This is a genomic window from Saccharibacillus sp. CPCC 101409 (genome assembly GCF_030518235.1).
Classification (GTDB): Bacteria; Bacillota; Bacilli; order Paenibacillales; family Paenibacillaceae; genus Saccharibacillus.
The window spans coordinates 1-115343 of sequence record NZ_JAULSA010000008.1; the positions used below are offsets into that span (position 1 = coordinate 1).

The 115343-nt window shown below is 54.9% G+C and carries 97 protein-coding genes, 1 tRNA gene, 2 other RNA genes and 2 riboswitches (1 of these 102 running past the window's edge); of the genes, 78 read left to right on the forward strand and 22 right to left on the reverse strand.

Features of this window, described 5'->3' with window-relative positions; translation table 11 throughout:
* Positions 1-344 (reverse strand): DUF6444 domain-containing protein (locus tag QWJ34_RS16980; RefSeq protein ID WP_302729651.1); only part of this gene is annotated, 344 nt, incomplete at its 3' end.
* A 192-nt stretch (positions 345-536) separates the two neighbouring features.
* On the reverse strand, positions 537-1661 hold the full coding sequence (locus QWJ34_RS16985; protein ID WP_302729652.1) for a LacI family DNA-binding transcriptional regulator: 1125 nt from the start codon (positions 1659-1661) through the stop codon (positions 537-539).
* 339 nt (positions 1662-2000) lie between these two features.
* Between QWJ34_RS16985 and QWJ34_RS16990 the strand changes: the two genes are divergently transcribed.
* From QWJ34_RS16990 to QWJ34_RS17010, 5 genes are all read left to right on the forward strand, one after another.
* Positions 2001-3329 (forward strand): ABC transporter substrate-binding protein, encoded by a 1329-nt coding sequence (locus QWJ34_RS16990; protein ID WP_302729653.1) that lies wholly within the window; start codon positions 2001-2003, stop codon positions 3327-3329.
* 59 nt (positions 3330-3388) lie between these two features.
* Positions 3389-4264, forward strand: a complete 876-nt coding sequence (locus QWJ34_RS16995) for a carbohydrate ABC transporter permease (RefSeq protein WP_302729654.1) — start codon at positions 3389-3391, stop codon at positions 4262-4264.
* Positions 4251-5099: a carbohydrate ABC transporter permease gene (locus QWJ34_RS17000; RefSeq protein WP_302729655.1), complete on the forward strand. Its 849-nt coding sequence runs from the start codon at positions 4251-4253 to the stop codon at positions 5097-5099. The genes QWJ34_RS16995 and QWJ34_RS17000 overlap by 14 nt, the downstream gene beginning before the upstream one ends.
* Before the next feature lie 34 nt (positions 5100-5133).
* The gene (locus tag QWJ34_RS17005) at positions 5134-6081 is read left to right on the forward strand and encodes a DUF1861 family protein (RefSeq protein WP_302729656.1); all 948 of its coding nucleotides are present in this window, start codon (positions 5134-5136) and stop codon (positions 6079-6081) included.
* An 82-nt stretch (positions 6082-6163) separates the two neighbouring features.
* Positions 6164-7225 carry a BtaManbiosPhlase gene (locus tag QWJ34_RS17010; RefSeq protein WP_302729657.1) on the forward strand — a complete coding sequence of 354 codons (1062 nt, stop codon included), beginning with the start codon at positions 6164-6166 and terminating at the stop codon, positions 7223-7225.
* Between the two features lie 382 nt (positions 7226-7607).
* Here the strand turns inward: QWJ34_RS17010 and QWJ34_RS17015 are convergent, their stop codons facing one another.
* Positions 7608-8819 (reverse strand): MFS transporter, encoded by a 1212-nt coding sequence (locus QWJ34_RS17015; RefSeq protein WP_302729659.1) that lies wholly within the window; start codon positions 8817-8819, stop codon positions 7608-7610.
* 98 nt (positions 8820-8917) lie between these two features.
* Positions 8918-9016: riboswitch (purine riboswitch) on the reverse strand.
* A 178-nt stretch (positions 9017-9194) separates the two neighbouring features.
* On the opposite strand from QWJ34_RS17015, the gene QWJ34_RS17020 reads away from it, so the two are divergent.
* From QWJ34_RS17020 to QWJ34_RS17065, 10 genes are all read left to right on the forward strand, one after another.
* Complete coding sequence (locus QWJ34_RS17020; RefSeq protein ID WP_302729660.1) at positions 9195-10085, forward strand: acetate and sugar kinases/Hsc70/actin family protein; 891 nt, start codon at positions 9195-9197, stop codon at positions 10083-10085.
* Positions 10086-10286: 201 nt separating this feature from the next.
* A complete protein-coding gene (locus QWJ34_RS17025; protein ID WP_302729662.1) occupies positions 10287-10610 on the forward strand; it encodes a CD3324 family protein in 324 nt (107 codons plus the stop codon).
* Positions 10611-10935: 325 nt separating this feature from the next.
* Positions 10936-11850: an aminoglycoside adenylyltransferase domain-containing protein gene (locus tag QWJ34_RS17030; RefSeq protein WP_302729664.1), complete on the forward strand. Its 915-nt coding sequence runs from the start codon at positions 10936-10938 to the stop codon at positions 11848-11850.
* A 310-nt stretch (positions 11851-12160) separates the two neighbouring features.
* Positions 12161-12931, forward strand: a complete 771-nt coding sequence (murI, locus tag QWJ34_RS17035) for a glutamate racemase (RefSeq protein WP_302729666.1) — start codon at positions 12161-12163, stop codon at positions 12929-12931.
* Between the two features lie 458 nt (positions 12932-13389).
* Positions 13390-13583: riboswitch (cyclic di-AMP (ydaO/yuaA leader) on the forward strand.
* A 557-nt stretch (positions 13584-14140) separates the two neighbouring features.
* A complete protein-coding gene (gene secG / locus QWJ34_RS17040; protein ID WP_302729668.1) occupies positions 14141-14374 on the forward strand; it encodes a preprotein translocase subunit SecG in 234 nt (77 codons plus the stop codon).
* Between the two features lie 358 nt (positions 14375-14732).
* Entirely contained in the window at positions 14733-18011 is a 3279-nt protein-coding gene (gene rnr / locus QWJ34_RS17045) for a ribonuclease R (protein WP_302729670.1), read from the forward strand.
* 539 nt (positions 18012-18550) lie between these two features.
* Positions 18551-19024 carry an SsrA-binding protein SmpB gene (gene smpB, locus QWJ34_RS17050; protein WP_302729672.1) on the forward strand — a complete coding sequence of 158 codons (474 nt, stop codon included), beginning with the start codon at positions 18551-18553 and terminating at the stop codon, positions 19022-19024.
* A gap of 357 nt (positions 19025-19381) precedes the next feature.
* Positions 19382-19748: a transfer-messenger RNA gene (ssrA, locus tag QWJ34_RS17055) on the forward strand.
* A gap of 304 nt (positions 19749-20052) precedes the next feature.
* Positions 20053-21315, forward strand: coding sequence for an AlbA family DNA-binding domain-containing protein (locus tag QWJ34_RS17060; RefSeq protein ID WP_302729674.1), 1263 nt, complete (start codon positions 20053-20055; stop codon positions 21313-21315).
* An 18-nt stretch (positions 21316-21333) separates the two neighbouring features.
* The gene (locus QWJ34_RS17065; RefSeq protein WP_302729675.1) at positions 21334-22623 is read left to right on the forward strand and encodes a hypothetical protein; all 1290 of its coding nucleotides are present in this window, start codon (positions 21334-21336) and stop codon (positions 22621-22623) included.
* Positions 22624-22643: 20 nt separating this feature from the next.
* On the opposite strand, the gene QWJ34_RS17070 is transcribed toward QWJ34_RS17065, so the two are convergent.
* Positions 22644-23621, reverse strand: a complete 978-nt coding sequence (locus tag QWJ34_RS17070) for a DUF4238 domain-containing protein (RefSeq protein WP_302729677.1) — start codon at positions 23619-23621, stop codon at positions 22644-22646.
* A gap of 120 nt (positions 23622-23741) precedes the next feature.
* Here QWJ34_RS17070 and QWJ34_RS17075 point away from each other — a divergent pair, with 120 nt between their 5' ends.
* Positions 23742-24392, forward strand: a complete 651-nt coding sequence (locus tag QWJ34_RS17075) for a hypothetical protein (RefSeq protein WP_302729679.1) — start codon at positions 23742-23744, stop codon at positions 24390-24392.
* A gap of 475 nt (positions 24393-24867) precedes the next feature.
* On the opposite strand, the gene QWJ34_RS17080 is transcribed toward QWJ34_RS17075, so the two are convergent.
* The 3 genes from QWJ34_RS17080 to QWJ34_RS17090 form a co-directional block, all read right to left on the reverse strand.
* Positions 24868-25443 carry an ankyrin repeat domain-containing protein gene (locus QWJ34_RS17080; protein ID WP_302729680.1) on the reverse strand — a complete coding sequence of 192 codons (576 nt, stop codon included), beginning with the start codon at positions 25441-25443 and terminating at the stop codon, positions 24868-24870.
* Between the two features lie 20 nt (positions 25444-25463).
* Complete coding sequence (locus QWJ34_RS17085) at positions 25464-25700, reverse strand: hypothetical protein (protein ID WP_302729682.1); 237 nt, start codon at positions 25698-25700, stop codon at positions 25464-25466.
* Between the two features lie 90 nt (positions 25701-25790).
* Positions 25791-27524 (reverse strand): S-layer homology domain-containing protein, encoded by a 1734-nt coding sequence (locus QWJ34_RS17090; RefSeq protein ID WP_302729684.1) that lies wholly within the window; start codon positions 27522-27524, stop codon positions 25791-25793.
* Between the two features lie 157 nt (positions 27525-27681).
* Here QWJ34_RS17090 and QWJ34_RS17095 point away from each other — a divergent pair, with 157 nt between their 5' ends.
* The 3 genes from QWJ34_RS17095 to radC all read left to right on the forward strand — a co-directional run bounded on the left by QWJ34_RS17095 (position 27682) and on the right by radC (position 29624).
* Positions 27682-28038 carry a helix-turn-helix domain-containing protein gene (locus QWJ34_RS17095; RefSeq protein WP_302729686.1) on the forward strand — a complete coding sequence of 119 codons (357 nt, stop codon included), beginning with the start codon at positions 27682-27684 and terminating at the stop codon, positions 28036-28038.
* 361 nt (positions 28039-28399) lie between these two features.
* Positions 28400-28618 (forward strand): hypothetical protein, encoded by a 219-nt coding sequence (locus tag QWJ34_RS17100; protein WP_302729688.1) that lies wholly within the window; start codon positions 28400-28402, stop codon positions 28616-28618.
* A 394-nt stretch (positions 28619-29012) separates the two neighbouring features.
* Positions 29013-29624 carry a RadC family protein gene (gene radC, locus QWJ34_RS17105; protein ID WP_302729690.1) on the forward strand — a complete coding sequence of 204 codons (612 nt, stop codon included), beginning with the start codon at positions 29013-29015 and terminating at the stop codon, positions 29622-29624.
* Positions 29625-29677: 53 nt separating this feature from the next.
* Here radC and QWJ34_RS17110 read toward each other — a convergent pair whose 3' ends face one another.
* Entirely contained in the window at positions 29678-30721 is a 1044-nt protein-coding gene (locus QWJ34_RS17110) for a hypothetical protein (protein ID WP_302729692.1), read from the reverse strand.
* Positions 30722-30897: 176 nt separating this feature from the next.
* On the opposite strand from QWJ34_RS17110, the gene QWJ34_RS17115 reads away from it, so the two are divergent.
* From QWJ34_RS17115 to QWJ34_RS17165, 11 genes are all read left to right on the forward strand, one after another.
* On the forward strand, positions 30898-31635 hold the full coding sequence (locus tag QWJ34_RS17115; RefSeq protein ID WP_302729694.1) for a helix-turn-helix domain-containing protein: 738 nt from the start codon (positions 30898-30900) through the stop codon (positions 31633-31635).
* Between the two features lie 263 nt (positions 31636-31898).
* Complete coding sequence (locus QWJ34_RS17120; protein ID WP_302729695.1) at positions 31899-32747, forward strand: recombinase family protein; 849 nt, start codon at positions 31899-31901, stop codon at positions 32745-32747.
* Positions 32748-32835: 88 nt separating this feature from the next.
* Positions 32836-34380, forward strand: a complete 1545-nt coding sequence (locus QWJ34_RS17125; protein WP_302729697.1) for a recombinase family protein — start codon at positions 32836-32838, stop codon at positions 34378-34380.
* 539 nt (positions 34381-34919) lie between these two features.
* Complete coding sequence (locus tag QWJ34_RS17130; protein ID WP_302729699.1) at positions 34920-35525, forward strand: type III toxin-antitoxin system ToxN/AbiQ family toxin; 606 nt, start codon at positions 34920-34922, stop codon at positions 35523-35525.
* Between the two features lie 395 nt (positions 35526-35920).
* Positions 35921-36235, forward strand: a transfer-messenger RNA (tmRNA) gene (gene ssrA / locus QWJ34_RS17135).
* Between the two features lie 90 nt (positions 36236-36325).
* Positions 36326-36523 carry a hypothetical protein gene (locus QWJ34_RS17140; RefSeq protein WP_302729701.1) on the forward strand — a complete coding sequence of 66 codons (198 nt, stop codon included), beginning with the start codon at positions 36326-36328 and terminating at the stop codon, positions 36521-36523.
* Positions 36516-36836 (forward strand): hypothetical protein, encoded by a 321-nt coding sequence (locus tag QWJ34_RS17145; protein WP_302729703.1) that lies wholly within the window; start codon positions 36516-36518, stop codon positions 36834-36836. Before QWJ34_RS17140 ends, QWJ34_RS17145 begins: the two co-directional genes overlap by 8 nt.
* Positions 36837-36977: 141 nt before the next feature.
* Entirely contained in the window at positions 36978-37733 is a 756-nt protein-coding gene (locus QWJ34_RS17150; protein ID WP_302729704.1) for a helix-turn-helix domain-containing protein, read from the forward strand.
* Entirely contained in the window at positions 37730-38242 is a 513-nt protein-coding gene (locus QWJ34_RS17155) for a hypothetical protein (protein ID WP_302729706.1), read from the forward strand. Before QWJ34_RS17150 ends, QWJ34_RS17155 begins: the two co-directional genes overlap by 4 nt.
* 201 nt (positions 38243-38443) lie before the next feature.
* Positions 38444-38686: a hypothetical protein gene (locus tag QWJ34_RS17160; protein ID WP_302729707.1), complete on the forward strand. Its 243-nt coding sequence runs from the start codon at positions 38444-38446 to the stop codon at positions 38684-38686.
* A gap of 7 nt (positions 38687-38693) precedes the next feature.
* Positions 38694-39623, forward strand: a complete 930-nt coding sequence (locus QWJ34_RS17165) for an FAD:protein FMN transferase (RefSeq protein WP_302729708.1) — start codon at positions 38694-38696, stop codon at positions 39621-39623.
* On the opposite strand, the gene QWJ34_RS17170 is transcribed toward QWJ34_RS17165, so the two are convergent.
* The gene (locus QWJ34_RS17170; protein ID WP_302729709.1) at positions 39586-40527 is read right to left on the reverse strand and encodes a LysR family transcriptional regulator; all 942 of its coding nucleotides are present in this window, start codon (positions 40525-40527) and stop codon (positions 39586-39588) included. The two genes, QWJ34_RS17165 and QWJ34_RS17170, sit on opposite strands and share 38 nt — an antisense overlap.
* 184 nt (positions 40528-40711) lie before the next feature.
* Between QWJ34_RS17170 and QWJ34_RS17175 the strand changes: the two genes are divergently transcribed.
* The 3 genes from QWJ34_RS17175 (at position 40712) to QWJ34_RS17185 (ending at position 44932) form a co-directional block, all read left to right on the forward strand.
* Positions 40712-41338 carry an NADPH-dependent FMN reductase gene (locus tag QWJ34_RS17175; protein WP_302729711.1) on the forward strand — a complete coding sequence of 209 codons (627 nt, stop codon included), beginning with the start codon at positions 40712-40714 and terminating at the stop codon, positions 41336-41338.
* Positions 41335-43791, forward strand: coding sequence for a flavocytochrome c (locus QWJ34_RS17180; protein WP_302729713.1), 2457 nt, complete (start codon positions 41335-41337; stop codon positions 43789-43791). The genes QWJ34_RS17175 and QWJ34_RS17180 overlap by 4 nt, the downstream gene beginning before the upstream one ends.
* A 211-nt stretch (positions 43792-44002) precedes the next feature.
* Positions 44003-44932, forward strand: coding sequence for an alpha/beta hydrolase family protein (locus QWJ34_RS17185; RefSeq protein WP_483314288.1), 930 nt, complete (start codon positions 44003-44005; stop codon positions 44930-44932).
* 58 nt (positions 44933-44990) lie between these two features.
* Here QWJ34_RS17185 and QWJ34_RS17190 read toward each other — a convergent pair whose 3' ends face one another.
* Entirely contained in the window at positions 44991-45623 is a 633-nt protein-coding gene (locus tag QWJ34_RS17190; RefSeq protein WP_302729715.1) for a TetR/AcrR family transcriptional regulator, read from the reverse strand.
* Positions 45624-45921: 298 nt separating this feature from the next.
* On the opposite strand from QWJ34_RS17190, the gene QWJ34_RS17195 reads away from it, so the two are divergent.
* The 4 genes from QWJ34_RS17195 to QWJ34_RS17210 all read left to right on the forward strand — a co-directional run bounded on the left by QWJ34_RS17195 (position 45922) and on the right by QWJ34_RS17210 (position 49583).
* Positions 45922-47082 (forward strand): cobalamin-independent methionine synthase II family protein, encoded by a 1161-nt coding sequence (locus tag QWJ34_RS17195; protein ID WP_302729717.1) that lies wholly within the window; start codon positions 45922-45924, stop codon positions 47080-47082.
* A gap of 191 nt (positions 47083-47273) precedes the next feature.
* The gene (locus QWJ34_RS17200) at positions 47274-48563 is read left to right on the forward strand and encodes a mechanosensitive ion channel family protein (protein ID WP_302729719.1); all 1290 of its coding nucleotides are present in this window, start codon (positions 47274-47276) and stop codon (positions 48561-48563) included.
* A 166-nt stretch (positions 48564-48729) separates the two neighbouring features.
* Positions 48730-49176 (forward strand): LytTR family DNA-binding domain-containing protein, encoded by a 447-nt coding sequence (locus QWJ34_RS17205; protein ID WP_302729720.1) that lies wholly within the window; start codon positions 48730-48732, stop codon positions 49174-49176.
* Positions 49173-49583, forward strand: a complete 411-nt coding sequence (locus QWJ34_RS17210; protein ID WP_302729722.1) for a hypothetical protein — start codon at positions 49173-49175, stop codon at positions 49581-49583. Before QWJ34_RS17205 ends, QWJ34_RS17210 begins: the two co-directional genes overlap by 4 nt.
* A gap of 57 nt (positions 49584-49640) precedes the next feature.
* On the opposite strand, the gene QWJ34_RS17215 is transcribed toward QWJ34_RS17210, so the two are convergent.
* From QWJ34_RS17215 to QWJ34_RS17225, 3 genes are all read right to left on the reverse strand, one after another.
* On the reverse strand, positions 49641-50357 hold the full coding sequence (locus tag QWJ34_RS17215) for an ABC transporter permease (protein ID WP_302729724.1): 717 nt from the start codon (positions 50355-50357) through the stop codon (positions 49641-49643).
* Positions 50354-51334, reverse strand: coding sequence for an ABC transporter ATP-binding protein (locus QWJ34_RS17220; RefSeq protein WP_302729726.1), 981 nt, complete (start codon positions 51332-51334; stop codon positions 50354-50356). Before QWJ34_RS17220 ends, QWJ34_RS17215 begins: the two co-directional genes overlap by 4 nt.
* Positions 51335-51533: 199 nt before the next feature.
* Entirely contained in the window at positions 51534-52166 is a 633-nt protein-coding gene (locus QWJ34_RS17225; protein WP_302729727.1) for a TetR/AcrR family transcriptional regulator, read from the reverse strand.
* Between the two features lie 107 nt (positions 52167-52273).
* Between QWJ34_RS17225 and QWJ34_RS17230 the strand changes: the two genes are divergently transcribed.
* The 7 genes from QWJ34_RS17230 to QWJ34_RS17260 all read left to right on the forward strand — a co-directional run bounded on the left by QWJ34_RS17230 (position 52274) and on the right by QWJ34_RS17260 (position 59542).
* The gene (locus tag QWJ34_RS17230) at positions 52274-53122 is read left to right on the forward strand and encodes an aldo/keto reductase (protein ID WP_302729729.1); all 849 of its coding nucleotides are present in this window, start codon (positions 52274-52276) and stop codon (positions 53120-53122) included.
* Between the two features lie 233 nt (positions 53123-53355).
* Positions 53356-54174 carry a hypothetical protein gene (locus QWJ34_RS17235; protein ID WP_302729730.1) on the forward strand — a complete coding sequence of 273 codons (819 nt, stop codon included), beginning with the start codon at positions 53356-53358 and terminating at the stop codon, positions 54172-54174.
* Positions 54175-54183: 9 nt separating this feature from the next.
* Positions 54184-54816: a hypothetical protein gene (locus tag QWJ34_RS17240; RefSeq protein WP_302729731.1), complete on the forward strand. Its 633-nt coding sequence runs from the start codon at positions 54184-54186 to the stop codon at positions 54814-54816.
* 101 nt (positions 54817-54917) lie between these two features.
* The gene (locus QWJ34_RS17245; protein ID WP_302729732.1) at positions 54918-55487 is read left to right on the forward strand and encodes an RNA polymerase sigma factor; all 570 of its coding nucleotides are present in this window, start codon (positions 54918-54920) and stop codon (positions 55485-55487) included.
* Positions 55469-55771: a hypothetical protein gene (locus tag QWJ34_RS17250; RefSeq protein ID WP_302729734.1), complete on the forward strand. Its 303-nt coding sequence runs from the start codon at positions 55469-55471 to the stop codon at positions 55769-55771. Before QWJ34_RS17245 ends, QWJ34_RS17250 begins: the two co-directional genes overlap by 19 nt.
* 126 nt (positions 55772-55897) lie before the next feature.
* On the forward strand, positions 55898-58345 hold the full coding sequence (locus QWJ34_RS17255) for a polyprenyl synthetase family protein (protein WP_302729736.1): 2448 nt from the start codon (positions 55898-55900) through the stop codon (positions 58343-58345).
* Between the two features lie 258 nt (positions 58346-58603).
* Entirely contained in the window at positions 58604-59542 is a 939-nt protein-coding gene (locus QWJ34_RS17260; protein ID WP_302729737.1) for a ketopantoate reductase family protein, read from the forward strand.
* 324 nt (positions 59543-59866) lie between these two features.
* Here the strand turns inward: QWJ34_RS17260 and QWJ34_RS17265 are convergent, their stop codons facing one another.
* Entirely contained in the window at positions 59867-60496 is a 630-nt protein-coding gene (locus QWJ34_RS17265) for a hypothetical protein (protein ID WP_302729739.1), read from the reverse strand.
* A gap of 71 nt (positions 60497-60567) precedes the next feature.
* Between QWJ34_RS17265 and QWJ34_RS17270 the strand changes: the two genes are divergently transcribed.
* The 3 genes from QWJ34_RS17270 (at position 60568) to QWJ34_RS17280 (ending at position 65349) form a co-directional block, all read left to right on the forward strand.
* Positions 60568-61158 carry a sigma-70 family RNA polymerase sigma factor gene (locus QWJ34_RS17270; protein WP_302729741.1) on the forward strand — a complete coding sequence of 197 codons (591 nt, stop codon included), beginning with the start codon at positions 60568-60570 and terminating at the stop codon, positions 61156-61158.
* The gene (locus QWJ34_RS17275) at positions 61155-62234 is read left to right on the forward strand and encodes a DUF4179 domain-containing protein (RefSeq protein ID WP_302729742.1); all 1080 of its coding nucleotides are present in this window, start codon (positions 61155-61157) and stop codon (positions 62232-62234) included. The genes QWJ34_RS17270 and QWJ34_RS17275 overlap by 4 nt, the downstream gene beginning before the upstream one ends.
* Positions 62235-62562: 328 nt before the next feature.
* The gene (locus tag QWJ34_RS17280) at positions 62563-65349 is read left to right on the forward strand and encodes a glycoside hydrolase family 3 protein (RefSeq protein ID WP_302729744.1); all 2787 of its coding nucleotides are present in this window, start codon (positions 62563-62565) and stop codon (positions 65347-65349) included.
* A 751-nt stretch (positions 65350-66100) separates the two neighbouring features.
* Here QWJ34_RS17280 and QWJ34_RS17285 read toward each other — a convergent pair.
* Complete coding sequence (locus QWJ34_RS17285) at positions 66101-68008, reverse strand: glutamate synthase subunit beta (RefSeq protein WP_302729745.1); 1908 nt, start codon at positions 68006-68008, stop codon at positions 66101-66103.
* Between the two features lie 319 nt (positions 68009-68327).
* Between QWJ34_RS17285 and QWJ34_RS17290 the strand changes: the two genes are divergently transcribed.
* The 4 genes from QWJ34_RS17290 (at position 68328) to QWJ34_RS17305 (ending at position 74083) form a co-directional block, all read left to right on the forward strand.
* Positions 68328-68819, forward strand: coding sequence for a hypothetical protein (locus QWJ34_RS17290; RefSeq protein ID WP_302729746.1), 492 nt, complete (start codon positions 68328-68330; stop codon positions 68817-68819).
* A 298-nt stretch (positions 68820-69117) separates the two neighbouring features.
* Positions 69118-73026, forward strand: a complete 3909-nt coding sequence (locus QWJ34_RS17295; RefSeq protein ID WP_302729748.1) for an alpha-L-arabinofuranosidase C-terminal domain-containing protein — start codon at positions 69118-69120, stop codon at positions 73024-73026.
* Between the two features lie 138 nt (positions 73027-73164).
* The gene (locus tag QWJ34_RS17300) at positions 73165-73584 is read left to right on the forward strand and encodes an Abi family protein (RefSeq protein ID WP_302729750.1); all 420 of its coding nucleotides are present in this window, start codon (positions 73165-73167) and stop codon (positions 73582-73584) included.
* Position 73585: 1 nt separating this feature from the next.
* Complete coding sequence (locus QWJ34_RS17305) at positions 73586-74083, forward strand: Abi family protein (RefSeq protein WP_368046816.1); 498 nt, start codon at positions 73586-73588, stop codon at positions 74081-74083.
* Between the two features lie 83 nt (positions 74084-74166).
* Here QWJ34_RS17305 and QWJ34_RS17310 read toward each other — a convergent pair whose 3' ends face one another.
* On the reverse strand, positions 74167-74853 hold the full coding sequence (locus tag QWJ34_RS17310; RefSeq protein WP_302729752.1) for a hypothetical protein: 687 nt from the start codon (positions 74851-74853) through the stop codon (positions 74167-74169).
* A 134-nt stretch (positions 74854-74987) separates the two neighbouring features.
* Here QWJ34_RS17310 and QWJ34_RS17315 point away from each other — a divergent pair, with 134 nt between their 5' ends.
* On the forward strand, positions 74988-75944 hold the full coding sequence (locus tag QWJ34_RS17315; RefSeq protein ID WP_302729754.1) for a helix-turn-helix domain-containing protein: 957 nt from the start codon (positions 74988-74990) through the stop codon (positions 75942-75944).
* Between the two features lie 15 nt (positions 75945-75959).
* On the forward strand, positions 75960-76562 hold the full coding sequence (locus QWJ34_RS17320; protein ID WP_302729756.1) for a nucleotidyltransferase family protein: 603 nt from the start codon (positions 75960-75962) through the stop codon (positions 76560-76562).
* A 342-nt stretch (positions 76563-76904) separates the two neighbouring features.
* On the opposite strand, the gene QWJ34_RS17325 is transcribed toward QWJ34_RS17320, so the two are convergent.
* Positions 76905-77891, reverse strand: a complete 987-nt coding sequence (locus tag QWJ34_RS17325; RefSeq protein WP_302729757.1) for a glycosyltransferase family 2 protein — start codon at positions 77889-77891, stop codon at positions 76905-76907.
* A 355-nt stretch (positions 77892-78246) separates the two neighbouring features.
* On the opposite strand from QWJ34_RS17325, the gene QWJ34_RS17330 reads away from it, so the two are divergent.
* The 13 genes from QWJ34_RS17330 to QWJ34_RS17390 all read left to right on the forward strand — a co-directional run bounded on the left by QWJ34_RS17330 (position 78247) and on the right by QWJ34_RS17390 (position 96915).
* Positions 78247-80778, forward strand: coding sequence for a LamG-like jellyroll fold domain-containing protein (locus QWJ34_RS17330; protein ID WP_302729759.1), 2532 nt, complete (start codon positions 78247-78249; stop codon positions 80776-80778).
* A gap of 745 nt (positions 80779-81523) precedes the next feature.
* Complete coding sequence (locus QWJ34_RS17335; RefSeq protein WP_302729760.1) at positions 81524-86041, forward strand: InlB B-repeat-containing protein; 4518 nt, start codon at positions 81524-81526, stop codon at positions 86039-86041.
* Positions 86042-86195: 154 nt separating this feature from the next.
* Entirely contained in the window at positions 86196-87215 is a 1020-nt protein-coding gene (locus tag QWJ34_RS17340) for a LacI family DNA-binding transcriptional regulator (RefSeq protein WP_302729761.1), read from the forward strand.
* A gap of 350 nt (positions 87216-87565) precedes the next feature.
* Positions 87566-88225, forward strand: coding sequence for a ribulose-phosphate 3-epimerase (gene rpe / locus QWJ34_RS17345; RefSeq protein WP_302729762.1), 660 nt, complete (start codon positions 87566-87568; stop codon positions 88223-88225).
* Between the two features lie 60 nt (positions 88226-88285).
* A complete protein-coding gene (gene rpiB / locus QWJ34_RS17350; protein WP_302729763.1) occupies positions 88286-88735 on the forward strand; it encodes a ribose 5-phosphate isomerase B in 450 nt (149 codons plus the stop codon).
* Between the two features lie 60 nt (positions 88736-88795).
* Complete coding sequence (locus QWJ34_RS17355) at positions 88796-89464, forward strand: DUF4867 family protein (RefSeq protein ID WP_302729764.1); 669 nt, start codon at positions 88796-88798, stop codon at positions 89462-89464.
* A 139-nt stretch (positions 89465-89603) separates the two neighbouring features.
* Positions 89604-91505, forward strand: a complete 1902-nt coding sequence (locus QWJ34_RS17360; protein WP_302729765.1) for a beta-glucoside-specific PTS transporter subunit IIABC — start codon at positions 89604-89606, stop codon at positions 91503-91505.
* Positions 91506-91546: 41 nt separating this feature from the next.
* Positions 91547-92479: a DUF7916 family protein gene (locus tag QWJ34_RS17365; RefSeq protein ID WP_302729766.1), complete on the forward strand. Its 933-nt coding sequence runs from the start codon at positions 91547-91549 to the stop codon at positions 92477-92479.
* A gap of 158 nt (positions 92480-92637) precedes the next feature.
* Complete coding sequence (locus QWJ34_RS17370; RefSeq protein ID WP_302729952.1) at positions 92638-92862, forward strand: MerR family transcriptional regulator; 225 nt, start codon at positions 92638-92640, stop codon at positions 92860-92862.
* Between the two features lie 78 nt (positions 92863-92940).
* Positions 92941-93024, forward strand: a tRNA-Leu gene (locus tag QWJ34_RS17375).
* A gap of 262 nt (positions 93025-93286) precedes the next feature.
* On the forward strand, positions 93287-93769 hold the full coding sequence (locus QWJ34_RS17380; RefSeq protein WP_368046778.1) for a MarR family transcriptional regulator: 483 nt from the start codon (positions 93287-93289) through the stop codon (positions 93767-93769).
* 23 nt (positions 93770-93792) lie between these two features.
* A complete protein-coding gene (locus QWJ34_RS17385) occupies positions 93793-95196 on the forward strand; it encodes an MATE family efflux transporter (RefSeq protein WP_302729768.1) in 1404 nt (467 codons plus the stop codon).
* Between the two features lie 327 nt (positions 95197-95523).
* Positions 95524-96915 carry an MATE family efflux transporter gene (locus QWJ34_RS17390; RefSeq protein ID WP_483314283.1) on the forward strand — a complete coding sequence of 464 codons (1392 nt, stop codon included), beginning with the start codon at positions 95524-95526 and terminating at the stop codon, positions 96913-96915.
* A 33-nt stretch (positions 96916-96948) separates the two neighbouring features.
* Here the strand turns inward: QWJ34_RS17390 and QWJ34_RS17395 are convergent, their stop codons facing one another.
* Both QWJ34_RS17395 and QWJ34_RS17400 read right to left on the reverse strand, forming a co-directional pair.
* Positions 96949-97542, reverse strand: a complete 594-nt coding sequence (locus QWJ34_RS17395) for a TetR/AcrR family transcriptional regulator (RefSeq protein ID WP_302729771.1) — start codon at positions 97540-97542, stop codon at positions 96949-96951.
* A 2-nt stretch (positions 97543-97544) separates the two neighbouring features.
* Positions 97545-98636, reverse strand: coding sequence for an NADH:flavin oxidoreductase (locus tag QWJ34_RS17400; RefSeq protein WP_302729772.1), 1092 nt, complete (start codon positions 98634-98636; stop codon positions 97545-97547).
* Positions 98637-98960: 324 nt separating this feature from the next.
* Here QWJ34_RS17400 and QWJ34_RS17405 point away from each other — a divergent pair, with 324 nt between their 5' ends.
* From QWJ34_RS17405 to QWJ34_RS17425, 5 genes are all read left to right on the forward strand, one after another.
* Positions 98961-99548, forward strand: a complete 588-nt coding sequence (locus QWJ34_RS17405) for a TetR/AcrR family transcriptional regulator (RefSeq protein ID WP_302729773.1) — start codon at positions 98961-98963, stop codon at positions 99546-99548.
* Positions 99549-99669: 121 nt separating this feature from the next.
* A complete protein-coding gene (locus QWJ34_RS17410) occupies positions 99670-100590 on the forward strand; it encodes an NmrA/HSCARG family protein (protein WP_302729774.1) in 921 nt (306 codons plus the stop codon).
* 128 nt (positions 100591-100718) lie between these two features.
* On the forward strand, positions 100719-101285 hold the full coding sequence (locus tag QWJ34_RS17415) for a TetR/AcrR family transcriptional regulator (RefSeq protein ID WP_302729775.1): 567 nt from the start codon (positions 100719-100721) through the stop codon (positions 101283-101285).
* A 53-nt stretch (positions 101286-101338) separates the two neighbouring features.
* Entirely contained in the window at positions 101339-102367 is a 1029-nt protein-coding gene (locus QWJ34_RS17420; RefSeq protein WP_302729776.1) for an NAD-dependent epimerase/dehydratase family protein, read from the forward strand.
* 206 nt (positions 102368-102573) lie between these two features.
* Positions 102574-103422: a VanW family protein gene (locus QWJ34_RS17425; protein WP_302729778.1), complete on the forward strand. Its 849-nt coding sequence runs from the start codon at positions 102574-102576 to the stop codon at positions 103420-103422.
* Between the two features lie 31 nt (positions 103423-103453).
* Here QWJ34_RS17425 and QWJ34_RS17430 read toward each other — a convergent pair whose 3' ends face one another.
* Positions 103454-104215 (reverse strand): hypothetical protein, encoded by a 762-nt coding sequence (locus QWJ34_RS17430; RefSeq protein WP_302729780.1) that lies wholly within the window; start codon positions 104213-104215, stop codon positions 103454-103456.
* Positions 104216-104430: 215 nt separating this feature from the next.
* On the opposite strand from QWJ34_RS17430, the gene QWJ34_RS17435 reads away from it, so the two are divergent.
* Positions 104431-104760 carry an iron-sulfur cluster biosynthesis family protein gene (locus tag QWJ34_RS17435; RefSeq protein ID WP_302729782.1) on the forward strand — a complete coding sequence of 110 codons (330 nt, stop codon included), beginning with the start codon at positions 104431-104433 and terminating at the stop codon, positions 104758-104760.
* A gap of 117 nt (positions 104761-104877) precedes the next feature.
* Here QWJ34_RS17435 and QWJ34_RS17440 read toward each other — a convergent pair whose 3' ends face one another.
* A complete protein-coding gene (locus QWJ34_RS17440; RefSeq protein WP_302729784.1) occupies positions 104878-105774 on the reverse strand; it encodes a hypothetical protein in 897 nt (298 codons plus the stop codon).
* A gap of 195 nt (positions 105775-105969) precedes the next feature.
* Between QWJ34_RS17440 and QWJ34_RS17445 the strand changes: the two genes are divergently transcribed.
* From QWJ34_RS17445 to QWJ34_RS17465, 4 genes are all read left to right on the forward strand, one after another.
* Positions 105970-106737 (forward strand): 5-oxoprolinase subunit PxpA, encoded by a 768-nt coding sequence (locus tag QWJ34_RS17445; protein ID WP_302729955.1) that lies wholly within the window; start codon positions 105970-105972, stop codon positions 106735-106737.
* Positions 106738-107263: 526 nt separating this feature from the next.
* Positions 107264-109384 (forward strand): 5-oxoprolinase subunit PxpB, encoded by a 2121-nt coding sequence (pxpB, locus tag QWJ34_RS27120; protein WP_368046784.1) that lies wholly within the window; start codon positions 107264-107266, stop codon positions 109382-109384.
* A gap of 318 nt (positions 109385-109702) precedes the next feature.
* Complete coding sequence (locus tag QWJ34_RS17460) at positions 109703-111454, forward strand: right-handed parallel beta-helix repeat-containing protein (RefSeq protein ID WP_302729786.1); 1752 nt, start codon at positions 109703-109705, stop codon at positions 111452-111454.
* Positions 111455-111724: 270 nt separating this feature from the next.
* On the forward strand, positions 111725-112516 hold the full coding sequence (locus QWJ34_RS17465; protein WP_302729958.1) for a methyl-accepting chemotaxis protein: 792 nt from the start codon (positions 111725-111727) through the stop codon (positions 112514-112516).
* Between the two features lie 138 nt (positions 112517-112654).
* Here QWJ34_RS17465 and QWJ34_RS17470 read toward each other — a convergent pair whose 3' ends face one another.
* On the reverse strand, positions 112655-113227 hold the full coding sequence (locus tag QWJ34_RS17470) for a 5' nucleotidase, NT5C type (protein WP_302729787.1): 573 nt from the start codon (positions 113225-113227) through the stop codon (positions 112655-112657).
* A 241-nt stretch (positions 113228-113468) separates the two neighbouring features.
* On the opposite strand from QWJ34_RS17470, the gene QWJ34_RS17475 reads away from it, so the two are divergent.
* Both QWJ34_RS17475 and QWJ34_RS17480 read left to right on the forward strand, forming a co-directional pair.
* Positions 113469-114257 carry a thermonuclease family protein gene (locus QWJ34_RS17475; protein WP_302729788.1) on the forward strand — a complete coding sequence of 263 codons (789 nt, stop codon included), beginning with the start codon at positions 113469-113471 and terminating at the stop codon, positions 114255-114257.
* A 369-nt stretch (positions 114258-114626) separates the two neighbouring features.
* On the forward strand, positions 114627-115343 hold the 5' portion of the coding sequence (locus tag QWJ34_RS17480; protein WP_302729960.1) for an SDR family oxidoreductase. 321 nt of this gene lie beyond the right edge of the window; only the first 717 of its 1038 coding nucleotides appear in the window; its start codon is at positions 114627-114629; its stop codon lies off the right edge, out of view.

Sequence of the window (115343 nt, forward strand, 5' to 3'; positions counted from 1 at the left end):
AGGACGATTTCATCCGGGCAGTCCGCAAAGCGGAGCGTGTGGCCGTCGTGCCCGTGGGGCGCTCCTTTTTTACCGCCGGCGATCCGGGAATTCGTCGGCTTACGAAAGCCGTCGCTCGAAGGCGGCTTGCTGCTGTTTTGACTGTTTTGTCCGAGCTGGCGTTCCAGCTCATGCACGCGTTTTTCCAGCTTTTGAATCGTTTGAGCCTGAGCTTTGACGACCTTTTTTAGCTGTTGATTCTCTTCGCGCAGCATCCGATTTTGCTCCAAAAGCACGGTAAAGACGTCCGCGATTTCGGGGTCGCCTTTGCAAACCTGCAACACTTGTTTCGGCGTGAAGTCCACAAACGTCTCTCCTTTCTCATGAAGCGGTATGAAGAATAGATTCAAGATTCGGGTTGAAAAATCCTTTTTTTATAGAATGACGATAGAGAGGACCTAAGTAGTAACTATCTGCGCAGTTATTTCGTTGTAAGGCAGCCGGGAGGCAAAATTAACTGCACCGGTGCCGCTATTTTGCGCCTTATTCTTCCGCCCTTACCCCCGCATTCCGCGAGAAGCCGCGGCGTTCGCCGCTTCCGCCGCCTGCTCCGCGTCCGGCGCGGGCCCGCTGGAGCCGCGCGTCAGCAGCTTCGTCGGCAGCAGCAGCTCCGTGAACGGCTCGTCCGGCCGTTCGATCCGCTCCAGCAGCCGCGCGACTGCGCGGCGGCCGTACAGCGCCAGATCGACGTCGAGCGTCGTGATCGGCGGCACGGCCAGCCGGGACAAATAGCCATTGTCGAAGCTGACGACGGATACGTCCTGCGGCACGCGCAGCCCCGCCTGCTGAAGCGCCGAGTTCAGGTAATAGCCGAAGCCGTCGTTGACGCAGAACCATGCGGTCGGCATGCGGTCCGAAGCTTCCAGGCGCCGGACCAGACGCCCGACGAACTCGCTGTCTTCTTCCGCATTCCGCACGATCCAGCTCTCGTCGCTCTCCGGCAGGCCGAGTTCGCGCTGCGCCAGCCGGAAGCCGTCCAGCCGCTCGTCGTAGCTCGGCGACAGCGCCGTATTGCCGATAAAGCCCAGACGGCTGTGTCCGAGCTCCGCCAGATGACGCACCGCTTCGTAAGCGCTGAAGCGGTTATTGGTCAGGATGCAGTCCGTCCGGATAAACGGATGATGATGGTCGATCAGCACGGTGGGAATGCCGGTGTCGATCACTTTGCGGATATAGCCGGTCGTGATATGCGACAGGATCAGCACGCCTTCCACGCCTCCGCTTTCAATAAAGGAAGGCAGCGTCAGACTGTCCGCCGCCTGGCGGCTGACCGATTGGATCAGCAGGTTTTTGCCGCGCCGCGCCGCTTCGTCCTCGATCGTCAAATAGATCTCCCCGAAAAAGCCTTTCTGCGAGAAAGCGAAATCCGACGCGATCAGCGCGATACTGCCGCTTTCCTGCGCCGAGTCTTCCCGGCGCCGTCCCCGATTCTCCGAATAGGCATAGCCCATTTCCGCCGCCGTCCGCACGACGGTCCGCCGCGTTTCTTCGCTGACGCCGTCTTTGCCCGACAGCGCCTGGGAGACCGAGTTTTTCGAAATGCCCAGCCGATCGGCGATATCCTGCATCGTCACTTTGGTCTTCGGTGGATTGTTCAGCGTGTTTTTTGTCGTTTTTTTCATCGCCTCGCACCCTTTCTATACTTCGGCCGTCCATTGTCTGCCGGAATTGCGGCAGGCAGGGGACGAGCAGCGGAATGGACATGACAGAACCGGTTTTGCTTTTTTGTGATGACTCCATTGTAACGTTACAAAGATTACTTGTAAAGAAATTTGCTTGTTTTATAGCTATAATCACTTGACAAACCATGATATCCGCACAATAATACGTTATATAAGCGCTTTCATAATTACCAGTCAAGCTTCTGTCACGTTACAAAAAGGGTGTCGTACCTAATGTCCCATTGTCCGTCGGATCTGTTATCTTCACTTATCCCGCAATCTCCAAGGAGGAACCAAGCGATGAAAAGAAAATGGACCGCTTTATTGGCTCTGCCGCTGTCTCTGGTCATGCTGTCTGCCTGCTCCACCGGCAATCCGACGACGCAGCCGGGCACGGCCGAACCGTCCGCGGACGGCAAAGTCACCGTCGAATTCTGGGCCGCGCCGAATCCGACGCAGCAGGCGTTCTGGCAGGGGATGGCCGACGCGTATAAGAAAGAGAATCCCGACGTTACAATCAACGTGAGCGCGATCAAGGAATCGCCGAGTTCGGAAGCCAGCATCCAGGCCGCGATCGCCGGCAAAAGCGCGCCGACCATGTCGGAGAATATCAACCGCGGCTTCGCCGCGCAGCTGGCGAACAGCCAGGCGCTGGTGCCGCTCGATACGCTGGAAGGCTTCGACGATGTAGTGAAGGGCCGCAATATGACGAATACGATCGAGGCGTGGAAGTTCGCCGACGGCCACCAGTACGTCCTGCCGATCTACTCCAACGCGATGCTGTTCGGCTGGCGTATCGACACGCTCAAGGAACTGGGTTACAACGAGCCGCCGCAGACGTACAGCGAAGTGCTGGAACTGACGCAGAAGCTCAAAGCGAAGTACCCGGATAAATACCTGTGGGCCAAAGCCGATCTGGCCGATCCCACCGCGTGGAAGCGCTGGTTCGACTTCTTTATGCTGTACGACGCGGCGTCGGGCGGCAACAAGTTCGTCGAAGGCGACAAATTCACCGGCGACGACAAAGCGGGCGTGGCGGCGCTGACTTTCGTCGACCAGCTGCGCCAGGCCAAGGGGCTGCTCGCGCAGAACGTGACGGATCCGTTTGAAACGGGCGTCAGCGTCTTCACCGACCTGGGGCCGTGGACATTCACGACCTGGGCGGAGAAATTCCCGGAAATGAAGTACGGGGAAAACTACACGCTGTCGATGCCTCCGGTGCCCGACGATATAGACCCGGCGGATTCCAAGACTTTTGCCGATACCAAGGGTCTCGTTATCTACGCCCAGGCGCCCAAAGAAGCACAGGAAGCGGCGCTGGCGTTTGCGAAGTGGGTCTACTCCAACCCGGACAACGACGCCAAATGGTTCGAACAAACGATGCTGCCGCCGGCACGCGACGATCTGTCGGACAACGCGGCGTTTACCAAGATCCTGGACGCCAATCCGCAGCTCCAGCCTTACGCGGCCAACGTTCCGAACGCCGTTCCTTCGATGGACAACGCCAAGTTCAACGAGATCCAGACGCTGATCGGCCAGGAAGCGTTCAACAAAGTGGTCCGCGGCGAGATCGATCCGCAAACGGGCTGGGACAATATGAAGAAAGCGATCGAAGGAGAGCTTCAGTAACGGGGCGCTTCAATAAGGCAACGGAAATCTAACGGAGTTCTGTAAAGGGGTCTTCGCCGATGAATCCGAACAACAACAGACTGGGCTGGACGTTCACCAGCCCTTACCTGATTTATTCGCTGGTCTTTTTTCTCGGGCCGCTGCTCTGGTCGTTCTATCTGGCGTTCACCAACTGGGATATGATCGCGCCGAGCTACGAGTTCGTGGGTTTCGACAACTTCGTCAAAGCGTTCCGCTCCGCGGGCGTGCAGTCGGCCTTCTGGGTCACGTACAAATTCATGCTGGTGTTCGTGCCGCTGGTCATCGCGATGTCGCTGGTCGTGTCGGTGCTGATCCACGGCCTGCCGCGGTTCAAAAGTTTGTTCCTGATCGGGTTTTTCCTGCCGTATCTGTCGTCGGGCGTCGTCTCGGCGCTGATTGTCAAAGGTTTCCTGTCCTACAACAGCCCGATGAACGAATGGCTGCGCGGGATCGGGATCAATATCAACTGGCTCGGCGGTCCGTGGTCGGCGCTGTTCGTGGTCGGGCTGATCATGGCGTGGAAATTTACCGGCTACTACGCGCTGATTCTGACATCGGGGCTGGAAAGTATCGACCGCGAGATCTACGAAGCGGCGGCGATCGACGGCGTGTCGAACACCTCGCGCTTCTGGCGCATTACGCTGCCGCTGCTGTACCCCGCGCTGTACACGACGCTGATCCTTGCTTTCGGCGTTACGTTCGGCATCTTTACCGAAGTGTATCAGCTCACCGGCGGGGGACCGAATTTCGCGACCAATACGTGGCAGATGGAGATTTTCAGTCAGGCGTTTAAAAATCTGCAGGCCGGATACGCATCGGCGGTGGCGCTGCTGGCTTCGCTGGCGACGTTCGTGTCGATCTTCCTGATCCGCAAACTGCTGGAACTGTGGGGGAAGCGCAATGGTTGGGTCTAACAATACGAAAAGCAGCCGCCGGCTTCGCCTCTCGATCCGCTATGCGCTGGCCTCCGCGCTGCTGCTGGTCATGGTCTATCCGTATCTGTACATGGTGCTGAATTCGTTCGCCGACTGGAACCAGGTGGACCGCAAGCTGCTGCCCGATTCGTTTACGCTCAAGTCGTACACCTGGCTGCTGAACGGCGGCGAAACGGGCGTCACCCGGCCGTGGATCAACGCGTTCGCCAACAGCGTGATCGTGTCGGTCGCGTCGACCGCGCTGATGATGCTGTTCGGGGTGATGGTGGCGTACGCGCTGTCCAAACTTCGGTTCCGGGGCCGCGATACGATCAACAACTTTATTTTGTTTCATATGTTTTTCCCCGGCATTATCCTGCTGATTCCGAGCTTCCTCATTATTCAGCGGATCGGCTGGTACGATACGTACTGGGCGCTGATTATCCCGAAAGGCGTCAGCCTGTGGGCAATCTTTATGTACACGAACTTTTTCCGCGCGATTCCGGATACGTTTATCGAAGCGGCCAAACTGGACGGGGCGAGGGACTTCCAGATTCTGTACCGGATCATGCTGCCCATGTCGAAGTCGATCACCAGCGTCATCTTCCTGTTCACGCTGATGGAACGCTGGACGGAGCTGCTGTGGGACATGATCATGGTGCGCAGCGACCACATGCTGACGCTCAATGTGCTGCTGTCGCAGATGTTCGGGCCGTACGGCGGCTATCCGGGTCCGCTGTATGCCGGCTCCGTGCTGCTGTCGCTGCCAATCATCGTCCTGTTTATCATTTTCGGGAAAAAGTTTCAGGAAGGCATGCAGTTTACGCTTAAATAAGCCGGTTCGACGGGAAAGGATGTACCGCATACAGATGAAATTCACAAGCGAAACGAAGCTGAAAACGTGCCGCGAGCTGCTGGAGGAATATGAAAAGGGTGCTTCTGCGGCGGGCGGCGCGGGCAAACTGGTCTTCGGCGGCGTGGGCGCGCGGGACGTGTACAATATCGCCGCGCCGTTCGAAGACGAAGGAGAAGCCGTGATCGCCGGGCGGGTGGAGCGGCGGGACAGCGAAGAATCGGAGATCGTATTTTTTACGGAAAAAGACGGCGTCTGGACCCCGCGCGAAGGATCGCCGCTGCTCAAATTGCAGGACCCGTTTCGCGCGGTTGTCGGCGAAGAGCTGCTGATCGGCGGCGTGGAAACGTACCCGGACCCGGACCATCCCGGCGGCCTGCTGTGGCGGACCGTGCTGCACCGGGGCTCGAAGATCGCCGATTTGCAGCCCTTCTTCCGCGGGCCGGAGCGCATGAAAGATCTGCGGCTGGTCCAGCTGGATGACGGCGGAATCGGCGTGTTTACACGGCCCCAGGGCGAAAAAGGCGGACGCGGCAAAATCGGCTTCCTGCGCCTGGATTCGCTGGACGAGCTGAGCGTGGACGCCATCGAGAACGCGCCGCTGCTGGAGAACCAGTTCGACGACGAGGAGTGGGGCGGCGCGAACGAGATTCATCCGCTGGCAAACGGCCGGCTCGGCGTGCTCGGGCATATCGCCTGCTTCGACGAACGCGGAGACCGGCATTATTATCCGATGACGTTCGTGTTCGATCCGGCGTCGGGCACGCACACCGCAATCGTGCTGCTGGCCGTGCGCGCCGACTTCCTGCCCGGACCGTCCAAACGGCCCGATCTGCGGGATGTCGTGTTCAGCGGCGGGCTGATTCGTCGGCCTGGCGGCGGTGCGCTGCTGTACGCCGGAACCGGCGACGCGGAAGCGCAGGCGCTGGAGGTGGACGATCCGTTTGCGGCGTTCGAGCGGTAGGGAATCGGTCCCGGCCGCGCGCGCCGACAGGCAGGGAAGAGAAGGCGTATACGTTCAAGTGAATGCCGAAGGAGCTGACGAGATGAACAGTCAACGTTATGAAGAAAATCCGCTGATCGCGCCGAAGGACGTCAAGCCTTACCACGCAGGGTTCGAGGTGATCGGCGCGTTCAACGCGGGCGTGGCCGTATACGAAGGCGAAACGCTGCTGCTGCTCCGGGTGGCGGAGCGGCCGCTGCCTCCGCGCGAAGGCGTCGTGGGCGCGCCGGTCTACAACCCGGACAGCGGCGAAGTCGCGGTGAAAGAGCTGCGGCTGGACGACGAGCGGTACGACTTTTCCGATCCGCGCACCATCCGGGAGAAGGGGTCGGAAGGCGCGTTCGCTTACCTGACCTCGCTGTCGTATATCCGCATCGCGCGGAGCGCGGACGGACGGCATTTTACCGTGGACGACAAGCCGTTTATTTACCCGTCGGGCGAGCTGGAAACGTTCGGGATCGAAGACCCGCGTGTGACGCAGATCGGCGATACGTACTATATTTACTTCTCCGCCGCTTCGCCCGTGGGCATCGGGGAAAGTCTCGTATCCACGAAAGACTTCGTGCATACGGAGCATCACGGGATGATCTTCGGGCCGGACAACAAGGACGTCATTATCTTCCCGGAAAAAGTCGGCGGCAAATACTACGCGCTGCACCGCCCAACCACTCCGAGCACCGGCCGCCCGGAAGTATGGCTGGCGGAGTCGGACAATCTGCTCTACTGGGGCAACCACAAGCATCTGCTCGGCCTGCGCGCGGACCGCTGGGACAGCGGCCGCATCGGCGGCGGCGCGGTGCCGATCCGCACCGAACGCGGCTGGCTTGCGCTGTACCACGGCGCGACGAAGGAGCACCGCTACTGCATGGGCGCGGTGCTGCTGGACGCGGACGATCCTTCGCGCGTGCTGGCGCGCTCGGCCCGGCCGATCCTCGAGCCGGAAGCGCCGTACGAAACGGACGGTTTCTTCGGCGGCGTGGTATTCGCCTGCGGCGCGGTCGTCGACGGCGACGTCGTGCGGCTGTATTACGGCGCGGCCGACACGTCGACGGCCTGCGCGGAACTGAGCTTGCGTGAGATTCTGGACGGGCTGGAGCCGGTGTGAAGCAGGGGCGCTTGGACTTTTGCTTTTTGCTTTTGGACCCCGATATCGGGGCCCCGCCCCGCCGGTCCGGCCTAACGGAACCGAGAAGCGCTAAAAGCGTCTTTTTCGAGCTTGGAATCCGCTAACTGAACTCAGAGACGCTAATCCGCCGATTTGCGCCTGCGGAACCGCGGATCGGGGCTGTTAGCGTCTCCCGGTTCCGTTAGGTTTGCGAAGGAGGCGAATTCGTGCAAATAGCGCCGCCTCGTTCCGCTAGAGTCGGCGCGTTCGCGCGAAGCTTCGACTTTGCAGGCGCAGACGGCAAAAAATCGGCATTTGCCGGAACGACGCGGCCAGAAAGGCGGCGAATTTCCGGCAAATGCCGATTCGATTCACGGGCGGATCAATCCCCGCCGAAGCCCGGCTCCAGCTTGGAGCCGGATTTCTGTCCGCGCTGCTCCGGACGCAGGGCCGAAGTCCTGCGGTAGAAGGTGTACAGCGCCACGGCGAAAGCCGCGACGACGATAAAGCCGCCGATCCAGGCGTTGTAGGTGACGGAAGGCGCGCGGTCGATCACGACGCCGCCGATCGCCGAGCCGGCCGCGATGCCGACCTGCAGGGCGGAGAAGTTGAAGCTCTGCTGGATCTCCGACGTTTCCGGCGCGGCTTCGATCAGGTAGCTCTGCTGCGCCGGCGACAGCGCCCAGCTCAGCGCGCCCCAGACGAAGACGAGGATCGCGAACAGCGGGATGATGGACGCCGTAAACGGCAGGACGAACAGCGACAGGGCAAACACGCCGACGACGATCAGGATACTTTTTTTGGCGCCCAGGCTATCCGACATCACGCCGCCGATCATACCGCCCGCGACGGCCGCGAGGCCGAAGAAGAAGTACACGACGCTGATCCAGGAAGCGCTCAGGTGCATGACGTTTTCCAGGAACGGCGTGAAGTAGGCGTACAGCGTGTAGTGGCCGGCCAACAGCAGCAGCGTAACCAGATGCGCGCCGGCCACGCGCATGTTTCTCAGCGAAGACAGCTGCTGGCGAAGCGGCATGATCTGCTGCGGCTGAATCGGCTCCATCAGCTTGTAGATGACGAGCATCGCCAGCAGCGCGAACGCCGCGATGAACAGGAACAGGATGCGCCAGCCGAGTTTGTCGGCGGCAAGTACGCCGAGCGGCACGCCGAGCACGATCGCGGAGCTGATGCCCATCGATACGATGCCGATCACGCGGGCGCGGAAGTTCTCCGGCACGACTTTGACGGCAATGGTCAGCGACAGCGTGGTAATCAGCGATCCGCTGGCCGCCGTAACGAAGCGGGAGATCAGCAGCACGCCGAAATTCGGGCTCCAGAACGCGAGCAGGCTGCCCAGGATAAAGACGACCAGCGACCAGAGATACAGCTTGCGCCGTTCAACCCGCGCGGTCAGCGCAAGCAGCGTCGGACCGGATACGGCATAGACGAGCGCGTAGGCGGTGATAAGCTGGCCGGCGGTGCTGACGGATATGCCGAGGTCTGCGGCGATCTGCGGCAGCACGCCGCCGATAATAAGTTCGACGAGGCCCACGGTGAACGCGGCGATCGTCAGAACGAGGACTTTGAGATTCATGGATGACAGAGCTCCTTTTTGTTCGAGATTGCGGTAAGGCAGGCGCGAAGGAATCGGGGTCGAACGGTGGGTGAACGCAAAAAATCCCGACTGCAAAGGCGCCTGCGGCGCGACTTTGTAGTCGGGATGTATGGTTCCCGGTAGATACCCTCAAACCGTATTATTGAGGTTATACAATGTCAACTCGTCCTACTGTAAAGGATTTGCTCCGAAAGATCAAGAGGCAAATTGTAAAATGCCGAAAATTTGGCGCGCGGGCCGGGGGAGGCTATGATAAAAGGAAAAAAGCCGCCCGGCGTAAGCGGCCAAGCCGGGTCCGGGCTATGGCGCGGCGTTACGGCGCTTCCGCCCGGCGCGGCCGGAAGGAGGACGAGCATGACGATATACGCGGGAATCGACGCGGGAGGAACGCTGATCAAGATTGCCCGGCTCGGCGATCCGGGGAATGCGGCCGGGAGAGGGCCGGCCGGCAAGCCGGCGCTGCTGAAGTTCCCCGCGGCGCGGATCGAAGACGCGGCGCGGTGGGTCCGGGCGAATCTGCCCGAGGATGCGCGCATCGGGGTTACCGGCGGGCGGGGCGAGCGTCTGCGCGGCCTGCTGCCGGAGTACGCGAACTTCGCGGGCGTGCCGGAGTTCGAGGCGACGGCCGAAGGCGCCGTCCGCATTAGGGCATGCGACCTTGGCGAAGCCGGGAAAGCGGCGGAGCGGTTTGTGCTGGCGAACGTCGGGACGGGGACGTCGCTGCACTTGATCGACGGCGCCGAGCGGCCGAGGCTCGGCGGGATCGGTCTGGGCGGAGGCACGATCGTCGGTCTGACCGGACTGCTGTGCGGGGTGCGCGATTACGACGAAATCGCGCGGCTGGCCCCGCTGGGCGACCGGGAGGCGGTCGATCTGACGGTGGGGCAGATCTATGCCCCGGCGGAGCCGCCGATCGCCGGCGACCTGACGGCCGCGAACTTTGCGCGGCCGCTTCCGTCCGCAGCCGCGGTGCGGCCGCAGGATTATGCGGCGGCCGTGGTCGGCATGGTCGCGGAGATCGTCGCGACGGTCGCCGCGCAGGCCGCGGCGCTGCACGGCGCGAGCCGGATCGTGTACGCCGGCTCCGCGTACGAAGGCAACGAACTGCTGCGCACCCTGACGGTGCGCTTCACGCACATGCTGGGCCGCACGGCGGAGATTCCGCCGCAGGGGCCTTACTGCGGCGCGATCGGGGCGCTGTATGCGGCGAAAGAAAGCATACAGGATAAGCTGAAGAACGAATAAAACCCAAAACGAGAAAAGGAGGGTTCGGACGATGAGAACGTCGAAATCGAAGCTCGAAACGGTACGGGATACGCATCCAATCCGCTCCATGCAAAGCCTGTAAAGGCGTGAACCGCCCTCTGCATGGAGCTTGATCGATCGGCGGATCGCCCGGACAGGCTTTGCTTCCACCCGCACATCATCCGGGAAGGAGCGAGCCGAATGTCCGAAGACAAGCCTCGGCCGCCGGACCAGGCCAACGGCCGGCGCACTTATCGAAACGCGGCGGAATGCCTGCCGTCCGAACTGCTGCGAGAACTTCAGCGTTACGCCGGAGGCGAAACGCTGTATATTCCCGCTTCCGCGAACGGCAAGCGCGGCTGGGGCGAGCGTTCCGGCCTGCGCGCCGAACTGAAAGCGCGCAACGCCGAAATTCAAAGCCTGCACCGCGCGGGCGCGCGGATCGACGATCTGGCGGACCGCTACGCGCTGTCCGTGGAACGCATCCGGCGCATCTGTTATACGCGCGCCGCGCGCGAATTTTAACCGAAAGATCGCGGCGCATTCAAGCCTGGCAAGAAAACGAAAAGAGCCTGGAAATCCGCTTCGCTGCGGATTTCCAGGCTCTTTTTCAAGAAGCGGTAGAGTTGAAACTTCGCACATCCGGTCAACATTTCCGCCGCCTCCACAATGGAGTATGTCGAAAACGGCTCCAACCGTATACGGCCTGTTTCGCCGCGCCGGAACTTCATATAATAAAAACGAAAAGCCGAGGCCCGCCGGACATTCCGGCCGCGAAAAACCGAAAGACGGCGGCGGGGAGATGTCCGATGCGGTCCCGGCGCACAAGAACCCGAGGAGGCGCGGCATCATGGATAAACCGAAACCTGAACCGAATCCGAAATCAAGCCCAAAACCCAATCCGATCCCGCCGGATTTCCTGCTTTACAGCGCGAGAACCAAACGCGGCAAAGGCATCCGCCAGGCGTTCGCCGCAGCCGAAGAGTTAACGGAAAGAATCGTTCGGGCGCTGGGCGACAATACGGTCGGCGTGTATCTGCACGGCTCGCTGGCGCTGGGCGGGTTCAATCCGGCCGCGAGCGATCTCGATCTGCTGGTCGCGGTAAAAGACAAACCGGCGCGGAAGCAGCTGCGGGAGCTGACCGCGCTGACGCTGGAGCTGCACAGCCGTTTGCGCTCCGGTCGGGACATCGAATATACGGTGGTCGAAGCCGCGGAGCTGCGGAGTCCGGCTTGCCCGACTCCGGTCGTGTATCATTATTCCTCGATGCACCGCGCAAGATACGCCGGCTACCCGGATTATGTATGCGGCGATTACGAAGATTACGATCTGGCTGCCCAGCTGACCGCCGCTTACGAACGGGGCTTTGCGCTGTACGGCCTGCCGCTGCGCGAGCTTTATCCTCCCGTCCCCCGGGAAGCCTATGTAAAGTCTATTCTGCACGACGTGTCGGAAGCGCGGACGGAGATTGCCGGCAATTCGACGTACCTGATCTTGAATCTGTGCCGGGTACTGCTGTTCCTGCAAGAAGGGCGTTTGGCGTCGAAAAAAGAAGGCGGCGAATGGGGAGTATCGGCGCTGCCGGAGTGGGAAGGCGCGGTGCGCGCGGCGCTGGACGCCTATACGGGTGCGGCGGATTCCCTTTTACCCGTGCGCGCAAGCCGGTTGAACGACTTTGCCGAAGACCTGCTGTCGAGAATCGGGAACGCTCGCAGCGGCACCGACCGGCACGAGACGGCGCAGGAAAAGAGGGAGCAAAGTTGACCGGAAACGAAACGTTCGAACCGGTCCTGCAACCGGCCGGCGCCAAGTACAAAAAGACGCTCCGGCATCTGCCGTCAGCTTGCCCTGCTTGATATCGTACAAGCGTTTGGCCGTCGAGCCGCCGCCTCCTTTCCCGGGCCGCCGCAAACGGCTTTTTTTGGCGTTTCCCGCCTAAAAGGTCTATAATCTTTAACGGACTTTCTTCTATAACAAAGACTTCCATAACAAAGACTTCCATAACAAAGACCGCGACAACAAATACTAAGATACTAAGAGAAATACAAAACATACAAAGGCAGGGTGAACGTCAGTGAGCATCGCTTTTTTCGACTCGGGACTCGGGGGGTTGACCGTTCTGCATGAGGCGGCCCTCCGGCTTCCGCATGAAGATTTTTTGTTTTACGCCGATATGCTGCACGTTCCGTACGGCAATAAAACGCGGCAGCAGGTGCTAGGGTACGTGATCGAGGCGGCGGACCGGATTATGCAGGAAAACGTCAAAGCGCTGGTCGTCGCCTGCAATACGGGCACAAGCGTGGCGGCGGCGGAACTGCGGCGGCGTTACCCGATTCCCGTGATCGGGATGGAGCCGGCGGTCAAACCCGCGGTGGAGATGAACGGAAGCAGCGGGCGGCGCGTGCTGGTGATGGCGACGGAGCTGACGCTCGGGCAGTCCAAGTATATGGAGCTGGTGTCGCGCGTGGACGATCAGGGGATCGTTGATTCGCTGCCGATGCCGGAACTGGTGCAGTACTGCGAAGCCCTGAATTTCGACGAAGACGAGCTGGGAGCTTATTTTCGCCGCAAGCTGGCCCCGTTCGACCTGAAGCAGTACGGCACGCTTGTGCTGGGCTGCACGCATTATCCGTATTACACGGAGCTGCTCAAGAAGATCCTTCCGGACCATATCCGCATTATCGACGGCGGCGCGGGTACGGTCCGCAGGCTGGAAGACGTGCTGAGCGAGCGCGGAATCGAGGGCGGGGGAAGCGGACAGGTGCGCGTCATGAATTCCGCCCGGGATCCCCGTTACAATCTCAAACTGCTGCGGGCGCTCGAACGGCTTCGGACCCAATCGTAAAACAATCGTCAAACGATCGTGAAAATAGGGACTTGACTTTGGAAACGCTCTCTTTTTGAGTGGTGAACCGCGGTTTAAGGCAGCCATGCCGCTTTATTGTGAAAATAAACGGACGGTGTGTCTCGATTCGGCGAAGTTTCGTTGAATAAGCGGGGGCTTTTTTCAGAAAAAGCGCGTAAACGCAAGAAAAGACACGAAAATAAAAGCTTGACTATCGTCGGAGAATCTCGTATGAACCAATTGCGCTTAAAACCCCCAAAACGAGCCGGAGTCAACCTTTACATAAGGTGTCAGCAGGGGTTAAGATACGGTTCATGAAACGAAGCGCCATGCTTTGCGGCAGAGGCTTCGAACTTCGTACGGCACCGGATTTCCAAGCGGGAAATCGAGCGCTCCGGCATGCCGCCTACATTTTCGGAAAGGATGATGGGATTCGTCACTTATACGCAGCATACCAAACGATTGAACTGCTGAATTTTTATCGCCAAATAGGAAACGGGGGAACCGAGCGAAAGCCGCAGCGGCTTTCACGGGGTGAAGCTTCCGACCGTCCGACACTTCTTAACAAAAAGAAGCCGGCCGATGCGGGAAGCGGAGCGACTCTTGCGCTCTAATCCGTCAGCTAACCTCGTAAGCAGAAGCAGGAGAGTGACCATTCCACGATCACGGATGCCCGAGCGTCCGCCCGTACCCGGAAGATCGGCTTCCGGACAGGGTCTCTATTTTTCGAAAAGCAGGCAAAGCCGAAAGTCATCCAAGATCAGCGAGGAGGAAAAGCGCATGTCGGATGCCATGATTATCATGGTCATTCTGGTCCTGACGGCCGTATCGGCCGGATATATTCTGTGGACCGATCGTACCGTTCAAGGTAAAGAGCAGCGTCAACGCTAGGACCGAATACTTTAAAATCAAGTCCCTATTATGCCATTTAACCGGCCGCGCCGCGGAGAATCCTTCCGCCGCGCGGCTTTTTCGCATATCACTCGATTGTCAAATCGGCCGGGATATGGTAAGCTGAAAATGCTGTTTTTATAACACTGATGTAGCAACCGGCAGCCGGTTTTAACGGATACGCAGACACGCTCGCGGTCCGTGCAGGGAACGGCGTTTCGCCAGCGGGCGAAGCCCCCGTTCCGGCGGACCGTGCGCATCGGACAAGGGCGGGCGCGAACCGGCGTCCGCCCGGATATACCGTAGGAGGTGGAAGTTGTGGAAATTTTTCTGAAGGTACTGCTTTTGATTTTTGCGGTCGGCGTGATTACGGTCGTACTGCTGCAAAAAGGGAAAAGCGCGGGTCTTTCCGGCGCCATCTCCGGCGGTGCGGAGCACCTGTTCGGCAAAACCAAAGCGCGCGGCCTGGACCTCGTCCTGGAACGCACGACGGTCGTTTTGGGCATCGGGTTCGTTGTAATGGCGGTATTGACTACAGCCCTGACCAACTGACCGATGAATGGGAGCGGAACGTCCGCCCCGCGAAGCCTTCGTTGATCCTTGGATTCAAGGGACACGGAGGCTTTTTTGTGTATACGGCTTCCGGTATGAAGAAGGCCGCGCGGCGGCCGTGGAACCAACCGCCGGGCCGGCGCGCCAACGGAATGCGCAGGGCGCGCCGCGAAAGGATTAACCGGGCGGCGGCACGGGTACTTTTAAGGTATACAGCCTGCGCGAACCGCTTGGCCGCCGCTGCCTGCGGCCCGCGCGATGCAGCAGGCGGACAGAAACAAGAAATCGAGCAGACGTTTCCTGCATGCCGGCCCAGAGCCGCCTGCGGGCGGACTGGCGCCATTTAGAGGTGATAACCATGATAACGGAAGATATGCTGCTGGGCTTTATGCGCGAGAGCGCCTACAAGCCGATGACTTACCAGGAGCTGGAACAGCATTTCGGCATCGAGGATGCGGAAGTATTCCGCGAATTTATGAACATGTTGAACGGATTGGAGGAAGCGGGCGAGATTGTGCTGACGCGCACCCAGCGCTACGGCGTGCCGGAGCGGATGGATCTGCTGCGCGGACGGCTGCAAACCCACGCCAAAGGCTTCGGTTTCCTGATCCCCGAGAACCGCGAGCATCCCGATGTGTACATCAACGCAAACGATATGCTCAGCGCGATGAACGGCGATACGGTGCTGGTGAGAATCGCGTCGCGCGGTTCGGCCGGCGGACGGATGGAAGGCGAGATCGTCCGCGTCGTCAAGCGCGCCATCACGCAGATCGTCGGCACGTACCAGGACGAGGAATCGTTCGGCTTCGTGCTTCCGGACGACAAGCGCATTACGCGCGATATCTTTATCCCGGCCGGCCGGGCCGGAAGCGCGCTGAACGGGCAGAAAGTCGTCGTGCGCATTATCAGCTACCCGGAAGGCCGGGCGGCGGCGCAGGGCGAAGTGATCGAAGTGCTGGGCTACAACAGCGATCCGGGCGTGGACATCCTGTCCATTATCCGCAAGCACCAGCTGCCCGAATCGTTCCCCGACGAAGTGCTGGCCGAAGCGGAAGCCGCTCCGGAAAGTCTGTCGGAAGAAGAGATCGGCAATCAGATTGCGAATGAAGGACGCCGCGATCTGCGGAACAAGCAGATTGTAACGATCGACGGCGAAGACGCCAAAGACCTCGACGACGCGGTCAACGTGGAACGTTTGGAAAACGGCAACTACGTGCTCGGCGTGCATATCGCGGACGTGGGCTACTATGTCAAAGAAAGCTCGGCGCTCGATCAGGAAGCGTACAACCGGGGCAGCAGCGTGTACCTGGTGGACCGGGTCATCCCGATGCTGCCGCCGCGTCTGTCCAACGGGATTTGCAGCTTGAATCCGCGCGTGGACCGCTTGACGCTGTCGTGCGAAATGGAATTCGACGCTTCGATGAGAGTGATCCGCTACGATATCTTCAAAAGCGTAATCAAAACGGTCGAACGCATGACGTACAAAAACGTGCGCCGCATTCTGGAAGAAGAAGATCCCGAACTGCTGGAGCGTTACGGCTACCTGGTCGACAACTTCCGCACGATGCGCGATCTGGCGCTCAAGCTGAACGCCCGCCGCATGAAGCGGGGCGCGGTGGACTTCGACTTCGAAGAAGCGAAAGTGCTGCTGGACGACCAGGGCAAAGCGATCGATATCGTCAAAAGAGAACGGTCGATCGCGGAGCGCATTATCGAAGAATTCATGCTGGCGGCGAACGAGACGGTGGCGGAGCACTTTACCAAAGCCAAAACGCCGTTCCTGTACCGCGTTCACGAAGATCCGGACCAGGAAAAGCTCAAGCAGTTTATGGCCTTCGCCGAGAGTTTGGGCTTCCACGTCAAAGGCAAAGCCGGTACGGTGCAGCCTCGCGAACTCCAGTCGCTGCTGAGCGACGTGCAGGAAACGCCGGAGCAGAAAGCGATCAGCACGCTGCTGCTGCGTTCGATGAAGCAGGCGCGTTACGACGCAGCGGATCTGGGACACTTCGGCCTGGCGGCCGATTTCTATACCCACTTCACCTCGCCGATCCGCCGCTATCCCGACCTGGCGATCCACCGGGTAATCGGCGAAGTGCTGGCAGGCGGCGGCAAACTGACGCCGCAGCGCGAAGAAGCGCTGGCCGCGCGCATGCCGGATTACGCGCAGCAGTCTTCGGTACGCGAACGCGTGGCCGTAGACGCCGAACGCGATACGGACCAGCTCAAGAAGGCCGAATACATGCTGGATAAAGTCGGCGAAACGTTCGACGGCGTCGTCGGCAGCGTTACCAGCTTCGGGCTGTTCGTGGAACTGGAAAACACGATCGAGGGCCTGATCCATATCAGCAACCTGACCGACGATTACTACCATTACGACGAAGGCCGTTTGCAGCTGACCGGCGAGCGCACGTCGCGCACGTTCCGCATCGGCGACGTGGTCGAGATCCGGGTATCGAAGGTCAGCATGGACGAGCATACGATCGACTTCGAGCTGGTCGATATGAAGAAAAGCAATTTCCGCGGCGGCGGCCGGGGACGACGCGCGGAAGGCGAAGGTTCGTCTTCGGGCGGCAGAGGCGGCAAGTTCGCCAAGACCGGCAAAGAGAAGTTCGGCAAGGATAAAGGCAAAGGCAAGGGCAAGAAAGATAAAGACAAGAAAAAAGACAAAAAGCAGGGCGATGTGTTCCGGCCGAACGAAGCGGCGTCGGGCGGCGCGGCCTCCGGCGGTCAAAGCGGGAAAAGCGCGCCGGCAGACGCGGCGCGCGGCGGCGGAGCCGCCGGGGAAGAGCGCAGCGGCTCGCGGCGCAAGCGCAAAGGCAAAGGCGCGAGCGCCTCGGGCGAGCCGGGCGTGAGCGGCGGCAGCGGACAGCCGCCGCAGGAGCAGGGCGGCTCGCGCAAGCGCAAAGGCGGCCGCGGCGCGGGCTCGGCCGGCGAAAGCGGGTTCGTCCAGGCGGCGGAGCAGCCCGGACAGGGCGAAGGTTCGCGGCGCAGCGGCAAGCGCGGCAAAAGCGCGGGCGAAAGCGGCGGCGCGCCGTCGCCGCAGGGGCAGGGCTCCAGCCCGGGCGAAGGCGGGGGCTGGGCTTTTGGCGGCGTGCCGGCCGAAAGCGGCAGCCGGAACGGCGGCGGCGCGGAGCAGGGCGCGCGCGGCGGGGTTAAAGGCGAAGCGCCGAATGAGGCGCGGAGCGGCGGTAAGAGCGAAGCGCCGGAATCGGGCGCAAGCAGCAGTAAGAGCGAGGCGCCGAATACAGGCGCGAAGCAGGGCGGCCGCCGCGGCAAAGGCGGCGGCATACACATCGAAGCCGGGCAGAGCGGCGCCGATGTGTATAACGGCTCGCCGGGCGAGGGCGAGTGGTCCAACCGGCCGCCGGGCGCAGCCGGCGGCAAGCGCGGGCGCGGAGGCGCGCGCAGCGGCTCGGGCGGCGCAGGCGCGAACGTGATTTCCGGCTCGGCCGAAGGCGTCAAAGAGCCGGGCAAAGGCCGGTTCGGTTTCGGCTCCGGCACGGGAGGCTACGGCGGCGAGACGGCTTCGTTCTCGCGCGACGGCCGTTCTCCGCGGCCGACCGGCGACCGGCCGAAGAAAAACGGCGGCAGCGCCAAGAATTCGACCGCGGGCTTTGTGCGCAAGAAGAATAAGTAAGAAGCGAGCGCGCGAACGAGGCACGGTAAGCACGGTAGAGAAACAAGATTAAAGAAGCAGCGGGTTCAATTTGGAACAAACCCGTGTTGTTTCTTTATCCGTTTCCGCCTCCGGTTTTTCTTCGCTGCCCGATGACGCTCATTGTTCCTAACGGAAGTCAGAGACGCTAATAGCGCTTTTTCGATCCTTCTTCCGGTCTAACGGAACACAGGGGCACTATTTGGCAGCAAAACGCCTAGAGCAGCGTTTTTTCAAGCCGTTAACGTCATCTCGTTCCGTTACGATTTCTGCAGCTGACAAATCCTGTGTTTAGTGCTGCTCAGTTCCGTTAGAATTTATTCGGTGGAGCGAGGCGGGCGGGCTAGGAGGCAAAAGAAAACGAATCGTTCAAGCATGCGCGAGGAAGGCGGTATACGGCGGCTCGACGAGTCGGTACGCTCCGCCGTCTTGCCTTTTTCCAATCAAGCTTGCTACAATCTGATTACAGAAGAAACCCGGGAGACGCCGGGATTCGAGCATAGGGCAAGGGGGTGCAAAACATGCCGAAAAACACCGAGCAGGGCAAACTGCTGGCGCAGAACAAAAAAGCGTCCCATGACTACTTTATCGAGGACACTTACGAAGCGGGACTCGTGCTTACCGGCACGGAGATCAAATCGCTGCGCAAAGCGCGGGCGAATATCGGCGACGCGTTCGCGACGATCCGGAACGGCGAGGCTTTTATCCATAATATGCATATCAGCCCGTTCGAGCAGGGCAACCGCAGCAATCCGGACGATCCGACGCGCACGCGCAAGCTGCTGCTGCACAAGGTGCAGATCCGCAAGCTGATCGGCCAGTCCAAGCAGGAAGGCTACACGATCGTGCCGCTCAAAGTCTACGTCCGCAACGGCTACGCCAAGCTGCTGATCGGCCTCGGCCGAGGCAAGAAGCAGCATGACAAACGCGACACGGCCGCCAAGCGCGACGCGCAGCGGGATATCCAGCGGGCGCTCAAGTCGAGGCAGCGGTAAGCGGGTCGGGGATTGCCGTCGTTTCGATGCCTTTTGCGCCGCGGCTATAAGCAGGTGTCGGACGCTGAGCTTCCCGGCGGGCGGTCAGGGAATGATTTCTAGGTTTTACGCCGCATCGGACCGGGTAATCTACCTTTACACCGCGTAATGTGGTATAATCTAAGTCTGTGGGAAGTGCGCTGCACTCTCATGAGCAGTTCTTTCTTTTATGGAGGGAAAGGCTGCGCGAACTTGTGGTACAATGCGGCTCGTGCCGGAACCTCACGGTTCCCTGCGACGGCCCTTTAATCCGGAAGTTCCCTTTTTACGAAAAATGCACGCCGGCTTCCGTTTGGAAGGGCGCCATTTTTCCGATCAGGGGGCGTTTATGGATTCGACGGGGGTAGTTCGGGCATGGGTAGCGGGTAGTGGGGACGCGTCCGCTTTATCAACGCTAAAGCCTATTAAATGGCAAACAACAAAACAACTACGCTTTCGCAGCCTAAGAAACTGTGAATCGTGCTCTCGCTCTGCATCGCCCATGTGCCGGGATGAGGGCCCAACCTATAGTGGGATACGCCGGTTAGTCTCCGCCTGGGGGTAAACGGAAGAAGACAATCAGGCTGACCCGAAGGGAATCCGGTTACGGGGAGTTCCTAGGGTGACATCAAAACCGTGACTACACCCGTAGAAGCCTATGCTGCGTTATCTTCGGACAGGGGTTCGACTCCCCTCGCCTCCATATGTACCATCAGAAACGGACACCCACGGGTGTCCGTTTCTGTTGTTTGGATTCGTAGTGGTTGGTTGAAGGGCATGGTTGTGGGGTTTGTGGGACGGCTGACGATAAACAATAGGAAACTCTGATGGTATAGGTGGTGGTAGAGCCTATATACTAAAGGAAACTTTGTGCATAATTTACTGAAGAAGTTTTTACGTTTTGTCTTATGTATAGAGAAATCACTTTAAAGTGCAGTCGAAAGGAGAAAGAAATGCGATATTCGGAATTGTTACAAAAGTTACCGTATAAGACTCTCATGGACGTTAGGATGGAATTGATTCGTAAAGAATCAGGTTTTGAATTAATACGCTTAGCCGTACAAGATAAAAAAGAAGATTTTCAAGAAAGCATAAAAGATTATGGAGATATCGTCTTTGTTAAATTTCAATTACATATTGATTCATTGATAGAGGCGCTGAACGATTTTAGAGACAAGAAAAAATCTCATGTATTTATTCAAAAAAGAATTTTTTCTCATGTAATTTATTTTGAAGAAAGCCTAAATGATTTACAGTTCTTAGAGAATAGATTTTCAATAGGCCAGCAAGACAATCTTAAAACATTCGATAAACCCACAACTGTTATATTAAATCATTTTAGGCCATCTATGCCTCAGCAATCATACCGAATCAAACAGAAAAAAGGACTACCGCACTTTCCTACTCTTAAAGATGCAGAAATATTTTATCTCTTTGATTCTTTCAAAGAGTACCCCTCTGACTTACCATTTTTATATTTTAACTTTATCGACGATCGTACATGGATAGAAAGAGTTATAGTAAAAAATAATAATCTAGAAGTTTTTATAGAGGGAAGAGATGCGATAAAAAGTGAACTTAAAATATATGCTAAAAGCCCGGAACTAGTAGAAGTATTTAAAATAAGCGATAACAAAAAGGTTCAGATAAATTTAGAAGAAAAGCCGCAAGAGGTGTATCTTTATTTATGCCTTGAAGACGAAGTTATGGATTCACGTATTATATCCAAAATGAAGAGTGCATTTTTTGCACAGAATGATGTTTTTTTTGAAGATGATGATTCTAGGAATCTTGAAAATATAATTGAATCAAAGGGTGAAGGTTTGAATATAGAGTATAAAAAAGATAATGCAAATGATAAAAATGATAATATTTTAAAAAGTATTTGTGCATTCGCAAACACAGAAGGTGGCTCCATATATTTAGGTATAGATGACGATGGGAATTTTATAGGTATCGAAAATACTGATGCGGAAAGTCAAAAAATACTGAATGCTTTTGATGATCGAATTGAAGGTCATGTACTTATAAAGCCTTATATACATGAATGTAGGTTGATTTCTGGTACAGGTGGGCGAATTTTAGAAATTGAAGTGCAGGAATCTGACAATAAGCCTATCGCGCTTCGTAAAGATCATAAACTTTCTTATTATAAAAGGATAGGTGCAAGTAATCGTGTGATGCGACCGAGTGACTTAAATTATCTGATTCAGGTAGAAGCGCGAAAAATGAGCTTCGATAGAGTTGGATTAAGTAACCAAAATTTATTATAGAAAAGAAGTGAAAAATGAATGGATAGTAAAAGAAATGAAGACGAATCTAAGCTTCGAAATTTACCTATGATCCAAGAAGCAGAGAAGCAACTAAAAAACGCAGAAACTGCTCGAAAAGTAATAAAGGTATTTTCGCCATTTCTAAAAAAGTTTGGTATTGATGTTCAAAAAATCGCAACTCCTCTAGAAGATATAAAAAAGAAGTTCGGTAACTTAAATGAGTTTGCTACCATTCCTGACCGATTTAACGATACTTTTGCTGAGCGTGGATGGATACTTTATGACATGATGAATGTAGATATAGCGAGAGAAGCTTTACGAGTAGCAGAAACCGGAAACATTGATGATACTGAACAAGTTTTAGTTGAATTTTATGATGCAGATACGACAAGATTGTATTTATCTATGATGCAGGGGATTAAAGCATTTCGTCCAAGAATGCGCCTTGCGCACAAGGCTCTGATTGATTATGAAGAAGGAAGATACCATGCTTGTGTTCCTGTTGTATTAGCTCTTTTAGATGGATTAGTAAATGAGATTCATGAATCTAACAAAGGCTTTTTTGCAGAAGGTGTAGAATTTGAAGCCTGGAATTCTTTTGCCGCCCATAGTAAAGGGCTTGGACAAATTACGAGTGTTTTAAGGAAAGGTAGAAAAAAATCAACTAACGTTGAACAAATAACACTACCTTATCGAAACGGGATTCTGCATGGAAGAGATTTGGAATATGACAGTAAACTTGTAGCCGCTAAAACATGGGCAACCTTATTTTCTCTGAGGGATTGGGCCTTGAAAGTAGAAAAAGGTACAGACAAACCCCCTATTAAAGAACCAGAAAAAAGTCTACGCGAGAAGTTTGCAGGACTTTTAGAAACAAGTAGAGAAAGTAGTGAACTGCAAAAATGGCAACCGCGTGAAATCTCTTTAAATGAAAATTTTATATTTCAAGAAGACACACCCGAAATGATTTTGAAGACATTCTTAGAATTATGGATGAAAAAGAACTGGGGTAATATGTCTCAACTAATCTACTGGGAAAAAGTTGACGATAGCCCAAAGCTAAAGAAAGTTAAGCAAAAAATCGGGAATGCTGTATTAAAGGGATTTGAGATATTAAGCATAGAAGATACGGCGGCCGCTGTTACAAAAGTGGAAGTTGATCTGAAAATCGAAAAAGAAGATGTTACTTCAATTTATCGTCATACGTACACCTTAACGAACAGTGATGAGGCAAACAGATATGTTCGGAGAGGAAAGCCGGGATCAGCTTGGAAAATTGAGAACTGGAACTATCAAACAATCTTTTAAAATAGAAACGAGTTTTATGCTTACGATTTTTCGCGCTCTTCTTCTTGTTTTAGCAATCTGAAAAATTCGATCAAATCTTTTTTGTCTGCAATTAGACCAGAAGGATTACGCCATATGAAATTGTTGTCTTTTGAGTACACGTATTTTTCTGAGTCGTCTATTGTAAAGCTGTTCATCAGAGCAGTATCTTCGCGCGAAATATATTGCGCAGGCATTACTTCTTCAAACCGACCCAGCAACATAATATCTTTGCTCAAAGGCAGGGTTACTTCTGTATTCGAAACTCCAAATCCTGGCCCCCAAATGCCTTTCCCCTCTGGTGTCCAATGCAGATTTAAAGGAGAGTCAGAGCATACAAAATAACTATTCCTAGTATCGGCAAATAGCAATGTCCAGTTTCTTTTGAGTAAAAGAGGTATCAAAACATCTAACTGAGTAATCATATTTTGTAAGTACGTGTTATTTGAGAAGTTGATTTTATAACGAGATTCATCGTCTACAAAAGCTTTCATGTCTTCATAGCTTGTTACTCTTTTTTCGCCCTTTGTATTTTCCTGAACTTCTTTTATATAAGCTTCATATCTTTCCGGAGTTTGAAATAATAATTGACTCCATATACTAACTACTTCCTTCATCATTCCATCAAAAACTTCTCTTCTTGCGGGCACGCGACATGCTAGAAGGGCTACAAAACAGATGAAAATTTCATAGTCTTGATCAGCAGGTATTTGTTTTGTTTCTAGTACGCGTTTGATAACCGGAGCGGCCAAGTTCTCTATTTCGGCAAGTGCCTTTTCGAAATCGTCTGTCTCGTTGGCGGGTAAATCTATATTGTAAAAATCTTTTTTAAACGCTACATTTCGAGGCTTAGCTTCCCATTGCCTTCCCGTTTGATGATCCAATGCCCAAAGTTGATTGTTTTTAGAGCCTTGATTAGTAAAGCCAGCTAGATAAAATTGTGGTAAAAAGTGATGGTTACGTGCTAATTTATTTCCCATATCTATCCCTCGCTCGTTTTAATCGTTTATTTAAGCGATTTACAATCCGTAATAAATAAAAGGCATTTCTGTTTAAAGTAACGGTTATCAAAATTGAGATATTGAAAAGGAGTGAATGTAATGTCGGAAGAACAGAATACGGAAGAATTATTAGAAAGTATAAAGCCTTTATATACTGAAGCAACCAAAAAGGTATATCGAGAATCGTGGGAAGAATTTTTTAGAACGACAACAAGCGATGAGTTATTGATCGTTGTTCTAAGATCTCACATTTTCATAGAAAACGAAATAGAAAATCTGTTGAGTAAGTTTTCTATAAAGGTCGAGAAAACAAAACTCCAATTTTATATTCAGAAATTAGATTTGCTCAATAGCATTGGAGTCGTAGAGAAAGAGCTATATGACAGTTTGAGTTTTGTTAATCAGATTCGAAATAAGTTTGCGCATAGGCTTGATTACGAATTTAACAATGAAGTATATAATGATCTTTATTCTAAGCTTCCGGGAGATATGAGAAGTGAAATGGCTAAAGAGTTTTCTCCTGAAAAATTACGAACAAATGGATCGGATTATCTTGTTCCTATGCGAAGAGTGTTAGGCTCGCTCTGGGCTAAGCTAAAAGAAAAGTCGCTTGATTTATGGGGACGTGAAATATTTGCGATTGATGTTAGAACCCATATACATCAAGATGCGCATATTCATTTATCTCAATATTATGAAGATATCAAGAAATCATTAGAATCTACAGAAGATCAAAAGGAACAAGAATAAAATGAGTTTTTATTAAAAAAGTCTTTAACAGTGGTCCTCAATGTATCGGGAAATTTAATTCTTTAAATATAGGCCAGATTCTCGAAATTCTGAGTCCGCTTATTGTAAATCGGCTATTGGGTGTTGGTGATTTTTAAAAGAAACTTTTTCTCTAAGTACCTATTTAAGTCGTGCATGAACTTCGGTATTAGGCTGTTTATTCTTGCTCAGCTGGCATCAGTTCTGCTTTTACTTCTCACATCTATTTATCCGGCTTCATTCTATTTTGTAACCTACTTTGGCGAAAACACTAAAAATATCCTAACCTACTCGGCTTAAAACTCCAAAACACAAAAAGAGCAAAGAAGGCGTCCGCGTCTTCTTTGCTCTTTCTTCATTCTGCCGTTGTATCCAAACATCCATCCGCAGAAAGTCCGTCCCATCTGAATTGTACAGATGCATTGTCGTTGTATTGCATCAACCCTACTGCACTAAGTTACTCCTCCACCGTCGCTCCAGCCGCATATAACATCTTCAACGCTTCTTCATTGTAGTTCAACTTCGCCAGCGTAACGCCTTCATTCGGATCGGCACCATAATCGAGTAGCAACTGTAGAATGTCTAAATGCTCACTGGTGACAGCGGACTGCATTCCTTCGTTAGGATCGAGGCCGTTGTCGAGGAGATATTGGATGACATCGTAATGGCCGTCCTCAATAGCGTTATACAACGCAACAATATCGTCTTCTAACCTTGCACCGTTCTCCATCAGTAATACAACCATTTCATAAGGATCGTCGTTGAAGTTGATTGCCAGTGAAAGATTGCTGACGTAAATGGCATCTCCGCCGCCGTAGTTTGCGGCTTCGTTGACGTCGGCGCCTTCGGCGATCATTTTCTTTGCTTTTTCGAGATCGTCGTCTCTTATCGCCAAATTCAGCTCTGTGAACATACCGCCGTTGGATCGGTGTTCACCTGAACCTCCAAGCATACGCTCGATTGTCGAGCATCCGGCCAGCGTTGTTGTAGCCAACAGGATCAGACATACAACGAGCATTTTACGCATTGTCATGTTCGATGATTCCTTTCTCGTCAGCCTTGCAATTCATTGACAGTGACCTCGGAATGTATTCCGTAGTAATCGCCTCTACGGATACGGTCTTCCATTTTGGTCGCCATATTCAATAATACGATTGCAATAATCAGCAGGATAATGCCGATGAAGATGTGTTTGGCTTTTCTTTTTACGATTGCCACGATGATGTAGATGATGCTGGATACTTGAATGATTGCGCCGATCGCCTTCAACGCAAAAGCTGTTGTTTCCACGATTGTCCCCCTCTGCAATATTCGTTCGTATGCTTGTCCTTGGACTACGTACATCCGCAATCACAGGCGTTCTCCCTGCTTCTCCGCAGATTACAGATTGATGCGGCGGATCGAGTGAGTTGCAAAGTCGAAGAACAGAATGTTTCCGTTGCTGTCAAAAGTCATCTGGTCGAGCTGTGAAAGTGCTGTTCCATCTGTGTAGGTCAGGTCGTCGGCTTCGATGAATGTTTTTCTGCCACCGTCGCTTTTCAATTCGTAAACGTCACCGCCGAGCGCTCCGTACAATCTGCCTTCGTAGCCGGCGATGTTGTCGAAGGTTTCGGCTTTGTAGGAAGCGACAACGTCAACCTTCGCAGGGAAAAGCTGAATACGGTACAGCTTGTCGAGACTTGCAACGTTCAGCGTATTGCCCGATACAAAAGCGGAAGCATGGCTATCCAATCCTAGCGATTCATAGAGTACGCTGTCTGCAATCGGTTGCGGCTGTGCAGGTTCGGAGGCATTCAGTTCCGTTTCCCATACACTGGAGTATGTGCCGAGGCTGTAGACAGCAGAACCCGTATCCGTGAAAGTAAGAAAGTTAATCGCCGTATTGCGCCGAGTACGGTAATCATCTCGATACTCGCGATCCCAAGCAACGGCTTGTATGCCGGAAGTAATGTCGTAAATAATTGCATCGTCGGTCATCATATACATTTTGTTATCGGCGTTGTTGTAAGCGAGCTTGGTTGGAGTGACATACTTGTGGTCGATATGCTGGACTTTACCGTCGGCATCTTTGTAATCCAGATCGAAGCGGGAATCGACTTGGATCTTTTCAACGGAACCGTTCTTTGTATCCAGCTTGCGGATCAATACTTTGCTTTCTTGGTCGTCGAGAAAGTAAACCTGATTGTTGTTGTCTGCGGCCATGCTGACGACATGACGCAGGCGGGCTTTGCGCACCGGCCCATCTACATTTCCTTCTGCGCCGCCGATCAAGGTTTCGACTGTGAACTTGTCTGCGGCGGTGTCGGGAGTAGGTGTTGTTGTCGATGGACTGGACGGCGTTGTCGGCGAGGAAGGATTCGTTGCAGGAGGTGTCGTTGTACCCGGATTCATTGTTGTCGGATTGTTGCCGCCGATCTGTGTGTTATCGTTGCCATATTGATAGGCGCGCCAGAGGAGCGTTGCGGCTTCGGCGCGGGTAACAGGAGCCTGCGGGCGGAACGTCTCGTCTTGGTAGCCGGAAACAAGTCCGTTTTCAACGGCGACGGCGACGTAGTTTTTAGCGGATTCGGAAATGCCCGCGTAGTCCTTAAACATCGCTTGAATGAGACTGCGATCGGCGAGACGGTTGACGTCGTAGCCTTTGAGCTTGACGAGAGCGACCGTAATGTCTTCGCGTGTAGCGGGTTTGTCTGGGTTAAAAATGTATTGCCCATTGGCGATGCGGTAGCCGCTCAAATAGTCTTTGGCAGTCTCAACGAATGGCGATTCCCAATCGGTCGATTTGATGTCGTTGAACGAGGAATAGTTTACCTTGCTGGGCTTCAAGCCGGCCGCGCTGATCACGATCTTGGCAACCTCAGCTCTTGAAATAGGTTTGTCGGGCCGGAAGCGGCCGTCCGGATAACCGGCGAAGACATTGCGCGTGACCATCTCGCTGATGTAGGTGTTGGCCCAGTAATTTGAAGGTACATCGGAAAAGCTGACGGACGAAGCTGTTGTTGTAGGCGCGTCTTGCAATTCTTCTCCGTATTGCGGGAGTGCAGATGCAGTTCCTGATACATTAAAAGCGATAAATCCTGCGACAAGTAATGCCGAAGTTCTTTTCAATGACATGTAAATTCCCCCTGTAATCTTTTGGACGGTTTGAGAAACTCCTCAAATACAGCGTTATTATACTCTATATTACTCTTATAAGTGTAGTTAAATTTTAGTCAATGTTAGGATAAGAGTCTGTCATCCCCTCCAATAAGCTTGAGGTAGAGGTGATGACGTGGAAGATTTTATCCGTATGGTCGGTGAACAAATACGCAAGCATAGAAAACTTAGAGGGCTGACGCAGGAACGGTTGGCGGAAATGTCCGGCTTGAGCTTTAGTTATGTGAGCGACGTCGAACGGGGAACACGCAATATTTCGTTGGAGTCGCTCGGCAAACTTGTATACGCACTAAGCATTAAGCCCGCACAGTTATTTGAGGATGTTAACGAGCGTATGAGTGCCGACGAAGAGTCTCGTTTGAAGTTGGAGTCCTTACATTCCCTTCTGGTTGATCGAACGCCGGAAGAGATCGAGTTCATTCTTAGTACTTCGCGAGAATTTCTAAAGACCATTGATCGGTCGCGCTCTTGACCAAAAATAATCGCCTGTAGGCCGAAAAAATGCACACATTTTCTCTTGGTACCACCTTGTATATATAGAAAGGGGTGGCCTGCCGTTTCATGCCCCACCCCTATTCTCAGGACCGTTTCTTACTGGCTGTTGCCGGTGAGTGACGGTCCTTTTTTTGTTATACGCAAAACATCTAACTCGAAAGTAGTGATGCCGAAACGCAACGATCTGGGCAATCGCATTACCCAAACATCATTGTAGGTATTCCTTGCCACACGCAAACAACAGCCTGCTTCTTATTGAAGCGGGCTATTTGCGTTGGGCAAAACAGAGAGAACGCCGGTGGTGAGAGAAGCCGGAAACAGGGAAGGGAGAGATTGTAATGAGCGAAAAACGAGAGCTGTCTGCGGACATGCAAACCCTGTTGAAGCAACTGGTTGTGAACGGAGACATTCGTATGGCTGGAACGGTGTTGTATGCCTATTGCCGCCGGGCGTACCAGGTGAACGATGAGACAGCCGCACGCTGGATGGTGGCTTATTTCCGCCGCGAGTTTCCGCAAGAGATGAAGCGGCACGCAAGCAAATTGTCGGGATTGTAAGACTACCAAATGAAGGAGGAGAAGAAGATGACGTTTGAGTTTTTGAAAAGAAGCGAGGAGAAGGAGTACTTGGGTTATTGCGAGTGCAAAGGGTTCGTTTATTCGGTATGCAAAGGCAACGGTCGGTATGAAATCGTGGCATTGAACGACGGGGATGTAGAGACGTTGATTACGTATGTTGTGAGGCAAGGGAACGGTGTGCTGTGAGCTGTTGCTTGACTTCTGTCGGCGTTGTAAAAAGACAAGGTCAAATCCTGTCACAAAAAGAAAAGGCCGCCCACGAAGGCGACCCAGATAAAATTCAACTGGCTTCATCATAAACCAAACATACAAAGCATTCAAGGGGAGATCACGTTGATCTTCCCTGTTTGCATTTTAAAGGAGAATGGAAAGCATGAACGTTCAAATGCAGATGATCCGCCCACTGTTTGCAAGAGCTATCGGTCAGCAAAAGGACTCAGCCGTTGTAGTCGCACTTTTTGAAAACTACGCTACGCTTACGGAATTGATGAATACATCAGAACACGAGCTTACACGTATCAAAGGAATCGGACCGGCAATGGCTCAGCGTATTCTGGCAACTATTCAACTCACTCAAAAAATCAATGCACCTGTATACGGACAACGTTACACCATTCGCAGTCCAAAAGATGTAGCTGACTTATTGATTCCTCAGATGAAGTGGCTGACGCAGGAACACTTTGTGATCCTTACACTCAACACTAAGAATATTATGATTGGATCGCCGCAGACCATCTCTATTGGCTCTCTAAACGCCGCGATCGTGAAGCCGCTGGATGTCTTCAGGATCGCTATACAACGCTCGGCGGCCTCAATCGTCTGCGTTCATAATCATCCGAGTACAGACCCTACTCCGTCGCAGGAAGATCGGAATGTTACGGCTCTACTCGTGGAGGCCGGGCGACTGATGTCGATTGAGGTGTTGGATCATGTTATTATCGGCGGCGATTCATTTTATTCGATGAAGGAGAATGGATTGATGTAAGAGAGATTATTAGAGTATATAAGAAGCCGCTTATAGTACGGCTTCTTATAATCTTAATCTATCCAATAAATCTCTTCCTCAAAATCGATTTCAGAATAATCGTCCAACGACAAAGGAAGTAACTGTTCAGGAGCCGAAGCATCTTTTTGAAGCACTGTTTTCAGGAGAGTGATATTTCTATGAAAACTACTCTTGGACTCATTTTCTTTAACAAAGGCTTCGCCGTAAGCTTCAATGTTATACAAGAGTGCAATTAAGCAATCTTCTTGTCTTTTGTTCAATCCATATTTTTTTATTTTTTGATGGGAGCTACGAACGTCTGATAGTTGAACGATACTTTGCCTTTGTAGTTCAAGAAGTCCCTTGTTTAAAATTTCGTGGGCAAAGGACTTTGTTAGCAGTTTCTTTACTAACCGTGTGTTGTTACTCTGTCGATAAATTTCTTGCTGGGACAATTCGATCTCATAGCGTAAAACTCCTTTGCTATCTTTCAAAGCTGAATTTTTATTGCTGTGTTGTTTTGTACGTTTTACCTCACGGTTTTTATCGTACACTTTTTCCTTTCGTGTTCGTGCTCTCCATTCTACAGTTTCCACTTGAGGGCCGCCCCGTTCAAAATAAGCTTGTTGCTTATATTTGGGCCGGCTCAACTGAGAATAACTTTTAAGATAGGCTTGTACATGCTTACCTACATTGAAGTTCTTGCATACATGTAGTTTGATAACTTTCCATTGTCGAATAGGTGGAATGTCTTTTGTGGACATATGTAACTGCTTCGCTACATACCTGCGTAGTTTCTTATAGAAGGAAGCAACATCTGCTTCTGTTATCTCATCTACATTGTTTCCATATAGGAACTTTGGAATCGAGACTTCAACTTTTATAAAAGCTTTTGCTGGATCTTTATCGGAGAGTGAGTACCTTATATAAGGCATCGAAGACTTCGTCTTTTTTCGTCGAATTGTTTTAAACGTGCTGATATGTTCTTTAATTCCATTGTGCTGAAGACTTGTGCCTGTACGTTCCCAGTCTATGGTTGACAGATGTTTCTGGCATATTGCAGGGATTGAGCACCTTATTGCTATAGTATCGAACATTATAAACGTACACCGTCCTTATAAATGTCCCGTTAAAGGGGTACTTGTTATACGTATTACAGACAAAACCAAAATGATAAACCCATTGTACAACTAATTATCGAAATTTAAATACATATTGAAAAATAAATTAATTGAGTTATGATTAAAATAATACGAATTGAAGGAGCCAACTAATGAGTGATGACAATGCAATCGAATTGACTTGGAATGATTACGCGGAGTTAAGTACGTTGAATATCGGTGGAAGAGTTAGATATATACGCAATATCTTGCTGAAGACATACGGAAGAGAATACAGCGGACAAAGTTGTGCCAACCGCATTGGTGTATCTCAATCTAATTTTGTGCATCTGGAGAAAAACTCTCAGGATATTCCTTCGAAAACGTTGCGTGCAATAAGCAAAGATTTCAATGTAAAGATGGATATCTTCTTTGATGATTTTTATGAAGATGAATATGTACCAATCATAATTCGATCACGAAATTCAAAATTAGAACAACATACAAATAGCTTTATAGCAGATGATGAAGATGAAATTGATAGCGGCAATCCGTGTGAAGAAAACGAGTATGTACTCATTACGGTTGCATATTTAAAGGCAACGAATGGGGATCGTAGACTTATTTTCGAAACTAGATCTAATCAAAAATACACACGGGAACAGACTGCTGTTGTTCTCGCCTCTATTATGCAAACAGTAGAAGGTATGGATTTCGTCGTCGATCCTGAAGAAGCAGTCTCAAAACTCGAAACTGCATCCTCTTTTACGCCAATATCGCAAGCGTACAAAGCAATCAGAAAGCATGATTCAGAAGAACTCTACATCTGGATTCCAAGTAAAGCTTTTAATGAAAGTACAGAGCGATTGAATCAATTAGGAAAGCAATACACAAACACACTAATCAAATAGCTTAATAAACAATATTGATGACCTCAAAAGCCTGATCTTCTACTGAAGATCGGGCTTTTTTGCGTTGCAATCATTTAATCTTTATTTCTTTGAAAGGAGGTGATTCAAGTGTAGCTGACTGCGTGCATCATTTTGTCGTTGTCGTTGTCGTTGTCGTTGTCGTTGTCGTTGTCGTTGTCGTTGTCGTTGTCGTTGTCGTTGTCGTTGTCGTTGTCGTTGTCGTGTCAGAAATGCCTCACTCATCAAACAAGGAGAACATACAAATGAATGTCGTAACCTATCTTCGCGTATCTTCAGAACAACAAGCAGAGCGCGAACTCTCAATCCCTGCACAACGAGAAGCATTACAACGCTATGCAGATGAACGCGGATGGAATATCGTTGCAGAATACATTGACGAAGCTCGATCTGCAAAAACAGATGAACGTCCTGCCTTTCAACAAATGATTAGCATCGCACAAAAAACGAATAAAACTTTTGAAGCTATTGTCGTCCACAAGTTCGACCGATTCAGTCGCAGTCGTGCAGATCACGCAATCTACAAAGCTTTGCTCAAAAAACAAGGTGTTGCTGTTGTATCCGTATCTGAACCTATTGAAGCAGATACCCCACATGGTTTTCTATTGGAGTCGATGCTCGAAATCATTAGCGAATTCTACAACGTCAATTTGCGGCACGAAACATTGAAGGGGATGCGTGAAAACGCCACTCAAGGATTTCATTGCGGAGGACGCGCGCCGTATGGTTATCGTCTGGATCGTCAAGGACGCAAAGTGAATTACAAGCTCGGACCGAACGAAGAAGTTGTTGTCGTCAGACGAGCCTTTGAATTAGCGGCGCAAGGCTACGGAGGCAAGAAGCTTGCCAAAGAGTTGAATGTCTACAATACAGACTTACAGAAGCGCTGGTCACCTTCCACAGTGCTGTCCATGCTTCGCAATCCCGCTTATCTGGGTCATCGCGTATGGAATCGCAAAGCAATCGCGGAAGCGAAGCGTAATCCTGAAGAGAAATGGATTGTCACAAAAGACACGCATCCCGCTATTGTTAATCAGAAAGTATGGGATGCGGCGCAAGCTTCGCTCGATTCACGCAAACACAAATCCAACTGAATAGAAGTCGTTTTCCAAGCAGGTATATCGGTCATCCGGTATACCTGCTTTTTTTATGCCCAAATTTAAGCGCAGGGAGAGATTTTCAATGAAAGTAGCTATTTATGTAAGAGTATCGTCGGATCGCCAGGCAGAGAAAGAGCTGTCCATTCCGGCGCAACAAAAAGCGATCCATCAATATTGTCAGGATAAAGGTTGGATTGTCGTCAGTGAATTCATTGAAAAGGGGAAAAGCGCGAAGACCGATGATCGTCCCGAATTTCAGAAAATGATTGCGATAGCGAAACGTTCGAATTGTCCGTTTGAAGCTGTGGTCGTGCATAAGTTTGATCGGTTTTCTCGCAAGCGCGACGATCACGTTCTATACAAAGCGCTCCTCGCGCAACACGGGGTCAAAGTCATTTCGATCACCGAGCAGACGGAAGCGGCGACGCCGCAAGATATGCTTTTAGAGGGCATGTTGGAAGTGATCTCGGAGTTCTTCAACGCCAACCTTGCAACTGAAGTTCGCAAAGGAATGACGCAGAACGCGAAGCAGGGCTACAACAACGGGGGCACGCCGCCTTATGGATATCGCACAGAGCATATTGCACTGGGTCATCAGAAAACGAAAACCGTCTGGGTGCCGGGAGCGCGCGAAGAAATCGACACGGTGCGATGGATCTTCAATCAGTATGCGTTTGAAGGCAAAGGGTATCATCGTATTGCTTCAGAATTGAACGAGCGCAAAGTGCCGACGCAAAAAGGAGGAACTTGGTCGACAAGTACGATCCGCGCAATCATCTTCAATGAAACGTACATCGGCCGGAAAGTATGGAACAAACAGGACTATCAGACAAAAGGGAAGAAGTGGCGCGATCGTTCCGAATGGATCATCACCGAAAATGCGCATCCCGCAATCATTACCAAAGAACTGTTTGACCAATGCCAGACAGTGGCAAAGCAACGACACAACGGCGGCGGCGAAACACATCGGGCATCAGGTAAGCCAGCATCACCTTTTTGGCTTCGGGGAATGATGGTGTGCGATAAATGCGGCACACGCATGGTCGGCAATTCAACGTCATCACGCACAAAAAGCGGCGGACAGAAATATTACGTTTGCGGCGGCTATTTGCGTAAAGGGAAAGAGTTCTGCCCGTATATCGGCTGGCGCAAAGAACGCATCGAGGAGATTGTGACCAACAAACTGCGTACGACGTTGATGCGGCTGTTGATGGACAATCAGTTGGAGGAAGAAATTCGATTGTACTACGCTGATCAGCACCGTCATTCGATTCAGCAGGCCGTGAGTTTGGAAGCGGAGATTGGATTTTTGCAGAAACGGATACAGACTGTTGAAGCAGATATGCGAAGCGGAAAAGCAAAGCCTTATCATCAGGAGATCTTGGATGAGATGCAGGCGGAGTTATCGGAAAAGACAACGGAGTATGATGCGGTTAAAGAGACGGTCGGCGACGTTGTGATTCCGGAAGAATACATTGCGTCGGTGAAGTACGATATGCAGACGTTGATTGGCTTGTTGGATGCAGAAGTTCCGAATCCCCAGATGTTGACAGTGGGTGAGGAAGTTTGTGGCGGAGGTGAAGGTAGAAAGGGAGACGAAACGAGCCTACATTACAATAAACTTTGATAACGAAGATAGAGTACTGCTTCAAAGAATTATTGTAGCAGAGATGTAAAGCATTTTATATTAGCCGGTGATCGTATGATGCAAGAATGCAATCAATCACCGGCACATTTGTTTAATCAAATGCTATTTAGATCTTTGAAAAATCATGATTGCTAAATACTAAATTAAACGATCCTGTAGAGAGTTGTATAAAAAGTCTTGGGAGGTATCTTTGCTTTTGAAAAAGTTTTGATACATGCATTTTCTGATTTCTAACTCAAATATTTTGATTATTGACAAGAGAAAATGTTTTGTATATAATAACTATACAAAATATAATATAATCTCAATTAGAATTCATACTTGGAGTTGTACTTCCAGATCGAAAGATCGAAATGTGCCTTGTAAATTTGGAGTTGTACTTCCAGATCGAAAGATCGAAATGTGCCTTGTAAATTTGGAGTTGTACTTCCAGATCGAAAGATCAAAATGTACAATGATTAAGAAAAGACAGCCGATTTGGCTGTCTTTTCTTATATTCTGAAAGGAGAATGTTCTCATTGAATACAGAGAAAAAATCAGAGGATTTAGCGAATAATACAAAAGAAATAGAATCTGTTTTTGAAGAAGGAAAAGTTAAATTTTTTCGGATGAGTCAAAACTATAATAATTATTTGCGAAGAATAGATCATAAAATTGAAATGAGTCATAAAGAAGGAAAGTCTAGACCAAGTGTTTCCGTTGGTATTATGTTAAACGGTATTAACTATATTATCCCCCTCACCTCGCAGTATGATTCGAATTGGAACAATCAAATGACCTTTAAAGTTAAGGAACTACAAAAGCAATCAGATGATTCTTATAAAGAAGTGGTTATTTCTTGTTTAAAAATTAACAATATGCATCCAGCATTAGAATCTGAACTTGAATACATAGATTTTGAAAAACAGACTAATGAAAAATACAAAAGACTCTTATTTGCTGAATATGATTACATAAAAAATAATATTGAGGTTGTTACAAAAAAAGCCACGCAAGTTTATAAGAAAGTAACAAAATCAAAGCTTGCTGTTTTTGTAGACAATTCTGTTGATTTTTCTAAGCTAGAGAGTGAATACAATAAATATGATCCTTCTTTAATTTATGAAGCGCCCGAACGGTCATAGAGGTTTTAAATAGTATATCAAGAGTTATCTTCGAATGGTCAGTTTTTATTTATAGTCATAGACTAAGGATAATTATGCTGAAAGAACAATACTAGGCCTATATAAAGTCTAAACTCCGTAGCTTATACTCTTCGAAACTTTTACTGCGTCGTTTAGGTTCTATATATGACTAATGAGACCGCACTCTTAGGTGGTCTCATTTTGTTGTACCAAGTTATATAGCTAGATTTTTTTGAAATTATATTGTAATATATGGTATAGAACTAAATTTAGGGAGGTGAGATCATGGGTAAAACTTTCACAGATAAATTTGGAAACGAAATTGATATTATTCCAAGAGAAACTTCGGTTCGCACTGACGAAAATATTCTTACTGGTAAGGTTTCAAGGTATATCGTTGAAGTTGAAGATAGAGCTTATGAAGTTGATTCTGAAATGTATGAAGCTGTTGAAAAAGAAATCAATAAATAAGAAACTGTGATGCGTGCTCTCGCTCAGCATCGCCCATGTGCCGGGATGAGGGCCCAACCTATAGTGGGATACGCCGCTTAGTCTCCGCCTGGGGGTAAACGGAAGAAGACAATCAGGCTGACCCGAAGGGAATCCGGTTACGGGGAGTTCCTAGGGTGACATCAAAACCGTGACTACACCCGTAGAAGCCTATGCTGCGTTGCCTTCGGACAGGGGTTCGACTCCCCTCGCCTCCATATGTACGATCAGAAACCATCAGCCGTAACCGGGTTGATGGTTTCTTTGTTTATGATATAAGTAGGCTTAATAAAAAATGGAGGGCGACTAGAATGATGACGGATCGGGACCAACTTCAAGAAATTTTGAAAAAAGCGAATCAGTATGCGCGTAAACAGGCAAAAGAATCAGGAGTCTCCCTTTATTATATGAAAGATAACAAGCGGATTCGTGAAGATGCGCAGGGCAAGAAGTTTGAGATCATTTTCGATCAAGCCGGAAACCGGCAGGAATTTGAATTTCATGAATAGACAAAAACCGGTCATGACGGTTTTTGCGGGAACAAATGGTGCAGGAAAGAGTACCCTCAGCCTGCAAATGAGAGAGCAGCTGGGCGAACTCGTTGATCCGGACCAGATTGCTCGAACATTAAAGCTCGAAGACCGCAGGAGTGCAGACCTGTCTGCGGGTCGGCAATCCGGCAAGAAGATACGTTCTTTGATTCAAAGCAGTAAAAACTTTGCAGTAGAAACGAACTTATCCGGCACTTTTGTTCTAAAACATACGCAAATTGATTTATCAGGCGGAATTTATAGCGGATTGGTCCAAAAGTGTTATAGATGACTATATGTACAAACAGTGAGATCGTCTAAGAAGACGGTCTTTTCTGTATTTCGATGAGTATTATTTTTGAATAAACGTTAGTTATCGATATTGAAAAATCGAAAACTAGATGTAAAATAGAAACACAAGGAGATGATAAACATGTCCAAAGGAATATATGAATATTCACATCGTCAGATCGAACTGGCATTCGCGCAAAAAGACGAGCTGTATATTGAAAAAGAGACGGACTATATTTTCACTAAGATCCTGGCTCTGTTGTCGACTCTTTTTTCGGACAAACTTGTCGGTATCAAAATAAGCAATGAAGAGTTTAAATACACCGATGAATATCTTTTCTCTTCTAAGCATAAAAAGAACCTTTTTAAGTGGCTGGAGCGTCTGTCTGCCATGCCTTTACCGGCGAATAATTTGGACTTTGGAAAGCTCAAAATCGATTTTGAAACCTGGTATTACGATCTTGGCGGTACCTCGATTGAGTTTATCTATCATGAAGATTATTTACTCAAACCGAAGGATGCAGCCGCGATATTGGGCATTTCAAAAGTCACGTTAAACAAATATATCAAGCAAGGTTTGGAGTGCATGGATAATGGATCTCAAAATAAGATTCCCAAACATGCGGTTGAATTGATGCGAGATCCGGTTTACTCCATTCGTATGCAAATCAATCATCAAAAAAAGAAAATGCTTGAGCAAACCCCGGCAGATCGCTTAGTGGACATCAACCGCGAGATTACCGATTTACAATTGAAATATAGCAAAAAAACTTATCAGGAAGCCTTCACCGTTCATGAAAGCGAACTGGATGATCCAATTGATTTATATCGCTGGAAAGACCTTACCGAAGAAATGGACGAAATCCTTAGAATAGCGGGAGAGGAGAAAGGGTTTTGAAGTATACGGACAACGATACACTTCTTCTGCCCGCAGACATTAATGAAATCTTAGAGGATTTTGGATCGCTTTTGGAAAATCACACCGGTTTTAAAGATAGAGAATCGATCTATGGCAGCTATAAACGGGATAGAAAATCATTGCTCGTTATTTTCCCCTTGAAAGCTCATCCTGTTCACGGAATAACCGGGTTGAGAGCCTATGAGAAATACGATGATAAGGGATATGTTACAAAGCACGAGTACCGGTGGATGATCATTGTGCCAAAGCAGGGTATACAACTGCATCACATAACATCCTGGGGAAATGAGCCCCATGACGATCCCAATACACCGCAAGAATACCGCGTAAATTCGGAGCCTCACCATCACCATTACGATCCAGTGGATAGAAAGAATCGCTGTGATAATTGGGATGTCAGATGTTTAAGGGATACTTTTGAATTCGTTAAACCGTATATCGAAAGCGGAGAACCCTACACAGGTCGCCGTTATACGAAAACAGAATAAGTGGCAAAGATAACATCAAAACCGTGACTACACCCAGCGCAGCTTGGCTATATTCACTTATTTTCGGACAGGGATTCGACTCCCCTCGTCTCCATATGTACGATCAGAAACGGCCATGAAACCAAAACTATCAATCCAATCAATGATCTGATATCATGCTCATAATCACCAAAATCCATCCAATCGGAAGGAGTTTTTGCAATGAGTTCAATGATCCGAATCGTTATTGTGATTCAGTCAGACTACGACCGGGCAGAAAGCACGGGGGCCGAGGAAACGTTCCGGGTTGCGGCGGTATATGGGTATAATGCGGACGAGCACGAAACGGACCTGTCCAGCCGAATCGATCCCGATAAAGAGTATGGTTCGACCCGGGAAGCAGCCAAAGACCTGGGTTTAAACCCCGACGCCATAGATATCGAAGAAGAATATGAAGAGAAATAGCTGCGCCATGCAAGAAACATCAATCCGCCTTATGGGTACCGTCATCCAAATAGCCCTTCAACACCCAAACGTAGCCGTCCTCCTCACTGAGGCGGAAAAGCGGCTCGCCGACTACGAACAGCGCTTCAGCGCCAACAACGCCCGCTCCGACTTGATGCGGATCAATCGTCAAGCCGGCCGCAGCCCGGTCTCCGTCGACGCCGATCTGTTTGAACTCATCCATATCGGCCAAAAAGAAAGCCTGATCGCAGACAGCCTGCTGAACATCGCGATCGGTCCTTTAATCAAGGCCTGGCGGATCGGTTTTGCGGATGCCAGACACCCGTCCGACGCCGCGATCCGAGAGTGCCTGCAATTGATCGACCCGCGCGGCATCATGCTCGACGAAGAACGTCAGTCCGTTTTTCTGCAAAAGGAACACATGGAGATCGACCTGGGCGCGCTGGCAAAAGGGTATTTCGCGGATAAAATCGTCGCTTATTTCAAGCAGCAAAACGCAGCGTCCGGCTTTATCGACCTGGGCGGCAACGTTTTGACTTTTGGCAATAATCCTGCGCACGCAGACGGTTTATGGAGAGTCGGCATTCAGAACCCGCGGCTGCCGCGGGGGAACTTCGCTATCCTGCTAAAAATTCGGAACCAGTCGATTGTCACGTCGGGGATTTACGAGCGGAAGCTGGAGATTTCGGGCAGGCCGTATCACCATATTTTCGACAGCCGAACCGGCTATCCCGTGCAAAGCGATGTGGCGAGCTTGACGATCGTGTCGGAGGAGTCTTTGGCCGGAGAAATCTGGTCGACCCGTTTGTTCGGCAAAAGCGCGGTGGAGATCATTCGCACGCTCAATATGGTCGACGGAATCGAAGGCGTGGTTATCACCGATGGGAACGAGCTGGCGGTTACGAGCGGTTTGCATCCATATCTTGAACGCACGTAATAGCAAACAAAGCGACCAGATCTTTTTCGACCGGAGACAGCGTTTTATTTTTGGCATGCGCAATAAAATAGTCGATCGACAGCAAATCGAGCGGCAGCGGAAGCAGGCGATAGCCTTGCGGCGTTTCCGGCGGGCAGATGCTGTACGGGACAAAAGCCACGCCTGCGCCTTTTTTGGCCAGCTCCAGAATTGTGTAGATGTTATGGCTTTCCAGCACGATATTCGGCTTGATCTTGAACTTCTGAAACAGATGGTCCAGCTGCCGGCGAATCGAAGAGCCTTTTTTGGTCAGCACAAGCGGCTGTTGCAGCAGGGTTTTGATGTCGAGTCCAATGTCTTCCGGCGTTTCCGAATGTGCGGCATAGAAGCTTGAGCCGTCCGCAATCACCGCGTAGTACCCGTGAGGCCCCCAGGATACCACGTCCAGGCTTGGCGAGAGCGTCTCCGGGTTCTGGCCGATAAAAAAGTCCAGCTCGCCGTTCATGGCGCGCATTTCGTTCGTTTCCGAGAAGTCTTCGCGAATTTCGATCCGGATCGACGGGTGCTTTTCCAGAAAGCCCGGCAAAAACAGCGGCAGCAGATACGTTCCCAGACTGGACAGAATACCGATCTTGATCGTGCGGGTATCCTGCGTCGAATATCGAGATATCTTTTGATGAAATTGTTCCTGGGCCAGTTCGAGCGACATGAGGTACTCGTAATACAGTTTGCCGGCTTCGGTCAGCTGGATCGGGGAAGTCTGGCGATTGAGGATCTCCGTGCCGATTTCTTGTTCGATGCGCTTGATCAGCTGCGTCAGATAAGGCTGCGACACATACAGATCTTTGGCGGCTTTGGTATAGCTTCCGTGTTTGAGGATCGAATCGAGGTAATGGAGGGTATGGGACGAATCGGTCGAAGTCATGGCGATTACCTGCTCTCTTATGAAAGATGGGATAAGAGTTTTATTATGGCCCGATAATAGAATGCGTATTTCACAAAAGCATTTTTTCATACTAAAATCGATTTGTAAAGGGAAGCGGGAAGAAGCTCTATTTTTTTACTCTTGCTTGTGCATTTATTCACAAATAACGGAAAGGAAGAACACTATGAAACTGATTGCTATTGTAGGCACGAACTCGAATACATCGACGAACCGCAAACTGCTGCAATTTATGAGCAAGCATTTTTCTGCAAGGGCCGAGATCGAAATTTGCGAAATTAAACAAATCCCTGCTTTCGACGAACCCGAGGACAAATACGCGCCGAAAGAAGTGCAGGAGCTGTGTGAACGAATCGCGGCGGCGGACGGCGTGATCTTTTCGACTCCGGAGTACGACCATACCATTCCCGCGGCTTTGAAAAGCGTGATCGAATGGATCTCGTATACGACCCGTCCTTTGATCAACAAACCGGTCCTGATCGTGGGCGCTTCGCACGGCCTACTCGGGACTTCACGGGCTCAAACGCATCTGCGTCAAATCCTGGATGCCCCGGAACTCAAAGCCCGCGTGCTGCCGAGCTCGGAATTTCTGTTGGGGCATTCGCTGAACGCTTTCGACGAAGAAGGAAACCTGGTCTATGCCGATAAACTCAAGGAACTCGACGAGATCTTCGAAGAATTTCAATTGTTCGTCGAGATCAACAACCGGCTGGTCCAGGACCATTCGTTCAAAACGGAGCAGAATAAAAAGTTCACATGGGAACAAGCGAGTCAGGGGGGCGGGGTTCAATGAAATTCATCGGGATCGTAGGCACCAACGCGAAGAAATCTTATAATCGCCAATTGCTGGCTTTTATGCAGTCTCATTTTAGCGCCAAAGCGGAGATCGAAATCCTGGAATTGAAAGACGTCCCGATGTTCAACGAATCCGAGGATCAATCCCAAACTCCGGTGATCCAGAACTTCAATACCAAGATCATCGAAGCGGACGGAGTCATTATCGCCACGCCGGAGCACAATCATTCCATTCCTTCCGCGCTTAAAAGTATCCTGGAATGGCTGTCGTACAATCTGCATCCGCTCGACGGAAAGCCCCTGATGATTGTCGGCGCCGCTTACGACGTTCAAGGTTCGTCGCGCGCTCAGCTGCACCTGCGCCAGATCCTGGACGCGCCCGGCGTAAACGCCAGCGTGATGCCCGGTTACGAATTCCTGCTGGGCCGCGCGCACGAAGCGTTCGACGACGCGGGGAATATCCAATCGGAACGGACGGTGGATTTCCTGGAAAGCTGCTTCTACCGGTTTATGCGCTTTGCCAGGGTCGCCAATCTGCTGAACGTCCCCGAAGAAGTCGCGTTCGAACCGGGCACGTACAGCGTCACCGCGCCCGGGCACAACGGCGATCTGCCGATGACCGTGGAGCTGAGCTCGACCCGCATCGAGAAGATCGATATCGACACGTCGGGGGAATCGCAGGGGATTGCGGATGTGGTGTTTACCCGGATTCCGACGCAGATCATCGAAGGCCAAACGCTGAACGTGGATATTCTGTCGGGGGCGTCGGTGACCAGCAGCGGCGTGATCGACGGGGTGTCGAAAGCCGTCAAGATGGCGGGCGCCAACCCGGATGTGCTGAAAAAGCGGCCGAAAGCCGACAGCGCGATCAATCACGGCGACGAGGAGTACGAAACGGATGTGATCGTGGTCGGCGCCGGTGGCGCCGGACTGGCCGCGGCGGCGAGCGTGCTCCAGCAGGGCAAGAATGTGATCATCGTCGAGAAGTTCCCGGCGATCGGGGGCAACACCGTACGGACCGGCGGTCCGATGAACGCCGCCGATCCGCAGTGGCAGCGCAAGTTTGCGGCGATCCCGGGCGAAGGGCACACGCTGCAGGAACTGGCGGCGATCGCCGAAGAACAGGTGGATGCCGAGTATCTGGCGGATTTCCGGATCTTCAAACAGCAGGTCGCCGATTACCTCGACGAAACGAAAAACGGTAAAGAATTTTTGTTCGACTCCGCTATTTTTCACCGGATGCAGACGTACTTCGGCGGCAAACGGACCGACCTCCGGGGCAATGCCATCCACGGGCAGTACGATCTGGTCAAAGTGCTGACGGATCGGGCGCTGGAATCCGTGAAATGGCTGGAAGAACTGGGCGTCGAATTCGACTACAACGACGTCACGATGCCGGTCGGCGCGCTGTGGCGCCGCGGCCACAAGCCGGTCAAGCACGAAGGCTATGCGTTCGTCGCGGCTTTGGAGCAGTTCGTCCGCGGCAGCGGCGGCCGGATTATTACCGATACCCCGGTCGAGCGGCTGATAATCGAAGCGGACGGCCGGGTAAGCGGGATCGTCGGGACCGGAGTCGCCGGCCAAACGGTTACGGTTCATGCGAAAGCGGTCGTGCTGGCTTCCGGCGGCTTCGGGGCCAATACGAAGATGCTCAAGCAGTACAACACGTTCTGGAGCGAGATCGACGACGAGATCAAGACCTCCAATTCGCCGGCGATTACCGGCGACGGCATTCGGCTCGGCCAGAGCGCCGGAGCCGATCTGGTCGGCATGGGCTTCTCGCAAATGATGCCGGTATCCGATCCGCAGACCGGGGCTTTGTTCAGCGGACTTCAGGTGCCGCCGCAGAACTTCGTCATGGTCAACACACAGGGCAAGCGCTTCGTAAACGAATACGGCAGCCGCGACCAGTTGTCGATCGCCGCGATCGACAACGGCGGATTGTTCTACCTGATCGCCGACGACAAGATCAAAGAAACCGCTTATAACACCAACCAGGACAAGATCGACAAGCAGGTGGCGAAAGGCACCCTGTTCCGGGCCGATACCCTGGAAGAACTGGCGCGGCAAATCGGCGTGGAACCCGCGACTTTGGTCGATACGATCGCCAAATACAATTCTTACGTCGATCAGGGACACGATCCGGAATTCGGCAAAAGCGCGTTCGACCTGAAAGTCGCGACCGCTCCGTTCTATGCCACGCCGCGCAAACCGGCCGTTCACCACACGATGGGCGGCTTGAAGATCGATACGCAGACTCACGTCCTGAACGAATCCGGACAGATTATTCCGGGACTGTACGCGGCCGGCGAAGTTGCGGGCGGCATCCACGCCGGGAACCGGCTGGGCGGCAACTCGCTGACGGACATCTTTACGTTCGGCCGGATTGCCGGCAGCACCGCGATCGCGGATCACGCCTCCGCCGCGGATGGATTAACCGTGCGGCGTTAAACGGAATGCTAAACCAAACGCTAAACCAAATAGACCCTCTCGACCGTAAAGGCCGAGAGGGTCTGTTTGGGTCTGAAATAAAGAAATCGAAATAGGTATTGAAAACGGAACTTGGTTCCGTTTATAATGCAGGCATAGCCTCGCTTCCGATTGTCTTTGACACAACTGGGCGGCATTGGGCATAAATCGATTCAAAAAGGAGCTTACTATGATGATGGAAACCAGTAACAAGGGCAGCGCGCCTGTTTCGATATTCTCGGTAAAGCCGATCGTGCTATCGGCTCCGGGTCGTGGCGAGGATTTGCAGGTGCGGGTATCCGCGCCCGCGGCGGGAAGCGATTTGCCTATTATTATTTTCTCGCACGGCTTTGGTTTATCGTTGGACAGCTACGGCCCGTTGGTCGACTTCTGGGTTGCTCACGGATTCGTGGTCGTTCAACCCACGCATCTCGACTCGAAGACCCTGAATCTTGCTCCCGACGATCCCCGTACGCCGCAGATCTGGCAGTTCCGGGTCGAGGACATGAAGCGCATTCTCGACCGGCTTGATCTCCTTGAAGCTTCCGTTCCCGGACTCGGTGGACGCCTCGATCGTGGTCGCATCGCCGCGGCCGGGCACTCTTACGGCGGCCAGACGGCCGGCATGCTGCTGGGCGCCCGGGTTCTCGATGCCCACGGCGAACCGGGAGAGGACATGTCCGACTCCCGGATCAAAGCGGGTATACTGTTTTCGGCAACGGGCAAAGGCGGAGCCGACCTGACTCCGTTTGCCGCCGAGAATTTCCCTTTCATGAGCCCGAGTTTCACGGATATGAGCACGCCGGCTCTCGTTGTCGCGGGAGACCGTGACCAGTCCTTATTGTCCACTCGGGGACCGGACTGGTTCACCGACCCGTACTTCCTGAGCCCGGGCGGCAAAAGCCTGCTCACCCTGTTCGGGGCGGAGCACACGCTCGGCGGAATCAGCGGCTACGGCGTCGTGGAAACGACGGACGAGAGCCCGGAACGGGTTGCCCTCATCCAGCGACTCACGCTGGCCTACCTTCGGAGTGCGCTCGAACTCGACGATTCAAGCTGGCCGTCGGCTATCAAGGCTCTGGAAGAGAGCGCAGCCCCGCTGGGCCGCATCGAGTCCAAGTAAGGCCAGGATAAGAGCACCGAACCGACAGCCGCTTCTCCCGCCTGCCAGCGTTGATTCTTTAAGGAAGAGGGTTTGTTGACGAGGCTGCGCGGTAGCGCAGCCCATCCACAAGCAAAGCAACCATCTGCCGCGCGGGCTCCGGATCGTCGTTGCGCGCCACGGTGCAAAGGCTCGCGGCCGCCCGCAGCAAATCGTCCGGCTCGACTTCGGCAAGCACCTCGCCGGCAGCGGCCGCCGTTTCGAGCAGGGCTGCCAGCACGAGGTTTAAACGCTTTTCGAAGTAAGCAGGCAGGTTCTCGTATGCCGGATCGCCCGAATGCAGAGCCGCCGCGAGTCCGCGTTTGGTCGCGATGAGATCCGCGTATCGCTGCATCCAGCGTGCCAGCGCTTCGCCGGGTGCATAGTTGGCAGCGAACTCCTCCGCGGCGTCTACGCAAGCATCGACCTCCTGACTGACAACGGCCACAATAAGGTCCGACCGCTGTGGAAAATGCCGGTAAACCGTGCCGACGCCGACGCCGGCTTTCTCCGCGATCTCCCGCACCGGAGCATCGACTCCCGAGGTCTTGAACACGATCATTGCCGCCCGCAGCAAAGCATCGTTACTGCGCTTTGCGTCGGAGCGCACGCGTCGATCCGATTGTCCGTGAAGTTCGGAGTCCGCACCGGGGTTATCTATTTTGTCGTTCATCAAGCAATCCCTCCATAAACCAATTTATTTATTTTTACATTTAAGTAATTTATTAATAAATATATACTCGAATAATTATACCATATTTAAGACACACTCCAAACCCATTTGCTTCAACCGTATACGATTGAGGATTTAATCATTTTGCATCATTTATATACCGGGCATTTATCGACTAAAGCTATACCGATCCCCTATAACCCGCTATACCTTTTCCGTCTACTCGCTGCCCGGCGCCTCCATGCTACAATGGACGAAATCGATAATCGTACCATTTATACTAAGGGGGCCTTTTTCCATGACCGATAAATTCCAGATCGTAGGCAGCCTGCTGCGTCCGGCAGACCTGCTGAAATATAAGACGCAGATCGAACACCGCGACGATATCCGGTATCCTTTTTACCAGGAGTTCGAAGGCTACGAGCAGTGCGAAGCCAAAGCGATCGAATCCGTTGTCGAAGACCAAATCCAGCACGATCTGTCGATCGTCACGGACGGCGAGTATTCCAAGTCGATGTGGCATCTGGACTTTGTCTGGGGCTTCGACGGAATCGAGCGCTATATCGCGGATCACGGCTACTTCTTCCGCGACATCGACGGCACCTCCAAATACGAGACGCGCAAAGACATCGGGCTGCGCATCACGGGCGAGCTGAGCGGCAGGAATCACCACTTTATCGAATCGTTCAAGCAGCTCAAATCCCACGCCGGCAAGCGCGAAACGAAGCTGTGCGTGCCGTCTCCGTCGCATATCTTCGGCGAACTGTCGTGGTCGGGCAACATCGGCGGAACGGACTCGGTCTACAAAGACGCGCAGGAACTCAAAGCCGGTCTGGTCAAAGCGTACAAAGAATTCGTGCAGGACTTCGCCGATGCCGGCGGGGAGATCCTCCAGTTCGACGACTGCCTGTGGGAGCTGTTCGCGGACGATAACCCGAACTCTCCGTATACCGGCGAGAACATCGACCAGGAGGAAGTGCAGAAGCTCGCGGCTGAGTTTATCGATATCAACAACACGGTGATCGACTTCGGACACGAACTGGGCTTGAAAATGTGGACGCACAACTGCCGCGGCAACTACGATTCGCGGAACATGGGCGGCGGCTCGTACGTGAAGATCGCGAATCTGTTCCTCAAGCAGCTCAAATACGACCGTTTCTTCCTGGAGTGGGACGACGAGCGCGCGGGTTCGCTGGAGGCGCTGGAAGTGTTCAAAGACAAGCCGGACACCGAGATCGTTCTCGGCCTGCTGTCGTCGAAGACGAACACGCTGGACGACGAAGAACGCGTGCTGCGCCTGCTCGACGAAGCGTCGAACATTATCGACAAAGACCGTCTGCTGCTCTCGCACCAGTGCGGCTTTGCTTCCTGCGACGGCGGCAACGAATTGACGCAGGACGAGCAGTGGGCGAAGATCAACCAGGGGCAAAGAATCGCGAAGCAGTATTGGGAGAAGTAAGGCGCGGCCGAACCGCTGAAATATTCCGCAGAAAGCGACCTTCACGGTCGCTTTTTTGCTGTGCGTCGAACCCGGATCGCCGCGGCGCCGGTTTTTGTGTAAGCGCTCCAACTTTGCATCCCCGATCCGCCCTCCTTTATAATGAACTCTTGACCTGCCCGCATTACTTCTTTAGGAGGCTCTGCATCGCTATGAACTTCATCCAGGAACAGCTCGCCGGCGCCGGCATGGGCGCTCTGATGACCGTGTACGCGTCCAACGTCATCATGGTCGCTTTGATCGCCGCCGTGTGCGTGCTCGCCAACTTCGTCACCAAGAAATTCGTACTCAGCGCAATCGTCCGCATGATCAACAGCAAACATAACCGCTTCAAGTGGGACAAGGTGCTGCTGGAGAAAAAGGTCTTCCACAAGCTGTCCCACCTCGTGCCGGCGATTATTATTTACGCGACCGCGTTCATGTTTCCGATCTACCAGATCTTTATCGAAAAAGTCGCGTCCGCCTACATGATCGTCGCCACGATTATCGTGCTGAACGCGCTGCTCGACGCTTTCGACGCCATTTACCGCTCGTTCGAGATCTCGAAGGTGCGGCCGATCAAAGGCTATATCCAGGTCGTCAAGATCGTGCTGTTTATCGTGGGCGGCATCGTCGTCATTTCGAGCCTGATCGGACAGAATCCTTTGTTCATCCTCAGCGGTCTGGGCGCTTTGTCCGCGGTGCTGATGCTGATCTTCAAAGACTCCATCCTCGGCCTGGTCGCGGGCATCCAGCTGTCGTCGAACGATATGGTGCGCGTGGGCGATTGGATCGAGATGCCGAATTACAACGCGGACGGCGACGTGATCGATATTACGCTGAACACGGTCAAAGTCATGAATTTCGATAAAACGATCACCATGATCCCGAGTTACGCGCTTATTTCGGACTCTTTCCGCAACTGGCGCGGCATGCAGGCGGCGGGCGGACGGCGGATCAAGCGCAGCGTGAATATCGATACGGGCAGCATTGTGTTCTGCACCGACGAGATGATCGCGGAGTTCAAGAAAATCCATTATCTGTCCGACTATATCCAGGCGAGAATGAGCGAGATCAACGCCTACAACCTGGAGCACCGCATCAACCGGGAAAGCAAAGTGAACGGCCGGCAGCTGACCAATATCGGCGTGTTTCGCGAATACGTCCAGCAGTACCTGCGCCATCATCCGAAGATTCACCAGAGCATGACCCTGATCGTCAGACAGCTGGCGCCGGAAGAAAACGGCCTGCCGCTGGAGATTTACGCATTCAGCAGCGATACCGCCTGGGCGGTCTACGAGTCGGTGCAGGCGGACATCTTCGACCACATCTTCGCCGTGGCTCCGGTATTCGGCCTGCGGATCTTCCAGAACCCGACGGGACACGATATTGCGGGGGCAGCTGGAAGCGCAGGGAAGAGCGAGGAGAACGGGGGCGAAGTGGAGGAGTCGGAGGTCGGTTGAATCGCATCGCTATTTCTCTTCATCTTCTAAGTTAAAAGACGCTCTCGCGAGCGTCTTTTTTTGCAACAAACTCCCCATTCCCTGCAACAAAACGCCGATCCGTAGCTTCTTCGCCCGTTTGGTTATACGATAGACCCATGAAGGAGAGGGGAGGACAACCGGAAAGATGAAAATCGTATTCGAAGCCGACGCCGCGCTGGATCGGCGGACGGCGAAGATCTTGACGCATCCCGAGGAGCGGGAACGCTGGCAGCCGATGCGCGAAGCGATCAAGCGGGCGGAGGATCGCGTCGGACTGATCGACGCGCGCAGCGACCGGATCGTGCGGGTGCCGCTCGAAGCGATCGCCGCGCTCGAATCGGAAGACCGCATGTGCGGCGTGACGCTGATTACCGGAGAACGGTATCTATTGAACAAACGTCTGAAACTGGCTGAAGAACAGTTTGCTCCGCCTCACTTTATCCGCATCAACAACCGGACGATCGTCGGCGCGGAGCATATCCGGGAATTCTCGTCCGCCGATCACGCACGCATTCAAGTGATCTTGACCAACAGTTCGAAGCATATGGTCAGCCGCTATTACATCCAACAATTCAGGAGGGGATTTAAATGAGCGTTCAACTCAGACAATCTTTTTTTCAGGTATTTACGATGTCGCTGCTGTGGGTGGCGGCGCTGCTGACCGTTTTCTACGGCGGACAAACGGTCACGATCGGTTATCTATGGAACGTGACCGGCATCGCCGCGATCTTCGCCGCGCTGTTCGGGGTTATGTACACGGCGCTGTGGAATCATTTTACGCTGAAGCCGGTCTGGAACATCTTCATCTCGTCGCTGCTGTCGATCGGAGGCGCGCTGCTGGCGGTCCGGCTGTTCTCCGCGGAGATGTATGAGATGCTGCTTCCCTGGCTGCCGGGCATGATCTTGCTGTCGTTGGTCCTGCATACGCTCGGATTCTATGTGTACGCGGGCATGGACAGCCGGAAGAAGGCGGAGGAACTGAACGCGTCTTTAAAATGAGAAAGGCCGGGCGGATGTCCGGGCTTTCGTCTTTCATCCCCCAACGCAAGCTTCCGCTTACCGCTGATCCGCCCTTTTCCACCAAGACATCGTCCCGGCTATGCCCAGTTCGCACACCGCAATCAGGATCACGTAGCTGGCTTTCCCCAGCGGGAACAGCGTGCCGCCTTCGCTGCTCAGCGACAGGTGCAGCGCCGGGATCGACCAGGGGAGATAGGGGCCGAGCACGGTCGGGCCGGCGGTCAGAGCGACCATCAGGGTGGTAAACGCGTAGGCGATCGGGACCAGGTAGCCGCGCGAGATGCTGGCGAGCAGGGCGACGGGCGAGCACAGCAGCAGATGGAACGCGGCAATCGTCAGCAGCTCGACAAGGCTGCGCCAGACCGCGTCGACCGAGAAGCCCGGCACGCCGATGAGCCATCCGAGCAGCAGCGCGAAGCCGAAGATCAGCAGAGTGGCGATCAGGCACCACAGCACGATCACCGCGCTTTTGGCGATGACGATGGTTCCGCGCGAGATCGGCAGCGCCACCAGGTCTTTGATCGTCCGGTCGGCGTACTCGCGTCCAAACGTCCAGGCGGTAATCGTACCGAACCCCATCAGCCCGAATACGGAAGCGAACAGAAACGTCATACTGCCCAGATGCTCGGTCCAATCCGCCCCGCCGGAACGGATGCCGGTTACGAATAGCAGAAAGACCAGCATTCCCCACAGTACCGGCGAGCGGCTCAGCTTCCGGTTTTCTACAATAACAGCATTCCACAACGATCTCATTTCGAGCTTCCTCCTTGTTCAAGTTCCCGGTCCGCCGAAGCCTCTTCTTCGCGAGACGACGGTCCGCCCGCGCCCACGATATTCAGAAAATACGACTCCAATCCTTCTTCTTCGACTTTCAGCGCGGCCAGCGGCAGCTTCGCGTCCACAATCAGCCTGGCGATCCGTTCCGGCTGCCCGAGGGCATGTTCGCCCGCGATCTCGATTCGACCTTCCGCGGTCGGCTGCACAGTGTAACCGGCTCCGGTCAGCAGCTCGGCCGCCGCGACCGATGCGCCCCGCACATCGGCGACCAGCCGTTTGCGCCGGAGCTGCTCGAACTGCCGCGACGTAATCTCCTGCACCAGCGAACCGCCGTGGATAATCCCGATGCGCGACGCCAGCTTGGACATTTCTTCGAGGATGTGACTGGAGATAAACACCGTCACGCCTTCATGCTCCGCGAGGCTCCGCAGCAGTTCTCTCACTTGTACGATGCCCGCCGGATCGAGCGCGTTGGTCGGCTCGTCGAGGATCAGGATAGCGGGGTTATGGATCATCGCTTTGGCGAGACCGAGCTTCTGGGCGTTGCCGAGCGACAGGTTTTTGGACTTGGTGTTCGCGTAGCGCGTGAGCTGAAGCTTCTCCATCACCGCGTCGGCCGCGCTCTGCTCGGAGAGTCCGCGCAGTCTGGCGATCATACGCAGATTGTCCCGGACGGTGAAGTTCGGATAAGCGTAAGGCGTCTCGACCAGATAGCCGACGTGCCGCCACAGATCCGGTTTGGCGTCCCGCAGACATCTGCCGCGGATATAAATATCGCCGGAGGTCGGACGGATCATGCCCAGCAGCATGCGGATCGTAGTCGTTTTGCCCGCGCCGTTCAGGCCGAGGAAGCCGTAAATTTCGCCGCGGTTGACGGACAGGGATACATCGCTCAAGACCGGATAATCGCCGTAGCGTTTGGTCAGCTTTTCGGTGCGGATCATTTCTTGCATGGAGAGTCTCCTTTTTGGATAGAGTGAAGTGGATATTTACTTATTGAACGTTCGTTGAGCCAAATAGTCAAAAAAGAGAAACGGCTGCGAAGCCGACTTTTCAGAGGTCTTCGATGCGTTTTGGCTGCCTTCCCGGCGGTTTCCGGTCCGAGTTTCTTTTTATTCAAGCCGCAATTTGATTGTTAGCTGGGAAAAGTGCCTACCGCTCCCACAGCTGCACATAGAAATCCGCCAGTTTATCCGCTTCGGCGGGATCGGCAGTACGCTCCTTCAGCATATTCTGGATGATATCGAACACCACATGCGCCAGAAACTGCGAAGCGGCCAGCGGGTAATCCATCTGCCGAAGCCGTCCGCGGGCCGCGCTTTGCGCCAGATAGGCGGACATCGCTTCGAACGGCAGGCGGGTGACGCTGTCCAGCGAATCTTTCTGCTCCTGCTCCAGCAGGCCGCGTTCGCGGATCAGAATTTGAAAATAAGCCCGGTCTTCCGCAAGCCGCTGCGCCAGTCCCGCGATCAGTTCCGCCAGCACGTCGCGCAGCGGTCTCTCGGGGTCCCGGAACGCCGCTTCGAAAAAGCCGACGATTCCGCCGATGCGCTCGTCCTGGGCGTTTTGCAGCACCGTGGTCAGAATCTCGTATTTGCCGCCGGGAAAATAATGATACGTCAGCGCCTCCGCCATGCCGATCGCTTTGTTCAGCTCCCGCATGGACGTGGCGTGATATCCTTTTTCCGCAAAAAGCCGCTTGGCCGAGTTCAAAATCTGCTGCTTGCGCTCGGCGGCCTGAAGGTCCCGGCTGGTCATGCGTTTGCTTGCGCGCTCCTGCGCCATGGTGCATTCCTCGTTTCACTAAACGTTCGTTGAGTAAATGATAATCGGAAAGCGCTGGGAAGTCAAATGTGCTATCGTAGAACCATACGAGAGGAGGGCTTTTTCATATGGCAAACCAGGTTCCAAGCATCAAGTTGAACGACGGACGCGATATCCCGGCGATCGGGCTGGGCACGTACACGCTCAAGGGCGCCAAAGGCGTCGAATCGATCAAAAGCGCCATCGACGCCGGCTACCGGCTGATCGACTGTGCGTTCAACTACGAGAACGAGGGCACGGTCGGCAGAGCCGTCCGCGAGAGTTCCGTTTCCCGGGAAGAGCTGCGCATCTGCTCGAAGCTGCCGGGGCGGCATCACGAGTATGAAGACGCGCTTATCACCATAGAAGAATCGCTGTATCGCGCGGGCCTCGACTATTACGACCTGTATATCATCCACTGGCCGAACCCCAAGCAGGACAAATACGTCGAAGCCTGGCGGGCGATGATCGAAGCGCAGAAGCGCGGCTATGTCCGTTCGATCGGCGTCAGCAACTTCCTGCCGGAGCACAATGAGCGCATTATCCGGGAAACGGGCGTCGCGCCGGTGCTCAACCAGGTGGAGCTGCATCCGTATTTCGAGCAGGAACATCAGCGGACGGAAGACGGCAAGCACGGCATCGTCACCGAATCGTGGAGCCCGCTCGGACGCGGCAAAGGCGAGAGTGTGCTGGAAGACGCGGCGGTCCAGGCCATCGCGGCCGAATACGGCAAGACGCCGACCCAGATCGTCCTGCGCTGGCACACCCAGCTCGGCGCCGTTCCGATCCCGAAAGCCGGTTCGCCGGAGCATCAGCGGGAGAATATCGACATTTTCGATTTCGAGCTGACGCCGGAGCAGATGAAGACCGTCTCCGCGTTCAGCAAAGACAACAAGAGGCTGTGGGGACAGGACCCGGCGGAGTATGAGGAGTTTTGAGGGTTGGAAGTTTGAAGAAGGAACCGAAGCGAGGCGAGAAAGCGCCTCGCTTCGGTTTTTCTAATAAAAAAAGGTTTTAATTCTTATCAAAAGTGGATTTTTGTATAATTACATAAATAAAGCGTTAGAAATTGGAATGTTTTTCGTCTTATGATTAGCAGGTATTTTAAACAGGAGGGAAATGGTAGAAGAACAGATTATTAATATTTAAAATTGAGAGGAGTATGATCGAAGTGAAAAAAATTAAGAGCTTACTTATGGCAATAACAATACTCTCGTTAATTTTTTCATTCTACACGCCGTCGGCCTCAGCCGCTTCCAAAGACAATCTTAACCTACCGGAGCACGCAGATCTCATTATAAAAGAAGTCTTGGAGAGCCTGGAAGCTGACCGGAGCAAGAATTTTTCTACTGCCAGTGCGAGTGAACCTGAGATCGTTGTTTTGGAACAGGGCTATGCTATACAAATTGAAAATCAAACATCAAATAATGAAACTGCGATTACGACTATCATTCCTTATAAAATAGATACAAATAAAGAGTTCGTAAATAGCTTTGACTATTTGGAAGCTCAACAACCGGATCTGATTAGACCCATGGCTGAATCGACAGTTCCAAATAAAGTTGTGGATGTTACACTTACTATAAAAACGTATTATGCTCAGTATTTCTCTTGGGCAAATGTAACGAACTTTTATCGTCACGGAGGAATCGAAGCCTGGTGGTCTTCTAGTAATACGGCGGTAAGCGTACCTGGTATGACCGTTAAATACGAAACCAGAGGAGATCTTTACCGTTATCCGGATTGTATCGACCAGCCGCTTAGTTCGACCAAAGTTCAGAATTCCTACTTTAAGAGAAGTATTATATCCCAGAGTAATCCAGTGAAAGGCGCGGTATATATCGATGGCAATAATACGATGCCTTTAGATCGCGTAGTCACATTAACCGATTACTTTAATCACGGCGGAGTTATCGATTTTACAATTACTCAATCGTTGAACGGAATCACAAAAACCAGTATGAACAGTTACAATGTATACAGCAAATAAAAGGGAATGATGAATTTGAAGAAAATAACTTCTCTTTTTTTCGTCATAGGGTTCACTTCTGCTCTAATTGTAGGAGTTGGAGGGTGCACTATTAAAAATGAAGTCGCCGGGATAAACGTCAATTCTACGTCCAATGAGTTGGAACCGCTAAAAGCCGATATTTATCGGGATGAAAAATTCGTGTTCGGAGGATTACAGTGGAATATAGAAAAAGAAAAGATTATTAAAGAAAAGCATATAGAGAACCCCGACATTCCGAATTCGGATTTACTGATGTCGGACGGCGATCTGGACCTGGAAGCAGTAATCCGACAGGATTTGCTTTATAATTTCCAGGACGATCGGCTTGTATCGGGAGAATACCTTTTTTTCTCGTTTGAACGAGAACCATTGGAAAGATTGATTTTGAAATTAAAAGATTTACTGTCTTCCGATTTTCCTCAGCCGCTTTCCAGCGATTTTAGCTTGCTCAACGAGCCCGATAAAGTGCTTGAAGAGGAGGTTCAGATCACTTGGAAAGCCGAGGACGAGAGTTACCTGAGATTAAACGTTTTGCAAACTGCAAGAGACGGAAAGGAAGGATACTTGGTACAAATAAAAGTGGATTCGCCGCTCATTGAAAAGAATATGTTCAAACCTTAATAAACTCAAGTTGGCTGTGCCGTGTATGTGGGCAAGCCAACTTGAGTTTCTAAAATTAAAACAGGACTGTTTCAATAATTTGTACGAAAGCGGTGTGATAATTGACAGAATGGCACAACTTATTAAGTAATTTTGATGAATTGTCCGATGAGTCGCAGGAAATCGTCTACAGGGCTTATTACAAGTTCATTTATCGAGATGTCTTTTATTTATTGAAGGATCACGGATCGACAGAAGATGTGATTCAGGAAACTTTCTTCAAAGTACTGATTGCGATAAAAAAGCATCGCGTGAAGAATATTCCGGCATGGATTAAACAAATAGCCCGTAATTTCGTTATGGACGATCTACGGAAAAGGCAGCCTGCATACTATGCTGACGATCTTAATTACATAAAAAATATTGAAGAATTCTCCGAGCAAGATAAGGGGCTTCTTCCACTGGCAGATAAAGTAGAAATCAAGATGCGAAATGAAGTTCTCCATCAGGCACTCGCCGAATTGCATAGCGAATACAGGCAGATTATTTTGCTGTTTTATATCGAGGGTCTATCTTACCGGGAAATAAGTACAGTACTGGAACTTTCCGAGCAAGCCGTAAGCCAGAAGTTGTATCGTGCCAGGAAAAAACTGAAGAAGAAGTTTAATCGAAAGTGGGTGAATCCAAAATGAAAGATCAAAGCGAGCAGGATAAAGAATTAGAAAAAGCGCTGCGGCAAATTTATCGCGATATCCAGATTCCCGATACTCTTCCGTCTTGGGAGCGTATACAAAGACGCCTGAATAAAATGAAAACCTACTCTTTACGGAAAAAAAGAGTACAAGTTTATACTGCGGTTTTTGGAATTTCGTTGGGTCTCATCATAGTGTTTAGCTTATCCAGACCCGCAGTTTACCCAGAGATTGAAGCGTTGTTAAGTGATTGGAAAGAAGAGATAGTAGACTTTCTTTTATGAGAAGTTAAGCTGATTATAAAGATAACGATTCTGTCTCGTCTCAGACTTTTTCATGTAACCCAACCCCCTTCTCCCCCGTATAACCCCCTAACGCTCCACCACGACTAAAACCCAAGGGGAATGACCATGAGTCTCACATCTACACCCATCGGCGCTGCCGAATCCCATCCCATCGAACAGCCTCGGCCGAAGCACCGGGCACAGGCCGTTTACCACTTGGCGGAACAGCGCGCGGCCGCGTATCTGTCCGAGCTGACAGAGCGCGTGCGCGGCGGGGCGTATGCTTCCGAGCTGGCCGAGGACTTTCATATCTGGAAAAGCAGTCATATTCGGCCGTGGCCGGCGCGGCTTTTCCGCAGCCGCCGCAGTCCGGATTCGCGCGATTACGACCGGTATATCCGGTGGATGGAGTCGGCGGGCAAGCTGGACGATTACCTGGCGCGCAGCGTGTCGTATCTGTATATGCGCGACCTCGGCCGAGCGCTGGACAGTCCCGATACGCAGCAAAGGGTGCGCCGGACGGCGGCGGGCCTCAAACGCTCGCTGCTGAGCGGCGGCGATCCGCGCGAAGGCATGCCGACGGACGGTTTCGACACGTCTTCGCTGTACCGCTGGGGCAAGCAGGAGGGCATCGAGGACGCAGTGATCTGGATGATCGCGAAGCTGAAACGGGTTTCCGAGAATATCCCGGAAGGACTCAGCGCGGAGCACGCCCAGCGCAAGCTGCTCAAGATTATCGCCGGCGTCGTGCTGCATACGCGCGAAGAGATGGACGAAGATACGCCGAAAGAAGAACGTTCGCGCCGATTGGACGAAGCGGTCCGGCTCGGTTACTCGTACGGCCTGACGTACCCTTTTATCGACGATCTGCTGGATTCGAATCTGCTCAGCGACGCCGAAAAGCAGCGCTACTCCGATCTCATCCGCGGCGCGCTGCTCGGCGGCACAATCCCGAAGTGGGAAGACTGGAACGAAGCTTTCGAGAGCGCGGACGGCCGCAACGTCGATCTGATCCGCTATATCCACAGCGAGCTGGGCGAGGCGTTCACGTATATCCGGAGCCGTCAGGCGGACGGGCTGGACAGTCCTTTTTTCGAGCAGGCCTACGTCTTCTTCGAAGCGCAGGATATCGACCGGAACAAACGACTCGCGCACATCGGTTATACCAACGAGCAGCTGTATATTCCCGTTATTCTCAAGTCGTCCGGCTCCCGCCTGATCGCGCGCTCGGTCGGCCGGGCGGAAGGCGACGAAGGATTCGAGCGGCGGACGTTTTTCTACGGGATCTATAACCAGCTGGCCGACGACTTCGCGGATCTGTTCGACGATCTGGCAGTCGGCGCGGTCACGCCCTATACCTACTATTGGAAGCACCGCGCCGAGCGGCCCGACCTGCTCAATCCGTTCGAGATGTACTGGGGCGTGATCGCCTACCTGATCCGCGATGTGTACGGCGGCGACGCCAACACGCGGGAAGTGCTGCTCGACCGGGCGGTCAACGGGTTGAAAAGAGCGCGTCAGCGCCTCGGCATCCCCCGCTACGAGGAGCTGATGGAAGTCCTCGCTTCCGGCATGCCGGAGCTGAACGCCGTCGTCCGGAAGATGGTGCGCCGGGCGGAAGACGTCGAATTCTTCGACAAGCTGCTGCGCGACCGGATGCTGACGGAGATGAAGCGGGACCGGGAGGAGCGCGAGACTTTTCGGGAGCTGCTTGAAAAAGAACGCGTCCGCATCGATGAATCGCTGCCGGTCGTGCCCGATTCGCCCGTCCCGTCCGCCGGGGATTCGCTGATCGACGCGGCCAACTACAGCCTCGCGGGCGACGGCAAGAGATTGCGCCCGATCCTCGCCCGGCTGACCGCCGTCGAAGGCTACGGGCTGCCTTACGATTCGGTGAAGCCGCTGCTCAAATCGCTGGAGTACCTGCACACCGCCTCGCTGATCTTCGACGACCTGCCGTCGCAGGACAACGCGGATATCCGGCGCGGCCGGCAGACGCTGCACGCCCGCTACGACAGCGCGACCGCCGAGCTGTCCGGGCTGCTGCTGATCCAGCAGGGCGTACGCGCGCAGTCTTCGCTCCGGGGCTTCAAGCCGGAGACCGTGCTTGCGCTGATCCACTACTCCGCCCGCAAAGCCGAAGAGCTGTGCCTGGGGCAGGACCTCGACCTCAAGTCGCGCGGGAAAGAACTGACGCTTGCGCGTTTGAACGAGATCTGCTTTTACAAAACGGGCGTGGCGTTCGAAGCGTGCCTCGTCATGCCGGCCATGCTGGCGAACGCGCCGCAGAGCGAAATCGCGCTGCTGGAGAAGTTTGCTTACCATGCGGGGATCGCTTTTCAGATTCGGGACGACCTGCTGGACGCCGAAGGCGAAGCGCTGCTGCTCGGCAAGCCTTCCGGCCAGGACGCATTCAACGGCAGTTCGACGTTCGCGACCGTGCTCGGCATGGGCGGAGCGAAGCGGGCGATGTGGGATCATTACTGCGAAGCGTCGGACGCCGTCAAAGCGCTGCCGGAGAGCCTGCGCTTCCTGAAGCATCTGCTGGATGTGCTGGTGCAGCGGGAGCGGTGAGGAAATCAAGCGGGTGGATCGAAGAAAAAGAGTCGTCCGTTTGCAAACTCAACGACATACATCTTTTACCGTCTTTTTGCCCTCCGCTTTTGCCCCGATAAATCCAAAATGAACAATTGTTTTAAGGGTGTTGAGTATTGAACAGCATCGGAAATCTGCTTATTGAGTCCGGTAACTTCGGAATGATTTAATAGCCGTATACAATGGATCGTCAAGCAGCCGCTGTTCATTATTCATAGACTAAGGAGAAATAATAAAATGCGAGTATTGGTTTACGGTATGGGGAATCAGGGGAGTTTACTGGCTCATACATTAGTAAATGGCGGAAATGATGTAACCGTATTGGCTAGAGGCGAACGAGCTGAACAATTCAAGGAAAAGGGAATAGTTATAAGGCATTTCATTCAGCGAAAAACAACGATAGATAAAGTGAAAGTCATTACTGAATTAGAAGCTCGAGATCGATATGACGTTATTTTTGTTGTGATGAAATATTCCGATTTTAAATCGGTTTTGCCTGTGCTGGCTGTAAACGAAACCCAAAACATCCTGCTGGTAGGCAATAATTTCAATCCCGCTGAGATGAAGGCATATATGAAGTCCAACAGCATTAATGAAAAAAATATGGCTTTCGGCTTTCAAATGAGCGGAGGGAAAAAAGATAAAGACCGAATAACGGTTTTACGAACAAATGCCGGCGAAATGGTTTTAGGCGCCCTTGGTGAAAAGATCGAATTTCAAAGCATGCTTGAAGCTATATTTGCAAAAACAAAATATAAGCTGAGTTTCCAAGACGATATAGACGCTTGGTTTAAAAACCATATCATTTACGTGCTGCCTTTAAATCTCGCGCATTTTATAAAAGATTATGATTACAGATCTGTCGGAAAAGACAATGCTTTGCTAAAAGAAGTTGTAAAAGCGATGCATGAAGGATTTGACCTGCTTGTTGACCTGGGTTATCACAATATCCCCAAAGGCCAGGCCAATTTTGCCACGAAGCATGAATACTTGAATTTTCTTTTTTATAAGCTGTATCACTTTACTCCCATGGTCAAACAATCCGAAAGCAGTTTTATAGAGATTAAAGCTTTTTACGACGAGCTTTATAAGTTGAAAGCAGCATCCGGCTTTAAAACGCCCAGCCTGGATAAACTGGTAAAGCAAGCGGAAAAAAAGTACTTGTTAAATAAGTGAATATATTAGGGCGTGTAGGGCGGCGGCGCCAAAGCGCTGCCGGAGAGCTTTCCGTTCCTGAAGCGTCTGCTGGATGTGCGGGTGCAGCAGGAGAGGTGAGAAAAGTTATAAACGCCAAAAAAAGACCGTCAGTCCCTGCGGGGCTCGACGGTCTTTGGTGTAATATGCCGTTGAATCATGCCGGCAATTTGCGTGAAATCGCCGATTCCAATAGGCTGTGTTCTTCGACTCCGATAAACTCGCCGAGGCTATAACGATGAATAACCGCTGGGATGTAAAAGATTTGCTGTTAGTATACCTCCGATTCGGAGAAGAAAATAGAAGCTAAGGCTGTTTGGAAACGGGCGGCTGCTGTGTTTCTTCTACAAACGGTTCGCCCGGCGATTCCTCTTCTTCGGCATAATACCATTCTTTATAAATGGGATCGGCCTCTTGGGAATTGTCTGCATGGAGTTCGAAGCGGCTCATGGATGCGGGTTCTTCGACATTGAACATAACCGTGAAGTGAGGATGCCCGCTCGAAAAGTATCTGTCCACCTTCTCGCTCAGGATTACTTCTTCGTAGAACGTTTCGCTCATCAACAGCTGCCGGCTTTTTTCGAAAATCTCTTTCTTTTCCTGCTCGTTGATCGGGATTTCCAGTCTATAATTCATGCGGAAGGTCAATGGACTGAATTCCAGCGTCATTTCTCGGATGTTCGGATGTTCCTGCTGGATTTGGTTACGGAATTCTTTCACCTGGTCCGAAGAAATTCGAGTGGGCGTCGTACAGCCGGCAGTCGATAGAAGAGCGAGGGAACATAGAAACGCGATAAGACATCTGAAACAACCGTTTTTTTGAAAAAGAGCGCCTATCTTGTTCACCCGCTTTCCAATTAAAAATGAGTCCGCTATTTCCGCTTCCTTATTTATTCTACAAACGCCCCGTCCCGTCAAAAAGTTTCTTTTAAGCACACGATAGAATCCTTTTCCGCGCTTCGTCATATCAAATGTCGGTACCGACCAAAGAGAAAGGGGGATGTCCGGTGGAAGGCAGCGAAGAGCGGCAGGAACGGAATTTCGAAAAAGAACGGGAAAAGAAGCTGGTGCGACGTATCCGGGCACGCGACGAAGCGGCGCTCGGCGAGCTGATCGAGGCTTACGGCGGGCTGCTGAAAGCGATCGTTTACCGCCAGCTTCCGGATCGTCCGCAGGATCGCGAGGAGTGTCTCGACGATGTGCTGCTGGCGATCTGGAATCATATCGAGTCGTTCGACGGCGAGCGTAATTCGCTGCGGCAGTGGACGGCGGCCGTCGCCAGGTATCGCGCGATCGACTACCAGCGCAGATGGCTGCGGGAGAAGGAGCGCCGGAGCGGGGAAGAACTGGACGCGGAGCGGCTGCGAGGAACGGAAGAAAACGAAGCGATCGCCGCGGACAGCGTGGACGAGATGCTGGCGCAGCTCCCCGCGGAAGAACGGATCCTTTTTGAACGATACTATCTGGAAGGCGTTCCGGCCCGGGAGCTTGCGCAGGGAATGAATGTCAGGGAATCCTGGATTCATAATAAATTGTCGCGCGGAAGACGGAAGCTGAAACAAATTTGGACTTCGCGAAACGGGGTGGAAGGCGAATGAGCGTCTACGACGAATTGAACGGATTGAAGATCGACCTGGCCGAGTACGGGGAAGAAGAATTGAGCGAGGTCGAGCGACAAAGATGGGAGCGGCGCGTACGCGCAAAAGTGCGGGCAGACGGCGAAACAGCCTCGCCCCGAAGCAAGCGCCGTGCCGGCAAGCGGCCGGTCTCCGGCAAATCGCGCAGAAGCCGCTGGCTGATCCCGGCCGCCGCGGCGCTGCTGCTGACGATCGGGGCGACGCTTCCCGCGGGGCAGGAGGCGCTGGCGCGGCTGCCTTTTGTAGCGGGATTGTTGGAGCGTTTCGCCGGGCAGGGCGAGAACGTCGATTATTCCGCCTACAAAGACCAGATCGGGGAATCGGCGGAGAACGAGTACGGCAAATTAACGCTAAACGAGATCATTGTCGATACGGACCGGCTGCTGATCGGAACGACGCTGGAGCCGGCGCAGGGGAAAGATATGGGTGACGTTGTCTATTTGAATGCCCGCGTAACATTGAACGGCAGGAGCGATTTGCAGCTGCATGGCGGCAGCGGCGGGGCGGATAAACAAAACGGCAGATATATCGTTTACGAAAATATCCCGTTCAGCGAAATCCCAGCCGGCGAAAAGCTGCGAATTACACTCAAGTACGACAGTATCTTGAAACCGGGGCAGGACGGTAAGCTTATCGGGCTTTCCAAACCCTGGATATTCGATATCGAGACTTCTCGCGCGGCTTTGTTGGCGAAGATTGATTCTATCGAGGTAAATCGCAAGATCGATCTCATCAACGGACAACAGATCGAGATCGAAAAGGTTATCTCAAGCCCTATATCCACGCTCGTTTATTATCGGACGACAAAGATGGAAGATATTGGATCTAAATGGCATATGTATGGATTTCGGCTGGTTTCGGAGAGCGGCGAGGAATTCCCGATGTGGGAATCTTTCGGAAGTATGAATGAAATGAAACCGTCCTACGCCCGCTACGCGCCGGTCGATCTGCGGCAAGGACATTATTCGCTCATTCCGGAAGACGGGACGAACGGAAAGAAGCTGGGCGAAGCGGTACCGATTGTTCCTGAACTGTAAGCCGCTTCTGCGAGTCCGCAGTTGTCGGCTTTCCATCGATTCGCCGCAGTCCGAAACAACGTGTCGAAGAGGCAAAGCAGGAAGCGTCGAAACACGCGCATTCCGGAAAACCGACAGTCTGCGGACTACCGGTTTTTTTGTTTTTCATCACGCTTTTTCAATCGGAAAGCTTTGCTTCTTCCCCCGAAATTCTTTATAGTGGAAGAGGATGTGCGGTGAGCTCCGGGATTTTACGAAAGGGGTTTCGGAAAGCGCGAACAACAAGAATCGAAGCACCATCATATAAGAAATCGATCAAGGAATCAGAAGAGAACCGGGAGGGAAAGATTTGAGCAAAACAAACGTTGGAGGACCTTTGAAGGGATTCGCGGAATTCAGCAGAACGGTGGCCGCTCAGGGCGCGGTACTGCTGCAAAACGAAGGACGGGCGCTGCCGGTCCAGGCAGACGAGAATGTCGCCGTGTTTGGACGCGTGCAGCTTAACTACTACCGCAGCGGTACGGGATCGGGCGGCAGCGTGCACGTTTCGCATACGAGCAATCTGCTGGACGGCCTGCGGAGCCAATCGTCGATTGAAGTCAACGAGGAACTGGCATCGGTCTATACGAAGTGGATCGAAGAAAACCCGTTCGACAACGGCGGAGGCGGCTGGGCGGCCGAACCGTGGCACCAGAAAGAAATGCCTTTGACGGACGAGCTGGTCGCCGAAGCGCGCGCCAAGTCGTCCAAAGCGATCGTGGTCGTCGGCCGGACCGCCGGGGAAGACCAGGACAACGCCGACGCGCCGGGCAGCTACCGCCTGACGCCGGAAGAGCTGGATATGCTGACGCAGGTGACGAACCGTTTCGAGCAGACGATCGTCGTGCTGAACGTATCGAATATCGTGGATATGAGCTGGGTTGCGGACGCCGGCCATAAGCACCCGATCGCGGCTGTGATCTACGCCTGGCACGGCGGGATGGAAGGCGGCAACGCGATCGCGGACGTGCTTTCCGGCGCTGTTACGCCAAGCGGCAAGCTGACCGATACCATCGCGTACTCGATCGAAGATTATCCGTCCACGAGCAACTACGGCAACGAGTTCAAAAGCGTGTACGAGGAAGACGTTTACGTCGGATATCGGTATTTCGAAACGTTTCACCCGGAAAAAGTCCAGTACGAATTCGGCTTCGGCCTGTCGTACACGACATTCGATCAAGTGACGGAAGACGCGAAAACCGTGCAAAAAGACGGAGCGGAATGGATCGAGCTCGGCGTGAACGTGACCAATACCGGCAATACTTTCGAAGGCAAAGAAGTCGTGCAGGCCTATATCGAAGCGCCGCAGGGCAAACTGGGCCAGCCGGTGAAGAAACTGGTCGCGTTCGGCAAAACGAAATCGCTCCAACCGGGACAATCGGAGCGCATCGTGCTGAGCTTCCCGGTCGATAAGCTGGCTTCCTACGACGACGCGGGCGCGACCGGCCATGCGCATGCGTATGTGCTCGAAGAAGGCACGTACCTGCTGCATGTCGGAACGAGCGTCAAGCGGACCGCCGAGGTGCAGGTGGACGGAGCCGAAGGTTATATCGTGAGCGAGCTGCGCGTGGTGCAGCAGTTCGAAGAAGCGATGGCGCCGGTGGAAGACTTTATGCGCATCAAGCCGGGCGGACGCCGCGAAGACGGTTCGTACGAGCTGACGAGCGAAGACGCGCCGACGCGCAAAGTCGATATGGCGCAGCGCATCCAGGACCGTTTGCCGCAGAGCTTTGCGCAGACGGGCGACAAGGGGATTAAGCTGCGGGACGTCAAAGACGGCAAAGCCGGCATGGACGATTTCGTGGCGCAGCTTAGCGACGACGAACTGGCGACGCTGGTGCGCGGCGAAGGCATGAGCAGTCCGCTGGCGACGCCGGGCACGGCTTCCGCGTTCGGCGGGGTCAGCGACGCGCTGCTCGGCTACGGCATTCCGGTGGCGTGCACGGCGGACGGCCCGTCGGGTATCCGGATGGACAGCGGCCAGCAGGCGACGCAGGTGTCGATCGGCACGCTGCTCGCGGCGACGTGGGACACGGCGCTCGTGGAAGAATTGTACGTGCTGGAAGGACAGGAGCTGCTGCTGAACAATGTGGACGCGCTGCTCGGACCGGGCCTTAACATCCGCCGCAGCCCGCTGAACGGGCGGAACTTCGAGTACTTTTCGGAAGACCCGATCGTATCGGGAGAATTCGCGGCGGCGTGCGTGCGCGGCATTATGCAGGGCGGTTCGAACGCGACGCTCAAGCACTTTGCCTGCAACAACCAGGAGCAGTACCGCAGCAAGGTCAATGCGGTCGTGTCCGAACGCGCGCTGCGCGAAATTTACCTCAAAGGTTTCGAGATCGCAGTGCGCGAAGGCGGCGCGAACAGCATCATGACGTCGTACAACCCGATCAACGGCCACTGGGCGGCGTCGAACTACGATCTGAACACGACGATTCTGCGCGGCGAGTGGGGCTTCGACGGCATCGTCATGACCGACTGGTGGGCGATCATGAACGATTCGGCGAACGGCGGCGAAGCGGATCGGACGAAAACGAACTTCATGGTCCGCGCGCAAAACGATCTGTACATGGTCGTGATGAACTACGGCGCCGAAACGAATATCTGGGGCGACAACACGATCGAATCCCTGGAAAACGGAACGGTAACGCGCGGAGAGCTCCAGCGCAGCGCGGCGAATATCTGCAAATTCATCATGAACGCGCCGGTATTCTCCCGCGAGCGGACGACCGAGGAGCAGATCGAGAAGTTTGCGGCCGAAAGCGTAACGCCTTTGGACAGCGCGCAGGCGCTGGCCGGACAGGGCGAAATCCAGCCTTCCGCCGATTCGCCGGTCTATCTCAAAGTCGGGCAGCCGGGCGTGTACCGCGTCGCCGTCAACGTGATGTCGCCGGAGCCGGAACTTGCGCAGAGCGCCTGCAACCTGCTGCTGAACGGACGCATCATGACGACCGTGCAGATGAACGGCACCCAGGGCCGCTGGCTCAAGCAGCGCCTGGCTACGATCGAGCTGGAACAAGGCACGTACAAACTCGAAGTCGAGTTTACGAAACCGGGACTGCAGCTGGGTACGGTGGAGTTTAAAACGGTTTAAAAAGGTTTAAAACGAAAGTCGGCGCTTCGGGGCAAGAATGATCGCCTATCAACTTCAGGATTCGGATAAACGCATTCGCAAGACGGATATTTGAAAAAGACAGAGATTTGCGAGTAGGCGTAAAGCCGTCGGCCGGTCATCCGGTCGGCGGCTTTTTCGCGTCGAGAAATCCTTAAATAAGGGCACAGGTGCAGCTATTTCGGCAAACAGCAGGCTAAATGTGAAAATAAAGGCACACGTACAACTATTTCTTCTCAAATGCGGGTTTGGCATACCGGAGCGACGGAATAAATGTATACACGCACTTATTTGGTGGAAAAAGCCGATTTCGCAGAAAATAAGTGTACAGACGTGCTTATTTTCTGCGAACCAGTACTTTGACCGCATCAAATCTAAGGTTTGCGTTCATCGGAAACACGCACGGTTCAAGCGGGTTTTCGATGAACGTAACCTAACCTCTTAAGCGGTCATGGTACCAGTACTTTGACCGCATCAAATCTAAGGTTTGCGTTCATCGGAAACATGCACGGTTCAAGCGGGTTTTCGAGGAGCGTAACCTAACCTCTTAAGCGGTCATGGTACAAGTACTTTGTCACCCTTCAAATGGGGGGGGCGTTTCGGCCAAACGTAACCTTATCTTATATTCATCCGGGACAAAGTACCGGGTTCGGCCTGCGATCTTGGAGGGCCGAAGGCTATAGAGACAAAAAAACGGGAAAAAGCCGCCGTTAAAGCGGCTTTTTCCCGTTTTTCAATACAGTCCCGATCCGCCCGTCAGGTAGCGGTCGACTTCTTGCGCCGCCTCGCGGCCTTCGCGGATGGCCCACGCGACCAGGCTTTGCCCGCGGCGCATATCGCCCGCCGCGAACACGCCTTCGGCGCTGGCGGCGTAGCGGAACGCCGCCGGTTGGCCGGCCGGCGCGCCTCCCGCCGGGCGCTCCGCCACGGCGGCTGCAAGCCCCCCGGACGCCTGCGTCGTCCGGGCCGAATCGGGCCGCGCCGCATTCGCGCGGCCGGCCTCCGCCGCGCCCGCCCGCGCGGCATCCCGCGCCGCCGCTTCGCCGCGGCCCGCCCAGGACCGGCCGTGTCCGCCGGTCCGCACATTGGAGCGCTCGTCGCTCTCCAATTCAAGCTGCCGCAGCAGCGCCTGCTCCGGCCCGGTAAAGCCCAGCGCCAGCAGCACCAGCTGCGCCGGGAACACTTCCTCGCTGCCGGGAATTTCAAACGGCATCAGCCGGCCGTCCGGTCCGGGAAGCCAGTCCACCCGGACCGTGTGCACGCCGCAGACGCGGCCGTTGTCTTCGCCGGCGAAGCGCTTGGCCGACGTGACGTAGCGGCGCGGATCGCGGCCGAAGACCGCCTCGGCTTCCCGTTGGCCGTAGTCCGTTTTCTTGACCCGCGGGTACTCGGGCCACGGGTTGTCGGCCTGCCGGACCCGCGGCGGCTCCGGCATGATCTCAAGCTGCACGACGCTGCGGCAGCCCTGCCGCAGCGCCGTCGCCACGCAGTCGGTGCCGGTATCTCCGCCGCCGATTACGACCACGTCGCGGCCTGCGGCAGAGAGGCCGCGAGATGCCGCCGCGCTCGAGCGCCGCGCGGCCGAACCCACGCTTCCGGCAGCGTCTCGCGCCAGGCTAGCGGTTCCCGCGGCCGCGGGAGCCGCCGGGGCGGCCTCTACTCCGCGGCTGCTCCCGTGTTCCGCGGCATTCCGCGCCGCAATTCCGCTTCCTTCCGCTTCGCCCAGCGCGCTTACCACGGCGGCGCGAGCCCGCGCCGCCGCGCCTTCATCCGCTCTGCTTACGCCGCGCTTCGCTTCGCGCTCATCCAGCACCTTCTTCGTATTCGCCGTCAGAAACTCCATCGCCTGATACACCCCGTCCAGTTCGCGGCCTTCGATAGTCAGCTCTCTCGCGGCGGTCGCGCCGCCGCACAGCACCAGCGCGTCGTGATGCGCGCGCAGCTTCCAGGCCGGAAGATCCGCGCCGATCTCCGTGCCGGTCACGAACGTCACGCCTTCGGCCGCCAGCAGATCGACGCGGCGCTGGACGGTGCGTTTGTCCAGCTTCATATTCGGGATGCCGTACATCAGCAGCCCGCCGATGCGGTCGGCTTTTTCATACACGGTCACGGTATGGCCGGCTTTGTTAAGCTGCGCGGCGCAGGCAAGGCCGGCCGGGCCGGAACCGACAACGGCAACTTTGAAGCCGGTGCGTACAAGCGGCGGTTCCGGCCGGATCCAGCCTTCTTCGAAGCCGCGGTCGACGATCGCTTTCTCCAGCGACTTGATCGTGACCGGACTGCCGATCAGGCCGCCCGTGCACGATCCTTCGCACGGAGCGGGGCAAACGCGGCCGGTGAACTCGGGAAAGCTGCTGCGTTTATGCAGCCGCTTCAGCGCGTTCTCCCAGTCTCCCCGGTACACCAGGTCGTTCCATTCGGGAATCAGATTGTTCAGCGGACAGCCCGCCGCCATGCCCGACAGCATCCGTCCGGCGTGGCAGTAAGGCGTGCCGCAGTCCATACATCGCGCCGCCTGCTCCCGCAGCCGCTCCGCGTCCATTTTTTCCGTAAACTCATTCCAGTGCAAAGTGCGCTCCAGCGCGCCGCATTCCGTCGGCGTTACTCGCGCATACTCCAGAAATCCCGTTGCTTTGCCCATATTTTTCAGCTCCGTCCCTTAATAGTTTGAAATAAACAAGCAAGAAATTCCCGCTGTAAAGCGCAGAAGTGAAAATTTGCACAAGAAAATATTTACCTGTAAATGAAATGTCTCAAGACTACCAGCTGCGCAAGCGAGGCGTCATGAACAAAGTCACTTCAAAGCGCGCCAAACGCATTAAATTTTATTATCGCGCCGATAACCCCGCCGGCTGATACGGAAAACATGATCGGGGGAAGAAACTTTTACCATACTAGAACGTCCATATAAGAGAGTGAGCATAAAAAAATCGTTATACATACGACGGAGGATTTTGAACATGAAAAAGTTTATCGCCGGCTTCACAATCGCTGCGCTGCTGTTCGGGGGAACGGCGGCGGCCGCATCGTCGGGGCTGATCGGGCAAAAAGTGACGGGAACGCTCGCGGTGGAGCGCCACGGGAAGTCGTTGACCGAAGCCGTCACCGTGCAGGGCCGGGCTTACGTGCCGGTCAAATCGCTGGAACAAATGGCCGGTCTCCGCTATACGCTGGCGGACGGGAAGATCAGCCTGTCGGATGCGCCGAACACGATCGAAGGGCAGATCAATGCGCAGAAAAAGAAAATCAAGGATCTGGAATACGGGATCGGCAATCGCGAAGCGGGGATCGAGAAGCTGCGGGCGATGAGGGAAGGAAGCAAGGCCCACGATCCGGAAGACCGCAACGGATTTGAAGCGGCTATCGCAAACGTGCAAAAAGAGCTGGATCAAAACAAAGCGGAACTGGCCGACGTCCAAGCCGTGCTGAAAGTGCTTGAACAGTTGAAGTAAAGCGCCGCGCAGCCTCAATCCGCCGGCGGCCGCTTCTGGATTGCCTAAAAGCCGGCCCCGGTCTGCTTGGAGCGACGAAGTTTCGAAAGACGCGTGAATTTGCAAACAGGAAGAAAGGCGCCGCCCGGCGCATGTCTTCCTGTTAATGCTGCGCGTATGCCTATTTTATCGGGGCAGGAAAAACCTGGCTTGAACTTGTACGTACAACAAGTTACTATAAACATAAATTCTAATTTAGTTATTTATTAATATTTATATTAAATTAACTTCGAAATCTATTAACGATAGGAGCCCCTTTATGATTCCTTTCCAAGATCGCCTGCTTGCCCGCTATACATTCGAAGATCCCGCCGCAGTCGGCAGGGACGGCTCCGGCCGGGGACATAACGCACAGGCCGCGGGTACGGTGCCGCCTTCCGTTTCGCAGCTTGCCGGACGTTCCGCCGTTACCCTGCCGGGCGGGCGCAGCGGCACATCGTATCTCGAACTTCCGTCCGGTCTGCTGCGCGATGTAAGCGATCACACGGGGATCACGGTCGCCGCCTGGGTGCGTTTGGATACCGGAACGGGCGTCTGGGAGCGCATCTTCGACTTCGGCCGCGGCGAGAGCGGACCGTATCTGTTCCTGACGCGCAATCTGCGCGGCACGCTGTCGGCCGGCGGCGACCTGATCGTCGATCCGGGCCGGGGCTTTGCGCGCGGCGAATGGATGCATATCGCAATCAGCGTCGCGGGCACGCAGGGCGGCACGCTGAGCAGCGCCGGCCCGGTCGTATACGTCAACGGCGAACCGGCGGCCGACGGCTCGATCAGCCAGACGTCGAGCGGCCATTACGCCCAGCTTCGCCGATGGTTCGACACGTTCGGCGATCCGGACAATTACGCGCGCAATTATATCGGCCGCTCGCAGTATGCGGCCGACGACGACTTTGCCGGCTCCTTCTCCGATTTCCGCGTGTACGCCGCCGGCCTTTCGGCCGACGACGTAATCGAGATCATGTGCGACTCGCTGACGGACGAAGAGATCGTGCGGCTGGCCGCGAACAAATACCTGTCGTTTCCGGCTCATATTCTCACAAGCGATATCGCTCTGCCGTCTTCCCTGATGGGCGGCAAAGTATCGGTAAGCTGGACGTCGAGCAATCCGGCGGCCGTTTCGCATGAAGGCGGGGTATGGCCGCAGCGCGCCGCATATTCCTCCGTGTCCAAAGACGAAGCTTCTGCGGGTTCTTTCCATGCGGACAGCCGGACCGATTCTTCCGATCCATCGGCGGCCCGCTCTCCGCAATCCGCCGTTCTGACCGCGGCGCTCAAGGCCGGAACCGCCGAAACGGAGAAAAACTTCGCCGTCACCGTCCTGCCTCCCGAGCTGCCGCCTTATACCGTCACCGTGCACGGCGGCGGGCGCAGCGGGGACGAAGACGGAGGAGCGGAAGTCAGCGAAGTGATGTACGGTCTTTTTTACGAAGATATCAACAACGCCGCCGACGGCGGGATTTATGCGGAGATGGTGCAGAACCGCTCGTTCGAGTCGTTTGTGTTCGATACGTATTCGCACGAATCCGGCGCCTGCGGCTGCTCGACGGGCCGCAACCGCGAGCCGCTCCTGCACTGGTTCGGCGATCTCGACAAGATGACGCCGCAAAGCTCCGGGACGCTGGGACGGTTTCTCGGCAGCTCCGATCCCGACGTGAACGGTTATTACGTCACGGTGGCGGACGGCGCGACGATCTACAACCGCGGCTTCAACGATACCAACGGCGGCTGCGCGATGAATATCCGTCCTGGCGCGCAGTACGATTTTACCGTCTGGGCCAAAGCGGAGCAGACCGGCTATATCACGCTCCAGCTTCAGGACCCGGACGGCGAAGCGGCGAGCGACGTGGTCACGCTGGAAGTCGAAAGCGGCGGCGTATGGAAAAAGTACGGCGTCCCGTATCCGGCGGACGGTTCCGTTTTGTCGTCGCTTGTGCTGACCGGCAGCCGCGACGTTCTCGGCCAGCTCGCGCTGACTTTCGAAGGCGAGATCTCGATCGAGCTGGTGTCGCTGGTTCCCCGGGACGTCTGGGGCGCGGGCGAAGAAGACGGCTCGCCTTCGGCGCGCGCCAACTACCTCGGCAATCCCAACTACCGGCTGCGCCGCGATCTGGTGGAAGCGCTGGCCGGGCTGCATCCGAAGTTTCTGCGTTTTCCGGGCGGCTGCATTTCCGAAGGATCGTTTATCTGGGACAACGTATACGACTGGAAAGACTCCGTCGATACGATCGAACTGCGCAAAGAAAACTTCAACGTCTGGGGCTATATGATGACGATGGGCCTCGGGTATATGGAGTATTTTCAGCTGGCCGAAGACCTGAACGCGGTTCCGCTCCCGGTCATGGCGTGCGGCGTGCTGTGCCAGGCGCGTTCCGACTACGCCCATCCGGCCGGCGGCGAACTGCGCGACTTCTACATCAAGAATTTCACGGACCTGATCGACTTCGCGGTCGGCATGGATTTCGAACATAACGAATGGGCCGCCATGCGCCGGAAAATGGGCCATGAAGCCCCGTTCGACCTGCGCTATCTGGGCGTGGGCAACGAGAACTGGGGCACCGAATTCTTCGCCAATTTCGAAGTGTTCAAAGCGCGGATCGACGCCTACATGCGGGAACATTATCCGAAGCGCGAACTGCACATCATCTCGACGGTGGGCGCGCAGGCGGACGACGACGCGTATCAGCAGGGCTGGAAGTTCCTGAGCGGGAATCTGGAAGGTTCGGCGGACGTGGAGTTTGCGGACGGAAACAAGATCGTTTCGGAACACGTGACCTGGTACGCCGACCAGCCCGACTATATGGATACGATCGCGGACGAGCATTACTACCGGTCGAACGACTACCTGCTGCAAAACGCGGACCGCTACAACTACTACTACCGCGCGCGAAACGAAGACGGCAGCCTGAACCGGCGCGAAACGTCGAAGGTGTTTGTCGGCGAATACGCATCCACGGATAAAAATACGCTGGCGGGCGCGGTGGCGGAAGCGGCGGCGATGACCGGCTTCGAACGCAACGCCGACGTGGTGCGCCTGGCCGCCTACGCGCCGCTGTTCAACAAAGTGCTGACCGACGGCACGTACCGCTGGACGCCGGACTGCATCTGGTTCGACGACGAAAGCGTGTGGTACACGCCGAACTATTACGTGCAGCGGATGTATGCGAAGTACATAGGCAAACGCGTGCTGCCCACCTCGTTCTCGACGTACCGCGGCGGCCGGCCGATGGAACTGGCGCCGCGCGGAGGGATCGAGATTGCGGCGGGCCGTGCGGAAGTTACGGTGCGCGGCGTCAAAGTGATTTCCAATGCGGACGGCGCCGTGCTGCTGGACTGCGACTTTACGGCGCCGGAAGCCGCTTCGGACCTCGATTCGCGCTGGCAGGCGATCCCCGGCTCCGCCGGTTATACGCTGCAAGCCGGCCGCGGCCTGGTACTTCGGGCGCAAAGCGGCGGTCTGAACGGGCTGTACCTGTTAAACGACGATTGGAACGATTACCGGGTCGAAGCGGTTGCTTCCAAAGCTTCGGGCGAAGACGGCTTCTATATCGGCGTCGGTCTGACCGACATCTCGCCGGCAAGCAAAGACGTGCTGGAATACGCGGTGGGATACGGCGGTTCCGCCACCGGCGTCAAAGTGCACAAGCATGGCACGGAAGGCTATACGCTAGGGGATTATTCGTCCAGCACGGCGGCCGGCAATCTGCGGGCGGCGAACTATGAACCGCTCGAAGACGGCCGCGAATATCTCGTCACCGTCGACTACGGCGGCGCGGACGGGCGCAGCCTGGTCTGCTCGTATACCGACGCCGCAAGCGGCCGGAGCAGCAAAGTGCTGAATTACAAGCTGGAAGCATATAACCGCGATGTGTTCCATTCGGTGACGGCGGACGACGAACGGGTCTACGTCAAGCTGGTCAACGCGGACGGCGTGGACAAGCGGACCCGGCTGAACTTCGACGGGCTGAACGCTGCGGGCGAAGCAAAGCTGATTACGCTGACCGGCGACGCCGCGCTGCTGAACGTGCCCAACGTGAACAAGAAAAACGCCGAGATCATCGTGCCTGCCGAAAGCCGTTTTAAGCTGGAAAGAAGCGAAGCGGGCCGCGCCGCGATATTGAACCTGCCGGCGAATTCGGTAAGCGTGGCGGTGCTGGATTTAGAGCTGTGAAGAGTAGAAGGAATGAATTGAAAATTCGTTTATAATATGCTAAAATAATAGCAACAGTTCCCACCCGGCCTAGCGAATCAGATTCTTGGTTCGAAGCAAAAAAGGGTGGGACATTTTTATTATTCGGGAGTGTCTTTGATGAATAATGCCAAGCCTTCTTTGAAGCCTGCACTATCGATCGACAAGCAGATTGAACTGCTTAAATCGCGAGACTTGATCGTGTCCGACCCCGTTTACGCCAAAGAAGTTTTAGAACGGATCAGTTATTACAGGCTCAGCGGATATCTTCTGCCGTTCAAGACTAAACAATCTACGTATAAAATAGGCACCCGATTCGAACAAATTGTAAATTTATATGATTTTGATTCGGAACTTCGAGGTCATTTACTTCGATTATGCGAATACATAGAAGTACAGACAAGAGCGCTTTTATCTCACTTTATCGCTATGAAATACCCGGCGGACCCGCTTTGCTATAAAGATCATCTTAACTTTAATCCTCGAAAACGCTTGAAATTCGATCTTGTTTTACAAGAATGGGAAACTGAACTGAACTGAACTGAACCGGAGCAAGGTGCCGGGTTTTATTGAACATTATCGCAGTCGTTACGGCGGAGAAATTCCGATCTGGGTAGCTATTGAGGGCGTGAATTTTTCTTTGCTGTCTAAGTTCTATTCGGTTTTCAAAGAAGATCATCAAAAAGAAATTTCACGAATGTTTAAATTGAAAAAAGTTTATTTGCTGGAGAGCTGGCTTCGCAGTATGACGGAATTAAGAAACAAATGCGCGCATGGATCGAGAATTTACGCGGCCTCTTTGTCTTCTTCTATCAAGTTATCGCAAGATGCTCAAAATCTGAACTTGGATCCTTTAAAAGTCTTTTCGCTGATCTTTACAGCAAAATATCTGGTCCAAAATCGATCGTTTTGGAATGATTGGGTAAAGGATTTAGAAACAAAAACAACTAAATTCGAGCAGGACATCAATTGGAAAACCATAGGATTTGTTCCGAACTGGAAATATCATCTGCTCTCTGCGCCTAAAGATACTTGGTGAAATGAATGAATAGACACTCTAATATAATCTTTGTTGTATTTTAATTTGCAAAACGGAATGAGCGTAACTGCGCATTCCGTTTTTTATCGATCTTTCTTATCTTTAAAGAGATATCTTTGTCCGGTTCTTTTGCTTTGTTGGCGTACGTGCTTCAATCTCCTTATTTGCCGCGCTTTCCGCTCTCTTTTTCGCTGAAGAATCGGGTTCTGCTCTGCGTTTTTCCGGTAAGCTTCCATTTCTTCGAGATAACGCTCCTCGCTCTCGCTCGTCGACGGCAGGAACGGCTCGTGATTATAGTCCGTGCGCCGGCCGTAGCGAAGCATCTCGTAGATGATCATGCCGTTATTGGGCTTGCCGTTGGTCGTCTTCATGGGTACGATATCGAACAGCGCATAGTAGAACGCATAGAATACAAGCCGGTCCCAGAATGTGCGCTGCCACTGGATCGTCCCGTCGGCCAGCAGCATATTGATCGCAAAAGCCAGCGCCAGATTCACCAGAATCGGCCCGGCATACAAACAAACGTAAGCGAGTCGGCTTTCGCGCTTGATCTCGTCGTGCGAGAACCAGCTGTACAGATGATAGTAACGTCGCACGTCCACGATGCCGAGCTTGAACAGCCGCGGGCCGGAGCCGAGCGTAATGCGCGGATTGCGCACGCCGAACACGAAGCTGCCCAGCAGATAGCCGCATTCGCGCAGGAAGACCACGACAGGCAGAATAATAAACGCCGAAACGACCAGCGAGACCAAATCGGACAATCCGAACATGGCGATCCTCCTTTTCACTCGTCTGTTCCAAACTCTACAGTACCCGCTGAGCGGCAGAATGAAAAAGTGTGCAAGCCGGATCAAACGGGAAGTTCGTCGCATCGGTAACATAAAAAGCGAAAGGGGAGAGCGTCATGTACGATTGGAACGAAAGAGTGCAGGAGATGATCGACTGGATCGAGCGCCATATCGAGGAGCCGTCTTCGCTTGCGAATATGTCGGCGCAGCTCGGCTACTCGCCGTACTACTGCACGCGGCATTTTCATCGTCTGACCGGCACGACGCTGCGGGATTATATCCGTCTGCGGCGGATCAGCCTGGCGGCGCTGGAGCTGCGGGACTGCGACGCTCGGGTGCTGGATATCGCGGTGAAGTACGGATTCTCGTCGCACGAAGCGATGACGCGGGCGTTTCGGCGCGAGTTCGGCATCACGCCGCAGGACTATCGCCGCAGCCCGCGCCCGATCCGGCTGACCGTTCGCGCGGAGGTATTTTCCCCTTATCACTATTTGATGAAGGAGCGGAATCGGATGGAACAAGCGGAGAACCGGCGGGCGGAGATCAAGGTGGAGCATATTCCGGCGCATCGGTTTATCGGCATCTGGGACGAAGAGGCGACGGATTACGGGAACTTCTGGGAGCGCGGGCACGACTGCGACGAGGTAAGCGGCACGATCGAAAGCCTGTCGCACGAAAAGCTGGAAGGCCAGCTGGGACATACGGCAGGCTGGCTGCATGCGGGCGAGGCGGAAGCGGACGGTCAAGACGCGGCGGGCAGGCAGGGCGAAAGGAAAGGTCCGAGCGGTTATTTCTACGGAATTCCGGCGCCGGCCGGCTGCAGCGCGGAAGTGCCGGAAGGGATGGAGCGACGCGAGGTGCCGGAGTCTGAATATCTGGTCTTTTTCCATCCGCCGTACGACTATCTGCAAGAAAACGGCGAAGTGCAGCAGACCGTCGAGCAAACGGCGTGGAACTTCGATCCCGCGCGGCTCGGGTACGACTGGAACGACGCGCCCGGCGTGCAGAACTACCAGCGGCATTTCCCGGAAGGGTACGGGTATGCGGTGCTGCGTCCGGTGAAAAAGGTTTAGGAGGAGCGCAAAGAGATGGGAGAAGAAACAAAGCGGGAGCGGCATCTTCGAGCAATCGAAGCGGCGGTATTGAGCGCGGCGGGCGCGCTGCAAACTTCCGGGCTTCCGTATCTGTTCGTCGGCTCCGTCAGTACCTGGATCCAGGGCTGCGAGATCGTGCCGAACGATGTGGACCTGCTGATGCGCGAAGCGGCCGATGTCCGCCGCGCGCTTCGTGTATTGAATCCGGATACGGACGAAGGCGTGCGGTTTTTTGAAGACGCGGCGGGCATCCGATGGACATTCGCCCGGGGACGGAGCCACGGAGCGAAGATCGAAATCGCGCATATCGAGCCGCCCGAAGAGGATGAATCCGGCGGCTCCGAAGGAATCTGGGAAAACGGACCTTCCATCTGGGCATATAAGAAAACGCATCCGTTTGCGGGACTTGCGCTGCCGGTCGTGCCGCTTGAGATTCAACTGGCGACCTGCCTGAACCGCGGACTTGAACAGCGCGCGGATGCGGTGATCCGGGTTCTGAAGCGAGGCGGCTGCGATTGGAGCCTGCTGCGCCGGGCGATCCCCGGGGCGAGATACGCGCAGGTGGCCGCGCAAATCGAAAAGCCGAAAAGACGCTAATCCGTTTTTTCGGTCAGGGTATCGAGAAAGCCGGGGAGTGTTCCAAACGGAAAATAGCGGCGCAGGCACACTTATTTGGGGCGAAACGCTTCGGTTTCTTCAAATAGCGACGCAGGTGCAATTATTCGGGTGCCAAAGGCCGAATCGAAGCGAAAAAGCTCGAAATAAATGTATCAGCGCAGTTATTTTCTCGAAAACGTAAAATTAAGCCGGAATAAGGGTATATACGCAGCTATTTACATCAAATCGTTTCTCGACAATTTGAGCCGGAAAGACGTTGAGTCGTCTTCCCGGCTTTTTTGCTGCGAATGTCGATGCCGCAATTTTTCCGGCTCGGTATCGTTAGATCTTGCGCACCGAGCCGGATTCTGGCCGGGCTTCCGCCGCGATGCCGATTGCCCGCTCCACGATAAACTTGGGCCGTTCTTTTGCCTCCATATACGTCTTGCCGATATACTCGCCGATTACGCCGATCGCAAGCAGCTGCAGGCCGCCGATCGCCCAGACGGAGATCGCGATCGTGGTCCAGCCGGGCACGGTGCGGCCGCCGAAGTGGATCGACAAGAAATAAACCAGCATGATTAAGCTGACCGCGAACAGGATAAAGCCGAGCGAAGTAATCATGCGGATGGGCTTGATGCTGAACGAAGTGATGCCTTCAAGCGCGAAAGCGATCATTTTCTTGAGCGGATATTTGGATTCGCCCGCGAACCGCTCATTGCGCTCGTACGTCACCACCGACGAAGGGTAGCCGATCAGCGGCACGATGCCGCGCAGAAACAGATTGGTTTCGCCGAATTCGGCAAGTCCGTCCAGTGCGCGGCGGCTCATCAGCCGGTAATCCGCGTGGTTGTAGACCAGTTCCGCGCCCATGAGGCGCATCAGTTTATAGAAGCCTTGGGCCGTCGTTTTTTTGAAAAACGTATCTTTCTCCCGCGCGCGGCGCACGCCGTATACGATATCGAAGCCTTCGCGGTACTTCTCCACGAACTCGTCGATCGCGCCGATATCGTCCTGGAGATCGGCGTCGAGCGAGATCGTCGCGTCGGCGTGTTCTTTGACCGCCATCAAGCCGGCGAGCAGCGCGTTCTGGTGCCCGCGGTTGCGTGCCAGGTTGACGCCCGCGAACAGCGGATCGGCGGCGTTCAGCTCCTCGATCATCGGCCAGGTCCGGTCCCCGGAGCCGTCGTTGACGAACACGATCCGGCTGCCCGGTGAGATGAGCTGCCGGTTAATCAGCGAGCGCATTTTCTCGCGCAGCCGCCCGGCGGTCTCGGCGAGCACTTCTTCTTCGTTATAGCAGGGAATAACCAAATACAGCTTGTCCATGAACGGTTCCTCCCGTGGGGGTTGATTTTTGGATGTTATGTTCGCGGTGGCTTCGGAATGAAGGAAGCGGCTGCCGCTTCGAACAAGTATACACCCGCAGGCCCTTGCAGCGGAAATTGCCGAATTTCATAGGCTATTCCAGAACTTTATACGGAATTTAAATAACTTTTTCATTTATCCTTAAAGATAGTGAGAAACCAAAAAGTAAATGAAATAAACTTTTATATTTACTGATTAATAAAAATGTTATTTATTTTTGAAAAAGTGAAGGAATGAAAAAGGAGGCGTCGAAAAGGTAGGAGCAATCCATACAATCGCAACAAAATTTCCATATTCCGAAGAGGAGTGAGATCCAATGAAAAGTAAGACCCTGCGCGCGTCGATTCTGCTTCTGCTTGCGATTCTGCTGCTGATTCCCGCTTCGGCCTGTTCGGTCGGAGGCGTACGGGAAGCGAGCGCCGCTTCGACGACCGAACCCCCGGCGTTCGCCGACGTTTCCGTGCACGATCCGTCGATCGTCAAAGACGGCGGCACGTACTACGTGTTCGGTTCGCATATCGCGGCGGCGAAGTCGACGGACCTGATGAACTGGACTTCTTTTGCAAACGGTTACACTACTCCCGGCAATACGCTTTACGGCGATCTGTCGTCCAATCTGGCCGGTTCGTTCGCCTGGGCGGGCGAGAACGATTCGGACAGCAAAGGCGGCTTCGCGGTATGGGCGCCGGACGTGTTCTGGAACAAAGATTACGTCAATAAAGACGGCTCCAAAGGCGCTTACCTCATCTACTACAGCGCGTCTTCGACGTATATCCGTTCGGCGATCGGGTTCGCGGCGTCCAAGAACATCGAAGGCCCGTACGAGTACGGCGATACGATCGTGTATTCCGGGTTTACAAAGAACGAAGCATACGACAAAGACAGCAGGGTAAACAAAAAGTGGACGAGCACGAATATCGACGAACTGGCGGGCGCGGGCAAATTGGCGGGCGAAAACGAAAGCTGGTTCAACGCGGACGGCTCGTACAACAACCAGCTGTATCCGAACGCGATCGACGCGGCTCTGTCGTACGACGCAAAGGGCCGGCTGTGGATGACGTACGGCTCGTGGTCGGGCGGCATTTTCCTGCTGGAGATCGACAAGAAGACCGGCCGGCCGATCTTCCCCGGCAAAGACGGCACCACCAAGGACGGACGTTTGACCGATCGCTACTTCGGCACCAAGATCGCGGGCGGCTACGGCAAATCCGGCGAAGGCCCGTATATCGAGTACAACAAAAGCACGCGTTACTACTATCTGTATGTGACCTACGGCTGGCTGGGCGCGGACGGCGGCTACAATATGCGCGTGTTCCGCTCGAAAGACATCGGCGGCCCGTATAAAGATTCGCTCGGACAAAGCGCGGTGCTGCCGCCGAATACGGAGAATACCGAATACGGCAACAAGCTGATCGGCAATTTCCTGTTCGACCGCGAACCGGGCGATCCCGGCACGGGCATTGGGTACGGCTACGTCTCGCCCGGACACAATTCGGTATACACGGACGAGAAAAGCGGGCAGATGTTCCTCGTGTTCCATACCCGCTTCCCGCAGCAGGGCGAAGCGCACGAGCTGAGGGTGCACCAGATGTTTATGAACAAAGACGGCTGGCCGGCCGCGGCGGTTTACCGCTACGGCGGAGAGAAGCTGGCCACGGTGAAAAAAGGCGATATTCCCGGCGATTACGCGTACATCAACCACGGCAAAGCGTATTCGGGCGATATCGCGCATCCGGAATCGATCACGTTGAAAGCCGACGGGACCGTTAGCGGAGCGCTTGAAGGCAAATGGCGCAAAAACGGCAGCAATCTGGCAAAGCTGACGCTCGGCGGCGAAGAATTCGACGGCGTGTTCGTCCGCCAGTGGGACCCGGTGTCGCAGTCGAACGTGATGACGTTTACGGCGGTGTCACAATCGGGCGAATCGTCCTGGGGGACGCGGCTGGCCGATCTGAGCGACGAGCAGGTTGTCGCCAATGTGGCGGACAGCCTGGATATCGGGAATACGAGCCGGGTAACGGCGGATCTGAATCTGCCGGCAGCGGGCAGCCGCGGCGCGAAGATTACCTGGAGCAGTTCGGACGAGAGCGTCGTGACGTCCGCGGGTAAAGTGACGCGGCCGGCCGAAGGACAGCCGGCGGGCCAAGCGGTGCTGACGGCGACAATCGTCAAAGGAAGCGCGCAGAAGACGGTTACGTTCGAGGTGACCGTGGTTCCTTACGAGAACGCGAAGCTGACCGCGCATTACGGATTCGAGAATGATTTGTCCGACAGCGAAGGCTCGTTCGCGGCGGGGTCCGTGATCGGCGACCGGATCGGGCGCGAAGGCGGGAATATCAGTTATGCGGCCGGCGCGCAGGGGCAGGCGGCGGTATTCGACGGCGCGACGGGCGTCGCGCTGCCCGGCGATTTGATCGCCGGCTCGTCGTACTCCGTGTCGCTCTGGGTGAAGCCGGAAGCGCTGACGACCTACACGCCGACTTTCTTCGGCGCCAAAGACGATACGCACTGGGTCAGCCTGCTGCCCAAAGGCTCGGTCGGCGACCAGACGATGGTCTGGTCCGGCAGCGCGCGCTGGTACGACGGCGTAACCGGCGTCAAGATTCCGGCCGGGGAGTGGAGCCATCTGGCGTTCTCCGTGGACGAAGGAACGCTGTTCGTGTACGTGAACGGCGAGCGCAAGTTCACCGGCGCGGATTTCCCGGATTTGTTCGCGGCAGGCGGCAAAGGAACCTTTGCGCTGGGCGTGAACTGGTGGGACCCGGCGTTCAAGGGGCAGCTCGACGAGCTGCGCGTGTACGAAGGGGCGCTGACGCCGGAGCAGGCGGCGGAGCTTTCTCTGCGGTAACACGGGCCGATCCGGCCGGTAGGACCGGAAAAGAATCCGAAACCGAAAAACGAAGCGGAACATCCGCTTCGTTTCAGAGTGTCGATAAACCCGGCCTTCACCTGGAGCGCCGGGTTTCTTTTGCATGGGAAAATTCCGGCTGTCAGGGAAGCGTGCAAAACGCACGAGCTCATGTATACATTCCAGGGCAAGCCTGTTCAAGCCGCAAATAGGGACCGGATGCGCACATCCCGCACACCGCTGTTCATGACCAAGTCCGACCCCAAACCCAAGTCAAATGCGAAAATCCACTTCGTTGATCGGACAGGGACGATAAAACAAAGATGAAATGCGAAAATCCACTTCATTCCCGGTTCGCAGGCCCAAAAAGCGCCGGAAACGAAAATAAAGTGGATTTGTGCATCCGATTGCCGTTTTGGAGGAGCGGAATAGAGGATAAAATGGATATTTGCAGCTTATGCAGCTTGGAGGCGGCTGAAGGCGCGCTTTATCAAGTTTGAAGACATGCCCGGTCATGCCGCAATGCCGTATTTTTAAGTCTTTCCGGTTTTTGAGCCGCAAACAAGCTGTGGAACCGAATATCCGATTCAGGCAAGCTGCCGAAATATAAATTTTTTAAAACCACGCTTTAAAACAGTTTCTTTTTCTCGCCCGCTCGGTTAAGATTAGGCCAATTATCGTCGGTTTCCGGGAACTTTGGACCCTGCGGAAGTCGAATAAATCGAAAAAACGGAGGATGAGCGGGTTGGAAACAAGAAAGATACATACAAGAGCCGCGAAAGCCGGTCTGGCGTTTCTGCTGGTACTGGTCTTGGTGCTGGGCAATTTGGCGGCGCCGGGACGGGCAAACGCTTCGTCGATCGATCCGTACGTTGGGGAGATCCGCATGTTCACCGGTACCTACGCGCCTTACGGCTGGGCGTACAGCGACGGACAGCTGCTCGATACGCAGCAGTATCCGGAGTTGTATCAATTGATCGGCAGCCGCTATGGCGGCGACGGTATTCGCACGTTCGCGTTGCCCGACCTGCGCGGGGAGGCGCCGACCGGCGGAATCGGATATTATATCTCGCTAACAGGGAGATACCCTTCCTCTCAAGACGGTTCGGATCCTTCGCAGGCGGACGCCGCTTCGGCAACCGGCGAACTGCGGCTGTTTCCGTATACGACAGCCGATTTGCTGCCGCCGGGCTGGCAGCCCGCCGACGGACGGATGCTGCCGGTCGCGGACTATCCGAATCTGTACGATCAAATCGGCAATGCGTACGGCGGAGACACCGTGCAATTTGCGCTTCCCAAGCTGGAAGCGCCGCTGGCCGCGGACGGCTCGATGTACGCCATTGCGGTCAACGGAGTATCGGAACCGAAGGAGCCGCAAATCGGCGACGTGGTGTTGATCGCCGGAAGCCAGCGGAGCATGTCGCTATTGAGACCGGCAAACGGCGCGCTGCTGCCTGTGAATCAATATCCCGCTTTGTTTGCGGTGATCGGCACTCGATTCGGAGGGGACGGATACAACACCTTTGCGCTTCCTGCTCAGACGAGCACAAACGGAATTTATTCGTATATTGCGGTTAAAGGCCAATATCCGATGCGTGACGGAATCGGCGGCGGCCCCCCGTTCGAGCCGCGCTCGGTCGCGGACAGTTACGAAGCGGAAGGGGACGAAACGCTGAGCGTGGGAGGACGCGGCGTGCTGGCGAACGACCGCGACGCTTACGAAGCCCGGGTGTACAGTGCGCCGTCCAACGGCCGGTTGGCTTTAAATAATGACGGATCGTTCACCTACACGCCCGATCCGGGATATGTCGGCACCGACTCGTTTATCTACCGCGCTTCGAACAGTTACGGCATGGGTAACGCGGTTCGGGTTAACATCACGGTACGGGCGATGCCGCCGCGTATAAGCGGAGTCGAAGACGGGGCGTCTTACCGCACGAGCGTAACGCCTTCCTTCACGAGCGGAAGCGCTACGCTGAACGGGAATCCGTTTAGCGCCGGAACGTCCGTGGAGAACGAAGGCCGGTATACGCTTCAAGTCACGAACAGCGAGGGCAGCCGGACCGTGAACTTTACGATCGACAAGACCGCGCCGATTGTCGAGATCAAAGGCAGTCTGGTCGACGGCGTGTACGCTTCCGGCGTGCAGATCGTGTTCAATGAAGGGACGGCCGTACTGAACGGTCCTTTCGTCTTTAACACTCCAATTGCAAGCAGCGCGGTAATCGAAATAGACGGCGGATTTACGCTTACCGTTACGGACGCGGCGGGGAACGTTACCGTGAAGTCGTTCCTGATCAGCCTGCCCAAAACGGTCTCGTTCGACAGCGCGGGCGGTTCGGGCATCGCTCCCCAGTCCGTCGTGTATAAAGGCAAGGCTGTGAAGCCGGCAGATCCCGAGCGCGAAGGTTATATATTCGGCGGTTGGTACGAAGACTCCGGCAGGTCCGTGCCGTTTGCATTCAATACCCGGGAGATTGTAACGACGACGATGATCTATGCGAGCTGGACGATTATCCGGCATGCGTTTACTTTCGACAGCGCGGGCGGTGGCGATATAGCGCCGCAGACCGTGGATTACGGCGCGTCGGCGTCGGAACCGGCGCCTCCGACGCGTAAAGGCTATACCTTCGTCGACTGGTACGCGGACGACATGCATACGAAGCCCTTCGTATTCGCGGCGACCCCGATCAAAGCCGACACGCGGGTCTACGCGTCATGGAAGATCGATACGTACACGGCGGCGTTCGACAGCCGGGGCGGCAGCGAGGTCAAGCAGCAAACGCTGGATTACGGCGGCGCGATCGCCAAGCCGGCCGATCCGTCGCGCAAAGGGTATACCTTTGCCGGCTGGTACGAGAACGAAGCGGACAGCCGGGCGTTCGATTTCGCGTCTGCGAAGATCGAAGAAGACCTGACGCTGATCGCGAAATGGACGATCAACGTGTATGAAGTCTCGTTCGACAGTGACGGCGGCAGCGAGGTGGCCAAGCAGTCGCCGGAGTTCGGCGGAACGGCGACAAAGCCGACCGATCCGGAGCGCAAAGGGTATACCTTTGCCGGCTGGTACACGGACGAAGCTCGCACCCGCGCGTTCGCTTTCGCGTCGACGCCGATCGAAAGCGATCTGACGCTGTATGCGAATTGGACGATCAATGCCTATCGCGTCTCGTTCGACAGCAGTGGAGGCAGTGAGATCGACACGCAAACGCTGGATTACGGCGGCTTCATTGCGAAGCCGGCCGATCCGGAGCGCAAAGGGTATGCGTTTGCCGGCTGGTACAAGAATGAAGCGGACAGCCGGGCGTTCGATTTCGTGTCCACGAAGATTGAAGAAGAACTGACGCTGATCGCGAAATGGACGATCAACGTCTATGAAGTGTCGTTCGACAGCGACGGCGGCAGCGCGGTCGATGCGCAGAAGCTGGATTACGGCAGCGTCGTCGCCAAGCCGGCCGCCCCGGTACGCAAAGGCTACACGTTCGGCGGCTGGTACGAAAGCGGAGCGCAGGCGACTGAGTTCGACTTCGCTTCGTCGAAGATCGAGCGAAATCTGGCGCTGCGCGCCAAATGGACTATCAACGTCTATGATGTTGTATTCGACAGCGACGGCGGAACGCCGGTCGACAAGCGCATGCTGGATTACGGCAGCGTCATCGCGAAGCCGGCCGATCCGGAGCGCACCGGCCATACATTCGGCGGCTGGTACACGGACGAAGAGAAGACGCAGGCGTTCGATTTCGGCTCCGCCGTTGCGGAAACCGATCTGACGCTGCATGCGAAATGGACGATTAACGTCTATGAAGTCTCGTTCGACAGTGAAGGCGGCAGCGAGGTCGCCAAGCAGTCGCCGGAGTATGGCGGCGCGGTGACGAAGCCGGCCGACCCGAAGCGCGAAGGCTACACGTTCGGCGGCTGGTACGAAGACGAAGCACAGACGGCCGGGTTCGATTTCGCTTCGTCGAAGATCGAACGGAATCTGACGCTGCGCGCCAAATGGACGATCGACACGTATACCGTCGCGTTCGACAGTGCGGGCGGCTCGGTCGTGGCCGACAAACGCGCCGATTACGGCACGCTCGTATCCGAACCGGCGTCGCCGACGCGCGCGGGCTATACGTTCGCCGGCTGGTATGCCGACGCGGCGCTGACCGGCCGGTATAACTTCTCTTCCTCGCCTGTCAAAAGCGACCTGAAACTGTATGCCAGATGGCTGATCGTGTCTTCCGGATCGGGCGGCGGCACAAGCGGAGACGGAAGCTCCGCGCCGCCGACGCAGCCGTCTTCGACGAGCGAAGCGCCGGCAGCCCCGTCCGGCGTCTCGACCGACGGCAAGCTGACGCTGCCGGCCGGACAAGCGGGCGAAGTCAGCCTCGGCGATTCGGTTCGCGTTGTGATTCCGGCCGGCGCGTCTTCCCGGCCGCTGACGATCGATATCGAAGCGCTGACCGACGTCAGCGGCCTGCTGGACGGACAATCCGTCCTGCTCAGTCCGGTGCTGGAAATCCTGAAGAACTTCAAGGAAAACTTCGACGCTCCGGTCGAACTGACCCTGGCGTACGACGCCGGTTCGCTTCCGCCCGGCGAAACGCCCGGCGTATTCTACTTCGACGAGACTGCGCGCGGCTGGGTGAACGTGCCCGGCGGAACAGCCGAAAGCGGCCGCGTTACCGTATCGGTCGATCACTTCACGAAGTTCGCCGTCTTCGGCATGAAGCCGGCGATGCAGACGGTATTCAGCGACCTGCCGGCCGGTCACTGGGCCAGAGCTGCCGTCGATGCGGCGACGGCCAAAGGCATTGTGCGCGGCTACCCGGACGGCACGTTCCGTCCGGCCGCGCCCGTGAGCCGGGCGCAGTTCGCCGCTATGCTCGCCGCCGCTTTCGCTCTGCCGGCGGCAGCGGCTGAGCCGGACTTCGCCGACGCCGCGAAGATCGGCGTCTGGGCCAGACCGGCCGTTGCCAGCGCCGTCGCGGCGGGCCTGGCGCACGGCTATCCGGACGGCACGTTCCGTCCGGAAGCCACGGTCACGCGCGCGGAGATGGCGGCTATGCTCGCCGCCGCGCTGAAGGCGACCGCCGGCGGCGACCGGACGGTCTTCGCCGACGAGGCGGAGATTCCGGCCTGGGCGAAGCCGGCCGTGCATGCGCTCAGCGAAGCCGGCCTGCTCGCCGGCAAGCCCGGCGGCGTCTTCGACGCCCGGGGCCGCGCCAGCCGAGCGGAAGCCGTTCAACTGCTGGTGAACGCGCTGGGCGGTCGTTAAGCGGCAAAGCCCCTCGTTTTTTGAAGGTAAAATTGCATTGGAAGTTTGATAGCGAAGCGAACGTTCATGGCGTTCGCTTCGCTTTTTTTCGCGCAAAGAAATGGTATACTGAATAAAGCGGCTTGAGAAAACGTTTGCTCAAAGGAGGATAACGGTGACGGACAAACATCAGATCTCGATTAAAGAAATAGCCAATCTGAGCGGTGTGTCGGTGGCTACCGTCTCGCGCGTAATCAACGACAACGGCCGGTTCTCCGAGGAGACGCGCCGTAAAGTGCTGCGTGTGATTGATGAACACGGCTACAGCACGAATACCGTGGCCAAAGCGCTGCGCATGAATAAGTCCAAAACGATCGGCATTATCGTGCCGGATATCGGGAACGAGTTCTTCTCGACCATTGTGCACGAAATCGAAAGCTACTTTTTTGAGCGCGGCTTCTCGACGTTTATTTGCAATACGGACAAAAGTTCCACCAAAGAGAGCGCATATATCCGTTCGCTGGACGCCAAAATGGTGGACGGACTGATCTGCATATCCGGCCGGGAAGAGATCGAAGCTTCGCTGCTGACCCGCCGCATTCCGATTGTATGCATCGACCGACGCCCTCGGATGACCAACAATCTGGCGATGATTGAATCGGATCATTTTCACGGCGGGTATCTGGCGGGCAGTCATCTGATCGCCAAAGGCTGCCGCAGGCCCGTGATCCTGACCAAGCCCAAAACGCTGTCGTCCGTATACGATCGTCTGGAGGGGTTCAAACGCGCGCTGGCCGAGCATCGTATTCCTTTTGACGAGGAGACCGTTCTGCTGACGGACGAAAGCCGGCGGCACAATATCGAGAAAGCGCGCGAAGCGATTCGGCTGGCGCAGAGCGAAGGAAGAACGTTCGACGGCGTGTTCGCTACAAACGACTGGCTGGCGATCGGCGTAGTCAAAGAATTGGTCGAATCGGGCGTCCGCGTGCCGGAGCAGGTTAAAGTGGTCGGCTTCGACGACGATACGATCGCGCGCTACTCGGATATTCCGCTGACGACGATCAAACAGGACGTTTATCGGATCGCCGAAGAGGCCTCGCAGATCTTTCTGGCGCTGTTGACCGGGAAAAAGAAACCTTCCGTCAACCATCATATCAAGGTTCCGGTGGAGCTGATCGAACGCAAAACGACTTAAGCAAAAACGCGCTGCGGCGCAGGGCCGCAGCTTTAACAAAGAAAATATTAGCTGCAGCCGGTTGCACAATTCGATAAGCATGCTATAATGAAATCGGCTAGGGAAAACGATTACTCAAATGAATTGCAATATTGACCGAAAATGGAGAGTGCTCGGGTAAAATGGTCTTCGCGCCGCATACCTGCCGACTATTTTAAAAAGAAACAGACATTTGATATTTGAGTAAACGTTTACCCTAATTTAAGGAACCTCAATTCAGATCGTTCGGTCAGCTTGCGGTAGAGGAAACACCCTGGAAGCCTCTTTTTATCAGCACTGAGTAATCGTTTACTCAATTTAAAGGAGGAATAGTGATGGAGAAGCTGTTATGCCCGTCCATGATGTGTGCGGATTTCAGGTCTCTGGAGCGGGAAATGAGCGAGCTCAACGCGTCGGACATCGATATTTATCATATCGATATCATGGACGGACGTTTTGTGCCGAACTTCGGCATGGGCATGCAGGACTTCGAATATATCCGCGCAGCCACGCAGAAACCGGTGGACGTGCATCTGATGATCGACAATCCGGCGGAATATGTAGAACTGTTTATTGAAAAAGGGGCCAATATCGTCTACTTTCACCCCGAAGCCGACCTGCATCCCACCCGCACGATCGATCGGATTCGCGCCGCGGGAGCGAGAGCGGGTATCGCGCTGAATCCGGGCACGTCGATCGAAGCGGTCAAGCCGCTGATCGGAATCGTGGACTATATCATGATTATGACGGTCAACCCCGGCTTTGCCGGCCAGAAGTATCTGGATTTCGTAAACGAGAAGATCGAAGAACTGGCGAAGCTGCGCGAAAACAAAGGCTATGCGTTCGAGATGATGGTCGACGGGGCGATCTCGCCGGAGAAGATTCAACTGCTTGGCGCGCTAGGCGTCAAAGGCTTTGTGCTCGGTACATCGTCGCTGTTCGGCAAAGGTGAATCGTACCGCGATATTGCACAGCGTCTCAAAGCGTTGTAAGCATACAAGACGGGGTTTTCGGTATAACGACATTTATTCACTGATCAGGGAGGAATTGATATGAAACTGGCAATCGCAAGCGATCACGTCGGCCTGGAGCTCAAGCCGGCGATCATCGAGTATTTGAAAGAACTGGGACACGCAGTCGAAGACTTCGGGCCCTACAGCGCGGAACGGACCGACTACCCGGCTTACGGCAAAAAGGTGGCGGAAGAAGTATCGGCGGGACGCTTCGAATCGGGTATCCTGATCTGCGGCACAGGCGTGGGCATTTCGATTGCGGCGAACAAGGTCAAAGGCATCCGCGCCGTCGTTTGCAGCGAGCCTTACTCGGCGCAGCTGTCCAAACAGCATAACAATACGAACATTCTCGCTTTCGGCTCGCGGGTTGTCGGTCAAGAACTGGCGAAGATGATCGTGAAATCCTGGTTGGACGCGGAGTTCGAAGGCGGTCGTCACGCGAACCGGGTGAAAATGATCGGAGACATCGAAGAGCAGCTGCTGTGCTGAGCTGGCGCTTGCAAGCGGACCGCCCGCTTGAACGTGGAGAAAAGACAGGAGGATTGGAACATGAATCTGACCGAGCTTAACGAGCTCAACCGTTCCATGAATATTCGTGATGTGCGCGATGCTTCTTTCGGCGCTTACGGACAGATCTGGCCGCGGTTCGATGTATCGGAAATGATCGAGTTTGCGGAGCGCGGCATCGAAGTACCCGATGCGGGCAACCGGTACGTGCCTTCCGTGGCCGAACTGGAAGCGCTGGACGCCGCCGCCAAGATCGAAGCCGACGTTTACGGAGGGCTTCCGGTGGAAATCGGATACTGCGCCGGGCGCAATGCGCGTTTGACTGGACTTGAATATCATCAGGGCAGCGAGGTCGTAATCGCGGTAACGGACTGTATCCATATCGTCGGCAGGCGCCAGGATATCGATACGGCGGAGCAGACCTACGATGCCGGTTTGACGGAAGTCTTCTTCCAGCCAAAAGGCACGGTGGTGGAACTGTACTCGACTACGCTGCATTATGCTCCTTGCCGGACTTCGGATGAAGGGTACGTAACGCTTGTCGTACTGCCGAAGGGGACTAATTCTCCCCTGTCTGCCGACATGCGGATATCCAATAGGCTGCTGACCAAAAAGAATAAATTTCTGCTGGCGCACGGCAGCGAGAAAGCCAAGATCGAAGCGGGCGTTCATCACGGGCTGATGGGACCGCTGCTTGAAATCCGTATCTGAGTCGTTGAAGATTCCGGGATGCCTGGCGAGAGCGGGCATACCCGGAAGTTCGACCAGCCTTTCATTTCTTTATTGAAAACGCTTGCTTCCCGGCGGCCGTCTGACGCGGCATAATGATTTTAGTAAAGGAGACGAGAAAATGTCCAACGAAACACTGGCAAAAGAGATTCTGCGAACGGTAGGAGGAGCCGGGAACGTCTCAAGCGTCGTGCACTGCGCGACCCGGCTTCGCTTTAAGCTGAAAGACAATAAAAAAGCCGACAAAAGCGGCACCCAGAATCTGCCGGGCGTCATTACCGTAGTCGAGAACGGCGGACAATACCAGGTTGTCATCGGCAACACGGTCGGGGATGTGTATAAAGAAGTGGTAAAGGCGGGCGGATTCGATGCCGACTCGGCGGGGAACGACGAAGCGGAGTCCGGCGAGAAAAGCAATCTTTTCAACAAAGCCATCGATATTATCTCGGGGATCTTCACGCCGTTCCTGGGCGCGCTGGCCGCTTCGGGGATTCTCAAGGGCCTGCTGCTTATACTGACCACGCTGGGCTGGCTGACCAAAGAAAGCGGCGTTTACGCGATCTGGTACGCGGCGGCGGACAGCATTTTCTACTTCCTGCCTATCGCGATCGCCATCACGTCTTCGCGCAAGTTCGGCGCCAATCAGTTCGTATCGCTGGCCATCGCCGGAGCCATGGTCTATCCCAATATTATCGCGCTGTACAACGACGGAGCGAGCCTGACCTTTTTCAATATTCCCGTCGTGCTGATGAGCTATACGTCGACCGTGCTGCCGGTTATTATCACCGTATGGGTGCTGTCCCTGCTGGAAAAAAGGCTGAATAAAATTTTTCACTCCAGTATCCGCAATATCTTCACCCCGCTGCTCAGTCTGATGATTATCGTTCCGCTGGCTTTAATCGTAATCGGGCCGATCGGCACGTATACAAGCCAGGGACTGGCATCGGCCACGACCTTTATGTACAATCTCAGCCCAATCGTAGCCGGCATCGTGCTGGGCGCCGTATGGCAGCTCCTCGTTCTGTTGGGTATTCACTGGGCGTTCATCCCCGTCATGTACAATAATATCGCCGTTTACGGACGGGATCACCTCAAGCCGCTGTTCGCGCCTTCGAACTTCGCCCAGGCCGGCGTGGCGCTCGGCGTATTCCTGAAAACGAAAAATCCCAGAGTCAAATCGATTGCCGGCTCGGCCGCCGTTACGGGGATATTCGGCATCACCGAACCGATCGTCTACGGTATCAGCTTGAGATATAAAAAGCCGTTCGTATGGGCGATTATCGGCGGCGCAATCGGCGGCGGGATCGCCGGCGCTGTGGGTTCCAGCGCAATCGCGCCGGGGATTCCCGGAATCGCCAGCCTGCCGATCTTTTTCGGTCCCGGCTTTGCCGGCTTTATCGCGGCCATCGTGATCGCTTACGTATTCTCGGCAGTGACCACTTATTTCTTCGGCTTTAACGATTCGATGGAGAAAGAACTTTTGCCCCCGGATGAAAAAGGCAAAGCCGAAGTCCGTAACACCGGCGGCGCTCGGGAAAATCAAGCTTCCGCCGCGGCAGTCGATCAGGAGATTCCGAGTCCGCTGTCGGGTACGGTGCTGCCGCTGCGCGACGTCGAAGACGAAGCGTTCGCAACCGAAGCGATGGGCAAGGGAGTCGCCGTGATGCCGAGCGAAGGCCGGCTGATCGCGCCGTTCGGCGGGCAGGTCGTTAACGCGATGAAAAGCGGCCATGCGATCGGACTGCGCTCCGATGCCGGGGTGGAAATGCTGATCCATGTCGGCATGGATACCGTGAAGCTCAAAGGCGAGCATTTCGATCTGAAGATTAAAGAAGGCGACCGAATCGAACCGGGCCAGCTGCTGCTTGAGTTCGATATCGAGAAGATCCAGGCAAGCGGCTACAGCGTAGTTACGCCGATTATCGTGACCAACACTTTCGAGTATGCCGATGTACATGTGCAGCCGGCGGAGAGCTCCGATGTACGCGCGGGAGATCCGCTGCTGCTTGCGGTGTCGCTCTGAGCCGCACCCTATAAATTCGAACCGAAGCGAGGAGATTAACGATGGAAAAAGACGCCAAACGATTGATCAGCGCATCCAAAACCGAACTTGAGCAAATGAACGGCAGAGACCTTAAATTGTCGATCCTTAAATCGGAGGGCCGCGTGGTCATGGGGCAGCATCTGCTTTTTGCCGGCCAGGGCCTGGTGCGCGGTGTGACCAACACCGAATTGATGGCCGCTTTCGGCGCGGACATGATTATGCTCAACACGTTCAACCTGAACGATCCCGCCGCCAATCCGGGCATGCAGGGACTCAGCTTGAAAGAATTGAAGGCGAGAGTCAATATTCCTGTCGGGATCTATCTGGGCTGTCCGGGCAGCAAGAAGCCGCCGCACAATATCTATTACGATGCCGAAGGCATGGTCGCGACCGACGAACATATTCGGCTGGCCCAAGAGCTCGGCGCCGACTTTATCGTATTGGGCGGCAATCCGGGCAGCGGGACCTCGATCAACGACGTGATCGCGACAACGCGGAGAGCGCGGGAACTCTGCGGCGACGATATGCTGATCTGTGCGGGCAAATGGGAAGACGGCATCCGCGAGAAAGTGCTGGGCGATCCGCTGGCCGAGCGCGACGCCAAAGAGATTATCCGGGAACTGATCGACGCCGGCGCGGATGTGATCGATCTGCCGGCTCCGGGATCGAGACACGGCATCAGTGTTCACATGATCCAGGAACTGGTGCAGTTCGTGCACAGCTACAAGCCGGGCACGCTCGCGCTGACTTTTCTCAATAGTTCCGTAGAAGGGGCGGACGCGGACACGGTGCGGATGATCGCTCTGCTCATGAAAGAAACCGGAGCGGATATCCATGCGATCGGCGACGGCGGATTCTCCGGCTGCACCACGCCCGAGAACCTGATGCAATTGTCGATCTCGCTTAAAGGTAAGCCGTATACGTACTTCCGCATGGCGAGCACCAATCGCTGATTGGACAACGTAGCGGCTGATATACCGAAGGGAAGGAAAGCCGGTGCTTTTCTTCCCCTTTTTTGACTATGAACGTCTTTAAAGCGCTAAAGTGTGATATACTGGACAGATCGGGCAAGAAACGAAGCGCGGCCCAAAGAGAAGGGGACACCATGCAAATGCAAACCTTTCAAGATTGGAATTTGAAAGTGAAAAAAACGTTCAGCGCCACCAGCAACGAAGCGGTATTGACCGTGACGGAAGCGGGCAAGCTGCTCGGCCTGTCCAAAGATCAGATGAAGCTTTACGTGGACAAAAGCAAGCTGACCAAAGTTCCCATCGCCAGAAGCACGCACCGGTATCTGGTCCTGCAAAAAGAAATCGAAGAGATTTTGAAAAAATAATTTTTTTGCTTGCCATGTGCGCAAAACCGTGATATATTATTTCTTGTGCTCGCGAGACAATCGCGGTCATCCAGATATGCGGTCGTGGCGGAATTGGCAGACGCGCACGGTTCAGGTCCGTGTGGGCTAACCCCCGTGGAGGTTCGAGTCCTCTCGACCGCATCTTATGTTTGAAACCAAAGACCCGGATTTCCGATTTTAATCGGAGGTTCGGGTCTTTTTTCGTATGTTCGTTTTATTTACAGTCGATCCGCTGTTTTTGAAGCTTTTCTCTTACACCTTTTTACCGTTAGAGTATTGACAGTTAGAGTTCTAAGTATTATATTGAGTTTAAAGTTAGAACTCTAACAGTTAGATATTAAACGAAAGAACGGATTCAACCATCATTCACGCGGATCGTGATCCGCTTAAAGGAGAGCAAACCATGACCGACCGCAAAGACCACGTAGAAGCGGAACCCGAAGCAAGCGACATCGACGAATCGACAAGAGCCGCCACGCCTTTTTCCAACCTGTTCCGCGAGATCGGGATAAAGATGAAGGCGTCGGCCGACCATAGATTGAAGGAACTCGGACTGAACGCGCAGCAGGGGCAGATGATCGGCTATATTTACGAACACCAGGAGCGCGGCGTGATCCAGGCAGATCTGGCCCGGCGGTTCAGCCGGACGGGCGCGAGTATCACCAGCATGCTGCAGGGACTGGAGAAGAACGGTTATGTCAGACGCCGGGTACAGGAAGACAACGAGCGTCAGAAAAAGGTCTATATCACCGACAAAGCGGAGCCGCTGATTTCGGAGTTCAACGAGATTTTCAAGGAAGCGGAGAATCGCGTAACGGAAGGCATGACGGCCGAAGAAGCGCAAACGCTGCAAAGACTGCTGCAAAAAGTCGTATCGAATATTTAAGCAAAGAAAGAGAGGTCTTCATCATGAGTACACTCAACGAAGAAACGGCGGGTTCCGGCAAGGACTCGAATCAATATTACCTGGAAAAGTCGCCGATCGGCCGCGCGGTCGCGCATCTGTCGATTCCGATGATGATCGGCATGTCGGTCAGCACGATCTACAACGTCGTCAACGCCTACTTTATCGGCATGCTGCACAATACGCAGATGCTGTCCGCCATCACGCTGGGCCTGCCGCTGTTCACGCTGCTGATGGCGTTCGGCAACGTGTTCGGCGTCGGCGCCGGCACGTTCGCGACCCGGCTGTTCGCAGGCGGCAACGAAAGCCACGGCAAGCGAGTCGCCGGCTACGCGTTCTACGGAAGCATCATTGCGGGCCTTGTAATCGGTCTGCTGTCGCTGCTGCTCACAAACCCGATCGTCCATGCGCTCGGCGCGGATGCTTCGACGTTCGACTATACCCGAAGCTACGCGCTGGTGCTGCTCGGCGGCGGGTTCGTCGTGATCTTGAACTTTGCGCTGGAGCAGCTGGTCCGCTCGGAAGGCGCGTCGAAGGAATCCATGTACGGCATTTTTATCAGCGTGGCGCTCAGCCTGATCTTCGATCCGCTGTTTATTCTGGTCTTGAACTGGCACGTCGCGGGCGCGGCTTTTGCCATGGTGCTGGCCAATGCGGGCTCCGCGCTTTATTACATTACCTTTTTACATCGAAAAAGCGAGCATCTCCGCGGCTTCCTGTCGCACATCAAACTGTCGGTGCGCGATCAGCTGGAAGTGTACAAAATCGGGCTGTCGGAACTGTTCCAGGCGGCGTTCCTGATCGTCACCACGCTGCTGCTCAACCACTACACGATCGCTTACGGCGACAGCGTGCTGGCAAGCTTCGGCGTGGCGCTGCGCATCGTGCAGGTGCCGGAATTCCTGGCGATGGGACTGTTCCTGGGCATGCTTCCGTTCTTCGCGTTCAACTTCGCCAAGCCGAATATCGCCCGCTTCAAAGCCGGCCTCAAACTCTCGTGCTTCTATATCGGCGGCGTCGCCGTCGTATTCTCCGGAGTGGTCTTCTTGTTCCGCGACTCGGTGCTGCATTTGTTCTCGGCCGACCCGTCGGTGCTGGACGTAGGCTCGTATATCCTCGGAGCGATGCTGGTATCCGCGCTGTTCAACGGCTTTACGGGGCTGTTTATCAGCATCTTCCAGGCCGCGGGCCAGGGCACGCCGACGATGATTATGTCCGTCACGCAGGGCATCCTCTATATCCCGACGATCCTTGTGCTGCACGCCGTGTTCGGCCTGCACGGGGTAATCTGGTCGATGACGGTGACGGAGCTGATTACATTCCTGATGGGACTGATCCTGTTTATTCCGTTCCGCCGCAAGATGAACAACCGGGGGACGCAGCCGCTGCCTGTACCCGAGTCGATGTGAGTTCAAGAAAGCGTGGTTCGCACAAGGCGTTTGCCCGATATTTTCGCTGAAGCTTGAAAAGCCGAACGCCTTGTCCTTTCCCCGTAATCGTGATATATTGGCAGACGTGGCGGAACTGACGGATGTATACGGGCGCTGTGCCCGGGGTTGATTTCCGCATGCGGAGGCCGCTTAACGCGAATGCCGCAACGAACGATTACGCATAGTCAGCCACGCTCTCCGGCCTTTGGGCCGCGCAGGGCGTTTTTTGTTTTTGATTCGAGACGTTTAATTGTGAAAGTTAAAGATTGGGATAGTCAAAATTTTTCAGAAAAAGAAGGGTTGGAGATGGCGGAAAGCGGCATACGAACAGGATGGACAAAAGGCATGCTGGAGAGGCACCTCTCGGGGCGGTCGATCGATTACAGGCAGATTATTTCGCTGTTTATTCCTCTGCTGGTCGATCAGATCTTTATCGTCGGATTGAATCTGGTCAATACGGCCATGATCAGTTCGGCGGGGGTGGATGCGGTCAGCGCGGTCAATATGGTCGATTCGCTGAACGTGTTCCTGCTCAGCATCTTCGTCGCGGTGGCGACGGGCGGTACGGTGGTCGTGGCGCAGTACAAAGGCAGCGGCAACTCGATCATGGTGTCCAAAGCCACGGCCGGCTCGGCGTCGGCCGTGTCGCTGTTGGCGCTCGCGATCGGGATCTTCATGATCGCGTTCCACAATCCGCTGCTGAACCTGCTGTTCGGCTCGGCGGAACCGGCGGTTATGGAGCTGGCTCGCACGTATATGATCGGCAGCGGCTTCTCGTATGTGGGATTGGCGTTCGTCGAAGCGGTCTGCGGCGCGCTTCGGGGCATCGGCCGCTCCCGCGCTTCGCTCGCGCTGTCGCTTGTGATGAATCTTCCGTATGTCGGCCTGAACCTGCTGTTTATCAACGTGCTCGATATGGGCGTGCTGGGGATGACGCTGTCGGTCAATATCTCGCGTTATCTGGCGGCGGCCTGCGCGGTGTATTACCTGATTAAGATCGACGCCGAACTGAGGCTGCAGATCCGGGACTTTTTCCACGTCGGACTCGATATGTTCAAAAAAATCTTCGGAATCGGCATGCCGTTCGCGGCGGAGCAGATGTTTTTCAACGGCGGCAAGATTCTGACCCAGATCTTTATCGTCGGCATGGGCACGTACGCGATCGCGACCAACGCGATCAGCGGCGCGCTGGCGGGCGTGATGCAGATTCCGGCCAACGCCCTGTCGCTCACGCTGATTACGGTCGTCGGGCAGTGTATCGGCCGCCGGGACGTGAAGGACGCGAAGAAACTGACCAAATCTTTCGTCGCGCTCGGCTCGCTCGCTTATCTGCTGATGGGCTTGATCGTGCTGCCGCTGTTTCACCCGCTGATCGGGATGTTCAATCCGCCGGCGGAGATCGTGGACGATATTTTCCTTATCGTGCTCATCAATACGATCGCCCAGATTCCGCTCTGGTCGATCAGCTTCATGATTCCTTCCGCGCTGCGGGCGGCGGGCGACGCCAAGTTCACCTCGATGGTGTCCATGCTGTCGATGTGGCTGTTCCGCGTCGTGCTCGGCTATATTCTCGGCGTCGTATTCCATCTCGGCATCCTCGGCGTCTGGCTGGCGATGGACTGCGAATGGGCGATCCGCGGAGCGATCTTTATCCGGCGGTTTATGGGGCGGAAGTGGTATCGGCATAAGCTGATCTGATAAGCATTGATCGGCAAATCCGACTTGATTGGCTTACGCGTCCCGGTCGGCAAGAATCGATTCTATACTATAATCAAGAATCGCTTTCATTTTGTCGGGCGAAGCGCCGGCTTTTTCCAGTACCCGAACCCCATGCTGCGCAGTCGCTAAATTTTGGGCTATGATCCGAGCCGGATATCGCGACGTAATTTCAAGATTTTTTTGACCGCGGCGAATGACTTCTTCCAGCAGCTTTTCCGAGTCTTCAAACAATGCGTCAATTTCAACCTTTGCTTCCGCATCTTCCGTTCCTAATTCCAAAGCCATATTGACTATGAAGCAGCCTTTGGGACAGTTGCTTGAATCGGAATCAAGCAGGTTGGATTTCCATAATTCCAATGTTTTTAATGCTGAATTTTCCCGACTTAATAACTGTTGAATCGACTCCATTGCCTGCATGCGGTACAAGCGAAGCGCTTTGATAAAAACAGCGTGTTTGTCGCCGTAGGCGCCGTATATGCTCGGTTTTTTCAATTTGCTGCTTTCCATCAAGTCCGTCAAAGATGTGCCTTTATAACCTTTTTGCCAAAAAACAAGCATGAGTTGATGCAGCACTTTATCGTAATCGAATTCTCTGGGCCTGCTCATATTCACTCATATCCTTTATTCTCTTGATAAAGTTCATTGTCTTTTATGGTGGGGAGCGGGCTTAAAACTTCGCCCGTGAAATCGTCAATTGGCAAATTCTTCGAAACTCTAATGGGCCAATCGTGATTGGCGAGAGCCGGTTTGCCCAGTGAAACAAGGTCTGCGCCAATCTCCAACGCTTTACTCGCGTCTATCGGCTGATCCAGTTGTCCATTTGCGATAACCGTAGTTTTTCCGTACTTTTTCGCAAGCTCGATGAGCGTGGAACGGCTATCTTTGAAAGCAGGCAGCAAACTGTTGTATTCCGTAATATGAATATAATCCGCTTTTGCTTTGCCGATCGCGCTAAAAATAATTTCGGCGTCTTTTTCCCCATTCGCCCATTTGTGCGTAAAATCGTTGATTTTCGATTGGGATATTCGGATGCCGACAACCATACGATCGCTGACTTTATCTTTGACGGCTTCAATCAACTCGGTCATGAATCGTGTTCGTCTTTCGGTGGACCCGCCGTATTCATCCTGACGCCGATTCGTGTAGTCCGTCAAAAACTCGTCTAATAAAAAACCGTTTGCGCCATGAAGTTCTATCCCGTCAAAGCCCGCCTGCTCGGCGCGCAGCGCGGCCTGAACAAAACCGTCTATGATTTCTTTAATTTCCTGGACGGAAAGCTCCTTCGGCGCGGAGTGATTCGGGTCTGCTCCCAGCGGCACGACCGCGGAAGGCGCAACCGTTCCGGATCGATACCGATTACCTTGAGAAACTGCGCCGGCATGAGCAACCTGAAGAATAATTTTGCTGCCCTGGGCATGCACGGCCGCCGTAGAAGCCTTCCATGCCTGCAAATGTGCTTCGTTCGCAATCCCCGGCTGGTTAAAGGTTCCCTGACTATATTGCTCATCCGGATAAGTCGCATCTGTAAGGATAAGTCCAAAGCCCCCGGCAGCGAATCTTTCGTAATAACGCGCCATTCTGTCGTTTGCGCTGCCGTCGTCATCTGCCGACATTCGTGTCATGGGAGCAAGGGACACGCGGTTTTTCAAAGTCAGTTTTCCCAGATTGTAGGTCGACAGCAGGTTTTCGTTTGTTTTCATCTCGGCCGCTCCTTAAAGTCGGATAATTGATAAAAGAGGTTTGATTGATTTATTATTGACCGAACGGTAATTAAAAGTGCAAAAAAATACGACTTGCAGAATCGATAAAAACGTTGTCCGTTTATATTAATCGTTTTATACCTTTCGGTCAATAATTAATTGTATCCGATCAAGCGCATAACCTCTAACTTCGGAAACGGGGGCGCAAAAAAAAGAGCTACCCGTCGATCGTAAACCGAATCAACAGGCAGCCGCGAGAAGTGATCGGCCGGCTCTTTTTGCGTGTGTAATTCTTGAGTTCATCTTATACTGGTAGCAAAGGAGTTGGAGCAGAAGATGAGCGCAAGAGGAGCTACCAAGGAAGCTTTTTTGAGTACAAGTATAAATCTGTTTAATAAATATGGATTTGAACAGGTTACGATCAATCGGATTTGCAAAGAAATCAATGTGACCAAAACCGCTTTTTATTATTATTTCAAATCCAAAGACGATCTGATAACCGAATTTTTTTCGTTCGATCGTCTAATATCCGACACGGATCTCGCGGACCTTCTTTCCGTCGCCGATTATGCCGATCAGGCTATGAAAGCGATGGAGATCTATGTGAAGCATATCGTTCGGTTGGGCGTGGAGATGACGAAAGAAAATTATAGAATTCAGCTTCGCAATCAAGTTCTTCCTCTCGACAAAAGCCGTTCGCCGCTGCTGGGAAACCTTATTCCCGGGCTGCTTCAACGGGCCAAAGAAGCGGGTCAAATTCAAAATCCGGCAAAAGCCGAAGAACTGCTTGATTCCATGTGCAATATGGCGAACGGAGTCATTTTGAATTGGGCCGTTTTGGGCGGAACGTTCGATATTTTGGAAGAAACCCGGAAGCGGTTTGAAATATTGCTGGTGGTCAAAAGCGAATAAATAAGCCGAGGCGCTCCGTTTGAAGGAGCGTTTTTTTTGTATAAAAAAATTACCTTGGTGTTGATAAATTATTACCGAAGTAATATAATTCAAATACTTAAAAGGATAGGAGAGATCAGATATGAAATCCGACGACGCAAAAGCAATCCTGGTGATAGGGGGGACGGGAACGCAGGGCGGCAACGTGGCCCGAGAACTGCTGCGGCACGGTCATCGGGTAAGCATTTTGACACGCAATCCGCAGTCTGCCGCCGCCCGGGAGCTGGCTGCGCAAGGCGCGCAAATCGTCAGGGGAGACCTGGCGGAACCGGGTTCGCTGCAGCCGGCTATGGAATCGGCCGCCGCCGTTTTTTCGGTGCAGTATGCCGATCCCCACGACCAGACCGTCGAGCCGCGCAACGCGGCCAATATGGTGCAAGCCGCGCAAAAAGCCGGAATCGAGCAGGTCGTGCATACTTCCGTCGCCGGCAGCGATTATTTTCCGAGGTGGGACAAGCATCCGTACCTGACCCAGAATTGGGAAAACAAATACGAAATTGAAGAGCTGATCCGCAGCGGCGGTTTTCGGTACTGGACGATTTTGCATCCCTGCTGGTTTATGGAAAACTTTGTGGAACCCAATTCGGCTGTCATGGCGCCGGAGTTAAAAAAAGGACTTTTATTCGGCTCGCTGCCAAAAGATACTCCTTTAAAGCTGAATTCGGGCGAAGATACAGCCAGGTTTGCCCGCGCAGCTTTTGAACAGCCGGAGAAATTTCACGCTAAAGACATCAATGTGGCAAGCGACGAACTGTCCATGGCGCAAATCGCCGAAATCTTGAGCCGCGTTCTTGCAAAAAAAGTGGTTTTTGAAACGGTGGGCGGCGAAGAAGCCCAGCGGCGCGGAATGCTGGAAGGAACCGTTCATTTTATGGAATGGCTCCAGCATGTCCCCGGATACGGCTTCGACCTTCAGGAAACGAAACAATACGGGGTAGAGCTTAAGTCTTTTGCGGCGTGGATTGAAGAAAACAAACATCGATTTTCGATCGAACCTGATTGAGAAATAAAAGCATACGAACGAACGCAGAGCCGCTGCCCGGATAGGGGAGTCGGCTTTGTATTTTTATATTGACTGACTAATCACTCTGTTATATAATCGGTTTAGCTTAGAAAAAGAGGAGTGGAGTTATGGCCAGACCGAGAAGCGATATCAAACCGAGCGCGATCATTGCGGGAGCGACCCGAGTGATTGCTTCCCAGGGATTGAGCGCATCCACAGCGGCAATCGCCAAAGAGTCGGGCGTTTCCAATGGATCGCTGTTTACTTACTTTGAGACCAAAGCGGATTTGTTAAACAAACTTTATGTGGAATTGAAAACGGAAATGGCCGAAGCGACCCTGGAAGGACTGACGGACGATCGCGATCTCCGCGAGCAGGCGCTGCGTGTATGGTCGCAGTGGCTGAACTGGGCAACTTCCTACCCGGAGAAGCGTCGCACCCTTGCTCTCTTGAACGTATCCGACGATATCACCGCCGAGAGCCAGCAGACGGCAAGCCGGGCCATGACAGAGGTGAGAAAGCTGTTGAATCGAGTAAGCGAAAACGGGCCGATGCGCGACACGCCGCTGGAATTCCGGTTGTCCCTGATGAACGGAGTAGCGGAAGCGACTATCCAGTTCATGATTCACGATCCGGCCGACGCGGACACGCATTGCACCGCCGGATTCGAAGCGTTTTGGCGCATGACCGTATAAATTTTTTTAAACAATTAATGACTGACTGGACAATCATTTAAGGAGGAAGAAAAATGACACAAACGGTTTTGGTAACAGGCGGCACGGGCTTTGTAGGCATGCAAATTATTCTTCAGCTGCTGCAAAAAGGCTACAACGTGAAGACTACTCTTCGCTCCGTAAGCAGCCAGGCGAAAGTTACGGAGACGCTGAAATTGAGCGGCATCGCTTCGTTTGACAGGCTTGCTTTTGTCGAAGCGGATTTGTCGAAGGACGATAATTGGCACGAAGCCGTCAAAGGCTGCGATTACGTATTAAGCGTAGCCTCCCCTGTTTTTCTTACAAGTCCAAAAGACGAAAAAGAAGCGATACGGCCCGCGGTGGAAGGCATTGTCCGGGTGCTCAAGGCTGCTCGCGACTCAAAGGTAAAACGCGTGGTTATGACTTCCAATTTCGGGGCGGTTGGATTTAGCAATACCGACAAGAATTCCGTGACGACGGAAGCCGATTGGACCGACCCCGATCAACCGGGTTTGTCGGTGTACGAGAAATCGAAAGTGCTGGCGGAACGCGCCGCCTGGGACTTTATTAAGCGGGAAGGCGCCGGTTTGGAGTTTGCCACGATAAATCCCGTCGCCATCCTGGGATCTGCGCTAAGCGCTCACGTCTCGGGCAGCTTCGGACTGCTCAATCATTTGCTGGACGGCTCGATGAAGGCGGTTCCCCGGATTCCGTTGAACGTTGTAGACGTTCGGGATGTGGCGGATCTGCATATTCGGGCCATGGAGAATCCCAAAGCAAACGGTCAGCGCTTTATTGCGTCGGCGGACGGTCAGATCTCTTTCCCCGAAATTGCAGCCGTATTAAGAAGACGCTATCCGGATATTGCGAACAAAGTATCTTCCCGAACAGTGCCTGATTTCGTTATCAATGCGGCGGCTTTATTTAACAAGGAAGCCAAAGAAGCGGCTTTGTTGTTAAGAATGAATCGCAATGTGAGCAATGACAAAGCCAAGAAAGTGCTGGGCTGGAAGCCGATTGCGAGCAGCGAAGAAGTGATCGCCGCTTCGGTCGACAGTATGATTAAATTCGGAATCGTGTAACGGTACGATCGAAACCGCGCGCCGCCCCCATCACGGGAAGCGGCGGCGCGGTTTTTTGTATGTTTCTCGTAATCGGGCGGAATCCATCCATGTAACTTAACCGGGCGGGAACGCGTTAATAGAGAAAACGAATCGCGACAGCGGCGGCGCAGGATTGCAATGCAGTTTGCACATACCGGCGGGCCGCGGGAAAGGCGGAACAGATCATGGGACAAAAAGCAAAATCGCTCAGCGCGCTCAAGCCGGTCCGGCGTTCGAAGCTGCGTCTGGCGGCGGGGCGCGCCTACTATACCGGCCGGCGCTACGCGGACTGGGTGCTGGGCGGCAAGAAGTACGCGTCGCAGCGCCGCAATCAATCGCTGGCGCATCGCGTGTTCGAGCACCGCACCATCCTGATGCGGCGTCTGCGCGACGTGGATATGCAGCTTCAGGTCAACAAAGTCACGAATCTGCGCATCGCGGCGGGGCGGCTGGACGGGATCGTGATCCGGCCGGGCGAGACCTTTTCCTATTGGAAAACGATCGGACGGCCGACGCGCGGCAAAGGGTATGTGGACGGCATGGTACTGTATTACGGAGGGTTCAAATCGGGTACCGGAGGCGGGCTGTGCCAGATGTCCAACCTGATCTACTGGATGACGCTGCACACGCCGCTCGAAGTAACGGAACGCCATCGGCACAGCTACGACGTGTTTCCGGACTCCAACCGGACCCAGCCGTTCGGCAGCGGGGCGACGTGCTCGTACAACTATCTCGATCTGCAAATCCATAATCCGACCGGGCACGATTACCAGCTTCGCGTCTGCCTGACGGACGAGCATCTGGTCGGCGAATGGCGCTGCGACGCGCCTCCTATCCATACCTACGAGATTTACGAGGAAGACCACCGGATGACGCAGGAATACTGGGGCGGCTACGTCCGGCACAACGCGATTCGCCGCCGCATGCTCGCGCCCGGAGGAGAGGTGGTGGACGACCGGGAGATTACGCAGAACCACGCGCTGATGATGTATACGCCTTTTTTGCGGGAAGGAACGGCAGAAAGCGAGGGATAAAAAATGGCGTACACGCCCTAAGCTCTTTTCTTTATTCTTCGGGATTATTTATTCGATTTGCGGTACTGCGCGTTCTTTTTTTCTTGAAAAAGAATAAGGCGACAATCGCAGCGCCCGCTATAATCGCTCCGCTCGCCAGGAGAAGTCCTGTACTCGAAACGCTTCCGGTCCCGACAGCGGCGTGCGCGTCGGAATAAGTACGGTCGTAAGGTTCGGCGATCCGCCGGACGGATGCATACAGCTCGGCCGCCGGGTAAGACCGATTTGTATTTACATCGAAGAACAGGTCGCCGTTATCGCTCCGGATCAAGAAGCCGCGTATCGGAATAATCGCGCTGGGGTCGTGCACATACTGCAGCCTGGCTCCGGGCGGAGCCTGACCGACCGCCGATTGAAGCTTGGCCGGAAGATCGGACGACGAGCCGACGCGTGAGATCGACCAGCCGTCCGCGTTCTTCTCGGCCGAGACCGTTCCGACGACCGCTTTGTTCAGCCTCAGCGGGAATTCGTAACCGATGCGGGTCAACGAATCGTTCGCGGCATCCAGCCCGTAAACGGCGACTCCGTCGTCCAGCTCCGCTTCTTCAAAGCTGCCGTCCGTCTTGTAGGATGATTTGTCGGCGTTCAGCGAATCGGCATAATCCCGCCGCAGCTCGGTTTCGATCTGCTTTTTGACGGACGCGTCCGCGTATTCGAACGAGGAATCGGCCTGTACGGAAGCGCCGGGACCGACCGGCATGAGCAGAACGGCCAGGAGACAAATCGCGATTCGGCAAACGGTTCTTTTTTTCATTCTGAAGCTTCCCGCCTTTCGGAATGGAGAGCCGGCCGGCGAACGGCGCGCAGCCCATTATAACGAATAAACGCGCGAGATACCGGATTCATTGCGCGCGCCGGAACCTTTCCCGCTTGAAAATTTGGCGGGGCGCGTGCGCGCGCACACTCGGCTTCCCGCCCCAAAACGGGTAAAATAAAAAGAAGGCAGTCGATTACAGGAGGGATCAGCCCATGCGCATTCAAATGGACGATTATACGGAAAGCAGAATCAAAGAAAAGCTGGGCGAGCGTCCGGGCAGTCTGAGGCTCGTTTACGATACGATCAACTGCGGCTGCAACGGCGTGGTGACGCTTCAGATCGCCGACAAGCCGTGGGATACGGACGTGCCGGTCGAGTCGGATACGTTCGAAGTCTGGACCGACCGCCAGCAGGAGCAGCAGTTCGATCCGGTGATGAAGCTTGAAGCGGAGCGCGATTACCCGTCTTTCAAGCTGTCCAGCGACGGCGCGGTGTTCAGCCGGAATCTGAGGATCGCGGATGTGCGGCAGCCGGGAGAATAGCAGTATGCAGAACCGGAAAACAGATCGAAGCTCGCCCGGCAGGGACGCGCGGCGATCTGTTTTTTTGTAAATCGGATGGTGGAGCGGAGTTTGCGGAGGCGTCGGTATCCGGCTGTATTAAAGATTGGAAATCCGGACTATTGCTCCGACAACCAGAAGAATAATCGCGGCGATCGACACGTACAAAGCCGCAGTCTTGGCAAAGCTGCGCGGCGTACGTCCGGCAATACTGCCCGTGCTGCCGTTCATAACGTACGAAAACGGCTTTCCCCGATAATCGAGTTCGATCTCGTAAATCGGCACAAGAACGCGCCGGAACCGCGGGCCGCGGTATTCGGTGTCGATCTTCAGGTTGTCTACGGAATCGCCGCCGATTCGACGGGTCACCGAGCGTCTGAGTCTTTGTTCGATCACGCTTTTGCCGACTTTCCACCCCTGTGCAAAAGTAAAAGAAGGCGCGGCGAATATGCAGCCTGCCGCGTATGCGGGCGAAAAAGCGACCGGGTCGGACGACGCGCAGCCGTCGATTTGGTCCAGCAGTCCGCGGTCGAAATACGCGGAAGCCGGCACTCTGACATCGCCAAACATTTCTTCGTGCTCGCCGGAAACCGGCATGTAGTCGGTTCTCCACGACGTCTCGGTTCGCGTATGCGTATTGCCGTTCGAATCGGTCTCGGTGTAGTGGGTGTCGGTGCTGACATTAATGCCTTTTTGTGCCCTGTAAGACGAGCGGGTACCGGCCGAGAACGACCAGTACGGCATATAGACGGCGGCCGGCGTGGAACGCAGCCCCGCCCGCTTGAAAGAACCGGGGGCCAAACGCTGCTTTTTTCGCCAGCTGCGGAAAGCTTCCTCCGCCTGAGCGGGGGAAAGAACGAACGGAAACAGCGCTTCGCTCCACGCGGCCCGGTCGGCGGAGATGTCGGGCGTATCCTGCGGACGATCCGAATCGAAACGAATTTCTGCTGGAGGAGGAAAGGGATTGCGCGAAGCGGGCGAACTCATCGACATCATCCTTTTTCTCCAGTATACCTCCTGATTTTCATGAAGTTCTATGTTTTTTCGGCGGGTTTGTCGGCTGCGCGTATGCCGGTTATAATGACGGTATTTCAAGACCGGCGCGGCGGGCCGCAGACAGGCCGGAAACCGCGCGCGGGAAATAGGAGAATAAAGATGACGCACAGCGAACAAGAAACGCGGCGCGAGCCGATGCGGACCCTCGACCTGAACTGCGATCTCGGCGAAAGCTTCGGCGCGTATACGCTCGGGCTGGACGCCGAGATTCTGCCGATCGTTTCGTCGGCCAATATCGCCTGCGGGTTCCACGCGGGCGATCCGTCCGTGATGCGGCGGACGGTGCGGCTGGCGCTGGAAGCGGGCGCGTCGATCGGCGCGCATCCGGGGCTTCCGGACCTGGCCGGCTTCGGCCGGCGCAATATGAGCGTCTCGGCGGAGGACGTCTACGCCATGACGGTCTACCAGATCGGCGCGCTGGAAGCGTTCGTGCGCGCCGAAGGCGGGGTCATGCGGCATGTGAAGCCGCACGGGGCGCTGTACAACATGGCCGCCGCCCGGTCCGATCTGGCGGAGGCGATTGCCGAAGCCGTGTACCGGGTAAACCCGGCCCTGACGCTGTTCGGCCTGGCGAACAGCGAGTTGACCGCCGCCGCCGGACGGCTCGGGCTGCGCGCGGCGCATGAGGCTTTTGCCGACCGCGGCTACCGCGCGGACGGCTCGCTGGTGCCGCGAGACCGGCCCGGCGCGCTGATCGAAGACGCCGGCGAAGCGGCGGCGCGCGTCGTGCGCATGGCGCTCGAAGGGCGCGTGACCACGCCCGAAGGCGAAGACGTGCCGCTGCGCGCCGACACGATCTGCCTGCACGGCGACGGCGCGCACGCGCTGGAATTCGCGCGCCGGATTCGCGGCGCGTGCGAAGCGGCGGGCATTGCGATTGTCGCGGCGGGGCAGTCGGAGTAAGACGGGATCGAGCGGAGCCGAGTCCGGCGTACCGTGTCAAACACACTGACCTAAAATATGCGCATGTCGTTCATATTCGCGTCGGAAAATGAAGAGGGCGGCAGAATATTGACTTCTAGAACACATTTTTCCGCATGGGGATCATCTCGTATTCTTAAAAGAGGGAATCGTCGTCAAAGGGTTCAGGAGGCAAGCCGCTTTGCTTTCATCCGCAAACGGGGAGTTGGCCGCTTAATCCGCATCGTTCAAAGCAAATGTTGCGTATGAGCATCATTTTAGGCATAAAAGCTCTCAAATCGATCGAATGTTGCAGGCGCACATCATTTTTCGCCATTTTCGGGCTTTAGCAGACAAAAATAGCGAAAATAATGCTTGTTTGCAACATTATCGGCTATAAGGTCCTTTTTTCGTTGAAAATGATGCATTTGTGCAATATTCATTTTGCGTTCAGGCCCGGAAGGCCGGATTCGTTCCGGATCTATTTTGCAAGTGCATGTTCTCGACAAAGCGAAAGGAGGGGTAGGCGGTGGATCGTTCTTATCATAGCCCCGGCGCTGGCCAAAATTCTTCGGGGGCAGCTGCCGCGGGCTTCTTCGGTGCCGACGGAGCAAGCGGCAGCGTGCGGATCGAGCCGCTCGGGGAAACGGCGATGCGGGTCGAATTCGGCGCTTCGATCGACCCGGAAACGCGGCGGAAGGTCGCCGGTTTCACGGCGAAGTTGGAACAAAGCCCGATTCCCGGCATGATCGAATGCGTGCCGGCGTTCGCCGGCGTGACGGTGTTCTACGATCCGCTGCGCCTGCGCGAAGCGGCTTTCGGCAGGAAAGCGGACTGGCGCGATTATGCTTCGTCCGCTCCCGCTTCCGCCGGGTATGCGGGGGAGCTGCTGCGCCGGTTGGCCGGGGAGGTGGAGGCGGCGCAGGAAACCCCGGCTCGCCTGGTCGAGATTCCGGTCTGCTACGGCGGAGAATTCGGGCCGGATCTGGAGTTCGTCGCGGCCTATAACGGCCTGACGACGCAGCAGGTCGCGGACCTTCATTCGAAGCGGGAATACCCGGTTTATATGATCGGATTCGCGCCGGGCTTTCCGTATCTGGGCGGACTGGACGCGCGGATTGCCGCGCCCCGGCTGGATACGCCGCGTATGGTCGTGCCGGAAGGGGCGGTCGGAATCGCGGGCGAACAGACCGGCGTGTATCCGGTCTCCACGCCGGGCGGCTGGCGGATTATCGGGCGGACTCCGCTGGCGCTGTTCCGGCCGGATGCGGCCCCGCCGAGCCTGCTGCGGGCCGGCGATCGGGTAAAGTTCCGTCCGGTAACGGCGGAAGAATACGCCCGGCTGGCGGCGGAGCGGCCCGAGGACGGAGCGGCCGACGCGGCTGGCGCGATTGACGCAGGCGATACGGTCCCGCCGGATGAGGCGGCGGAAGGTAAAATAGCGGGCGGCGGCGCAGGCGATACGGTCGATGCCGGTAGGGCGGAAAGTTTCGCAGGCGCGAAGGAAGACGTGAAAGACGCGGAAGACGCGGAATTTCCGGGCTGCTCCGCTTCGGCGGAAACTTCCGCCGTTACCGTCCTGAGTCCGGGTCTGCTCAGTACGCTTCAGGACACGGGCCGGCCGGGCTTTCAGGCTTACGGCGTGACGCCCGGAGGCGCGATGGACGCCTATGCGCTGCGCGCCGCCAATCTGTTGGCGGGCAATGCGGACGGCGAAGCCGCGATCGAGGTGACGCTGTCCGGCCTCGCGCTGCGCTTCGAGCGCGAAGCGCTGATCGCGATCGCCGGCGGCGACCTGACGCCGACCATCGGCGGCGAGCCGGTGCCGCTGTGGCGGCCCGTCCGCGTCGCGGCGGGCGCCGTGCTGGAGTTCGGCACGGCGCAAGCGGGCTGCCGCGCCTATCTGGCGCTGGCGGGAGGCTTCCGCGCGCCCCGGGTCCTGGGCGGCCGCGGCACCGATCTTCGCGCCGGCTTCGGCGGGCGCGAAGGCCGTGCGCTGCGCGCCGGCGACGTCCTGCATACGCGGACGCCGGGCGCAGCCCCGCGGCGGCAGCCGCGCCTGCCGGGCGGACCTGCGCCCGGCGCTTCCTTCGCCGCGGCCGGCTGGTACGCGGCGCACGGCTATGTGACCGGCCGCCCGGACTGGGCGGGCGGCTTCGAGCCCCGGCCCGGCGCCCGGGTCTACGCCGGCTTGAAAGCCTCGCCGGCGGAACGCGGCCCGGCTGTGGTCCGCTTTACGCGCGGCAGCCATTTCGGCCTGTTCGACGCGGGCAGCCGATCCGCGCTGCTGAGCGAAGCTTTTCGCGTCACGCCGCAGTCCGACCGGATGGGCTGCCGGCTGTCCGGGCCTTCGCTCACGCTGAGCGAGCCGTTGGAAATGATCTCCGAAGCGGTCGCTCCCGGCACCGTGCAGGTGCCGCCCGGCGGCGGCCCGATCGTGCTGACGGCCGACCGGCAGACGACGGGAGGCTATCCGCGGATCGCGCAGATCGCGTCCGCCGACCTGCGCGTCATCGCCCAGCTGCGGCCCGGGCGGGAACTGCGGTTTGCCGAAATTTCATCCGCCGAAGCCGAGTTTCTGTATATCGAACAGGAAAGGGAGCTGGCGCGGCTGGCCGTCGGCAGCCGGATCAGGGCGGGTTCGGGATAAAGAATTTGCTGTCCGAGCGTCTGAGCGGAAATACCGCCAATGGAGAAATTCGCCGGCGGCTTTTTTGATGCTTTCCGGTATATCGGGGGATATTCCGATATAGTAAAAGAAATACCCGAGGTTTACGGCGGTACGGTCCAAGCTGTCGGACTCGAATCGAAGCTTCATTGCTTTTTCGGAAGCCTGGATGTGGCATTGGAGAAGGCTTCACGCCGAAAATCATTTTTTCGAAGCGCTCGTGTCTGTCCGGCTCAGCCGAATGCCGATGCGACTTGGTTGCAATTGAATCATAGAGAATATATGCGAGGTGGAATCGCTTTGTCCAATATCCTGAAAGTTATCCTTAGCGGAGCCTGCTCCGCACTGGCCGCCGCTTCGCTCTCCGCCTGCGCCGCGCCGCAGGCGTCGTCCGCTCCTCCGGCGCAGCTCGCCGGAGCGGCGCAATCCGCCGCCGCGCCGTCGCCGGGCTCGGCCGCCCAATCCGCGGCGCCGCTCGAAACCGCCGCCGAATTCGCCCCGCTCGCCGCGGCCGCTTCCGCCGCCGGCGCAGCCGCTTCGCCCGCCGGCTCCGCGGGCACGTCCTCGCCCGCCGCCGCGCGGGCGGACGCGAAGCCCTATTACTACGTCGCGCCCGGCGGCAGCGACAAGACCGGCACGGGCGCCAAAGACCGCCCGTGGCAGACCCTCCAGCGCGCGGCGAACGAGGCCGCCAAGACCGGCGGCACGGTCTACGCGCGCAAAGGCGTGTACCGCCAGCAGCTCAAGCTGGCGGACCTCAAACCGGCCGGCTCGGCGCCGCGCCTGACCGTCGCGAGTTATCCGTCGGAGACGGCGGTGCTCGACGGAACGGGCCTGCCCGTGGACGGCTCGGAGGGCCTGATCGAGCTGGACAACGTCAGCCGCGTGACGATTCGCGGCTTCGAACTGCGCGGCTACAAGACCGCCGCGCGCGATGCCGTGCCGATCGGCATCTACGTGCGCGGGGCGGGCGACGATATCCGCCTGTTGGATAACAAAGTCCACGCCGTCGCCAATACGGCGGCCCCGGCGGGCCAAGGCCTGACCGGGCGCGACGCGCACGGCATCGCCGTGTACGGCACCGAAGCGCAGGCTTCGATCCGGAATCTGACGATCGCCGGCAACGAAGTCTATAACCTGACGCTCGGCACAAGCGAAGCGGTCGTGCTCAACGGCAACGTCGAGAAGTTTACGGTCGAGAACAACTACGTCCACGACAACGACAATATCGGGATCGACGCGATCGGCTTCGAAGGCACGTCGCCGAACCCGCAGACCGACCAGGCGCGCGGCGGAATCATCCGCGGCAACCTGGTAACCGGCAGCACCTCGGATCGCAATCCGTCTTACGGACGCAGGATTCCCAACGGCAGCCACTCGGCCGGCGGCATCTATATCGACGGCGGACGCGACATCGTCGTCGAACGCAACCGCAGCCTGCGCAACGATATCGGCGTCGAGATCGCGTCCGAGCACGCCGGGCGCTCGACCTCGAATATTACCGTACGCAGCAATCTGCTGGCGAGAAACGCGCTGACGGGTCTCGCGATGGGCGGCTACGACGAAGAGCGCGGATCGACGACGAACAGCGTCGTCACCGGCAACACGATCGCCTACAACGATACGCTGGAGTGGGGAACCGGCCAGCTGTATATCCAGTTCGATACGCGCGGCAACGAGATTCGCAACAACATTTTCGCCGCTTCCGGCACGAACGAGCTGATCGTCAACGAGTACGCGCAGAATACGAACAACCGGGTCGATTACAATCTGTACTTCACGCGGGATGCGGCCGAAGCCGTCTGGATGTGGAAAAACAAGACCTACACCGGCTTCGCCGATTACCGCAAAGGAACGGGCAGCGACGCGCACTCCGTGTTCGCCGCCCCGATGTTCCAAAACGCCGCCAAAGACGATTACCGGCTCAAAGCGGACTCGCCGGCGCAGGGCAAAGGGATCGCCGACGCCGTGCTGAGCGCTTCGCCGGATTTGGCCGGAAACAAACGCGGCGCAAGCCATGCGGGCCGGCCGAGCCTGGGCGCCTACGAATAAAGCTCCGGCGGCCGCTTCTTTATAACAGGCGGCCGCCGTTTTTTGTTGTCCGCTTGCGGCGGACATTCCGCTTCGAACCGTTCGTCCGGAGCGTGCCGCCCGACCGCTTTCGCGCGGTTCGCCGGGGATTCGCGCCCGAACTACTCATTCCTTTCCCAAAACTGCCGATATAGGAACAAAAGCAGTTTCTATTTTTTGAGACAAGTCACCGGGTTCGCAGAAAGGAATGAAACTTACATCATGGTTAACGGAATCGACTCTTTGGAGACAGTGGCATCGGTTATTCCTTTGCTCAAAACGGCGCTTCCGACAGATGTCTCGATCGCGCTGTGCGACCTGGAACAATTCACGGCTTATTGGCCGGGCAAGCATATCGATTTGAACATCAAAGCGGGGCAGCGGCTGCAAAGCGGCGAACCGCTGACGCAGGCGATGCAAAGCAACCAGCCGCTGAAAGCGGAGGTGCCGGCGGAGTATTACGGCTTCGCGTTTACGGGCACGGCGACGCCGGTCACGGACCGGAGCGGCCGGGTGATCGGCGGCGTGGCGGTGCAGGTGCGCCGGCACAGCGAGCTGATCGATATCGCCGACCGGATCTCCGAGTCGCTCTCGAACGCCAATGCGCGAATCGCGCAGATTGCGGAAGGTTCGAGCGGCCTGGCCGGCGTGTCGCAGGAGCTGCTCGGGCTGTCCCGGCAGGCCGAAGAAAACGCGGGCGGCGCGGACGACGTGGTGCGCATGATCAAGGAAGTGGCGGACCAGACGCATCTGCTCGGCATCAACGCGGCGATCGAAGCGGCGCATGCCGGCGAGAAAGGCGCGGGCTTCGGCATCGTCGCGTCCGAGATCCGCAAGCTGTCCGGACAGACGGTCGATTCGACCAAAAGTATCCGCAGCACGCTCGATACGTTCAAGCACCTGACGTCGCAGATGAGCGGCTCGATCGAGCGCATCGCCGGCACCGGCCGGCAGCAGGCGGCGTCCACCGAGCATATTTCCGCGATGATCGAAGAAATCCGCGAAATGGCGCTGAAGCTGAACGAGTTCGCCAAGCAGCTTTAAACGCGATCGTTTTTTACTCAAAAAAATTCCCGGATACGAAGACGTTCGAGCGTCTTTCGTTTCCGGGAATTTTTGTGTGGATCGGACTTCCGGTAAAGCCGAAGCCCTGCCTTTACGCGCCGCTTCCGAAGCGGTCGGTCAGCCTTTGGCCGGAAAGCCGGGTCCCGACAGCACCCGGTTGACCAGCTCGCCCATGCCGTCCCAGGAGTCCTTCATCAGGAACTCGCTCTGGATGGTCCGGTTCCACGGGCGCGGGATGCCGATCGTGCGTTTGCCGGCTTCGCGCGCGGCGAGCAGATTGTGCGGCCCGTCGTCGATCAGCAGATCGAATTCGAGCAGGTATTTGCGTTTGCCGACGAAAAAGTTATCGAACGGGATAAACGGCATATGCCGCTGCAGCCAGTTCCATTTCTCCGGCACCGCCGACGGGCGCGCCGCCGTGACGATAATCACGTCGTGTTCTTCGTGGATGCGGCGGACTTCCTCGATCGTATGCTCGTCGAAAATTTCCAGTTCTTCGTATAAGTTCGGGCGCCCGAAGAAAATTTCCTCGCTGCACTCCGGATGCCAGATCCCGCTCAGGTCGAAGCTGACCACCTGGTCGATCGACAGCTGCAAATCGGGATAAGCGGCGTTATGGTAGTGGATGGCTTTCGGCACCAGATGACAGATCGTGTCGTCCATGTCGATCGCGACGATTTTTTTGCTCATAATATTCCTTTCCCGGCTTGAACAAGCGTTGTTGATTTTCTTGAACGTACAGATACCTGCATTGTAGCGAAATTGACGCGCGATAGCAAAGAATCCGGGCTTTTTGTCCCTTTTACAGATGAAGACGTAAACCTCTGATTAAGAGTTGACAAGGTACGGAAAAAACGGGTATGAACGATAGAGCGCAAACAGCGGGATCTGCCGCGGGCGATTATAAAAAGAAGAACCGGAGGACATCATCATGACGAAAACAAACGGACCGCAATCTTCGCGCGAACATTCATCCGGACCGGGCGGAAGCGGCGGCAAAGGCGGAGGACCCAAGCGCAGCTGGATTTCGATTCTGGCGACGGCCGCCGTGCTGGCGCTGCTGCTGTTTACCGGTACCGGACGCAGCCTGCTGGGCAATCTGCTGGATAACGGCGGCGCTTCGCAAACCGGGGAAGGGAGCCGGAGTGCGCAGACGCAGACCGGGGGAAGCGAGGAGAAAGACCGGGCGGACGCGGTTCAAGAAAGTTCGGGCACGGATAAAGCCGCGGGCGAAGCCGAAGAAACCGGAGCTTCCGGCGAACCGTCCGGCGAAACCCGCGTGTCGGCCGAGGTCGAGCGCACCGTCGACGGCGATACGTTTATCGCGGATTTGGACGGCGGCGGCCGCGAGCGGATACGCATGCTGCTGATCGATACGCCGGAAACCAAGAAAGAAGGCACGCCTGTGCAGCCGTTCGGCCCGGAAGCGAGCGAATATACGAAAAAACTGCTGACCGGCCGCGAGGTGCAACTGGAATTCGACGAGGAAGAACGCGACCAGTACGGCCGGATGCTGGCTTACGTCTACCTGGACGGCGAATCGGTCAACGAAACGCTGCTGGAGCAGGGGTTGGCGCGCGTCGTCGTCTACCGGCCGAACGACCGGTACGAAGACGAATTCCGCAAGATCGAGAACGCGGCCAAAAGCAAAAAGCTCGGGGTATGGAGCATCTCGGGCTACGCGGACAAGCGCGGGTTTCATCCGGAAGCGGTGAAGTGAGCGTCAAGGACGCGGCGGGACGGGACAGTTCCGCGGCGGAAGACTGCGTTCGAACGGGGTGCGATCATAGCGGGGAAATAATGGACAGCCGCGCCGCGCGGCTGTCCATTTGTGACTTTGAAGTGCTTATATGACTTCGAAGTGCGTACTGTTCATGCCGCCTTCGCATCGGCACAATGAAGACGAACCGGGCAGCGTCCCGGCCAAAAGTCCAAAGCGAAGGAGCTGGCATTACGCATGAATTCCTCTGCCAATCTGTACACAAACACAAACACAAATTCGAATCCGGATGCGCTTCGCGATCCGGCCGTCGGTCCGAATCGGGGCGAGCACGGCTCGTCCGCAGCGGAAACAGAACGCAAAACCGCGATGGTGATCGGCGCGAACGGCGTGATCGGCCGAAATCTGGTCGATCATCTGGCCGGACTGCCGGATTGGGACGTGATCGGGGTATCGCGCCGGGGCGGAGAGTCGTCGGAGCGCGTCCGCTATGTCCCGGCGGATCTGCTGGATGCCGCGGCCGCTCGGCGCGCGCTGGGCGGCCTGAGCGAAGTTACGCATATTTTCTACGCCGCTTACCAGGATCGCCCGACCTGGGCCGAACTGGTGGAGCCCAATCTGAACATGCTCGTCAACACGGTCGACGTGGTCGAACCGGCCGCGCGCAATCTGCGCCATATCAGCCTGATGCAGGGCTACAAAGTCTACGGCGCGCATCTCGGTCCGTTCAAGACCCCGGCCAAGGAAAGCGATGCCAACCATATGCCGCCGGAATTCAATATCGACCAGCAGCAGTTTCTGGAGCGCCGCGCGCAGAGCGGAGGCTGGACCTGGTCGGCGCTGCGCCCGTCCGTCGTCTGCGGCTTCGCGCTCGGCAATCCGATGAATCTGGCGATGGTGATCGCCGTTTACGCCTCGATCTCGAAGGAACTGGGCATCCCGCTGCGCTTTCCCGGCAAACCGGGCGCTTACCACAGCCTGCTGGAGATGACGGACGCGGGCCTGCTTGCGCGGGCGACCGTCTGGGCGGCGACGGAGGAGCGCTGCGCCAACCAGGCGTTCAATATCGCGAACGGCGATTTGTTC

Coding starts and splice junctions, on each gene's coding strand:
- QWJ34_RS17370 (WP_302729952.1), top strand. CDS start 92,638: ATGCAAACCTTTCAAGATTGGAATTTGAAAGTGAAAAAAACGTTCAGC.
- QWJ34_RS17005 (WP_302729656.1), top strand. CDS start 5,134: ATGAAATTCACAAGCGAAACGAAGCTGAAAACGTGCCGCGAGCTGCTG.
- QWJ34_RS17410 (WP_302729774.1), top strand. CDS start 99,670: ATGAAATCCGACGACGCAAAAGCAATCCTGGTGATAGGGGGGACGGGA.
- QWJ34_RS17275 (WP_302729742.1), top strand. CDS start 61,155: ATGAGCGTCTACGACGAATTGAACGGATTGAAGATCGACCTGGCCGAG.
- QWJ34_RS17355 (WP_302729764.1), top strand. CDS start 88,796: ATGAATCTGACCGAGCTTAACGAGCTCAACCGTTCCATGAATATTCGT.
- QWJ34_RS17425 (WP_302729778.1), top strand. CDS start 102,574: ATGGGACAAAAAGCAAAATCGCTCAGCGCGCTCAAGCCGGTCCGGCGT.
- QWJ34_RS16995 (WP_302729654.1), top strand. CDS start 3,389: ATGAATCCGAACAACAACAGACTGGGCTGGACGTTCACCAGCCCTTAC.
- QWJ34_RS17025 (WP_302729662.1), top strand. CDS start 10,287: ATGTCCGAAGACAAGCCTCGGCCGCCGGACCAGGCCAACGGCCGGCGC.
- QWJ34_RS17395 (WP_302729771.1), bottom strand. CDS start 97,542: ATGAGCAGGCCCAGAGAATTCGATTACGATAAAGTGCTGCATCAACTC.
- QWJ34_RS17170 (WP_302729709.1), bottom strand. CDS start 40,527: ATGACTTCGACCGATTCGTCCCATACCCTCCATTACCTCGATTCGATC.
- QWJ34_RS17180 (WP_302729713.1), top strand. CDS start 41,335: ATGAAATTCATCGGGATCGTAGGCACCAACGCGAAGAAATCTTATAAT.
- QWJ34_RS17445 (WP_302729955.1), top strand. CDS start 105,970: ATGCGGACCCTCGACCTGAACTGCGATCTCGGCGAAAGCTTCGGCGCG.
- QWJ34_RS17145 (WP_302729703.1), top strand. CDS start 36,516: ATGAATAGACAAAAACCGGTCATGACGGTTTTTGCGGGAACAAATGGT.
- QWJ34_RS16985 (WP_302729652.1), bottom strand. CDS start 1,661: ATGAAAAAAACGACAAAAAACACGCTGAACAATCCACCGAAGACCAAA.
- QWJ34_RS17195 (WP_302729717.1), top strand. CDS start 45,922: ATGACCGATAAATTCCAGATCGTAGGCAGCCTGCTGCGTCCGGCAGAC.
- QWJ34_RS17380 (WP_368046778.1), top strand. CDS start 93,287: ATGACCGACCGCAAAGACCACGTAGAAGCGGAACCCGAAGCAAGCGAC.
- QWJ34_RS17115 (WP_302729694.1), top strand. CDS start 30,898: ATGAGTGATGACAATGCAATCGAATTGACTTGGAATGATTACGCGGAG.
- QWJ34_RS17200 (WP_302729719.1), top strand. CDS start 47,274: ATGAACTTCATCCAGGAACAGCTCGCCGGCGCCGGCATGGGCGCTCTG.
- QWJ34_RS17400 (WP_302729772.1), bottom strand. CDS start 98,636: ATGAAAACAAACGAAAACCTGCTGTCGACCTACAATCTGGGAAAACTG.
- QWJ34_RS17060 (WP_302729674.1), top strand. CDS start 20,053: ATGGAATTGATTCGTAAAGAATCAGGTTTTGAATTAATACGCTTAGCC.
- QWJ34_RS17365 (WP_302729766.1), top strand. CDS start 91,547: ATGGAAAAAGACGCCAAACGATTGATCAGCGCATCCAAAACCGAACTT.
- QWJ34_RS17325 (WP_302729757.1), bottom strand. CDS start 77,891: ATGGACAAGCTGTATTTGGTTATTCCCTGCTATAACGAAGAAGAAGTG.
- rpiB (WP_302729763.1), top strand. CDS start 88,286: ATGAAACTGGCAATCGCAAGCGATCACGTCGGCCTGGAGCTCAAGCCG.
- QWJ34_RS17165 (WP_302729708.1), top strand. CDS start 38,694: ATGCAAGAAACATCAATCCGCCTTATGGGTACCGTCATCCAAATAGCC.
- QWJ34_RS17390 (WP_483314283.1), top strand. CDS start 95,524: ATGGCGGAAAGCGGCATACGAACAGGATGGACAAAAGGCATGCTGGAG.
- QWJ34_RS17285 (WP_302729745.1), bottom strand. CDS start 68,008: ATGGGCAAAGCAACGGGATTTCTGGAGTATGCGCGAGTAACGCCGACG.
- QWJ34_RS17175 (WP_302729711.1), top strand. CDS start 40,712: ATGAAACTGATTGCTATTGTAGGCACGAACTCGAATACATCGACGAAC.
- QWJ34_RS17065 (WP_302729675.1), top strand. CDS start 21,334: ATGGATAGTAAAAGAAATGAAGACGAATCTAAGCTTCGAAATTTACCT.
- QWJ34_RS17440 (WP_302729784.1), bottom strand. CDS start 105,774: ATGATGTCGATGAGTTCGCCCGCTTCGCGCAATCCCTTTCCTCCTCCA.
- QWJ34_RS17205 (WP_302729720.1), top strand. CDS start 48,730: ATGAAAATCGTATTCGAAGCCGACGCCGCGCTGGATCGGCGGACGGCG.
- QWJ34_RS17110 (WP_302729692.1), bottom strand. CDS start 30,721: ATGTTCGATACTATAGCAATAAGGTGCTCAATCCCTGCAATATGCCAG.
- QWJ34_RS17330 (WP_302729759.1), top strand. CDS start 78,247: ATGAAAAGTAAGACCCTGCGCGCGTCGATTCTGCTTCTGCTTGCGATT.
- QWJ34_RS17475 (WP_302729788.1), top strand. CDS start 113,469: ATGACGAAAACAAACGGACCGCAATCTTCGCGCGAACATTCATCCGGA.
- QWJ34_RS17385 (WP_302729768.1), top strand. CDS start 93,793: ATGAGTACACTCAACGAAGAAACGGCGGGTTCCGGCAAGGACTCGAAT.
- QWJ34_RS17470 (WP_302729787.1), bottom strand. CDS start 113,227: ATGAGCAAAAAAATCGTCGCGATCGACATGGACGACACGATCTGTCAT.
- QWJ34_RS17210 (WP_302729722.1), top strand. CDS start 49,173: ATGAGCGTTCAACTCAGACAATCTTTTTTTCAGGTATTTACGATGTCG.
- QWJ34_RS17310 (WP_302729752.1), bottom strand. CDS start 74,853: ATGTTCGGATTGTCCGATTTGGTCTCGCTGGTCGTTTCGGCGTTTATT.
- QWJ34_RS17415 (WP_302729775.1), top strand. CDS start 100,719: ATGGCCAGACCGAGAAGCGATATCAAACCGAGCGCGATCATTGCGGGA.
- QWJ34_RS17240 (WP_302729731.1), top strand. CDS start 54,184: ATGAATTTGAAGAAAATAACTTCTCTTTTTTTCGTCATAGGGTTCACT.
- QWJ34_RS17230 (WP_302729729.1), top strand. CDS start 52,274: ATGGCAAACCAGGTTCCAAGCATCAAGTTGAACGACGGACGCGATATC.
- QWJ34_RS17070 (WP_302729677.1), bottom strand. CDS start 23,621: ATGGGAAATAAATTAGCACGTAACCATCACTTTTTACCACAATTTTAT.
- QWJ34_RS17150 (WP_302729704.1), top strand. CDS start 36,978: ATGTCCAAAGGAATATATGAATATTCACATCGTCAGATCGAACTGGCA.
- QWJ34_RS17190 (WP_302729715.1), bottom strand. CDS start 45,623: ATGAACGACAAAATAGATAACCCCGGTGCGGACTCCGAACTTCACGGA.
- QWJ34_RS17220 (WP_302729726.1), bottom strand. CDS start 51,334: ATGCAAGAAATGATCCGCACCGAAAAGCTGACCAAACGCTACGGCGAT.
- QWJ34_RS17030 (WP_302729664.1), top strand. CDS start 10,936: ATGGATAAACCGAAACCTGAACCGAATCCGAAATCAAGCCCAAAACCC.
- QWJ34_RS17100 (WP_302729688.1), top strand. CDS start 28,400: ATGAGCGAAAAACGAGAGCTGTCTGCGGACATGCAAACCCTGTTGAAG.
- QWJ34_RS17160 (WP_302729707.1), top strand. CDS start 38,444: ATGAGTTCAATGATCCGAATCGTTATTGTGATTCAGTCAGACTACGAC.
- QWJ34_RS17140 (WP_302729701.1), top strand. CDS start 36,326: ATGATGACGGATCGGGACCAACTTCAAGAAATTTTGAAAAAAGCGAAT.
- QWJ34_RS17320 (WP_302729756.1), top strand. CDS start 75,960: ATGGGAGAAGAAACAAAGCGGGAGCGGCATCTTCGAGCAATCGAAGCG.
- QWJ34_RS17430 (WP_302729780.1), bottom strand. CDS start 104,215: ATGAAAAAAAGAACCGTTTGCCGAATCGCGATTTGTCTCCTGGCCGTT.
- QWJ34_RS17255 (WP_302729736.1), top strand. CDS start 55,898: ATGAGTCTCACATCTACACCCATCGGCGCTGCCGAATCCCATCCCATC.
- QWJ34_RS17120 (WP_302729695.1), top strand. CDS start 31,899: ATGAATGTCGTAACCTATCTTCGCGTATCTTCAGAACAACAAGCAGAG.
- QWJ34_RS17315 (WP_302729754.1), top strand. CDS start 74,988: ATGTACGATTGGAACGAAAGAGTGCAGGAGATGATCGACTGGATCGAG.
- QWJ34_RS17080 (WP_302729680.1), bottom strand. CDS start 25,443: ATGACAATGCGTAAAATGCTCGTTGTATGTCTGATCCTGTTGGCTACA.
- QWJ34_RS17420 (WP_302729776.1), top strand. CDS start 101,339: ATGACACAAACGGTTTTGGTAACAGGCGGCACGGGCTTTGTAGGCATG.
- QWJ34_RS17225 (WP_302729727.1), bottom strand. CDS start 52,166: ATGGCGCAGGAGCGCGCAAGCAAACGCATGACCAGCCGGGACCTTCAG.
- QWJ34_RS16990 (WP_302729653.1), top strand. CDS start 2,001: ATGAAAAGAAAATGGACCGCTTTATTGGCTCTGCCGCTGTCTCTGGTC.
- QWJ34_RS17435 (WP_302729782.1), top strand. CDS start 104,431: ATGCGCATTCAAATGGACGATTATACGGAAAGCAGAATCAAAGAAAAG.
- QWJ34_RS17015 (WP_302729659.1), bottom strand. CDS start 8,819: ATGAATCTCAAAGTCCTCGTTCTGACGATCGCCGCGTTCACCGTGGGC.
- QWJ34_RS17000 (WP_302729655.1), top strand. CDS start 4,251: ATGGTTGGGTCTAACAATACGAAAAGCAGCCGCCGGCTTCGCCTCTCG.
- QWJ34_RS17295 (WP_302729748.1), top strand. CDS start 69,118: ATGATTCCTTTCCAAGATCGCCTGCTTGCCCGCTATACATTCGAAGAT.
- QWJ34_RS17260 (WP_302729737.1), top strand. CDS start 58,604: ATGCGAGTATTGGTTTACGGTATGGGGAATCAGGGGAGTTTACTGGCT.
- QWJ34_RS17075 (WP_302729679.1), top strand. CDS start 23,742: ATGTCGGAAGAACAGAATACGGAAGAATTATTAGAAAGTATAAAGCCT.
- QWJ34_RS17020 (WP_302729660.1), top strand. CDS start 9,195: ATGACGATATACGCGGGAATCGACGCGGGAGGAACGCTGATCAAGATT.
- radC (WP_302729690.1), top strand. CDS start 29,013: ATGAACGTTCAAATGCAGATGATCCGCCCACTGTTTGCAAGAGCTATC.
- QWJ34_RS17010 (WP_302729657.1), top strand. CDS start 6,164: ATGAACAGTCAACGTTATGAAGAAAATCCGCTGATCGCGCCGAAGGAC.
- QWJ34_RS17300 (WP_302729750.1), top strand. CDS start 73,165: ATGAATAATGCCAAGCCTTCTTTGAAGCCTGCACTATCGATCGACAAG.
- QWJ34_RS17125 (WP_302729697.1), top strand. CDS start 32,836: ATGAAAGTAGCTATTTATGTAAGAGTATCGTCGGATCGCCAGGCAGAG.
- QWJ34_RS17090 (WP_302729684.1), bottom strand. CDS start 27,524: ATGTCATTGAAAAGAACTTCGGCATTACTTGTCGCAGGATTTATCGCT.
- QWJ34_RS17290 (WP_302729746.1), top strand. CDS start 68,328: ATGAAAAAGTTTATCGCCGGCTTCACAATCGCTGCGCTGCTGTTCGGG.
- rnr (WP_302729670.1), top strand. CDS start 14,733: ATGATAACGGAAGATATGCTGCTGGGCTTTATGCGCGAGAGCGCCTAC.
- QWJ34_RS17185 (WP_483314288.1), top strand. CDS start 44,003: ATGATGGAAACCAGTAACAAGGGCAGCGCGCCTGTTTCGATATTCTCG.
- QWJ34_RS17360 (WP_302729765.1), top strand. CDS start 89,604: ATGTCCAACGAAACACTGGCAAAAGAGATTCTGCGAACGGTAGGAGGA.
- QWJ34_RS17215 (WP_302729724.1), bottom strand. CDS start 50,357: ATGAGATCGTTGTGGAATGCTGTTATTGTAGAAAACCGGAAGCTGAGC.
- smpB (WP_302729672.1), top strand. CDS start 18,551: ATGCCGAAAAACACCGAGCAGGGCAAACTGCTGGCGCAGAACAAAAAA.